The sequence below is a fragment of the Cellulomonas sp. Root485 genome (genome assembly GCF_001426705.1).
Taxonomy (GTDB): Bacteria; Actinomycetota; Actinomycetes; order Actinomycetales; family Cellulomonadaceae; genus Cellulomonas.
In genome coordinates this window covers 1,819,947-1,910,408 of record NZ_LMFC01000001.1, presented here as the reverse complement: position 1 = coordinate 1,910,408, position 90,462 = coordinate 1,819,947, and the positions used below count along the sequence as shown (strand labels likewise).

Genomic DNA, 90,462 nt, shown 5'->3' with positions numbered 1-90,462 from the left:
GATGCGCGTCTGTTCCTTGAGAACTCAACAGTGTGCCAAATAGTCGATGCCATATGGCTCGCTATCTGATGATGCTTCGGCCCGTTCGGGTGGGGGTGTCGGTGGGTGGTGGGTCTTGGTTGAGATAGGTGTCGTGTCTTYCACCTCCGTGGGGGTGCGGCATCAAAATTCAGCCGAATCTGAACGGTCCTTATCGGGACCATTTCGTGTGTCGGTTGCTTCACTGCTTCGGTGGTGGGGTGCCATGTAGACATTTACGGAGAGTTTGATTCTGGCTCAGGACGAACGCTGGCGGCGTGCTTAACACATGCAAGTCGAACGGTGATGGCCAGCTTGCTGGTCTGATCAGTGGCGAACGGGTGAGTAACACGTGAGCAACCTACCCCAGACTCTGGAATAACCATGGGAAACGATGGCTAATACCGGATACGAGACGCACACGCATGTGTGGTGTCTGGAAAGATTTATCGGTCTGGGATGGGCTCGCGGCCTATCAGCTTGTTGGTGGGGTAGTGGCCTACCAAGGCGACGACGGGTAGCCGGCCTGAGAGGGCGACCGGCCACACTGGGACTGAGATACGGCCCAGACTCCTACGGGAGGCAGCAGTGGGGAATATTGCACAATGGGCGCAAGCCTGATGCAGCGACGCCGCGTGAGGGATGACGGCCTTCGGGTTGTAAACCTCTTTCAGCAGGGAAGAAGCGCAAGTGACGGTACCTGCAGAAGAAGCGCCGGCTAACTACGTGCCAGCAGCCGCGGTAATACGTAGGGCGCAAGCGTTGTCCGGAATTATTGGGCGTAAAGAGCTCGTAGGCGGTTTGTCGCGTCTGCTGTGAAAACCTAAGGCTCAACCTTGGGCTTGCAGTGGGTACGGGCAGACTAGAGTGCGGTAGGGGTGACTGGAATTCCTGGTGTAGCGGTGGAATGCGCAGATATCAGGAGGAACACCGATGGCGAAGGCAGGTCACTGGGCCGCAACTGACGCTGAGGAGCGAAAGCATGGGGAGCGAACAGGATTAGATACCCTGGTAGTCCATGCCGTAAACGTTGGGCACTAGGTGTGGGGCTCATTCCACGAGTTCCGTGCCGCAGCAAACGCATTAAGTGCCCCGCCTGGGGAGTACGGCCGCAAGGCTAAAACTCAAAGAAATTGACGGGGGCCCGCACAAGCGGCGGAGCATGCGGATTAATTCGATGCAACGCGAAGAACCTTACCAAGGCTTGACATACACCGGAAACTTCCAGAGATGGTTGCCCCGCAAGGTCGGTGTACAGGTGGTGCATGGTTGTCGTCAGCTCGTGTCGTGAGATGTTGGGTTAAGTCCCGCAACGAGCGCAACCCTCGTCCCATGTTGCCAGCGGGTTATGCCGGGGACTCATGGGAGACTGCCGGGGTCAACTCGGAGGAAGGTGGGGATGACGTCAAATCATCATGCCCCTTATGTCTTGGGCTTCACGCATGCTACAATGGCCGGTACAAAGGGCTGCGATACCGCGAGGTGGAGCGAATCCCAAAAAGCCGGTCTCAGTTCGGATTGGGGTCTGCAACTCGACCCCATGAAGTCGGAGTCGCTAGTAATCGCAGATCAGCAACGCTGCGGTGAATACGTTCCCGGGCCTTGTACACACCGCCCGTCAAGTCACGAAAGTCGGTAACACCCGAAGCCGGTGGCCCAACCCTTGTGGAGGGAGCTGTCGAAGGTGGGACTGGCGATTGGGACTAAGTCGTAACAAGGTAGCCGTACCGGAAGGTGCGGCTGGATCACCTCCTTTCTAAGGAGCATCTGGCAGCCGCATCACCTGTCATGGGTGGTGCAGGGTGTCCAGGCCCGTTGTCCCTGCCGTGGAACATCGACTGTTGGCCGGCTTACGAGCTGGTGGCGACCTAGTACGCCAGGCCCTTCGGGGTTCTGGGTGGGAACGGTTGGCTGCTGGGGAGGGGYCGGCTGGGCACGCTGTTGGGTCCTGAGGGAACAGCCGGAAGGTTGTTTCATCAGGGTCGCTGCGCACGCGGTCCGCACCTGAGGGTGYGGGGTGGGTGCGGGTGGCTGCGGGCTGGTACCGCTCAGACGAACCACCCACCGCACGGAACCCGGGAACGGGTCTGGTGTGGTGGGTAGGCGCTGGGGTGAGGGTGCTTGTTCCGGTCGTAGCTTGAGAACTGCACAGTGGACGCGAGCATCTTTTTTGAATGAGGGTGTCCAGGCCCGTTGTCCCTGCCGAACGAGTGGGGGACGGTGCTCGAGGGTGGAACATCGACTGTTGGCCGGCTTACGAGCTGGTGGCGACCTAGTACGCCAGGCCCTTCGGGGTTCTGGGTGGGAACGGTTGGCTGCTGGGGAGGGGYCGGCTGGGCACGCTGTTGGGTCCTGAGGGAACAGCCGGAAGGTTGTTTCATCAGGGTCGCTGCGCACGCGGTCCGCACCTGAGGGTGYGGGGTGGGTGCGGGTGGCTGCGGGCTGGTACCGCTCAGACGAACCACCCACGCACTGGTGCGCAAGCGCTGGGGTGTGGGTAGGCGCTGGGGTGAGGGTGCTTGTTCCGGTCGTAGCTTGAGAACTGCACAGTGGACGCGAGCATCTTTTTTGAATGAATCTTTGTGGTCAAGTTTATAAGGGCACAGGGTGGATGCCTTGGCAGAACGGGTCTGGTGTGGTGGGTAGGCGCTGGGGTGAGGGTGCTTGTTCCGGTCGTAGCTTGAGAACTGCACAGTGGACGCGAGCATCTTTTTTGAATGATTTTTGTGGTCAAGTTTATAAGGGCACAGGGTGGATGCCTTGGCACTAGGAGCCGAAGAAGGACGTTGTAGCCTGCGATAAGCCTCGGGGAGTTGGCAAACGAACCGTGATCCGAGGATGTCCGAATGGGGAAACCCCGCACGAGTCATGTCGTGTGACCCGNTTTGTGGTCAAGTTTATAAGGGCACAGGGTGGATGCCTTGGCACTAGGAGCCGAAGAAGGACGTTGTAGCCTGCGATAAGCCTCGGGGAGTTGGCAAACGAACCGTGATCCGAGGATGTCCGAATGGGGAAACCCCGCACGAGTCATGTCGTGTGACCCGCACCTGAATATATAGGGTGTGTGGAGGGAACGGCGGGAAGTGAAACATCTCAGTACCGCCAGGAAGAGATATTCCGTGAGTAGTGGCGAGCGAAAGCGGATCAGGCCAAACCGTGTACGTGTTCAAGCCGGCAGGCGTTGCGTGCACGGGGTTGTGGGACCTTTCCGTTGGATCTGCCGATCCGACAGGGAGTCAGAAAGTCGCGTCATAGTCGAAGGGCATTGAAAGGCCCGGCACAGAGGGTGTGACCCCCGTAGACGAAATGGCGTGGCCTCCCGAAGGGGATCCCAAGTAGCTCCGGGCCCGAGAAACCTGGAGTGAATCTGCACAGACCACTGTGTAAGCCTAAATACTACCTAGTGACCGATAGCGGACAAGTACCGTGAGGGAAAGGTGAAAAGTACCCCGGGAGGGGAGTGAAATAGTACCTGAAACCGTGTGCCTACAATCCGTTGGAGCCTCCCTAGCAGGGGTGACAGCGTGCCTTTTGAAGAATGAGCCTGCGAGTTAGTGGTACGTGGCGAGGTTAACCCGTGTGGGGAAGCCGTAGCGAAAGCGAGTCCGAATAGGGCGATTCAGTCGCGTGCTCTAGACCCGAAGCGGAGTGATCTAGCCATGGGCAGGTTGAAGCGCGGGTAAGACCGCGTGGAGGACCGAACCCACCAGGGTTGAAAACCTGGGGGATGACCTGTGGTTAGGGGTGAAAGGCCAATCAAACTCCGTGATAGCTGGTTCTCCCCGAAATGCATTTAGGTGCAGCGTCACGTGTTTCTTGCCGGAGGTAGAGCTACTGGATAGCCGATGGGCCCCACCAGGTTACTGACGTTAGCCAAACTCCGAATGCCGGTAAGCCAGAGCGTGGCAGTGAGACTGCGGGGGATAAGCTCCGTAGTCGAGAGGGAAACAGCCCAGACCACCAGCTAAGGCCCCTAAGCGTATGCTAAGTGGGAAAGGATGTGGAGTTGCACAGACAACCAGGAGGTTGGCTTAGAAGCAGCCACCCTTGAAAGAGTGCGTAATAGCTCACTGGTCAAGTGATTCCGCGCCGACAATGTAGCGGGGCTCAAGTATACCGCCGAAGCTGTGGCATTCACATATCAGCTCAGCGCACCTTCGGGTGTGTTCAGGCGTGTGGATGGGTAGGGGAGCGTCGTGTGGCGAGTGAAGTCGCGGGGGAACCCAGCGGTGGACGCCACACGAGTGAGAATGCAGGCATGAGTAGCGAATGACGGGTGAGAAACCCGTCCGCCGAATGATCAAGGGTTCCAGGGCCAGGCTAATCCGCCCTGGGTAAGTCGGGACCTAAGGCGAGGCCGACAGGCGTAGTCGATGGACAACGGGTTGATATTCCCGTACCGGCGAAGAACCGCCCATACCGAGCCCGGTGATGCTAAACGCCCGAGCTGGTGCATCGTCCCTTCGGGGACACCGCACCAGGGAGCGCGTGACCCGAACCGGTAGTAGGTAAGCGTATTAACAGGGGTGACGCAGGAAGGTAGCCAAGCGTGGCGATGGTAGTCCACGTCCAAGGTCGTAGGGCGAGGTGTAGGCAAATCCGCACCTCATACAGCCTGAGAGCTGACGGTGACCGCGAATGCGGGAATCTGGTGATCCTATGCTGCCAAGAAAAGCCTCGACGCGAGGTTCTAGCCGCCCGTACCCCAAACCGACTCAGGTGATCAGGTAGAGAATACCAAGGCGATCGAGAGAATCGTGGTTAAGGAACTCGGCAAAATGCCCCCGTAACTTCGGGAGAAGGGGGGCCTGAAGCGTGAACCGACTTGCTCGGGGAGCGTGAAGGGCCGCAGAGACCAGGGAGAAGCGACTGTTTACTAAAAACACAGGTCCGTGCGAAGTCGCAAGACGATGTATACGGACTGACGCCTGCCCGGTGCTGGAAGGTTAAGAGGACGGGTCAGCCGCAAGGCGAAGCTCAGAATTTAAGCCCCAGTAAACGGCGGTGGTAACTATAACCATCCTAAGGTAGCGAAATTCCTTGTCGGGTAAGTTCCGACCTGCACGAATGGCGTAACGACTTCTCCGCTGTCTCAACCGCGAACTCGGCGAAATTGCACTACGAGTAAAGATGCTCGTTACGCGCAGCAGGACGGAAAGACCCCGGGACCTTTACTATAGTTTGGTATTGGTGTTCGGTGCGGCTTGTGTAGGATAGGTGGGAGACTGTGAAGCCGGCACGCCAGTGTCGGTGGAGTCAACGTTGAAATACCACTCTGGTCGCTCTGGATATCTAACCTCGGTCCGTGATCCGGATCAGGGACAGTGCCTGATGGGTAGTTTAACTGGGGCGGTTGCCTCCTAAAATGTAACGGAGGCGCTCAAAGGTTCCCTCAGCCTGGTTGGCAATCAGGTGGCGAGTGCAAGTGCACAAGGGAGCTTGACTGTGAGACTGACAGGTCGAGCAGGGACGAAAGTCGGAACTAGTGATCCGGCGGTGGCTTGTGGAAGCGCCGTCGCTCAACGGATAAAAGGTACCCCGGGGATAACAGGCTGATCTTGCCCAAGAGTCCATATCGACGGCATGGTTTGGCACCTCGATGTCGGCTCGTCGCATCCTGGGGCTGGAGTAGGTCCCAAGGGTTGGGCTGTTCGCCCATTAAAGCGGTACGCGAGCTGGGTTTAGAACGTCGTGAGACAGTTCGGTCCCTATCCGCTGCGCGCGCAGGAAACTTGAGAAGGGCTGTCCCTAGTACGAGAGGACCGGGACGGACGAACCTCTGGTGTGCCAGTTGTTCCGCCAGGAGCACGGCTGGTTAGCTACGTTCGGAAGGGATAACCGCTGAAAGCATCTAAGCGGGAAGCCTGCTTCAAGATGAGGTTTCCATGCCCCCTTGAGGGGTGAGAGGCTCCCAGCTAGACCACTGGGTAGATAGGCCGGATGTGGAAGAGGGGACTAACGACCCTCGCAGCTGACCGGTACTAATAAGCCGACAACTTCACCACACCATTCAATGCGTGTACGCGTCCACTGTGCGGTTCCCGAGTAACGAACGGGAACCCGTTTGACAACTCGATAGCGTTACGGCGGTCATAGCGAAGGGGAAACGCCCGGTCCCATTCCGAACCCGGAAGCTAAGCCCTTCAGCGCCGATGGTACTGCACTCGCCAGGGTGTGGGAGAGTAGGACGCCGCCGGACATCATTCAGGAAGAGCCACCCCTACGGGGGTGGCTCTTTCTGTTTCCCAGAATAGTCGAGCCACCTTCGCGGGTGGCTCTTTCTGTTTTCCTCGGGGCGGTAGAGCTGCCTTGGCGGGGGGCGAAACGCACGGTCCCATTCCGACCCCGGAAGCTAAGCCCTTCAGCGCCGATGGTACTGCACTCGCCAGGGTGTGGGAGAGTAGGACGCCGCCGGACATCATTCAGGAAGAGCCACCCCTACGGGGGTGGCTCTTTCTGTTTCCCCAACGATTTTCTGCGCGCAACGTCGGGCGTATTGATCACCAAGAATCACCGCAGTGTCGTCCCCGTTCCGCGTCGTCGGTGCGGCCCGCTGGTTGCCGTCCGGCACCCGGAGCCGGGGATGAGACGATGGGGCGGTCGATCGCGACGAGGAGAGCACACAGATGAACAGCGAGAATCGTGCCGGGAGCACACCCGACGGCAGTGGCCGGTCGGGCGGGGCGGACCGTGGTCGACCCGACCGCAACAACAGCTCGGCGCGTGGCTCGCACGGTGGTGGCGGAGCGCCCCGCGGCGGCTCGTCCGGGGGCAGCGGGCGACCGCGTTCCGACGGTTCGTCGCAGGGCGGTAGCCGTGCGTCGGGCTCGTCGTACAGCTCCGGTGGCGATCGGGGATACCGGCCCTCGTCCGGTGGTCGCCCGTCCGGTGACGACCGCGGCTTCCGCCCGTCGTCTGCAGGTCGCGCTGGGGACTCGCGCGGCGGAGACCGGTCCGGGTCCGGCAGCGAACGCCCGCCCTCCGGCAGTCGCTCCGGTGGCGACCGGCCCGGCTACGGACGCAGCGAGCGTCCGTCGTACGGCGATCGCGGCGGTGCGGGTGACCGCGGCCGCGCTGGAGAGCGTCCGTCGTACGGTGATCGGCAGGGCGGGGACCGGGGCAACAGCTACGGCGCCGGCCGGTCGAGCGAGCGTCCGTCGTACGGCGACCGCAGCGGTGGCCGGGACCAGGGCCGCGGCGGCGAGCGCTCTTCGTACGGCGACCGGGGCGGCAACGACCGCTCCTCCTCCGGGAGCCGTCCYTCGGGTGACCGTCCCTCGTACGGCTCGCGTCCTTCGGGTGACCGTCCCTCGTACGGCTCGCGTCCTKCSGGTGACCGTCCTTCTTACGGCAGCCGGCCCGCTGGTGACCGCCCCGCGTACGGCGACCGCTCGGCCTCCGGTGACCGCGGACGGGGAGACCGTCCCTCGTACGGGAGTCGCCCGGGTGGCGACCGCTCCGGCGGTGGCGAGCGCTCGCCCTACGGCAACCGCGGCGCCGGGGATCGTCCGTCGTACGGTGACCGATCTGGTGGCGGTGACCGGGGCCGAGGTGGAGACCGCCCGTCGACCGGTGGCCGCCCGAGCGGTGCCCGGCCCTCGTACGGGGACCGTCCTTCTGGTGGTGACCGCCCGTCGTACGGCAACCGGCCCTCGGGTGGCGACCGCCCCTCCTACGGTGACCGCGCGAGCGGCGCGGACCGAGGACGTGGTGGAGACCGTCCGTCGTACGGTGACCGGTCCGGTGGTGACCGGTCCGGCTACGGCAACCGTCCGTCAGGCAGCGACGGTCCGGCACGAGGTCGTTCCGGTGGAGCAGCTGACAGCCGTGGCGATCGACCGTCGTACGGTGACCGGTCCGGTGGTCGTCCGTCGGGTGACCGTCCGGCCTACGGCGACCGCTCGCGGGAGGCGCGGTCCGGGTACGGAGACCGGCCGTCCGGCGGCGACAGGTCGTCGTCCGGGAACCGGCCGCCCAGTGGCGGTCGGCCTTCCGGAGATCGGCCCTCTTACGGTGACCGGCCAGGTCCGGAGCGCTCCGGCTACGGAGATCGCCCGTCGTACGGCGGCGACCGTGACCGTGGTTCCGCTCGTCCGTCGTACGGCGACCGTCCCTCCGGCGGCGGCGACCGCAGCCGTGGAACCGAGCGACCGTCGTACGGCGACCGTGCCGGGAGCGGGCGCCCGAGTGACGGCGACCGTCGCTCGGTCGGTGACCGACCGAGCCAGGGGAGCCGTCCGTCCGCTGAGCGCGGCTCGACGGAGCGGCGCTCGTCGAGCGACCGGCCGTCGTCGAGCGGGCAGCGTCCCTCGTCGGCAGATCGTGGACCGCGGAGCTCGGGCGAGCGGACGAGCTCATCGCGGCCGGCAGCCGGTGGCAACCGCGCCGACCGCCCGGCGACCGGCGACCGTCGGCCCCCGTCCGGAGGGTCGGGTCGGGACGACCGTGCCGGCTCGAGCCGGAGCCACGGCGCCGGCACGGACGGTCGCGAGACCGACGACCGTCGGCTGACGCGACCCACGGACGAGCGCTTCGTCGCCCCCGAGATCCCGGACGAGGTCGTGTTCAGCGATCTCGACCGCTCGGTCCGTGGGCGTCTGCGCACCCTGAGCAAGGACAACGCGGAGGGCGTCGGCCGCCACCTGGTGATGGTGGGCCGGCTGCTCGACGTGGCACCCGAGCTCGCGTACGAGCACGCCCAGGCTGCTGTCCGGCGCGCCGGCCGCGTCGACGTCGTGCGCGAGGCGGCAGGTCTGGCCGCGTACCGCACGGGTCGGTACGCCGAGGCGTTGCGCGAGCTGCGCACCGTGCGGCGGCTCAACGGCTCGTCGGAGCACCTGGCGATCATGGCCGACTGCGAACGTGGCCTCGGCCGACCCGAGCGTGCGCTCGCGCTGGCTCAGGAGCCGGAGGCCGAGACGCTCGACGCCGAGGCGAAGATCGAGCTCGCGATGGTGGTCAGTGGTGCACGGCTGGACCTCGGCCAGGCCGAGGCCGCTGTCGCGGCCCTGTCGACCCCCGCAGTGCGTGCGGGAACCGGGCTCGTCTCGATCCGGGTGGCTCAGGCGCGCGCCGCTGCCCTGGAGGCGGCCGGACGGTCCGCCGAGGCCCTCGCCGAGCTGGCGCCGTACACGCAGGACCAGCTCGACGAGGCAGCGGGTGACGTCGAGGTGGAGGACGAGGTGGTCTCGTTCGACCTGAGCGAGTTCGACGCCGACGGCGAGTACGACGAGGAGGAGCCTGAGGCGGTCGACGCTGTCGATGCGGCGGACGACTCTGACGGCGACGGCTCGGACGAGGACGATGAGTCCGACGACGACGTCGACACTGCTGACGCCTCCGAGGCCGCGGATGTTGTGGCCGAGGCGGTAGTCGACAGCGACGACACCGACGACCCGGATGACGCGGGCGACATCGATGACGCGGGCGACAGCGACGACGCGGATGATGCGAGCGGTGCGGTTGACGTGGACGGCGCAGACGAGGCGCCCGAGGCGGACGGTGCTGCGCCGGTTGTCGACGTCGTGGACGACGTCACTCCGGACGGGGTACCCAACCCGGGTGAGTCGGACGTGCAGGGGTCGGACGAGGCGGAGGGCGGTCGGTGACGGGCGGTCTGGTCGGCTCGCTGACGCCGCTCGCAGACCGGTTCGACCTCGCGCTCGTCGACCTCGACGGGGTGGCCTACCGCGGCCACGAGCCGATCGACGGCGCGGCCGAGGGGCTGACGTCGGCGCGTGCGCGCGGCATGCGGCTGGTGTTCGTCACCAACAACGCGTCGCGTGAGCCGGAGTCGGTGGCGGACCAGCTCACGGAGCTGGGCATCGCGGCGGAGCCGTCGGAGGTCATGACGGCCGCGCAGGCGGCGGCGCAGCTGTTGCTGACGCGGCTGCCGCGCGGGTCGAAGGTGCTGGTCGTCGGCGGTGCGGGGCTGGTCACGGCGGTGCGGAAGGCCGGGTACGTGGTCGTCGAGTCCGCGGACGACGACCCGGCGGCGGTCGCGCAGGGGTTCGCCCCGGAGGTGGGCTGGCCGCAGCTGGCGGAGGCGGCGTACGCCGTCGGACGCGGGGCGTGGCACGTGGCCTCGAACCTCGACCTCAGCCTGCCGACGGCGCGGGGGTTCGCCCCCGGGAACGGTTCGCTCGTCGGCGCCGTGCGAGCGGCGACGGGCGTGGTGCCGGACAGTGCGGGCAAGCCGGCGCCGACCATGTACGACATGGCTGTCGAGCGGGTCGGGGCACGCGAGACGCTCGTCGTCGGTGACCGGCTGGACACCGACCTGGCCGGTGCGCGGGCGGGCGGCTACATCGGGTTGCACGTGCTGACGGGTGTGAGCTCCGCGCGCGACGACGTGCTCGCCGTGCCGGGGGAGCGTCCGCACCTGATCGGCGCGGACCTGCGCTCGCTGCTGGTCGCGCACCCGGAGCCGCAGCAGGGGGCCGAGGGGTGGTGGACGGTCCGCGGCGCGTCGGCCCGGGTGGTCGACGGCAGGCTCGAGCTCGGTCGCGGGACTACGTCGTCGGTCGAGGACGAGGTCGACGTCGTGCGTGCTGCGTGCGCGGCGGCGTGGGCGGCGGTCGACGACGGGGTCGAGCTCGACCCGACGTCGGTCCCCGAGCTCGCGACGGCGCTCGACCACGACTGACGTGGGCGCCCGGCCTGTGTGTGGCGACAGGTCGTTGTGGGCTGCGCCAGGTAGCGTGGGCGCGTCCCGTGGCGCCTCGGTGCCCATCGAGTCCGGCGGTCAGCGTTCCGCGGACCGTGCGGGCACACGACCACGTCGGGAGGCGGCGCAGTGAGCGAGACGGACATCACCTCGACGTCGGACGACGCCGTCGACCAGGCGCTGTCGGCACTGGCCGGCCTCGAGGACCAGCCTCTGCGCGACCACGTCGCGGTGTTCGACGCGGTGCACGGTGCGCTCCAGGACCGGCTCGCGGACACGGAGGGCTGACCGGCGGTGACCACACGCCTCGACACGGAGCTGGTGCGTCGCGGTCTGGCACGGTCGCGCCGGCACGCCGGTGAGCTGATCGCGGCCGGACGGGTGACCGTCGACGGCTCGGCGGCGGCGCGCAGTGCCCTGCAGGTCACGGACGAGCGGCAGGTGTCCGTCGAGGCCGACGACGCCGACCCGGAGTACGCCTCGCGCGCCGGGCACAAGCTGGCGGGTGCGCTCGACGCGCTCGGGGCGGACGGGCCGGCCGTCGCCGGGAGGCAGTGCCTCGACGCGGGCGCGAGCACCGGAGGCTTCACCGACGTGCTGCTGCGCCGGGGTGCCACCCGGGTGGTCGCCGTCGACGTCGGGCACGACCAGCTGGTCGACCCGCTGCGCCGGGACCCGCGGGTCGAGGTGCGCGACGGCGTCAACGTCCGGACGCTGGGCGAGGGCGACGTCACGCCCGCGCCGGAGCTCGTCGTGGCTGACCTCTCCTTCATCTCGCTGACCCTCGTGCTCCCCGCGCTCGTCGCGGTGGCACGCCCGGACGCCGACCTCCTGGTGATGGTGAAGCCCCAGTTCGAGGTCGGGCGCGAGCGGCTCGGGTCGGGCGGTGTCGTCCGGCTCCCCGGACTGTGGGTCGACGCCGTCATCGGTGTGGCCCGCGTGGCGGCAGAGCTCGGTCTCGCGGTGCGCGGTGTGGTCCGCAGCCCGCTGCCCGGACCGAGCGGGAACGTCGAGTTCTTCCTGTGGCTCGCACGGTCGGACGACGACGAGCCGGTGCAGGTACCCGTCGACACGATCACGGACGCCGTGCTGGCGGACGGAGAGGTGGCCCCGTGACCAGGCGCGCACTGGTGGTCACCCACGGCGGTCGCGAGGAGGCCGTGTCGGCCACGCACGACGCCGTCCGTGAGCTGGAGCGAGCCGGTGTCGAGGCCGTCCTGGCGGCGGAGGACGCCGTCGCGGCGGACCTGCCGACGTTCGAGCTCGCCATCGTGCTCGGCGGTGACGGGACGATCCTGCGGGCCGCCGAGCTCACGCGGGGGACCTCCGTGCCGCTGCTGGGCGTCAACCTCGGGCACGTCGGGTTCCTGGCCGAGAGCGAGCGCGATGACATCGGCGAGGCCGTTCGTCGGCTGACCGCGGGCGAGTTCGACGTCGAGGAGCGCGGCACCCTCGACGTGCGGGTCCTCCGACCGGACGGGAGCACCGGCACCGGGTGGGCGCTCAACGAGGCGGCGCTGGAGAAGGTCGACCGCTCGCGCATGCTCGAGGTGCTCCTGGAGGTCGACGGCCACCCGCTGTCGTCGTTCGGCTGCGACGGTGTCGTCGCGGCCACCGCCACGGGCTCGACCGCGCACGCGTTCTCCGCCGGCGGCCCCGTGGTCTGGCCGGACGTGGACGGCATGATCCTCGTCCCCATCTCCGCGCACGCCCTGTTCGCGCGGCCGCTCGTCGTCGGCCCCCGCAGCAGGCTGGCCATCGAGGTGCTCGAACGGTCGCCGGCAGCGGGCCTGGTGACGCTCGACGGACGCCGACGGCTCGAGGTGCCCCTGGGTTCCCGGGTGGAGGTCACCCGCAGCGACATCCCGGTGCGCCTCGCACGGCTGACGCCGGCCCCGTTCACGACCCGCCTGGTGAACAAGTTCGGGCTGCCGGTCGACGGGTGGCGCGGCCGGCCGAGCGCGCCCCGACCGTCCGCACGACCCACGCCTCCGGAGGTGACGGCGTGATCGAGGAGATCCGCATCGACAACCTCGGCGTCATCGGCCGTGCGCACGTCGAGCTGGGGCCGGGCCTGACCGTCCTGACCGGCGAGACGGGCGCCGGCAAGACGATGGTGCTGACGGCGCTCAACCTGCTGCTCGGCGGCAAGGCGGACCCGGCGACGGTGCGCGTCGGGTCGACGTCGGCGGCGGTCGAGGGACGCGTCGTGCTGGGTGCGGGTGGCGCGGCGCTCGAGCGTGCCACGGAGGCGGGTGCCGAGCTGGACGACGACGGCAGCCTCGTGCTCCTGCGGACGGTCGGCGCCGGCTCCGACGGCACCGCCGGCCGGTCGCGTGCCTACGTCGGTGGGCGGTCGGTCCCGCAGGGGTTGCTCGCGGAGCTCGCCGACGAGCTGGTCACCGTGCACGGCCAGGCCGACCAGGCACGCCTGCGGTCGCCCGCCGTCCAGCGGGAAGCGCTCGACGAGTTCGTCGGATCGGCGCACCGGGAGGTGCTCGCGCAGTACCGCGCCGCCTGGGCCGAGCGCGCACGCGTGGACGCGGAGCTCACGGAGCTCGTCGACCAGGCACGCGACCGGACGCGTGAGGCCGAGCTCCTGCGGCTGGGGCTGGCCGAGGTGGAGCGGGTCGACCCGCAGCCCGCCGAGGACGTCACGCTCGCCGAGGAGGTCGACCGGCTCTCCCACGCGGAGGACCTGCGTACGGCGGCGGCGGGGGCGCACGCGGCGCTCGTCGGCGAGGACGGGGCCGACGAGGGCTCCGCGGCGGTCGGCACGATCGAGCTGGCGCGCCGGCTGCTCGAGCACGAGGGCACCCACGACCCCGCGCTCGCCGCACTGGCCACCCGCATCGCCGAGGCCGGGTACCTGCTCGCGGACGTCTCGACCGACCTGGCCGCCTATCTGGAGGACCTGCAGGCGGACCCGCTGCGCCTCGACGCCGCGCAGCGTCGTCGCGCCGAGCTGGGCACCCTGACGCGCAGCTACGGCAGCACGGTGGCCGAGGTGCTGGCCTGGGCGGACACCGCGGGCCGTCGCCTGCTCGACCTCGACGGCGGCGACGAGCGGATCGCCGAGCTGCGCGATGCCCGCGCTCGGCTCGACGGCGAGCTGGGCACGCTGGCAGACGCGGTGACAGCAGGTCGGCGTGGCGGCGCCGAGCGGTTGTCCGCCGTGGTCTCCGAGGAGCTGTCGGGCCTGGCGATGGGCGGTGCCGAGCTGCAGGTGCGCGTCGACCTCGCGGACGACCCCGGGCCGCACGGCGCCGACCGGGTCGAGATGCTCCTGGTCCCGCACGCCGGGGCGCCCGCACGACCGCTGGGCAAGGGTGCGTCCGGTGGTGAGCTGTCCCGCGTGATGCTCGCCATCGAGGTCGCGCTCGCCACCGCGCCCGGCGCCACGCGGCCGGGCACCTTCGTGTTCGACGAGGTCGACGCGGGTGTCGGTGGCCGGGCCGCGATCGAGGTCGGTCGGCGCCTGTCGGCGCTCGCGCAGGGCAGCCAGGTGCTCGTCGTGACCCATCTGGCGCAGGTCGCCGCGTTTGCCGACCATCACCTGGTGGTCACCAAGTCGACCGCCGACGGCGTCGACGTGGTCACCGAGTCGGACGTGCGTTTGGTCACGCGGGACGAGCGTGTGCGCGAGCTCGCCCGCATGCTGTCCGGTCAGGAGGACTCCGACGCCGCGCGGACGCATGCCGCAGAACTGCTCGAGCTCTCGTCCGTGGGACGATGAGCGGCGATGAGAGCCTCCCTGCGCAAGCGCACCGCCATGCCCGAAGCCGGCGTCGTCGCCGGTCCGGCACGTGTCGACCCTCGGACCAAGGCGCTGACCAAGCGACTGCGACCCGGTGATATCGCGGTCATCGACCACCTCGACCTCGACCGGGTCTCCGCCGAGGCGCTCGTGGCGTGCCAGCCGTCCGTCGTGCTCAACGCGGCGCGCTCGACGTCGGGCCGCTATCCCAACCTCGGTCCGGAGATCCTCATCGAGGCGGGCATCCCGCTGATCGACGACCTCGGTGCGGACGTCATGGCGATCACCGAGGGGCATCGGCTCCGGATCGTCGACGCTGCGGTGTACGAGGGCGACACGCTGGTCGCCGAGGGTGTGCTGCAGACCGAGGCGAGCGTGGCCGCGGCGATGGAGGAGGCTCGCGCCGGTCTGTCCGTGCAGCTCGAGTCGTTCGCGGCGAACACCATGGACTATCTGCGCCGCGAGCGGGACCTGCTCCTCGACGGGATCGGGGTGCCGGACATCTCGACCGAGATCGACGGTCGGCACGTCCTGATCGTCGTGCGCGGCTACCACTACAAGGAAGACCTCGTCACGCTGCGCCCGTACATCCGCGAGTACCGGCCCGTGCTCATCGGTGTCGACGGGGGAGCGGACGCGATCCTGGACGCCGGGTGGAAGCCCGACCTCATCGTCGGCGACATGGACTCCGTGTCCGACCGCGCCCTGATGTGCGGCGCCGAGGTGGTCGTGCACGCCTACCGCGACGGCCGCGCACCCGGTCTCGCCCGTGTCGAGCAGCTCGACGTCAAGCACGTCGTGTTCCCCGCCACGGGCACGAGCGAGGACGTCGCCATGCTCCTCGCCGACGACAAGGGTGCCGAGCTCATCGTCGCCGTCGGCACGCACGCCACGCTGGTCGAGTTCCTCGACAAGGGACGCTCCGGCATGGCGAGCACGTTCCTCACCCGTCTGCGGGTCGGCAGCAAGCTGGTCGACGCGAAGGGTGTGTCACGGCTCTACCGGAACCGGATCTCGAACCTCCAGCTCACGCTCCTGGTCCTCGCCGGACTGCTCGCCCTCGGCGTGGCGCTGGCCTCGACGGCCGCGGGGCAGACCCTGATCGGCCTCTCCGGCGCCCGCATCGACGACATCACGTCGTGGGTGAGCGGTCTGTTCGGATGACCGCCGCCCGCACCCTGCACCTGGTCCCGGCCCTCGCCGGTGACGTAATCGACGGAGACCTCGCACTGTGATCGACTTCCGGTACCACATCGTCTCGCTCATCTCGGTCTTCCTCGCGCTCGCCGTCGGCATCGCGCTGGGCGCCGGCCCGCTCAAGGAGACCATCGGGGACACGCTCACCGGTCAGGTCGAGCAGCTGCGCGGGGAGAAGGACGCCCTGCGCGCCGAGCTCGACACGACGACGGGCGCCCTGCAGGACGCCGAGACCTACATCGACGCTGCGGGACCGCAGCTGCTCGACGGTGCGCTCACCGACCGCCGCGTGGCCGTCATCGCGCTCGGCGAGGTCGACGAGGCGATCCGGACCGCCGTCGACGAGCGGCTCGCGGAGTCCGGCGCGAGCGTCACCGCGCACGTGACCCTGACGGAGACCTGGGCCGACCCCGATGCGCGGACCTTCCGCCAGGCGCTGGTCGGTCAGCTGCTCACGTACCTCGACCCGGTCCCGGCCGACGACGCCGGCGTGGAGGGCGAGCTCGCCTCCGCCCTGGTGCAGGCTCTCGTCACGTCGGACCCGAGCAACCCGGACGTGCTCTCCGACGACGCCTCCGTGCTGCTGGAGCTCCTGTCGTCGAGCGAGAGCGACAGTCCGCTGGTGACGGTGGCGGACCAGGTCACCGTGCCTGCCGACGCGATCGTCGTGCTGGGTGTGCCGCTCGAGGAGCCGGCCGAGGGTGCGACGCCCACCGCGGTGCCCGAGGAGTCCGTCGCGGCGCAGCTCGCCGTGCTGAGCGCCGCGCAGGAGCTGTCGGAGGGTGCCGTGCTCGCCGACGGACCCCGCGGCGAGGGCAGCCTCACCGACGCCGTGCTCGCCGACCAGGACCTGGCCGCGACCCTGACGACCGTCTCGGGCACCGAGGTCGTCACCGGCCAGGTCAACCTGCCGCTCGCGCTGGCGGGCCGGATCGCGGGGACCAACGGGCACTACGGCTTCGGCGAGGACGAGACTCCGCTGCCTGCCGCCGTGGAGCTTCCTCCGGTCGACCGCACGCCGCGGGTGCCCGAGGGCACGGGCGACGCCGCCGGGACCGAGGGATGACGGTCGGCGTGCCGCGCCGCATCCTCACCGGCGTCGTCGCGAGCGCGGTGACCGCGGTCGTGCGCGGCACGTTCGACGCGCAGGCGCCGGGCGGCCAGGCGCGCTGGACCCGCACGAACCACCGGGGTGAACCGATCAGCCTGCTCGAGGGTCCGGCCGTCGCCGCCGGCCTGCTCGCGGGCGGCCTGGTCGGCGCGCCCTCGATGCGCGGAGCCGTCGCGCTGACCGTCGCGACCGCGTCGGGCGCGGCGTTCGGCCTCGTCGACGACCTCGGGGAGGACACCACCGCGCGACGCAAGGGCCTGCGCGGACACCTCGGTGCCCTCGCACGCGGTGAGCTCACGACGGGCGGTCTGAAGGTGCTCGGCATCGGCGCGGGAGCGCTCGTCGCGGCCGCCGTGGCGACGCCCCTGCAGCGACCCGACGGCACGCGTCGGTCGACGGTCGGCTGGCTGGCCGACGTCGCCGCGTCCGGCGCCCTCGTTGCATCGAGCGCCAACCTGCTGAACCTGCTCGACCTGCGGCCGGGACGAGCCCTCAAGGTGGCGACGCTCGTCGCGGCCCCGCTGGGTCTCGGTCCGGGTGACGGTGCCGGGGCGGGTGCGGCGGTGCTCGGCGTGGTGGGTGCCGCGGTGGACCAGGACCTCGCCGAGGCCGACATGCTCGGTGACGGTGGCGCCAACGCGCTGGGCGCGACCCTGGGCACCGCACTCGTGCTGAGCGCACCCCGACCCGTCCGGCTCGTCGCGCTCGCCGTCGTCGTGGCGCTGACCGCCGCCAGCGAGAAGGTCAGCTTCACGCGTGTGATCGAGAGCACCCCGGTGCTGCGGGAGATCGACGGCTGGGGTCGACGGCCCGTCGACCCGCCCGCGGGCCGGTCCGCGTGAGCCCCTCGGCGCGGCGGCTGGTCGCCGGGCTCGGCGGTGCCGCGGTCATGATCGCGGCCGTGACGGTCCTGAGCCGCGTCCTCGGGTTCGCGCGGTACCTCGTGCAGGCGCTCGCGTTCAGCGACGGGAGCATCGGTGGGGTCTACAACGCCGCGAACACGCTGCCCAACGTCCTCTTCGAGGTCGCCGCGGGAGGAGCGCTCGCCGGTGCGCTGATCCCGGTGCTGGCGCTCCCCGTGTCCCGCGCGCTGCGCAAGGACGTCGACGCCATCACGTCGGCGACGTTCGGGTGGACGCTGCTCGTGCTGGTGCCGCTCGGTGCCGCCCTCGCGGCTGCCAGCGGGCTGATCGCGTCGGTGTGGCCGAAGCTCGACGCCGCCGAGCAGGATCTCCTGCAGTTCTTCATCGCGGTCTTCGCGATCCAGGTCCCGATGTACGGCATCGCCGTGCTGCTGTACGCCGTGCTCCAGGCGCACAAGAAGTTCTTCTGGCCGGCGTTCGCGCCGGTGCTCTCGTCAGTGGTCGTGATCGCGACCTACCTGGTCTACGCGGCGCTCGCCGACGGTGAGGTCGACGACCCCACTGCCGTCGCCGACGGGGCCCTCGCCGTGCTGGGCTGGGGGACCACCCTCGGCGTCGCTGCGATGTGCTTCCCGATGTTCGTGCCGGTCCACCGCCTCGGCGTGCGGATCCGGCCGACCCTGCGGTTCCCGCCCGGCGTGGGGCGACGGCTCGCGGTGCTGGCGTTCGCCGGCGTCGGCTCGCTCGTGGCGCAGCAGCTCTCCGTGCTCGTGGCGCTGCTGGTGGCCAACGAACGCGGCAGCGTCGGCACGTGGTCCGTCTACCTGTGGTCGCAGCAGGTGTACCTCCTGCCGTACGCGGTGCTCGTCGTGCCGCTGGCCACGTCGACGTTCCCCCGGCTCGCGCAGCGGGCGGCGTCCGGGGAGCACGACGCGTTCGCACGCATGGCGTCCGGAACCCTGCGCGCCGTGCTCACCGCTGCGGCGCTGGGGGCCGCGGTGCTGGTGGCCGTCGCGCCCGCCGTGACCGACGTCTTCGTCTCGATCGCGGACGGTGGGTCGGCCATGCAGGCGATGACCACCGCGATCACGTGGATGTCCCCCGGCCTGCTCGGGTTCGCGCTCATGTTCCACGCGTCGCGGGCGCTCTACGCCCTCGAGCGCGGCCGGTCGGCGATCACCGCGAACGTCGTCGGCTGGGGCACGGTCGTGGTCGCGACGCCGCTGCTCGCCGCCGCCCTCGCGCCGGCCGGCGACGATCCGGCGGCGACCCTCCTCGCGCTCGCCCAGGCCAGCTCCCTGGGCATGCTCGTCGGCGGCACCGTCGCGGTCGTGCTGCTGCGGCGCGCTGCCGGGCGACCTGCGACCGCCGGGGTCGTCCGTGCGGCGCTCGTGCTCGTCGCGGGTGCCGCGGTCGGCGCGCTCGCGGGCAGGTGGGTGGTGGACGCGGTCGCCGAGGTCGGCGGTCACGGCCCGGTCACCGCGATCGGCGCCGCCGCGGGCGGTGCGGTGATCGCGGCGCTCGTCGTCGTGGGCGCCGTCCTCGCGGGAGACCGCGGCACGCTCCGGGACTTCCGCACGATCGAGTCGCAACCCCGACCACCCGTGTCGGTGCCGCTCACCGACCCCGCGAACCCGGGTGCGCCGCTGTCCTGACGGCCGACGTGTCCGGACTCACCCCGTCCGGCTCTCCGGCAACGGGCGTTCGTCAGGTAGGTTGGAATCCCGTGACAGAGCGCGCGCATCGACTCTCCGGGCGGTCGGAATCCACGACCCGGCACATCTTCGTCACCGGGGGTGTCGCCTCCTCCCTCGGCAAGGGTCTGACGGCGAGCAGCCTCGGCCGACTCCTTCGCTCCCGTGGCCTCCGCGTCACGATGCAGAAGCTCGACCCGTACCTGAACGTGGACCCGGGCACCATGAACCCGTTCCAGCACGGCGAGGTCTTCGTCACCGAGGACGGCGCCGAGACCGACCTGGACGTCGGTCACTACGAGCGCTTCCTCGACGTGAACCTCGTGGGCTCGGCGAACGTGACCACGGGCCAGGTCTACTCGCAGGTCATCGCGAAGGAGCGTCGCGGCGAGTACCTCGGGGACACCGTGCAGGTCATCCCGCACATCACCGACGAGATCAAGACCCGCATGCGTCAGCAGGCGGAGGAGGACATCGACGTCATCATCACGGAGATCGGCGGCACGGTCGGCGACATCGAGTCGCTGCCGTTCCTCGAGGCCGCCCGTCAGGTGCGTCACGACCTCGGCCGCGACAACGTCTTCTTCCTGCACGTCTCGCTCGTGCCGTACATCGGCCCGTCGGGCGAGCTGAAGACGAAGCCGACGCAGCACTCCGTCGCTGCCCTGCGCAGCATCGGCATCCAGCCGGACGCGATCGTCCTGCGGGCCGACCGTGAGGTGCCCGAGGCCACGAAGCGCAAGATCGCGCTGATGTGCGACGTCGACGTCGAGGGCGTGGTCACCGCCAAGGACGCGCCGAGCATCTACGACATCCCGCGCGTGCTGCACTCCGAGGGCCTCGACGCCTACGTCGTCCAGCGGCTCAGCCTCCCGTTCCGGGACGTCGTCTGGAAGGGCTGGGACGACCTGCTGCACCGCGTGCACCAGCCGGCCCACCGCGTCGAGGTGGCGCTCGTCGGCAAGTACATCGACCTGCCCGACGCCTATCTGTCGGTGACCGAGGCCCTGCGCGCCGGCGGCTTCCACCACGACACCAAGGTCGTCATCCGCTGGGTGACGTCCGACGACTGCCAGACGCCCGAGGGTGCCCGGCTCGCGCTCGAGGGTGTCGACGCCGTGCTGGTGCCCGGCGGCTTCGGGGTGCGGGGCATCGAGGGCAAGCTCGGTGCTCTGCGCTGGTCCCGCGAGAACCTGATCCCGACGCTGGGGATCTGCCTGGGTCTGCAGTGCATGGTCATCGAGTACTCGCGCACGATGCTGGGCCTCGACGGTGCGTCGTCGTCCGAGTTCGACGCCGACCCCGCCCACCCGGTCATCGCGACGATGGCCGAGCAGCTGGCGATCGTCGGCGGCGACGGTGACCTCGGCGGCACCATGCGCCTGGGCGCCTACGAGGCGGTGCTGACGCCCGGCTCCGTGGTCGCGGAGGCGTACGGCGCCACGCGCGTCTCCGAGCGCCACCGGCACCGCTACGAGGTGAACAACGCGTACCGGGACAAGCTCGAGGAGGCCGGCCTGGTCATCTCCGGCGTCTCGCCCGACACCTCGCTCGTCGAGTTCGTCGAGCTGCCGCGCGACGTGCACCCGTACTACGTGTCCACGCAGGCGCACCCGGAGTTCAAGTCGCGGCCCACCCGTGCGCACCCGCTGTTCGCCGGGCTGATCGAGGCCGCTCTGGCCCAGCGCGGCGACGAGTCCTGATGGTCGCTGACCTCGAGGCACCGCGTCCGGTCGTGTCGCACGAGGTGATCCACGCGGGGAAGATCTTCGACCTCGTCGGGGACGTGGTGGACCTGGGGGACACGCAGGTGCTGCGCGAGTACGTCGCCCACCCGGGTGCGGTGGCCGTGATCGCGCTGGACGACGAGGATCGCGTGCTGCTGCTCTCGCAGTACCGGCACCCGGTGCGCTCCGAGCTCTGGGAGCCGCCCGCCGGTCTGCGGGACGTCCCGGACGAGGAGCTCGTCGTGGCCGCGGCCCGGGAGCTCGCTGAGGAGGCCGACCTGGTCGCCGGGTCGTGGTGGAGGCTGGTCGACTTCTTCACCACTCCAGGCGGCTCGGACGAGCGGATCCGGGTGTTCCTGGCGCGCGACCTGCGCCCTGTGGCGGACGCCGACCTGTTCACGCGCACGGACGAGGAGGCGACCATGGTGCCGGTGTGGGTGCCCCTCGACGACGCCGTGGACGCGGCGCTGTCCGGCCGCCTGCACAGCCCCACGGCCGTCACCGGTGTCCTGGCCGCAGCGGCGGCCCGGTCGCGCGGCTGGTCGACTCTGGAGCCCGTCACCGTCTGACCGTGCCGCCCTCTCCCGGAGAGGGCGGCACCGTCGTCAGCGGCTGGTCGAGCGCCGGTACTGGTAGTTCGCCAGCGGGACGAACACGATGATGAAGATCGCGGACCAGATCAGCGTGTAGAGCACCGGGTTCTGCAGGGGCCACGCGTCCGGGGTGGGAACCCCGTCGGGGATGTTGCCGAACAGCTCGCGGGAGGCCTGGGTCACGGCCGAGACCGGGTTCCACTCGGCGAACGTCTGCAGGGGAGCCGGCAGCGTCTCCAGCGGTACGAAGGTGTTGGCCACGAACGTGAGCGGGAAGATGACGATGAACGTGGCGTTGTTGAACACCTCGACGCTGGGCACGAGCATGCCGAGCCACGCCATGATCCACGAGACCGCGTACGCGAAGATCAGGAGCAGCAGGTAGCCGAGGGCTGCCTCGGCGGGCGAGCTGTGGATGGCCCACCCGACCAGCAAGCCGGTCAACGACATGACGATGAGCACCAGGACGTTGTTGGCGACGTCGGAGATCGTACGGCCGGTGAGCACCGCCGACGGTGCCATCGGCAACGAGCGGAACCGGTCGATGATGCCCTTCTTGACGTCCTCCGCCAGCCCGGCGCCGGTGATCGTGGCCCCGAAGATGACGGTCTGCGCGAAGATCCCGGCCATGAGGAACTCCCGGTAGGCGTCGGGGTCCGCCCCGCCGGGCACCGCGATCGCGCCGCCGAACACGTACGCGAAGAGCAGGACGAACATGATCGGCGAGAGCGTGGTGAAGACCAGGAGGTCCGGGACACGCTTGATCTTGATGATGTTGCGCTTGGCGACGACGTAGGAGTCCGAGAAGACGGTGGGCGCGGCCATCAGGCACCTCCGGTGGGGGACTCGTCGGTGGCCGCGTGCCGGCCGGGATGGGGCGGTGTCGTCACCGGAGCGTCCGGTGGTGGGGTGTCCTCCTCGCTCGCGTGCCCCGTCAGGGACAGGAACACGTCGTCGAGCGTGGGCCGGCGCAGCCCGACGTCGTCGATCCCGATCCCCGCGTCGTCCAGGACGCGCAGCGCCTCGGTGAGCACCTGCGCGCCTCCGGTGATGGGCATGAGCAGGGTGCGGCGGCCCTCGTCGAGCCCGGCCTTGCCGACCCCGAGCGGTTCGAGGAGGTCGCGGGCGGCGTGCAGTGTCGCGGGGTCCCGGACGGTGAGCTCGAGGCGCTCCCCGCCCACCTGCATCTTGAGCTGGTCGGCCGTGCCCTGCGCGATGATCTTGCCGTGGTCGATGACCACGATGTCGTCGGCGAGCAGGTCCGCCTCCTCCAGGTACTGCGTGGTCAGCAGCAGGGTGGTCCCCCCGGCGACGAGGTTCTGGATCACCTCCCACATCTCCGTGCGCCCGCGCGGGTCCAGGCCCGTGGTCGGCTCGTCGAGGAAGATGATCGGCGGGTCCGCCACGAGCGCCCCCGCGAGGTCGAGCCGGCGCCGCATCCCGCCCGAGTACGTCTTGGACGGCCGGTCGGCGGCGTCCTCGAGCCGGAACGACGCGAGCAGCTCGCGCGCCCGCTCCCGGGACCGCTTGACCCCGAGGTGGTACAGGCGGCCGATCATGTCGAGGTTCTCGAAGCCGGTGAGGTACTCGTCGACGGCGGCGTACTGCCCGGACAGGCCGATGCGCCGGCGCACGTCCCGCGGCTTGGCCAGGACGTCCACGCCGGCGACGGTCGCGGAGCCCTCGTCGGGCTGCAGCAGGGTGGTCAGGATGCGGACGATGGTGGTCTTGCCGGCGCCGTTGGGTCCGAGCAGGCCCAGCACGGAGCCGGTCGGAACGGCGAGATCGACCCCGTCGAGGGCCGTGACGGTCTTGTACCTCTTGACGAGTCCCGTTGCGGTGATCGCGTCTGCCATGGGTCGAGGCTAGGAGAGACCCCTGACACCCGAACAGGGAAAACCCGACAGAACGGCTACACGCTCTCGCGCGTGCGCAGGCTCCCGACGAAGAACGTGACCGCCGTCGCGAGCAGCGCCGCGCCGAGCATGTGCAGGTTGACCAGGCCGATCGGCAGGCCGGTGAAGAGCTGGACGTAGCCGATGGCGCCCTGCGCGAGCGTCACCCCCAGGAGCACGAGCCCGGTGGTCCATGGCCGGCCCGAGACGCCGCGACGGTGCAGGAGGACCAGCACGACGACCAGCACGGCGACGAACGCCCAGACCGAGGCGGCGTGCAGCTTCGACATCGCCCAGGGGTCGACGTCGAACCGGTAGCCCACCTCGTCGTCGCCCGAGTGCGGTCCGGCACCCGTGACGACGACGCCGAGGACCAGGACCACCGCGGTGAGCGCGGTCAGGACCCGGACGAGGACCTGGGTGGTCCGGTCGACCAGCGGCACGGCGGGGCCGTCCCCCTCGCGCGTGCGGACGACCAACCAGGCGGAGAACGCGACGAGCGCCATCGAGATGAGCAGGTGGCCGCCCACGATCGCGGGGTGCAGGTCCACCAGCACCGTGATGCCGCCGATGACCGCCTGGAGCAGCACGCCCACCACGGGGACCAGGCCGAGCCGGCGGTACGACCAGGGACGGCGACGGTCGAGGACCACCAGCACCGCCACGACCGTCGCGACGGCCACGAGCAGCCCGCTGACGGTGCGGTTGCCGAACTCGATGAAGGGGTGGATCGACGTCGCGTCGTGGAACCGGGGTGTGAACTCGCCCGGCTCGCACTGCGGCCACGTGGAGCACCCCAGGCCGGAGCCGGTGAGCCGCACGGCGCCACCCGTGACGATGATGAGGATCTGCCCGACGAGGTTGGCGACGACGGCCGTCCAGGTCCACCGGTCGCGGAACCGGTCCAGGGGCGACACGTCGGTCTCGAGGGCGGGGGACGAGCTCACGACGACCAGCCTACGGTCCGGCCCGTGCCGTCCGGACCTGCCGGCGGGCGAGGCTCGTCACAGCGGGATGTCGAGGCTCCCGGTCGCCGCGACGACGGTGAGCGCCAGCCCGAGGACCACCGCGAACGCGCTCGGCACGAACACGTGGGGGAGCCACGCGACGTGCCGGCGCAGGCGGCGGATCTCGTCGCTCGTCATCTCCCGCGGCGGCTCGTCGAGCGCTGTCGCCGGATCGTCCCGCCCGGCCGCGGTCCAGGCGGAGTCGATGCGGGGCGCGGAGACCGGTACGGCGCCGAGCCGGAGGTCGCTCGAGGTGGCGGACCACGCCTCGATCTGCCGCATCCGCGGGTAGTACCGCACCTGGTGACGCTTCGTCATCGCCTCGATCAGCCAGAACGCCGCACCCGTCGCGGCGGCGAGCGCGAACAGCGCGTAGTGCTGCTGCTGGAAGCCCAGGCCGATGCCCGCCAGGCTCAGCGTCACCGACCAGCTCTTGACGGTGAGCAGCCGTCCGTCGAACTCGGCGACGGTGCGCACGAGCGCGGCGTACTCGGCGGCCAGCGCCGCCTGGAACGAGGCGTCCTGCGCAGCGTCCATCGGCCCACGGTAGCGGTCAGTGCCAGCGGAACAGGCGGCTCGCACCCCACCCGAGCGCGGCGGTCCAGCCGACCAGGACCACGACCGACCACCCGGGCAGGACGCCGTGCATCAGGGTCTCGCGCATCGCCTCGCCGAGCGCCCCGGACGGCAGCAGCAGGGCGACGTGCGCCATCGGCCCGGGCAGCTGGCTCGCCGGGATGACGACGCCGCCCGCGACCGCCAGGACGAGCAGCAGCAGGTTCGCGACGGCGAGCACCGCCTCCGCGCGCAGGGTCCCGGCGACGAGCAGCGCGAGCGAGGTGAACGCGGCGGTGCCGAGGACGACCGCCACGACGGCCAGCGGGATCCCCACCGGGTCCGGCCGCCACCCGAGCAGCAGGGCGGTCAGGCCGATGACGGCGACCTGCACGACCTCCACGACGAGGACGCCGAGCACCTTGCCCGCGAGCAGGCCGCCGCGGCCCAGCGGTGTGGTCGAGAGCAGTCGCAGGACGCCGTTGCGGCGGTCGAAGGACGACGCGATGGCCTGCGACGTGAACGACGTGGTCATCACCGCCAGCGCGAGGATGCCCGGCGTGAGGAAGTCGATCCGGCTGGCGCCGCCGGTGTCGAGCTCGATCCCGGTGACCTTGGTCAGCCCGGCGAGGACCAGCACCGGCACGATGATCGTGACGAGGAGCTGCTCGCCGTTGCGCAGGATGGCACGCGCCTCGAAGGAGGTCTGGGCCAGGACGCGCTGCCGGGTGGGGGCCGCGGTGCTCATCGCAGGTTCCGTCCGGTCAGGTCGAGGAAGACGTCCTCGAGGGTGCGTCGCCCGACGGTCAGCCGGGTGGCCAGCGCGCCCTGCGCGGCGAGCCAGGCGGTGAGCGCGGCGACCGCGTCGGGGTCGACCGCGCCGGTGACGGTGTAGGAGCCGTCGCGCGGCTCGGTGACGACGAAGCCCGCGCCGAGCGCGTCGTGCAGGTCGAGACCGGGGGCAGTCTCGAGACGCAGGGTCCGGTCCTCGGCCGAGGAGACGAGCGACGGCACGGAGCCCTGGGCGATGACGCGGCCGTGGTCCACGACGACGACCTGGTCGGCGAGGTCCTCGGCCTCGTCCATCAGGTGCGTGGTGAGCACGACGGCGACGCCCTCGTCGCGCAGCTCGCGCACCAGGTCCCAGACCGCGTGCCGGGACTGCGGGTCCATCCCGGCGCTGGGCTCGTCGAGGAACACGACCTCGGGCCGGCCGACGATCGCGGCGGCGAGGGCGAGCCGCTGCCGTTGCCCGCCGGAGAGCCGCCGGACGGTGGTGCGCGCGAACGACCCGAGCCCGAGGCGCTCGGTGAGCTCGCCGAGGTCGCGCGGGTCGGCGTACATCCGGGCGACGTGCGCGAGCATCTCGTGTGCCTTGACGCCCGTCGGCAGGCCGCCGTCCTGGAGCATCACGCCGACGCGCGGACGCAGGTCGCGAGCCTGCGTCACGGGGTCGAGGCCCAGCACGCGCACGGTGCCGCCGTCCGGTTCCCGCAGGCCCTCGCAGCACTCGACCGTCGTCGTCTTGCCCGCACCGTTGGGTCCGAGGACCGCGGTCACCTGGCCGGGGTGGGCGACGAGGTCGAGCCCGTCGACGACGGCGCGGCCGCCGTAGCGCTTGACGAGCCCGGAGATCTCGAGCGCGGGGGAGTCGGGCACGAGAGGGAAGTCTAGGGCGCCCGGCATGCCGCTCCGGTGTGAGGGACGCGACCCTCGGCGAAGGGTCGCCTTGCTTGCGGGGATGGATATTGGCAACAAGGATGTTGCCAATATCGCGGCCCTCGCTGTGTGCACTCGTGCGCGGCCGCAGACCGGACGAGACCCGACGGAGGTGTGCATGAACGCGACGCTGCCTGCGATCGACCGCACCCTGTCGGACACCACCACGGCGGACTCCGACGCGGGGACCCGCCAGCGCGTGCTGCAGATCGTCGCCGCCGACGGCCCGGTGTCCGCCGCCGAGCTCGCCGCGCAGCTCGACCTCGCACCCGCCGGGATCCGTCGGCACCTCGGGGTCCTCGAGGCCACCGACCAGATCACCGTGCACGACATCCCCGTGGGTCCCAGCGGGCCGAAGGGTCGTGGACGTCCCGCGCGCCGGTACGTCGTGAGCAGCCGTGGCCAGGCCGCGCTGTCGCACCGCTACTCCGAGCTGGCCAGCCAGGCGCTGCGCTTCCTCGCCGAGACCGCCGGGCCGCAGGCCGTCCAGGGTTTCGCGGAGCAGCGCGTCCGTGACCTGGAGCAGCGGCACGCCGGCGCGGTCGCCGCGGCCGGCGACGACGTCGCCGAGCGCGTGCGCGTCCTGGCCGACGGGCTCACCGCCGATGGGTACGCCGCCTCCGCGCGGCCGGTCCCGGGCGGCATGGCCATGCAGCTGTGCCAGGGCCACTGCCCGGTGCAGGACGTCGCGCACGAGTTCCCCGCGCTGTGCGAGGCCGAGGCGCGGGCGTTCTCGCGACTCCTCGGCGTGCACGTGCAGCGCCTCGCGACGCTGGCCGGTGGCGGCCACGTCTGCACCACGAGCATCCCGCTGACCACCCCGACGACCAGCTCGACCCCCCACGCCCCTGCCCACCACCCCGTGCTCTCCGTGGAAGGACATTCAGCATGAGTGCACAGACCGACAGCACTGCGGCCACGACACCCCCGCAGATGACCCAGGACGAGGCCATCGCCTCCATCGGGAACTACAACTACGGCTGGCACGACGCCGACACCGCGGGCGCGGTTGCCACGCGTGGCTTGTCCGAGGCCAAGGTCCGCGAGATCTCCGCGCTCAAGAACGAGCCCGAGTGGATGCTCAAGACGCGCCTGAAGTCGCTGCGCCTGTTCGACAAGAAGCCCATGCCCTGGTGGGGCTCGGACCTGTCGGGCATCGACTTCGACAACATCAAGTACTTCGTGCGCTCGACGGAGAAGCAGGCCACCAGCTGGGAGGACCTGCCGGACGACATCAAGAACACGTACGACCGCCTGGGCATCCCGGAGGCCGAGAAGCAGCGTCTCGTCGCCGGTGTCGCCGCGCAGTACGAGTCCGAGGTTGTCTACCACCAGATCCAGGAGTCGCTCGAGGAGCAGGGCGTCATCTTCCTCGACACCGACACCGCGCTGCGTGAGCACCCGGAGATCTTCGAGCAGTACTTCGGCTCGGTCATCCCGCCCGGGGACAACAAGTTCGCGTCGCTCAACACGGCCGTCTGGTCGGGCGGCTCGTTCGTCTACGTCCCGCCGGGCGTGCACGTCGAGATCCCGCTGCAGGCCTACTTCCGGATCAACACCGAGAACATGGGCCAGTTCGAGCGGACGCTGATCATCGCCGACGAGGGCTCGTACGTGCACTACGTCGAGGGTTGTACAGCTCCGGTGTACTCGAGCGACTCGCTGCACTCCGCGGTGGTCGAGATCATCGTCAAGAAGAATGCCCGCGTCCGGTACACGACCATCCAGAACTGGTCGAACAACGTGTACAACCTCGTCACCAAGCGGGCGACCGCGGCCGAGGGCGCCACCATGGAGTGGGTCGACGGCAACATCGGCTCCAAGGTGACCATGAAGTACCCGGCCATCTACCTGCTCGGCGAGCACGCGCGCGGCGAGACGCTGTCCATCGCCTTCGCCGGTGCGGGCCAGCACCAGGACGCCGGCGCGAAGATGGTGCACGCGGCGCCGCACACCTCCAGCTCGATCGTCTCCAAGTCGGTCGCGCGCGGCGGTGGCCGCACGTCCTACCGCGGTCTGGTGCAGGTGCTCGAGGGCGCCCACCACTCCGCGTCGAACGTGCTGTGCGACGCCCTCCTGGTCGACCAGATCTCCCGCTCCGACACGTACCCGTACGTGGACGTCCGCGAGGACGACGTGTCGATGGGCCACGAGGCGACCGTGTCGCGCGTGAGCGAGGACCAGTTGTTCTACCTGATGTCCCGAGGCATGGCCGAGACCGAGGCCATGGCGATGATCGTGCGCGGGTTCGTCGAGCCCATCGCGCGGGAGCTGCCCATGGAGTACGCCCTCGAGCTGAACCGCCTCATCGAGCTGCAGATGGAAGGGGCCGTCGGCTGATGACGACCACCACTGGGCCCACCACGGGTTCTCTCCTGTCGACCGACCACAGCAAGGCCACGGCCGACGGGAGCCACTCGCACGGGGTCGGACCTCTGCCCGAGGCCTCCCGCGCATCGCGCCCCACGTCCTTCGACGTCGCCGACTTCCCGGTGCCGCACGGCCGCGAGGAGGAGTGGCGCTTCGCGCCGGTCGCCCGGCTCGCGCCGCTCTTCGCCGCAGGCACCGAGGGCGTCCTGGACGGCCACGGCGTGCTGACGACGGTCGTCGAGGCGCCCGAGGTGCAGGTCGAGATCGTCGAGCGCGACGACGTGCGGCTCGGGAAGGCCGGCAAGCCCGGCGACCGGACCGCGGCCGTCGCGTGGGCCTCGTTCCCGCGGGCCACGATCGTCACGATCCCGAAGGAGGCCGTCGCCTCCGAGGTGACGTCCATCCGCATCGAGGGCGTCGAGGGTGCCGGTACGCACGAGGCGGCGCTCGAGCCGAGCGCGACGCACCTGCTGGTGCACGCCGAGGCGCTGTCGCAGGCCGTCGTCGTCATCGACCACATCGGCCACGCCGCGCTCACCGAGACGGTCGAGATCGTCGCCGACGAGGGTGCGCACCTGACGGTCGTCACGGTGCACGACTGGGCCGAGGGCTCGGTGCACGCCTCCTCGCACCGGCTGCGCATCGGCCGCGACGCGACCGTCAAGCACATCGCGGTGACGCTCGGCGGCGACGTCGTGCGGATCACGCCCGACGCCGAGTTCGTCGGCGAGGGTGCGTCCGTGAAGATGCTCGGGCTGTACTTCGCCGACGCGGGCCAGCACCAGGAGCAGCGCCTCTTCGTCGACCACGCGGTGCCCAACTGCATCTCGCGCGTCACGTACAAGGGCGCGCTGCAGGGCGAGGGTGCGCACACGGTGTGGGTCGGTGACGTGCTCATCCGCGCGGCCGCCGAGGGCACCGACACGTACGAGCTCAACCGCAACCTGGTCCTGTCCGACGGCGCGCGCGCCGACTCGGTGCCGAACCTCGAGATCGAGACCGGTCTCATCGAGGGTGCGGGCCACGCGAGCGCGACCGGCCGGTTCGACGACGAGCAGCTCTTCTACCTGCGCGCCCGCGGCATCCCGGAGTCCGACGCACGTCGGCTCGTGGTGCGCGGCTTCTTCGCCGAGCTCATCCACGAGATCGGCGTGCCCGACATCGAGGAGCGGCTCATCGGCGCGATCGAGCGCGAGCTCGAGAAGTCGATGAGCGTGCTCGACTCGCTCTCGGAAGGCGGCCACGTCGAGGGTTCCGAGGTGTCTCTCACGACGGAGCGTGCATGAGCGCCCAGCTGGCCTGCTACGACGAGGACGTGCCCGTCGAGGGCACGTTCCGCGTCGAGCTGGAGGCCGAGCACGGCACGGTCGAGGTCGCGCTGGTGCGCGACTCCGCCGGTGAGCTGCACGCCATCAGCGACATCTGCTCGCACGGCGCCGTCTCGCTGTCGGACGGCGAGGTGGAGGACTGCACGATCGAGTGCTGGCTCCACGGCTCCCGGTTCGACCTGCGCACCGGCAAGCCCACCGGGCCGCCCGCCGTCCAGCCCGTCCCCGTCTACCCCGTGACCGTCGACGGCCAGCGCGTGCTGGTCGACGTCGACGCCCCGCTCTGAACTGACTCTCTGAACTGCCCTGGAAGGAACAGCATGTCCACCCTGGAGATCCGCGACCTGCACGTCAGCGTCGAGACGAAGGAGGGCGCCAAGCCCATCCTGCGCGGCGTCGACCTGACCGTCGCCAGCGGCGAGACCCACGCCATCATGGGCCCGAACGGCTCCGGCAAGTCGACGCTGGCCTACTCGCTGGCCGGCCACCCGAAGTACCAGATCACCTCGGGCTCCGTGACGCTCGACGGCCAGGACGTCCTCGCCCTGACCGTCGACGAGCGCGCCCGTGCGGGTCTCTTCCTCGCCATGCAGTACCCGGTCGAGGTCCCCGGCGTCAGCGTGTCGAACTTCCTGCGCACCGCCAAGACGGCCATCGACGGTTCCGCGCCGCCGCTGCGCTCGTGGGTCAAGGATGTCCGCACCGCCATGGACAACCTGCGCATGGACCCGACGTTCGCCGAGCGCTCGGTCAACGAGGGCTTCTCCGGCGGCGAGAAGAAGCGCCACGAGATCCTCCAGATGGAGCTCCTCAAGCCGCGCTTCGCGATCCTCGACGAGACGGACTCCGGCCTCGACGTCGACGCGCTGCGCGTCGTGTCCGAGGGCGTGAACCGCGTCAAGGCCGGCGGCGACGTGGGCGTCCTGCTCATCACGCACTACACGCGCATCCTGCGGTACATCACGCCGGACTTCGTGCACGTCTTCGTCGACGGCAAGATCGCCGAGGAGGGCGGGCCGGAGCTGGCCGACCGCCTCGAGAACGAGGGCTACGACCGCTTCCTGACGAGCACGACGGTTCTCTGAGAGGCCTCTCGTGACCAGCACCCTCGACACCCCGGCACGGACGCTCGACGCGACCGAGCTCGCGGCCGTGCGCGCGGACTTCCCGCTGCTCGCACGGACCCTGCGCGGCGGGCGGCCGCTGGTGTACCTCGACTCGGGGGCCACCTCGCAGAAGCCCGAGGTCGTCCTCGACGCCGAGCAGGACTTCTACGCGCAGCGCAACGCCGCCGTGCACCGAGGCGCGCACCAGCTCGCCGAGGAGGCCACCGAGGCGTTCGAGGACGCCCGGGACCGGGTCGCGTCGTTCGTCGGGGTGTCACCGGGGTCGCTGGTGTGGACGTCGAACGCGACGGCCGGGATCAACCTGGTCGCGTACGCGATGTCGAACGCGTCGCTCGGGCGCGGGGGAGCGGCCGCTCGGCAGTTCGCCCTCGGCCCCGGTGACGAGATCGTCGTGACCGAGGCGGAGCACCACGCGAACCTCGTGCCGTGGCAGGAGCTCGCGATCCGCACGGGGGCGTCCTTGCGGTGGCTCGGCGTGGACGACGACGGGCGCATCCGCGTCGACGAGCTGGACACGGTCGTCACGGACCGCACCAAGGTGCTCGCGTTCACGCACGCGTCCAACGTGACCGGCGCCATCACGCCGGTGTCCGCATTCGTCGAGCGGGCCCGCGCAGTGGGTGCTCTGACGGTGCTGGACGCCTGCCAGTCGGTCCCGCACCTCCCGGTGGACCTGACTGCCCTGGGCGTCGACTTCGCAGCGTTCTCGGGGCACAAGATGCTCGGCCCCACGGGCGTCGGGGCGCTGTACGGGCGGCGCGAGCTGCTCGAGGCCATGCCTCCGGTGACCACCGGCGGGTCGATGGTCGAGGTCGTCACCATGGAGTCGACGACCTACGCGCCGCCGCCGCAGCGGTTCGAGGCCGGCACGCAGATGGTGTCGCAGGCCGTCGGGATGGGCGCCGCGGCGTCGTACCTCCACGAGCTCGGCATGGACGCGGTCGCCGCGCACGAGGCGCACCTCGCCGGGCTGCTGCTCGACGCGGTCGCGTCGGTGCCCGGGGTCCGGGTGATCGGCCCGACCGACACCCGTGACCGCCTCGCGACCGTCTCGTTCGTCGTCGACGGCGTGCACGCGCACGACGTGGGCCAGGTGCTCGACGACGCCGGCGTGGCCGTGCGGGTGGGCCACCACTGCGCGCAGCCGCTGCACCGCCGGTTCGGCGTAGCGTCGACCACGCGCGCCAGCGCCGCGGTCTACACGACCGACGAGGAGATCGAGGTCTTCCGGGAAGCACTGACGGGGGTCCGGGCGTTCTTCGGTCTGGAGGTGTCATGAGCACGGGATCGATGGAGCAGCTGTACCAGCAGGTCATCCTCGACCACGCGAAGTTCCCGCACGGCAAGGGACTGGGCGTGGCCGGTGACCTGCACCTGCACACCGGGGAGTCGCACCAGGTGAACCCCACGTGCGGCGACGAGGTGACCCTCCAGGTCGATCTCGACGAGACAGGTGTCGTCCGTGACGTGCGCTGGGACGGGCAGGGCTGCAGCATCTCGCAGGCCTCCGTCTCGGTCCTGCACGACCTGGTGGTCGGCAACGACCTCGCCACCGTCGACGAGATCGGCGGCACGTTCCGCGCGCTCATGCAGACGCGCGGCGCGGGCCTCGACGACGACGCCGAGGAGACCCTCGGCGACGCGACCGCCTTCACGGGCGTCGCCAAGTACCCCGCGCGGATCAAGTGCGCCCTGCTCGGCTGGGCGGCGCTGACCGACGCACTCATCAAGACCGGCGCACGGGAGAGCTCATGAGCACGGACACACCCGCACCGACCACGGTGGCCGACGTCGAGGAAGCCCTCCGCGACGTCATCGACCCCGAGCTCGGCATCAACGTCGTCGACCTCGGCCTGATCTACGGCGTCGTCATCGACCAGACGAACACCGCGATCATCGACATGACTCTGACGTCCGCGGCCTGCCCGCTGACCGACGTCATCGAGGACCAGTCGGCGTCCGCCCTTGACGGCATCGTCGACGGCTTCCGCATCAACTGGGTGTGGATGCCGCCGTGGGGCCCGGAGAAGATCACGCCCGACGGCCGCGAGCAGATGCGCGCCCTCGGCTTCAACATCTGAGGCAACCCGTCCCGAAGGCCCTGGTCAGCACGCTGACCAGGGCCTTCGCCTGCGCCGGACGGCGGTGCTCCAACGGACAGGGGCGGCGCGCGACTGTCCGGGCCGACTCTCACTACAGTGCTGCCCAGTCTCGAGGCACCACGAAGGACGGCCATGCCCTCAGCCAGCTCGCTGTTCGCGCATGCGGACGACGGGGTCTTCTACGTCGGCCGCGAACGCTTCGGACCGACGTCCGTCACGGTCACGCCGACGCACATCACGGCGGTGACAGAGGACGGGACTCGTCACGACTACGCGCTGTCGGGCGTCTTCCAGGCGAGCGTCACCTCGACGTTCGACCACAGGCGACTCGTCGTGCGTCGGTGGAGCAGCGTCCTGCTGGTCACCACAGACCTCTTCGGTGGTCCGACCACCCTGTACACCTATCGCGGACGCTTCCTCACCTACCTGCTCGGCCTCGGCCCCTCGGACGTCGGCGGGACGCTCGGGGAGCTGGCACCGGAGAAGCCGCCGCGCTGGTGGGTCCGGGCCGTGTCACAGACCTTCGAGCAGTACGGCTATGCCCAACGGCTCAGGATCCTGGCCCTGGAGTCGACTGGCGTCATCGCGGACATCGAGTCCTGCCGCAGCTGGTCGGGCGCAGTGGCGTCGCGCAGAGCGGCGAAGGCAGCGCGAGCCCGGATCCGGGCGGCCCGGTAGTCGAGGTCGGGCGGCGGCCCTACGGCGTCGGGTCGTCGGTCGGGGAGGGGGCCGGTCGATCGACCTGGATCGTCCCGGGACCGCCGCGCTGTGGTGCCTCTCGGAGGAACCCGATCGCCAGGACGACCATCACGTAGACCACGGCGGGGATCCAGATGCCCATCGGCCGGGGACCGTCGGTCAGGGCCGTCCAGCCCTGCCAGTGCGCCACGCCCATGAAGCCGGCGATGAACAGCCCGTACCCGACGGCGAGCCAGACCTTCGCGCGTCGGCTGAAGTGCACGGGTCCGCCCCATCGTCGTGTGGTCGAGATCGGGGCGTGACTCTACCGGCGGTCGCCTGCTGCGTGACGACGCGCGATCAGAGCTGGTCGGTGGCGAACGTGTCGCAGGCCTCGAGGGTGCCCTGTTCGTAGCCGGTGGTGAACCAGCGCTCACGCTGCTCGCTGGAGCCGTGCGTCCACGAGTCCTGGTTCACGCTGCCGCCGGACTGCTCCTGGATGTTGTCGTCCCCGACAGCGGCCGCTGCGGCGAGCGCGTTCTGGAGCTGCTCCTGGGTGATCGGCTCGAGGTAGGTCACCCCGGTGTCCGGGTCCACGGTGCTCGCGGCCGCCCCGGCCCACATGCCGGCGTAGCAGTCGGCCTGCAGCTCCACCCGCACCGAGTCGGAGTCCGCGCCTGTGCCCTGGCGGTTCGCCTGGTCCATGACGCCGGTGATGTTCTGGATGTGGTGGCCGTACTCGTGGGCGATGACGTACTGCTCGGCCAGCGGGCCGTCCTCGGCGCCGAGCTGGGCGAGCTGGTCGAAGAACGAGACGTCGACGTAGATCGTGGCGTCGGGCGGGCAGTAGAACGGACCTGTGGAGCTCGACGCGTTGCCGCAGCCGGTGGCCACGGCGTCCGTGAACGTCACGGCGTCCGGCTGGCTGAACTGACCGCCGGCAGCCGACAGGGTCGCGCTCCAGTACGTGTCGAGCGAGTCGAGGGTCGCGCTGTAGAGGCAGTTGCGGTCCGTGTTCGCCTGCTCCGCGGTGCACGCGCCGACGGTCTCGCTGGTCTGGCCTCCGGGGTCCTGGACCGCCCCGGTGCTGCCGGAGAGGTCGACACCGGTGAACAGGTAGATCGCGAGGACGAGCAGTCCGACGGCACCGCCGCCGGCCGCGACCTTGCCGCCGCCGCCCTTGCGGACGCGGCCACCGCCGAAGCTGCCACCCTCCTGGAATGTCACCGGGGAACCGTAGCGGCGCGGCGGCGTGCGCGCGCGTCGAACGTCAGTTTTCGCCCAGTCCCCGGGCCGCGAGGGCGTCGCCGGTGGCCCGGGCGTGCGCGACCATCCGCACGGCGGCAGGCACGAGGATCGCGCGCGGCTCGCGGTCGAGCCCCCGGGCGCGGGCGGCGTCACGGGTCTCCAGCGACATCCGCGCCAGGACCGGGATGGTGCGCAGGAACAGGCCGACCGACAGCGCGACGACATCGGGGGACAGGCCGACGTGCCGCAGCGGTCGGGCCAGCCGGGCGAGGGCGTCGAGCAGGGTGTCCGCGCGCGTGGTAGCCGTGACGACGGCGCCGAGCAGGACGAGCGCGACGAGGTCGACGGAGACCTCCAGGGCGGTCGCCCACCCGCGCGCCCACCACTGGTAGGCGCCGATCAGAGCGGCGGTGACGAGTGCGGGGACCAGACCGCGGGTGGTGCGGTGCCACGGGATGCGGGCCACGAGCTGGGCCAGCAGGGCGATGCCGAGGAACGCCAGCGCGGACGCCGGGCCGCGGACGGCGACCACGGCGATCGCGAACATGGCCAGGAACGCGAGCTTGAGGCCGGCGGGCGCGCGGTGTATGACGGTCGTGCCGGGGTGGTACAGGCCGAGCGGACCTGCCCATGGCGGCCGGATCGGGCCGCTCACGCGCGCACCTGCATCAGCGCGCGGTAGTGGGCGACAGCCTGCGCGGAGTCGCCGTCGAACACGAGGGAGCCGTCGTCGACGACGAGCACGCGGTCGGCCTGCAGGGCGGCGTCGAGGTCGTGCGTCACGACGACGACCTGCTGGTCCAGGTCCGCGAGGAGCGCGTCGACCACGCCTCGCCACCGCAGATCGAGGAGAGTCGTCGGCTCGTCGCACACGAGGATCGCCGGCTCGGTCGCGAGCACCGACGCCAACGCGAGCAGCTGCCGCTGGCCCCCGGACAGGGCGTGCACGGGAACCTCCGCCCGGTCGGCCAGACCGAACCGGTCCAGCGCTGCCCGGGCGGCGACGTCCCGCTCCGCCGGGGTCATCGGCAGGCGGCGCAGGGACAGCGCGACGTCCTCGACCGGCGTCGGCATGACGAGCTGGGCGTCGGGGTCGGTGAACATGAACCCGACCGTGCGGCGGACCGCGGCCCCGTCCCGCGCGGTGTCCAGACCGTTCACACGGACGGTCCCGGACGACGGCAGGACGAGGCCGTTGAGCAGCCGGGCGAGGGTCGACTTGCCCGACCCGTTGGCGCCGACGATCGCGACCCGGTGCTCGACGAGCTCGAGGGTCACCGGCCCGAGCAGCCGGACGACGCGGTCCGCGCCACCGGCCGGGTCGGGGCTGTAGGCCGTGACGAGGACGTCGTCGAGCGCGATCATCGAGGTCAGCGGCGCGAGCGCAGCATGTCGGGGAACGCCTTGAAGACGGCGACGGCGACGGCGGCGGCGGCGAGGTTCTTCAGGACGTCCCCGGTCCAGTACACGACGTCGATGGCGAAGGCCTCAGGCAGGGTGATGCCGAGACGCACCATGAGCCCGACGATGCCGGCCGGGTGGATCGTCAGGAAGCTGGCGCCCAGGCCGGCCACGACCAGGAGCGGGTACCGCCAGGCCGACGGGGCGCGCCCGACGCCGTCGCCGTACCGGGCGGTGAGCCGGTCGGCGAGGGACGACGACCGCAGCCGCTCGGCGGTGCGCAGCGCCCACCCGGCCAGGACCCCCGCGAGCGCGGCGGCGAAGGGGAACGCGAGGAGGTACCCGACGGACGGTCCGGCGAGGACCGCGACCCCGCCGACGCCGCCAGAGAAGATGGGCAGCCCGGCCAGCCCGAGCACCACGTAGAGCAGCGCGGCTAGCCCGCCGCGGCGCCAGCCGAGGACCAGGCCGGCCAGGATCACCGCGAACGTCTGGAGAGTGATCGGCACGCCCGACGGGGTCGGGATGCCGGGCAGGATCGCGCACACCGCGATGAAGGCGGCGAACGTCGAGATGAGCGCGACGTCCGTGGTGACGGACGAGCGGGCGATCGGTGCGGGAAGTGCGACGGCGGGTGCGGCGGCGGTCTCGTTGTCAGGTGCGCTGGTCATGGCTACCCCTTGATCGTCGTGGCGAGTGCGCGGGAGTTACCGCTGGGCGGAGGGTGCATCGTCGGACCCGCTCGACCGAACGCCACGCTAGCCGGAAGTAGACTTGCTGGCGTTTGTGCCCGCGGCCAATGCCAGCGCGGCGAACTCGGAGGAAACCGTCAAGTGATCACTGCCCAGGCTGTCGAGCTGCGCATCGGCGCACGCGTGCTGCTCGAGGAGTCGTCGTTCCGCATCGCGGGCGGCGACCGGATCGGTCTGGTCGGTCGCAACGGCGCCGGCAAGACCACTCTCACCAAGACCCTGGCGGGGGAGACGCAGCCCACGGGCGGTCAGATCGTCCGCTCGGGCGATGTCGGCTACCTGCCGCAGGACCCTCGCACGGGTGACCTGGAGCAGCTCGCCATGGACCGGGTGCTGTCGGCCCGCGGCCTCGACGAGGTCGTGCGTGCCATGCGCGCCACCGAGACGGCGATGGCCAGCGAGGACGACGCCGTCCGCGAGAAGGCGATGGACCGCTACTCCCGGCTCGACTCCCGGTTCAACGCGGCCGGCGGGTACGCCGCCGAGAGCGAGGCGCACCGCATCGCGTCGAACCTCGGCCTCGACGAGCGCGTGCTCGGGCAGACCATCGGGACCCTCTCGGGTGGTCAGCGCCGCCGGGTCGAGCTCGCCCGCATCCTGTTCTCCGGTGTGGAGACGCTCCTCCTCGACGAGCCGACGAACCACCTCGACGCCGACTCGATCCTGTGGCTGCGCGACTACCTGAAGACGTACTCGGGCGGGCTCATCGTGATCTCCCACGACGCCGACCTGCTGCGTGCGGTCGTGAACAAGGTGTTCCACCTGGACGCCAACCGCTCGCAGCTCGACCAGTACGCCCTCGGCTGGGACGCGTACCTGCAGCAGCGCGAGACCGACGAGAAGCGCCGCCGCCGCGAGCGGGCCAACGCCGAGAAGAAGGCCTCCGCCCTGATGGCGCAGGCCGACAAGATGCGTGCCAAGGCCACCAAGACGGTCGCCGCGCAGAACATGGCGCGTCGCGCCGAGCGTCTGCTGTCCGGGCTCGAGGACGTCCGCGCGTCCGACAAGGTCGCGCGACTGCGGTTCCCCGAGCCCGCCGCCTGCGGCAAGACCCCGCTGACCGCCGCCGGGCTGTCCAAGACCTACGGGTCGCAGGAGGTCTTCACGGACGTCGACCTGGCGATCGACCGGGGGAGCAAGGTCGTGGTGCTCGGCCTCAACGGCGCCGGCAAGACCACCCTGCTGCGCATCCTGGGCGGCGTCGAGAAGTCCGACACGGGCGAGGTCCGCCCGGGGCACGGTCTCAAGCTCGGGTACTACGCGCAGGAGCACGAGACCCTCGACCTGGAGCGGACGGTCGTCGAGAACCTCAAGTCCTCCGCGCCCGACCTCACCGAGACCCAGGTGCGCTCCGTCCTGGGGTCGTTCCTCTTCTCGGGGGACGACGCCGACAAGCCCGCGCGCGTGCTGTCCGGGGGCGAGAAGACGCGCCTCGCGCTCGCGTCGCTCGTCGTGTCCAGCGCCAACGTGCTGCTGCTCGACGAGCCGACGAACAACCTCGACCCGGCGTCGCGCGAGGAGATCCTCGCGGCCCTGCGCGGCTACGCGGGCGCGGTGGTCCTCGTGTCGCACGACGAGGGTGCCGTGGCGGCGCTCGACCCGGAGCGGGTGCTGCTGCTGCCCGACGGCGACGAGGACCTGTGGAGCCCGGCGTACCTGGACCTCATCGCCCTGGCCTAACGGCTGTCCTGCTCGCCCAGCTGGGCGTCGATGAGCGCGTCCTCCGCGTCCTCGTCGCGACCCCCGCGGCGTCGCGGGACGTCGGGGGCCGACGGGCGGGGTCGTGGCGTGTCCCGGGTCGGCCACAGCTCGACGCCGTCCACCGTCACGGGTGGTGCCGCAGGCGCGGGCACGTCGGCCTCTCCAGCGGTGCGCCCGTCCTGCAGCTCCCGGCGGGCGGCCAGGCTGAACGCGACGAGGCCGCCGAGGGCGAAGGTCCACCACTGGAACGCGTACGACAGGTGCGACCCGGGGTCCGTGCTCGGCAGGGCGAGGGTGCCGGGGACCGGTTCGACCGACGGGTCCTCCGCGGTCATCGCGACGTACGCCTCGTAGGTGTCGCCCTCGACACCGCCGGCGGCCAGGACCTGCTCGGCGGAGATCGCCTGGACCTGCCCCGCGGGGGCGTCGCGGTTCGACGCCGGCTCGTCGTGGCGCAGGCGCGCGGTGAGCGTGATCGTGCCCTCCGGCGCGGCCGGCGGGGTGACATCGACGCTTCCGTCGGACCCCGGCGGGACCCAGCCCCGGTCGACGACGAGCACGCTGCCTGCCTGCGTCGGGTCGGCGGCTTCCCCGGCGGACGCGTCCTCGACCACGAACGGCACCAGCACGTGGTACGCGGGGGTGCCGTTGACGGGCCGGTTGCGCAGGAGGACCGTGCCGTCGCTCGCGTAGTGCCCGACGACGGTCACACGCTGCCACAGGTCGTCGTCCGTCAGCGGCGCGTCCGAGGTCGGCAGGACCGTGTCCAACGGCACCGGTTCGGCGGACCAGTTGGTCTCCACCACGGCGATCGCGCCGTCGCGCCACACGTGCCGACCCCACTGCCAGAACCCCAGGAACGTGCAGACGACCGCGAGGGCGACGCCGACGAGGACCAGACCCGTGGCGCGGCGAGCCGCGGGGCTCATGACCGGGGCGCGGACTCGAGATCCGCCGCGGGGACCACGCTCTGCAGGAACCCGCGCACGTCGAGGAACTGGCTCAGGTGCTCCCGGTGCTCGTCGCACGCCAGCCAGACCTTGCGCCGGTCCGGGGTGTGCAGCTTCGGGTTGTTCCAGAGCAGACCGTACGTGGCTTCGGCCCGGCAGCCGCGGCTGCTGCAGATGAGCTCGTCGACGGCATCGGGGACAGGGCCGAACAGGCTCACGTGCGACCGTCCGGCTCGTCGGTCGGGCGATCTGACGACGACAGCCCGCGGGGCGCGCCCGTGCCGGGACCGATCTCGCGCGCCGTCATGAACGACCCGTCCGAGTCGCGGCGCTCGCGGCCCGCGTTGGCGAACAGCACCGCGGAGTACGGGAGCACGACCGCTGCGATGATGAGCACCAGGGACGCCCACATCGGGATCCGGCCCCAGGACAGCACCGCACCGGCGAAGCAGATGATGCGGATGCCCATCTGGATCAGGTAGCGCTTCTGGCGACGGGCCAGGTCGTCGGTGAGCGGCTCGGGTGCGCTGGTGATGCTGTGGACCTCCTCCGAGGGGAGGTCCGGACGCCGACGGATGGTGCTCACCACGTGATTCTAGTCCGGCTCGGCTGTGGTGGCGCTGAGGGCCGGTGTTGTCCGGGTCCCACAACGCGGCGCGACGAACATGGGCGCGGACCCTGCCGCTACGCACCGGAAACGTCGGATAGCGTCGTGTCCCGTGCCTGAGACTTCCGACAACACAGTGAGCCCACGCAGCGTCCTGGTGACGGGTGCCAACCGCGGCATCGGGCGTGCCATCGCCGAGCGGTTCGTGGCCAACGGCGACAAGGTCGCGACGATCTACCGCTCCGGCGACCTGCCGGACGGGGTCCTCGGCGTGGTCGGCGACGTGCGCGACACGGCCAGCGTCGACGCGGCGTTCGCGCAGATCGAGGCCGAGCACGGCCCGGTCGAGGTGCTCGTCGCCAACGCGGGCGTCACGCGCGACCAGCTGCTCATGCGGATGACCGACGAGGAGTTCTCCGAGGTCCTCGACGTCAACCTCACCGGCGCCTTCCGCTGCGCCCGCCGCGCCAGCAAGGGCATGATCCGGCTGCGCCGCGGACGCATCATCTTCATCTCCTCGGTCGTTGGCCTGTACGGGTCGGCCGGCCAGGTCAACTACGCGGCCTCCAAGTCGGCGCTCGTCGGCATGGCCCGCTCGATCACCCGCGAGCTCGGCGGACGCGCGATCACCGCGAACGTCGTCGCACCCGGGTTCATCGACACCGACATGACGCGCGCGCTGCCCGAGGACAAGCAGAAGGCGTACCGCGAGTCCATCCCGCTCGGCCGGTTCGCTCTGCCCGACGAGGTGGCCGGCGTCGTGGAGTTCGTCGCGTCGGACGCGGCGGGCTACATCTCGGGGGCGGTCATCCCCGTCGACGGCGGCCTCGGCATGGGCCACTGACACTGACTTCGTACGGCGACACACAGAACGGAACACTCATGGGTCTGCTCGACGGCAAGAAGCTCCTCGTCACCGGCGTCCTCACGGACGGCTCCATCGCCTTCCACGTGGCACGGCTCGCGCAGCAGGAGGGCGCCGAGGTGCTCCTCACCTCGTTCGGCCGCCAGTTCCGGCTGACGCAGGCGATCTCGCGTCGTCTCCCGAAGGAGGCGACCGTCCTCCAGCTCGACGTCACCGACGGCGACGACCTGGCGGCGCTCGCGGACCGGGTGCGCGAGGCGGGCTTCGACTCGCTCGACGGTGTCGTGCACTCCATCGGCTTCGCGCCGCAGTCCGTCATGGGCGGCAACTTCCTGGCCGGCGAGTGGGACGACGTCGCGACCGCGCTGCAGGTCAGCGCGTACTCGCTGAAGTCGCTCGCGGTCGCCACGCAGCCGCTGCTGAGCTCCGGCGGCGCGATCGTCGGCCTCACGTTCGACGCCCGCTACGCGTGGCCGGTCTACGACTGGATGGGTGTCGCGAAGGCGGCCTTCGAGTCGACCTCGCGCTACCTGGCCCGCGACCTCGGCCCGCACGGCATCCGCGTGAACCTGGTCTCCGCCGGGCCGATCCGCACCACGGCCGCCAAGTCGATCCCCGGCTTCGAGGCCATGGAGGGCGGCTGGCCGGAGCGTGCCCCGCTGGGCTGGGACGCGTTCGACCCGGAGCCGACGGCCCGTGCGGTCGCGGCGCTGCTGTCCGACTGGTTCCCGGCGACCACCGGCGAGATCGTGCACGTCGACGGCGGCTACCACGCGATGGGGCTGTGACGCCCGCGCCTGGGCGGAGCCCGCAGGGTAGTGGGACGCTGAGCCGGTGACGTCCGAGACCGGCCCCCGGCGACTCCTGCTGCTGCGCCATGCGAAGGCGGAGCACCCGGAGTCGCTCCCGGACATCCAGCGCCCGCTGTCGCTCGTCGGTCGCAAGCAGTCCGCGAAGGTCGGCGCCGCCGTGGCCGCGGACGACCTCCTACCCGACCTCGTGCTCTGCTCGAGCAGCGTGCGCACCCGGCAGACGTGGGACCTCGTCCGCTCGGGTCTCGGGACCGAACCCGACGTCCGGTATCTCGACGACCTGTACTACGCGGGGTCGAGCGCCCTGGTCGAGCTGGTGCGGGCGGTGCCCGCCGACGTGCGGACGGTGCTCGTCGTGGGCCACGAGCCGACGATGTCGCAGGCGGCGGTCCTGCTGGCCGGACCGGACTCCGACCCGGCAACGCTCGACCGGGTCCGGGTCGGCGTGCCGACCGCCAGCTGGACGCTGCTGGAGGTGGGTGCCTGGGACACGCTCGCCGCCGGGACGGCCGGCCTGCGCAGGCTCGCCGTCCCTCAGTAGAGGCGGCGCAGGACCTCGGTCCGGCCGACGTCGCCGGCGAGGTCCGTGCTGGCCGTGACCAGGTCGATCCCGCCGACGAGCGGTCGCTCGACCAGACGACGGACCTCGGGGTCGGTCACGGTCTGCGTGAGCCGGAGGGCGATCGCCGCCCCGTCGACCACGTCGAACGGGCGGCCGTGGAACCTCGACGTGCGCTCGGGCGCCGGTGCGGTCAGACCGAGGGCGTTGTGCCGTCGGACGAGCTCGACGAGCACGTCCCCGAGCCTGCGCTGCCGCTCCGCCGACTCCGACGCCGCGAGGACGGCGGCCAGCGCCGACCGCAACGGCCCGGTCGACGCGAGCCGCGCGAGCGCGGTGCCGAGCCACTTGTCGTAGGGCGCGTACCGGCGCTCCTGGAGGAACGCGAGCTGGACGCCGGTGCGGCACACGCGGGCGGTGACGAGGCGCGACCCCAGGTCGTCGCCGGCCATCCCGGCGCGTGGGGCCAGGTGCTCGTCCTGACCGATCGCCGTCCACGCCGCAGCCTGCTGGTAGAGCCAGACATCGTGCGGGTAGTAGCGCAACCGCTCCCGGACCGCCTCGAGCCCGAGGTCGTCGTGGAGGACGGCTCCCGCCGTGAGCGACAGCAGGCGCTGCTGCGGGACGACCAGCCAGTCGGCGGCGGTCATCGGACCGCGCGGGTCGACCGGGCCGAGGAGCCGGCGCAGGAGGTCGTCGATCGTGAGGATCTCGACGCGGTGCTCCACCGGGCCGGTCGCGGTGCCGTCGCCGAGACCACGGGTGCCGTCCGACGCCGCCGGGGCCGCCCGGCTGGTCCAGCCTCCGATCTGCGTGGGGAGGCGGTGGCGCAGCTCCTCGTGCAGGTCGGTGGCCTGCTCGGCATGGTCTGCGGGGGACAGCAGCACCTGCAGCCGCGGACCCCAGTCGTGGTCGGTCGACGTCGCGTCGTCGAGTCCCAGCACGTCCGAGCCGGGGCCGACGAGCGCCGCGGTGTGCGCGAGCCCGCGCTCGGCCAGGACCGGGCGGACGACGTCGTAGAGCATCCGCGCCAGCTCGAGGCCGGGCACGAACGCGGTCACGGCAAGAAGACCGGCAGGTCGAGGACCGCGTCGAGACGGTCGCGCACCACCGCGTCGGCGGCCTCGCACAGCAGCGGCTTGGCGTTGAACGCGATCCCGAACCCGGCGGCGACGACCATGTCGATGTCGTTGGCACCGTCGCCGATGGCGATCGTGCGCTCCATCGGGATGCCGACGGACTCGGCGTACTCGCGCAGCACCGCCGCCTTGGCTGCGCGGTCGATCACCGGGCCGCGGACCTTGCCCGTGAGGTGACCGTCGACGACCTCGAGCGCGTTCGCGCGGGTCAGCGTGATGCCGAAGGACGCGGCCAGCGGACGGACGATCTCGATGAACCCACCCGAGACGAGCCCGACGGGCCATCCGCGGGCGCCCATCTCCGCGACCAGCTCACGGGCCCCCGGCGACGGCTCCACCGCGGCGAGCACGTCGGCCAGCACGGACTCCGGCAGGCCGGCGAGCGTCGCGACGCGCTCGTGCAACGAGGCAGCGAAGTCGATCTCGCCGCGCATCGCCCGCTCGGTGATCTCGGTGACCAGGACCTCGGCGCCGGCGTGCGCGGCGAGCAGCTCGACGACCTCACCGGTGATGAACGTCGAGTCGACGTCCATGACGACGAGGTGGGGCTCGTAGGTGCTCACGGGACGTGAGGGTAGTGCCGCAGGACCGGCGCGCGTCGCGGCCGTTCACTCCGGGATGACGGTCCCCTTCGGGACGACCGTGATGCCGGACTCCGTGACGGTGAAGCCACGGGCGCGGTCGTGGTCGTGGTCGAGGCCGATCCGGACGCGTTCCGGGACGACGACGTTCTTGTCGATGATCGCCCGGTGGACCTGGGCGTACCGGCCGATGTGGACGTCGTCGAACAGCACCGAGTCCGTGACCTGCGCCCACGAGTGCAGCCGGACGCCCGGGGAGAGCACCGACCCGGACACGGTCGCTCCGGAGACCAGCACACCCGGGGAGACGACGGAGTCGACCGCGTGGCCGAGCCTGCCCGCGCCCGCGTGGATGAACTTGGCGGGGGCGAGGCTCGTGTACCCGCTGTAGAGCGGCCACTCGTCGTTGTAGAGGTTGAACACCGGCTCGATCGAGATCAGGTCGATGTTCGCCTCGTAGAACGCGTCGATCGTCCCGACGTCGCGCCAGTAGTCGCGGTCGCGCGGGGTGGAGCCGGGCACGTCGTTGCGCAGGAAGTCGTAGACGCCGGCGGTGCCGCGCTCGACGAAGTACGGAGCGATGTCCCCACCCATGTCATGGCGCGAACCGACGTTCTCCGCATCCGCGGTCACGGCGGCGACGAGGGCGTCCGCATTGGCGACGTAGTTGCCCATCGACGCGAGGATCTCGCCGGGGGAGTCGGCCAGGCCCACCGGGTCGGTCGGCTTCTCGAGGAACGCCTTGATGCGCGTGGGGTCCGTCGGGTCGACCTCGATGACGCCGAACTGGTCGGCCTCCTCGATCGGCTGGCGGATCGCGGCGACGGTGAACTCGGCGCCCGAGGCGATGTGGGCGTCGACCATCTGGGAGAAGTCCATGCGGTACACGTGGTCGGCGCCGACCACGACCACGATGTCGGGGCGCTCGTCCTCGATGATGTTCAGGCACTGGTAGATCGCGTCGGCGCTGCCCAGGTACCAGTGCTTGCCCACGCGCTGCTGCGCCGGCACGGCCGCCACGTAGTTGCCCAGCAGCGGCGACATGCGCCACGTCTTGGACACGTGCCGGTCGAGGCTGTGCGACTTGTACTGGGTCAGCACGATGACGTGCAGGTACCGCGAGTTGATGACGTTCGACAGGGCGAAGTCGATCAGCCGGTACAGGCCCCCGAAGGGCACCGCCGGCTTGGCACGGTCGGCGGTGAGGGGCATCAGACGTTTGCCCTCCCCACCTGCGAGGACGATAGCGAGGACGCGCGGCGCTGCCATGGGCACGACCCTAGGCCCCCGACGCGGTCCCAGCGAGGCGTGCGGCCGCTCAGGCGCTAGCGTGTCGGCGGGAGAACCGGTCGTCCGTGCCGGTCGGCGAGGGGATGGTTGAAGTGCGTGTCGACCTGCTGACCAGGGAGTACCCGCCGCACGTCTACGGCGGGGCGGGCGTCCACGTCGCGGGGCTGACCCGCGTGCTGGAGCGCAGCATCGACGTGCGCGTGCACTGCTTCGACGGGCCGCGGGACGCGCCGGGGGTGCTCGGGTACTCGGTGCCCACCGAGCTCGCGGGAGCGAACGCCGCGCTGCAGACGTTCGGGGTCGACCTGGAGATGGCCGACGCGGTGGGCGCGGTCGGGGCCGACGGGATCGCGTCGGACCTGGTGCACTCGCACACGTGGTACGCCAACCTCGGCGGCCACCTGGCGGGCCTGCTGCACGGGCTGCCGCACGTGGTCAGCGCCCACAGCCTCGAGCCCCTGCGCCCGTGGAAGGCCGAGCAGCTGGGCGGCGGCTACGCGCTGTCCAGCTGGGCCGAGAAGACCGCGTACGAGGGTGCCGCCGCGGTCATCGCGGTCAGCGGCGGGATGCGCGAGGACATCCTGCGGGCCTACCCGAAGGTCGACCCGGCGCTGGTCAAGGTGGTGCACAACGGCATCGACCTCGACCAGTGGCAGCGCCCGACCAGCGACGAGGCCGTGGCCGCCGCGGGGGCCACCGTGCGCCGGCTCGGCATCGACCCGTCCCGCCCGAGCGTCGTGTTCGTCGGCCGCATCACCCGGCAGAAGGGTCTGCCCTACTTCCTGCGGGCGGTCGAGCTGCTGCCGCCCGACGTCCAGGTGGTGCTCTGCGCCGGGGCGCCGGACACGCCGCAGATCATGGCCGAGGTCACGGGGCTGGTCGAGCAGCTGCGCGCCAAGCGGTCCGGCGTGGTCTGGATCGAGCAGATGCTCCCGCGCGACGAGCTCATCGCGGTCCTCATGCACGGCACGGTCTTCGCGTGCCCCTCGGTCTACGAGCCCCTCGGCATCGTCAACCTCGAGGCCATGGCGGTCGGGCTCCCGGTCGTGGGGACCGCCACCGGCGGCATCCCGGAGGTGATCGACGACGGCGTGACCGGTCGGCTCGTGCCGATCGACCAGCTGCAGGACGGCACCGGCACCCCGGTCGACCCCGAGGCGTTCGTCCACGACCTGGCCGATGCGCTCACCGACGTGGTCGGGAACACCGCCCGGACCGCGCAGTGGGGCCTGGCCTCGCGCCGGCGGGTCGAGGACCACTTCACGTGGGAGGCGATCGCCGAGCGGACGATCGAGGTCTACCGGGCGGCACTCGCCGGACGCTAGGCGGTCAGCCGTGACGCCGCCGCGGCCATCGCGCGGCGGGCCATCCGGTCGACCTCGCGCAGCGCGGTGGACCGTTGGTCGGCCTGCCACAGGTTGACCGCGGCGCCATCGTCCTGCGTGGCCAGTGCGACGATCGCCCGCAGCCGCGCCGCGCTGGCCAGCACGCGTACGCGGCGCCCGTCGAGCCAGTCCGGCAGGCGCCACGCGGGCAGCTCGAGCTCACGCAGGGCGGCGACCGCCTCGGCCGCGTCGGGGCGCCAGCGCGCGATGTCCAGCTTCACGAGCGCCTCCGTCGCCTGCAGCAGCCCGTGGCGCAGCTCCCGCTCGGCGTCCTGCAGGGACCCCGTCTGGGCGTGCACGGCGTGCCGCCAGTCGGGTACGTCCGACAGCTCCCAGGTCACCAGGTGACCCGGCTCCAGCGCGGACCCGAACCGCTGCACCACCGGCACCGCCACGAGACACGCCTGCGGCGTCCGCACCAGGACCGCCTCGCCGGCGTCGGTCGCGGCCGAGCTGACCGACGCGGGCGTCGCCCCCGGGTCGCCCGGCACGGGCAGGACCGTCGCGACGTCGCGGGGCGACCCGTCGCAGGCGTCGAGCAGGGTGCTGAGCGGCTCGTCGGACACGTCGTCGCGCGGCGGCTCGTCCGCCGCCGGCCGGCGCTGCACCGAGTGCGGCTCGTCGTCGGACTGCACGGCGCCGACCAGGACCGAGCGGTCGGTCGTGTCGTCGGCCAGCCACAGGGCGAGCAGCACCGAGCGCGGCAGCTCGAGGGTCAGGTCCACCGGACCACGGTAGGACGTGACCCAGCCCACCGGCGACCGGCCCGCCCGCCTCGGGATCGCCGGTTAGGGTCATGCCCATGACCGACGTGCTCGACCTGCAGGCCGTGACGATCCGCCGGGGAACGACGACGATCCTGGACGAGGTGACGTGGACGGTCCGGGACGGCGAGCGGTGGGTGGTGCTCGGCCGCAACGGTGCCGGCAAGACCACCCTGCTGCAGGTCGCGTCCGGCCGGATGCACCCCACGACCGGCACGGCCGACCTGCTGGGCTCGCGCCTGGGGCGCGTCGACGTCTTCGAGCTGCGCCCGCGCATCGGCCTGTCGAGCGCGTCGCTGGCGGACCGGATCCCGGCGGGGGAGACGGTGCGGGACGTCGTGCTCACGGCTGCCTACGGCGTCACCGGTCGCTGGCGGGAGGCGTACGAGTCGCTCGACGAGTCACGTGCGACCGACCTGCTGGCTGCGTTCGGCGTGGCCCACCTGTCCGACCGGTACTTCGGCACCCTCAGCGAGGGTGAGCGCAAGCGCGTCCAGATCGCCCGGTCGCTCATGACGGACCCGGAGCTGTTGCTGCTCGACGAGCCCGCCGCCGGACTGGACCTCGGCGGTCGCGAGGAGCTCGTCGCGGCGCTCGCGGAGCTCGCCGGTGACCACAAGTCACCGGTGCTGGTGCTGGTCACGCACCACGTCGAGGAGATCCCGCCCGGCTTCACGCACATCCTGCTGCTGCGCCAAGGGAAGGCGTTCGCGGCGGGTCCGATCGACGAGGTGCTCACGGCCGAGACCCTGTCGGGGGCGTTCGACCTGCCGCTGACGGTGGACCACACCGACGGCCGCTGGTCTGCTCGGGCGGCGTCCGCCCAGGGCTGAGCGTTTGCCCACAGATTCGCAAAGAAAGCGTCTAGGATCGGTTGACCGCAGGGTCCGCCGTCGGAGCCTGCTCGATCGAGGGAGTGGCCCGATGGGCTGGCTGTGGTGGATCGGTGCGGCGCTCGTCCTGGGCATCCTCGAGATGCTCTCCCTCGACCTCGTGCTCGCGATGTTCGCCGGTGGAGCCATCGCCGGCGCAATCGCCTACCTGTTCGGCGCGTCGGTGCCGGTGCAGTTCATCGTCGCCGCGCTGACCTCGGTGCTGCTGCTCTTCACGCTGCGCCCGTGGCTCCTGCGGCACCTGCGCGCGCGGATGCCGCTGGTGGAGACCAACGCCGCGGCGCTGGTCGGCCGCGAGGCCGTGGTGGTCTCGACGGTCACCGGCGAGGGTGGTCGCGTCAAGCTCGCCGGTGAGGTGTGGAGCGCCCGGGTGGACGCCGTCCAGACGATCCCGCCCGGCACGGAGGTCCGCGTGACGCGGATCGAGGGCGCCACGGCGGTCGTCGCACCGGTGCCCGGGCTCTGACCCCACCGTCTCGTACGTCGCGCGGGCACCTCGCCCGCGCTCGACTCCTGGAGGATCCATGGACGACCCGAACGGTGGGCAGATCGCCCTCTTCATCGTGCTGGGACTGGTGCTGCTGTTCGTCGTCATCGCGCTCGTCCGGGCGGTCAAGATCGTCCCGCAGGCCGTCGCGATCATCGTCGAACGCCTCGGGCGCTACTCCCGCACGCTGGACGCCGGCCTGCACCTGCTGATCCCGTTCGTCGACCGCGTGCGCGCCGGCGTCGACCTGCGCGAGCAGGTGGTGTCGTTCCCGCCGCAGCCGGTGATCACGTCCGACAACCTCGTGGTGAGCATCGACACGGTGATCTACTTCCAGGTGACGGAGCCGAAGTCGGCGGTCTACGAGATCGCCAACTACATCCAGGGCATCGAGCAGCTCACGGTGACCACCCTGCGCAACGTCGTCGGGTCGATGGACCTCGAGCAGACGCTGACCAGCCGTGACCAGATCAACGGTCAGCTCCGTGGCGTGCTCGACGAGGCGACCGGGCGCTGGGGCGTGCGCGTGAACCGCGTCGAGCTCAAGTCGATCGATCCGCCGGACAGCATCAAGGGCTCGATGGAGCAGCAGATGCGCGCCGAGCGTGACCGTCGTGCGGCCATCCTCACGGCCGAGGGCTTCAAGCAGTCGCAGATCCTCACGGCGGAGGGCGAGAAGCAGGCGGCGATCCTGCGGGCCGAGGGTGGCGCCCAGGCGGCGATCCTGACGGCCGAGGGTGAGGCGCGCGCGATCCTGCAGGTCTTCGACGCGGTGCACCGCGGTGACGCCGACCCGAAGCTGCTGGCGTACCAGTACCTGCAGACGCTGCCGAAGATCGCGGCGAGCCCGTCGAACAAGATGTGGTTCCTGCCGTCCGAGCTGACCAGCGCGCTGGGCGTGTTCGCCAAGGGGTTCGGCGGACCGGTCACCGACGACGGCAGCGTGCCGGACTCCGGCCGAGCCGCCGGCACGTCACCGCTGGGTGACGACCTGCCGCCCACGACGCTGACGGACCCGGCGGAGGCGCTGGCCGAGGCGCGGCGCGAGTCGGCGGCGGCGACCGCGGACGCGACGAGCTCCGGCACGCTCAGCGGGCTGCCGTTCGACCCGTCCGTGGAGCTGGGCCAGCGGCCCGGTGGGGGAGCGGTGCCGGCGCGGTCGCCGGAGCCGCCGCCGGAGGACGCCCCGCCCGCCTGACCGAAGGGCCGGACCCCGACGAGGGATCCGGCCCTTCACCATGTTCGCTCACAGCGAACATGGTGGACGGAGTGAGTGCTCACTCAGTTACATTCGGCGGATGGAGACCATCGCCGGTCCGGCTCGCGGCCGGGCCACCCCGCTGCCGCCCGACGAACGTCGCGCGGCGATCCTGCTCGCGGTCCGCCCGGTCCTGCTCGAGCGCGGCGCCGCCGTCACCTCCCGCGAGCTGGCCGAGGCCGCCGGTGTCGCGGAGGGCACGCTCTTCCGGGTGTTCACCGACAAGGTGACGCTCGTCCGGGAGGCGGTGCTCGCAGCCGTCGACCCCGCGGACTCGGTGCCCGAGCTCGCGGCCATCGACCGGGAGCTCCCGCTGCGCGAGCGCGTGGCCGCCGTCCTGGCGCAGGGCCTCGCGCGCGTCGGCGAGTCGATGCGCTGGATGGGGCTGCTGCACGAGATCAGCCGGCTCGAGCCCGGGCCGACCGCCGAGCACCGCGAGGCAGCCATGCGGATGTGGGGGACACGTCAGCAGGCCGGCACCGCGGCCGTGAACGCCACCATCACCTGGCTGCTGGAGCCCGACGCCGACCGGCTGCGGCTGCCCCTCGACGAGGTGATCGACCTCCTCACCACGGTGCTCATGGGCGCCACCATGCGGTCCGTCGACGCTCGGCGCCGCGGCCTCGAGACCTCGCCGCCCGATCCCGAGCGGCTGGCCGACCTCGTCCTGCACGGCGTCCTGAACGAAAGGAGCGGGCCGTGCTGATCACCCTGCTCAAGGAGCACCTCAAGCCCTATCAGGGCGCCGTCGTCGCCGTGATCGTGCTGCAGCTGGTGCAGACGATCGCGACGCTGTTCCTGCCCAGCCTGAACGCGCGGATCATCGACGACGGCGTGGCGAAGGGCGACACCGCGGAGATCATGCGGCTCGGCGGCATCATGCTCGGCGTCAGCCTCGTGCAGGTGCTCGCCGCCGTGGTGGCCGTCTACTTCGGCGCGAAGACGGCGATGGCGTTCGGGCGCGACGTGCGCAAGCGGCTGTTCGGGCACGTGCAGACGTTCTCCGCGCAGGAGGTCGCCACCTTCGGTGCGCCGACGCTGATCACGCGCACGACGAACGACGTGCAGCAGGTGCAGATGGTGGTGCTGCTGACGTTCACCATGATGATCATGGCGCCGATCCTGCTGGTCGGCGGCGTCATCATGGCGATGCGCGAGGACGTCGGGCTCTCCGCCGTGCTGCTGGTCTCCGTGCCGGTGCTCGCCATCGTCGTCGGCCTGATCGTGACGCGGATGATCCCGTACTTCCGGTCCATGCAGAAGCGGATCGACGCCATCAACCGGGTGCTGCGCGAGCAGATCGCCGGCGTGCGCGTGGTCCGCGCGTTCGTGCGCGAGCGCCGCGAGTCCGAGCGGTTCGCCGCCACCAACACCGACCTGTACGACACCTCGCTGCGGGTGGGCAAGCTCATGGCGCTGATGTTCCCCATGGTCATGCTCGTGCTGAACGCGACGACGGTGGCCGTGCTGTGGTTCGGTGCCCAGCGCATCGACGCGGGCGCCCTGATGATCGGTCAGCTCACCGCGTTCCTCTCCTACATCGCCTACATCCTCATGGCGGTCATGATGTCGACGATGATGTTCGTCATGGTCCCGAGGGCCGTCGTGTCCTCCGAGCGCATCGGTGAGGTGCTGGACACCCGGACCTCCGTCGTCCCGCCCGACCAGCCCGCCCAGCTGCGGACCGGAGCGGACTCGCGACCAGGCCTGCTGGAGCTGCGCGGGGTGGAGTTCCGCTACCCGGGCGCGGAGCGGGCGGTCCTGCACGGCGTCGACCTGGTGGCCGAGCCGGGGAGGACGACCGCGATCATCGGCTCGACGGGTGCGGGCAAGACGACCCTGCTCAACCTCGTCCCGCGGCTGTTCGACGTGACGGGCGGCGAGGTCCTCATCGACGGCGTCGACGTGCGACACCTCAGCCCGGACCAGCTGTGGGGCCAGATCGGGCTCGTCCCGCAGAAGCCCTACCTGTTCGCCGGCACCGTGCGGTCCAACCTCGAGTACGGGCGGACGGGTGCGACCGACGAGGAGCTCTGGCACGCGCTCGAGGTGGCCCAGGCACGGGACTTCGTCGAGGCGCTCGACGAGGGTCTGGACGCGCCGATCGCGCAGGGTGGCACCAACGTGTCCGGCGGCCAGCGCCAACGTCTGGCCATCGCGAGGGCGCTGGTCAGGCGGCCGAACATCTACCTCTTCGACGACTCGTTCTCGGCTCTCGACTACGCGACCGACTCGCGGCTGCGCGCGGCGCTGGCCCCGGAGACACGGGAGGCGACCGTGCTGGTCATCGCGCAACGCGTGGCCACCATCCGGCACGCCGACAGCATCGTCGTGATGGAGGACGGCCTGGTGGTCGGCGTCGGGACGCACGCCGAGCTGCTGGCGTCCTCGGAGACCTACCAGGAGATCGTGTACTCGCAGGTCAGCGTGGAGGAGGCAGCATGAGCACCGAGACCCGGCGGCTTCCTCCGGCGGCGGCCCGTCGTGGCCCCGGCCCGATGATGAACATGGGCATGCCCGGCGAGAAGTCGATGAACTTCCGCGGGTCCGCCAAGCGGTTCCTGCGCGAGATGCGTTCGGAGAGGGCGCCGATGGCCCTCATCGTCGTGCTCGCGATCGCGTCGGTCGTGCTCGCCGTGATCGGGCCGAAGCTCCTGGGCGACGCGACGAACATCATCTTCGACGGCGTCATCGGCACCCAGCTGGGCGAGGCGTTCCCGGCCGGCACCACCACGGACCAGGCCGTCACGGCGCTGCGGGCCGCCGGGCAGGACACGTTCGCGGACGTCGTCGCCGGCAGCGGTGCGGTCCCCGGGGTGGGGATCGACTTCGACCAGCTCTGGCAGCTGCTGATGATCGTGCTGGCGATCTACGTGGGGTCGTTCCTGTTCGGCTGGCTGCAGGGGCGGCTCACCGCCGTCGTCGTGCAGCGGACCGTCTACGCGATGCGGCAGGACGTCGAGGCGAAGCTGTCGCGGCTGCCGCTGAAGTACATCGACTCCCAGCCGCGCGGCGAGCTGCTCAGCCGCGTCACCAACGACATCGACAACGTCGCGCAGACCCTCCAGCAGACGCTCTCGCAGCTCATCACCTCCGTGCTCACGGTGGTCGGCGTGCTGGTGATGATGTTCGTCATCTCGCCGCTGCTCGCGGTGATCGCGCTGGTCACCGTCCCGCTGTCCATCGCCATCGCCGGGGCCATCGCCAAGCGCTCGCGGCCGCAGTTCATGGAGCAGTGGGCGTGGACCGGCAAGCTCAACGCCCACATCGAGGAGATGTACACCGGCCACTCGCTGGTGACCGTCTTCGGTCGTCAGGCCGAGGCGGCCGAGGTGTTCGCGGAGCGCAACGAGAAGCTCTACGACTCCAGCTTCCGGGCGCAGTTCATCTCCGGGATCATCCAGCCGGCGCTCGGCTTCGTCGCCAACCTCAACTACGTCATCGTCGCGGTCGTCGGTGGGCTGCGCGTGGCGTCCGGGACGATGACGCTGGGCGACGTGCAGGCGTTCATCCAGTACAGCCGGCAGTTCACGCAGCCGATCACGCAGATCGCGTCGATGGCCAACCTGCTGCAGTCCGGCGTCGCGTCGGTGGAGCGCGTGTTCGAGCTCCTCGACGCCGACGAGCAGTCGCCCGACCCGGTCGACGCGACCCCGCCGGTCCAGCCCACGCGCGGACGCGTGGCGTTCGAGCACGTGGCCTTCAGCTACTCGCCCGACAAGCCGCTGATCCAGGACCTGTCGCTCGTGGCGGAGCCGGGCCAGACGATCGCGATCGTCGGGCCCACGGGTGCCGGCAAGACGACGCTGGTGAACCTGCTCATGCGGTTCTACGAGGTCGACGGCGGCCGGATCACCCTCGACGGCATCGACACCCGCGACCTCACGCGGGACGCGCTGCGCTCCCAGATGGGGATGGTGCTGCAGGACACCTGGCTGTTCGGCGGCACGCTGGCGGAGAACATCGCCTACGGCGCGACCGGCGCGACGCAGGAGGAGATCGTCGCCGCCGCGGAGGCCACGCACGTCGACCGGTTCGTGCGCACCCTGCCCGACGGCTACGACACCGTGGTCGACGACGAGGGCGCCAACGTCTCGGCGGGGGAGAAGCAGCTGCTCACCATCGCCCGCGCGTTCCTGGCCGACCCGGCCATCCTCATCCTCGACGAGGCGACGTCGTCGGTGGACACCCGCACCGAGGTCCTGGTCCAGCACGCCATGAACGCGCTGCGCCACGGCCGGACGTCGTTCGTCATCGCCCACCGGCTGTCCACCATCCGTGACGCCGACACGATCCTGGTCATGGAGGACGGCGCGATCGTGGAGCAGGGGTCGCACGACGAGCTGCTCGCCGCGGGCGGCGCGTACGCGCGGCTGTACGCCAGCCAGTTCGCCGCGGCGGTCGCGCCGGTGGACTGACCCGGCAGATCGGCGCCGTACTGTCGGCCCATGTCCAGCCCCACGACCACCGGGTTCCCCCGCGACCGGATGACGGTCGCGTTCTACGGGAGCTTCGTGGTGTGGGGCTGGCTGCTGTACAGCTTCAACCCGAGCGTGCCGCTGCTCGCGGACGAGCTCGGCATCAGCGACGCGCAGGCCGGGCTGCACGGCACCGCCATGGCCGCCGGAGGCATCCTCGCGGCGTTCCTGACGCCGCGGATCGTGCGCAGTCACGGCCGGCGGAGCGCGATCCTGGTCGCCTGCGGGCTCATCGCCGTCGGGGCGTCCGGCCTGGTCATGGCCCCGTCGCTGGCGTGGAGCCTGCCCGCGATGGTGGTACTGGCGCTCGGGGGCAACATCGCGATCAGCGCCGCACAGGCCGGGGTCGCCCTGCGGCACGGGAGCAAGGCGTCGGCGGCGCTCACCGAGGGCAACGGGATCGGTTCGTCGGTCGGGCTCGTCGGGCCGCTGACCGTCGGCGTCTGCGTGGCCATCGGCTGGGGCTGGCGGCCGGCCGTGGCGGTGACCGTCGTGCTCGCCCTCGTCTCCGCGATCATCGTGTCGCGCATCCCGGTCGGCGGTGCGATGACGCCTCCGCACGTCCCCGACGCGACCGCCGCCCGCGTGGTCCCCGCGCGCACCACGGTGCCGGGCTGGTGCTTCCTCGCGACGATGGTCGCCGCCATCGCGATGGAGTTCGCCACGACCTACTGGGCGACCGGCCTCGTGCTCGAGCGCACCGGTGCAGGCCCCGGCATCGCGGCGGCGACGACCGCGGGCCTGGTGGCCGGGATGTCGGTGATCCGGTTCGTCGTCGGACCCCTGTCGCTGCGGGTCGCGCCGGTGATGCTGCTGGCCGTCGCGTTCGTCGTCGCCATCGGCGGCTGGGCGATCCTGTGGACCGCGACCACCCCGCCGGTCGCCATCGCCGGCCTCTTCGTCGCCGGGCTCGGGTACGGCGCGCAGTACCCGCTGTCGGTCGCGCTCCTGCTGGCCACGGCACCGGGCCGCGCGGACGCGACCCAGGCGCGCGCGACGCTCGCGGGCGGGCTGGCCATCGGCGTCGCACCGTTCGCGCTCGGCGCGCTGTCCGACGCCGTCGGGACGCACCGGGCGTTCCTCGTCGTCCCCGTCGTGGCTCTGCTCGGCGCGACGGCCGCGGTGCTCGGGGGACGGGCGGCGCGCCGGAGCGCGATCCCCGCCGTCGAGCTGGAGACCGGCGTGGCGGCCGACCGATAACGATATCGACCGTGGCAGGCTGGTCCGATGCCCACTCCGCAGCACCGACGCGCCGACGCCGTCGTCACGGTCCTCGATGCCCACGGACGTCCCCTCGCGGACACCGAGGTCGTCGTCGAACAGGAACGGCACGCGTTCCTGTTCGGCAACATCGGCTTCGACTTCGTCGCGCTCGCCAACGGCGAGGGCGCGGCCGCCGAGCCGCCCGCGTTCGGCGGGGCGCCGGTCGGGTCCGCCGCCGCGCTCGCCGACCTCTGGCTCGACGTGTTCAACGCCGCCACCCTCCCGTTCTACTGGGGCCGCTTCGAACCTGTGCGCGGCCGACCCGACACGGCCCGGCTGCTCACGGCAGCGCGTTGGTTCGCGGACCGCGGCGTCGCGGTCAAGGGTCACCCGCTCGCCTGGCACACCGTGGCCGCGCCCTGGTTGCTCGACCTGACCACCGACGAGATCGCGGACGTCCAGGACGCACGCATCCGTCGCGAGGTCGCCGACTTCGCCGGCGTGATCGACACCTGGGACGTGATCAACGAGGTCGTGATCATGCCGGTGTTCGACAAGGAGCCCAACGGACTGACCCGCCTGGCGTGGGACCGCGGGCGCATCCCGACCGTCCGGCTGGCGTTCGACGCCGCCCGCCAGACCAACCCGACGGCCACCCTGCTGCTCAACGACTTCGACATGTCGACCGCGTTCGAGTGCCTGATCGAGGGTGTCCTGGCGGCGGGCATCCAGGTCGACGCGATCGGGCTGCAGAGCCACATGCACCAGGGCTACTGGGGCGAGGAGAAGACGCTGGCCACCCTCGACCGGTTCGCGCGCTTCGGGCTGCCGCTGCACCTGACCGAGACGACCCTGCTGTCCGGCGAGCTCATGCCCGCGCACATCGAGGACCTCAACGACCACCAGGTCACGTCGTGGCCGTCCACCCCCGAGGGTGAGGCGCGGCAGGCCGACGAGATCGAGCGGCACTACCGGACCCTCGTCGGGCACCCGGCCGTGCAGGCGGCGACGTACTGGGGGATCTCCGACGACGGTGCATGGCTCGGCGCTCCCGCCGGGCTCGTCCGCGCCGACGGGACACCCAAGCCCGCATACGACGTGCTGCGCCGGCTGGTCAAGGACGAGTGGTGGCTGGCGCCGACGACCTCCCGCACCTCGTCGACGGGCCAGGTGCCCGTGAGCGGGTTCCTCGGGACCTACACCGTCGACGGGACACCGTTCGAGCTCGCGCACGACGGGGAGGTCGTCGTCCGGCTGGAAGGATGAGGCGGTGCCCGTCGCCTCCCCCCAGCCCGTCACCGACCCCGCCGACGAGCGGCTCGCCGACTACGTCTCGCTGACCGACGTCGCGTTGCGCTCCCGGCAGGAGCCCGCCAAGGGTCTCTACATCGCCGAGAGCTCGACCGTCCTGGGCCGTGCGCTCGCGGCCGGCCACCGACCGCGGTCCGTGCTGCTGTCGCCGCGCTGGCTCCCGGACCTCGAACGCCTGCTGGCCGGGCTGCCCGCCGACGACACGGTGGTCCCCGTGTACGTCGCCGAGGAGCCCGTGCTCGAGGCGATCACCGGTTTCCACGTGCACCGCGGGGCGCTCGCCGCGATGCACCGACCGGTGCTCGCGCCTGTGGCCGCCCTGCTCGCCGGCGCTCGCCGCGTCGCCGTGCTGGAGGACATCGTCGACCACACCAACGTCGGGGCCGCCTTCCGGTCCGCGGCCGCGCTCGGGGTCGACGCCGTGCTGGTGACCCCGCGGTGCGCCGACCCGCTCTACCGGCGGTCGGTCCGGGTGTCGATGGGGACCGTGTTCCAGGTGCCGTGGACCCGCATCGACCCGTGGCCCGACGGCATCTCCGTGCTGCGCGAGGCGGGCTTCGTCACCGCCGCGCTGGCCCTGTCCGACGACTCCATCACGCTCGACGAGCTCGTCGCCGACCCGCCCGAACGGCTCGCGCTGGTGCTCGGCGCCGAAGGGCACGGGCTCAAGCCGATGACCGTCGCGGAGTCCGACCTGGTGGTGCGCATCCCGATGGCCGGCGGGGTGGACTCGCTCAACGTGGCCGCGGCCGCGGCCGTCGCGTTCTGGGCCACGCGGCTCCCCGCGGTGTGAGGACGGCCGCCGCACGACCTCCGGTGGTTCGCGGCCATCGGCACCCCGCTCCGTGGCACCATCGGCTGCCATGCGACTGAGGCGACGCCGGGACGGCGACGACATGGAGCGGCTCCGGGCGGCGTACACGGTCGCGGACGATGCTGGAGACCGCGTCGAGGCAGAACGCCTCGCCTGGCTGATCGTCGCCGCGGACCCCGGAGCGCGGGGGTTCTGGTTCGACCTCGGCCTGTTCGCGAAGCGGCGCCGCGACTGGGTGGAGTCGGCGCGGCTGAACGCCCGAGCCCTGGACGGCGCCCCGCCCGACCGGGACGGCAACCCGGCCGCGTGGAACCTGGGGATCGCCGCGACGGCGCTCGGCGACTGGGCGTCCGCCCGCCGCGCGTGGGACCGGTACGGCGTGGACGTCCCCGAGGGCGACGGTCCCCTGACGATGCGGCTCGGCATGGTGCCGGTCCGACTGAACCCCACCGACACCGACCTGGGCGCGGAGCCGTTCGAGATCGACGGTGTCGTGCACGAGACCGAGGTCGTCTGGACCGAGCGGCTGTCACCGGGGCATGCGCGGATCGTCAACGTGCCGCTGCCGGAGTCCGGACACCGTTACGGCGACGTCGTGCTCATCGACGGGTCCCCGCTCGGCGAGAGGTTCAACGGCACGTCGTGGGTTCCTGTGTTCAACGAGCTCGCGCTGCTCGAACGTTCGCCCCTGCTCACCTGGACGGTGCAGGTGGAGGCGCACGAGCAGGCGGACGCGCAGGCGCTCTCCGCGCTCGCGGACGGCCGAGGTCTGGCGGCGGAGGACTGGACGTCGAGCTTCCAGATCCTGTGCAAGGCGTGCAGCGAGGGGCGTCCCGGCGCGCACGACCACGGACAGCCGGAGGGCTCGTGGCGGAGCGCCCGCAGGTTCGGTGTCGCCGGGCGCGAGGAGCACGTGCGTGCCCTTCTCGACGACTGGGCGTCGTCGGGGCCGGGTCGGCAGGTCGGTGAGCTCGGCGCGTTCGGCGACGGCCCAGGGAGCGAGTAGGGACCCCCGCCGGCGTCGCTCGACCCGGGACGACCCGTCCGCGGGCGTGACTCAGTCCTCCGTCGGTTCCTCGCGGGGCAGCGTGTAGCGCAGGAAGCCGAGGGTGCGCGACCAGGTCTCCTTGCGGGCGTGCGCGGTGAGCACCGGGTCGCCGCCGTTGCGGAACGTGACCCCGGGACCCGGGCTCAGGCTGGTCGAGACGCCGCCCGGCGGTCCCGCTATCAGGTGGCCGACGGAGTCGAGCACGACGTTCGCCCACGGGTACGCGTGATCGGCCAGGCGGTCGGCGGCGACCTGGTTGTAGCCGGGGGAGTCCCACATCTGGTCGTCACTGCCGGCCACCAGCAGGACGCCGCCGCGGATCCGCTCCACGGGGATGCTCACGAGGTCCAGGGCGGCCGGATCCGTCGGCAGGGCGGCGAACGCGTCGCGCAGGGCCACCGGTTCGTGGTTCTCGATGGCCCGCACCAGCTCGGGGGTGACCTCGTAGGGCAGGAACGGCAGCGGCTCGCCGTCGATGGTCCAGGCCGGTCCGGACGACTGCAGGATGGCGTCCAGCCGGCCCGCCTCGTAGTCGATCCCCGGGGTGACCACGCCGCTGCCGACGATGCTGACCACCGACCCGACCCGCTCGTCGCGGCTGCCCACCAGGAGTGCCGCCTCACCGCCACGGGACCCGCCGAGCAGCCCGATCGAGCCCGGCGCGAACCCCTGCGCCTCGAGCAGGTCGAGTGCTCGCGTGAAGTACTCGAGCGGGACGTCCACGAGGACGGACGGCACGCCGGGTGCGCCGAAGTACGCGAGGGCGAGCGCCGCGAAGCCCTCCTCGGCGAGCGCGACGGCGTCACGCTCGTGCATCCCGCCCTCGGAGCCGCCGATCACCACGACCGCGGAGTCGGCGCCCGATGCGGGCCGCACGAGAACCCCCGCGATCCCGTGCCTGTGGCAGACGGACCGGTCGCGGATGACGCGGTTCGTCGTCCGGCTCATGACGGGCACCTTAGCGACGGTCGCCCACGGCGGTGCCGGGTCGACCGGTCAGGAGAGCGCGAGCCCGTCGACCAGGGCGACGCCCGGGGCCCGGGCCAGGAGTGCTCCGGGCAGCGCGAGCTTCGAGCGGCGTACCCCGCTGCCGATGATGACGGTCGGCCCGGCGTCGGGGTCGTCGACCGCGACGCGGCCGTCCACCAGCACGCGGTAGCGGGTGGGCAGGCCGAGCGGGGTGATGCCGCCGTACTCCATCCCTGACTCCTCGACCGCGCGGTCCATGGGCAGGAACGACGCCTTGCGGACGTCGAGCAGCCGCTTGACCGTGGCGTTCACGTCGGCTCGGGTGGTGGCCCGCACCACGGCCGCGGCCACGCGCTCCTCACCCTCGCGGCGACCCGCGACGAGCACGCAGTTGGCGGACGCAGCGGGCGGCAGCCCGAACGCCTCGGTGAGTGCGGCCGTGTCCGCCAGGTCGGGGTCGATCTCCGTCACCAGGACGGCCTCCGCCACCGTGGGGTCCTGCGCGGCCCAGGCCTCGATCGCGGCGAGCGTGGGGACGGCGAGCAGGTCGGGACGGTCGAGGGCGCGCACCCAGGTCAGCGTGCCGAGCGTCACTGCTGGTAGGTCCCGACGAGGACCGCCCGGGCGAGCGTGTGGAACAGCACCGCGGTGTTCGCGGCGCCCGGCGTCGTGTCCGGCCCGAGGCCGAGGGAGGGCACGTCGAGGGCGTGCACGACGAAGAAGTACCGGTGCACCTGGTCGCCGGGCGGGGGAGCGGCGCCCACGTACCGGGCCTCGCCGTCGTCCCCGCGCAGTGCGAACGCCCCGGCGGGCAGCTCGGCGCCTGCGGGGAGCGAGGTGGTGGTCACCGGGACGTCGACCACCGTCCAGTGCCACCAGCCGGCGGGACCGGGGGCGTCCGGGTCGAAGCAGCTCACCAGGAACGACTTCGTGGCGTCGGGGAAGCCCTCCCACGACAGCTGGGGCGAGACGTTGCTGCCCGCGTCGGTGTTGGTGTGGACGTCCGGGAGGCGCTCGCCGGGCGTGAAGTCCTCGCTGGTCAGGGCGAAGCCGGGCACCGACGGGAGCAGGGAGTAGGGGTCGGGTGCGACGGGACGGGTGAGGTTCACGGCCATGGCGACATCATGGCGCGGGGATCAGGGGCGCGCGCGGGGTCGGCTCGGGAACGCGACGTCCCACGATCGCCTGCGCGGGCAGGACCCGGTCGAGACCCACGAGCGCGAGACCCAGGACGAAGAAGCCGACGCCGTAGATCAGCACGTTGAGCAGCAGGCCGCCGTAGCCCAGCTCGGAGACGTCGATGAACCCGTACGGGTAGTCGCTCCCCGGGCTCAGCAGCCCGCGGACCGTGGTGAACGCGCAGTACGCCACCGGGTAGAGCAGCCAGTACGCGGCGTTGCGGATGCGCAGGCTGCGGTGCGGGACCATCAGCGCGAAGTGCACGAACGCCATGATCGGGGTCAGGCGGTGCACGATCTGGTCCCGGGTCAGGCCGAGCGCGACGATCTCCTCGCCGGGAGGTGCCGGGTCCAGGATGAGGTACGAGACCAGCCCGGTGATGAGGATGAAGAGCGTCACCGCGCCGAAGAGCCACGGTGCGGGTTCCGTGCGTCGGGCGAGGACAGCGATGCCGCCCCAGAGCATCACGACAGCCAGCAGCAGGTTCGACTGGTTGGTGAAGTAGACGTAGTCCTCGAGGTCGAACGTCAGACCGGTGCTCGGTGCCCAGAACAGCGCGAGCAGGCCGATCCCGGCCAGTGCGAGGCGGTAGATCCCGACGACGACTCCCATGGCGTGCCTCTCTGCTGACGCCGGCCACGCTGCCGGGCGACGAGAACATAGCCGAGACCTGCGACGTCGCGGGCGCTGGCACGCCGACCGTCCCCCGACCGGGCGACGCCGGAGTGACAGTGAATTGACAGTGCGACGAGTGTCAGCGTGTACTGAGATACTTCGAACAGATGTTCGATGAGGTCTCCGGGAGCACCCTCTCATCGGCTGATCGGGAGGAGGATCGCATGGCCGTCGGCACCCTGTCGCGCGAGGACCGTGCCGTGCTCGCCCGGGCAGCTCTCGCCCGCGCGGAGCAGCGCACAGGGGCGCGCAGCGTGCTTCCGCCGGAGGGCCGTGAGGTCCCGCCGGAGGCGAGCGATGCGCCAGCGCTGGTGGTGCTGCCGCACCTGCCCGAGGTCCCCGCCGAGCAGCCGACCACCGGGATCATCACCAGCGAGCGCCCCCCGATGGCGGTCCCGCCGCCGCTGGCCCCGATCCTGCCCGAGGGGCTGCGTCGTGGTGGCACCACGGTGGTCACGGGGTCGACGTCGCTGGTGCTGGCCGTGCTCGCGCACGCGTGCGCCGGCGGGGCGTGGGCCGCCGTGGTCGGCCAGCCCACCATCGGCCTGCTCGCAGCGGCCCAGGCCGGCGTCTCTCTCGACAGGCTGGCCGTGGTCCCGCGCCCCGGTCTCGAGGCGCCGACCGTGGTGGCGGCGCTGCTCGACGGCGTCGACGTGGTGGTCGTCGGACCGGAGGCCGCGCTGACGGACACCGACCGCCGCAAGCTGTCCGCGCGCGCCCGGGACCGCGGGTCGGTGCTCCTGTCGACGGTCGACTGGCCCGGCGCCGGGGTGGTGCTCACGGTCGAGTCAGGCCGGTGGACGGGGATCGACGCGGGCGAGGGACGGCTGCGCACGCACGAGATCCGGCTGCTCCGCACCGGCCGCGGGAGCGCCGCCGTGCCTCGCACGCTGGACCTGACCCTGCCGATCGGCTCTGTGCCTGTGCCCGTACCTGCGCAGCCCGCCCAGGCCCCGGCGGCCGGTCTGAGGCTCGTCGGATGAGCACCCGCACGACCGTCCTGTGGGTCCCGGACTGGCCGGTGGTGGCCGCCGCGACGTCCGAGGAGGTGCCGCCGCACGTGCCCACCGCGGTGCACGACGGCCGGCAGCTCACCGCGGTGTCCGCCCTCGCGCGGGCGGAAGGTGTGCGCCGGGGGATGCGACGTCGTCAGGCTCAGGGGGTCTGCCCGGAGCTGGTGCTGCTGCCCGCCGACGACGCCCGGGACGTGCGGCTGTTCGAGCCGGTCGCCGCGGCGGCCGAGACGGTGGTGGCGGGCATCGAGGTGGTCCGCGCCGGGATGCTGCTGCTGCCCGCGGGCGGCGCCAGCCGGTACCACGGCTCCGAGGACGCCCTGGCGGAGAAGCTCATCGACGCGGTCGCGGCCGGCTCGGGCCACGAGTGCGCGGTCGGCACCGCGGACGGGCTGCTGGCCGCGGTGCTGGCCGCCCGGACCGGTGCGGTGGTACCCGCGGGGGCGTCGGCCGCGTACCTGGCGCCGCGCGCGATGAGCGAGCTGGTGCACGCGGCGGTCACCGACGAGGCCGCGTCCGCGGTGGCCCAGCTGGTCGACCTGCTGCACCGCCTGGGACTGCGGCAGCTCGGCCACCTCGCCGCACTGCCTCCCACGGACGTGCACGCCCGCTTCGGACGGCTCGGCGCCTGGGCGCAGCTGCTCGCGCGCGGGGACGACGAGCGCCCGCCGGCCCGACGTCGACCGGAGGCGGACCTCGAGGTGGCCACCGACCTCGACCCCCCGCTCGACCGGGTCGACTCGGCGACGTTCGCCGGCCGCCGGCTGGCCGAGGAGCTGCACGCGCTGCTCGTCGCGCACTCGGTGACCTGCGGCCGGCTGCAGATCTCCGCACGCACCGACGAGGGCACCGACCTGGTGCGGACCTGGCGCACCGACCTCGGCGGCTGGGGCGGGCTGACCCCGGCGCGGATCACCGACCGGATCCGCTGGCAGCTGGAGGGGTGGCTGGCCGCCGGCGCGGTCGAGACCGCCCGGGCACGCGCGGCCGACGACCCCGCCGCCCGCGCGCGCTCGCGGGCGGCTCGCGACGCGGTCGCGTCGGGCCGGGACCCCTGGGCGCACGACGACCTGCCGACCGACCCCTGGCCCGACGCGGACTCCCGGGCGGTCACCCTGGTCCACCTCGCGGTCACCGCCCTCGACGTCGCCTCCGCCGGGGCGGAGCAGGGGCGCCTGTGGGGCGGGCCGTCGGGCGGTGACCTGCGGGCACACCGGGCGCTGGACCGGGTGCAGGGGATCGTCGGTGGGTCGGGGCTCCTCGTCGCCACCCTGCAGGGCGGTCGCGACGTGCGTGACCAGGTGCACCTGCAACCGTGGGGTGAGCAGACCGAGCCGGCACGGCCCGTGGACCGGCCCTGGCCGGGTCGGCTGCCCGACCCCGCACCCGCGACGGTGCTGGACCCGCCCGAGCGGGTCGACGTGCGGGACGCGTCGGGGACGCCCGTGGTCCTCGACGTGCGCAGCGGGATGCGCGGGGAGCCCGCGTGGGTGCGATGGCTGCCGCGCGGGTCGGACGACGCACCCCGCGCCGTCGCCGGGTGGGCCGGGCCGTGGCTGCTCAGCGAGCGCTGGTGGGTGGCGGCCGACGACCGCCCCGGCCTGCGTGCGCACCTGCAGGTGACGTTCGACGACGGCCGTGCGGTGCTCCTGGCGTGCGCGGCGGGCGGCTGGACGTGCGAGGCGACGTATGACTGAGCGATCCGCGCACTTCCCCCCGCGGTACGCCGAGCTGCACGCGCACTCCGCCTTCAGCTTCCTCGACGGCGCCAGCCAGCCCGAGGAGCTCGCCGCGGAGGCGTCCCGGCTGGGGCTGCGTGCGCTCGCGCTCACCGACCACGACGGGCTCTACGGCGTGGTGCGGTTCGCGCAGGCGGCCAAGGCGGTCGGGCTGCCGACCGTGTTCGGGGCGGAGCTGCACCTGCCCGCACCGGACGGCCGCCGACACCACCGGGAGAAGGCGCGCGTCAGCCCGGGGCCGCCCGTGCTGGACCTGCCGACGGGTGTCCCGGACCCGCGGGCGTCGCACCTGCTCGTGCTCGCCCGCGGGCCGGACGGCTACCGGGCACTGTCACGCGCGATCGCGGAGGCACACCTGCGCACGGGCCAGAAGGGCGCCGCGGACTACCGGCTGGAGGAGCTGGCGGCGACCGCGGCGGGGCAGTGGCTGGTGCTCACCGGCTGCCGCAAGGGATCCGTGCGACGGGCGCTCGCGGGCGGGGACCCGTCCGGGGTCGCGGGCGTGAGCGCGAACGGGATCGAGGCGGCACGGACCGAGCTCGACCGGCTCGTCGCACTGTTCGGCCGCGACAACGTGGCCGTCGAGGTCACCGCGGCGGGCGACCCCTACGACACCGACCGCGCCGACGCCCTCGCGCACCTCGCGGCCGACGCCGGGCTCCCGCTCGTCGCCACCGGCAACGTGCACTACGCCACCCCGCGCGACGCCGACCTGGCCGCCGCGCTCGCGGCCGTCCGGGCCCGGTCGTCGCTGGAGGACCTGGACGGCTGGCTGCCCGGCGGGCCGATGGCACACCTGCGGTCGGCCACCGAGATGCTCGCGCTGCACCGCCGGCACCCCTCGGCCGTGGTGACCGCGGCGGACCTGGCCGACGAGTGCGCGTTCGACCTGTCCCTCGTCGCACCCCGGCTCCCGCCCTACCCGGTGCCGTCCGGGCACACGGAGGCCACGTGGCTGCGCGAGCTGGTCCGGCAGGGGGCGCTCGCGCTGTACGGGCCGCCGGAGTCGGAGAAGGTGCCCGGCGCGTACGCGCAGCTGGCGCACGAGCTCGACGTCATCGAGGACCTCGGGTTCCCGGGGTACTTCCTGGTGGTCTACGACCTGGTCGACTTCTGCCGGCGCAACGGGATCATGGCGCAGGGCCGCGGCTCGGCCGCCAACTCCGCCGTCTGCTACGCCTTGCGGGTCACCGCCGTGGACGCGGTGCGGCACGGTCTGCTGTTCGAGCGGTTCCTGGCGCCCGAGCGCGACGGGCCGCCGGACATCGACGTGGACATCGAGTCGGCACGCCGCGAGGAGGTCATCCAGTACGTCTACGAGAAGCACGGCCGGACGCACGCCGCGCAGGTGGCCAACGTCATCTCCTACCGGCCGCGGTCGGCGGTCCGGGACGCCGCCCGGGCGCTCGGGTACGACGCGGGGCAGCAGGACGCGTGGGCGCAGTCGATCGAGCGGTGGGGGAGCCTGCGGCCGAACACCCCGCCACCACCGCCCGAGAAGCCGTCCTCCGGTCGTCGCCCGCGGCCGCACGTCGGGCACACCGACCCGGCACCCGCCACCGCGAGGGACGAGCGTCGCCACCACCAGGCGTCCATGTGGGGCAACACCTGGGAGCCGCCGTCGGTGCTGCGTGCCCCGAAGGGCGTCGACACACCCGGCCTGGTGACCGCGGACGGTCACGACGTCGTCCCGACGGTCCTGCCGCCGTCGGCCAGCGACCTCGACGAGATCCCCGAGCACGTCATCGACCTGGCGGACCGGTTCCTGCGCCTGCCGCGGCACCTCGGCATCCACTCGGGCGGGATGGTCATGTGCGACCGGCCGGTCATCGAGGTGTGCCCGGTGGAGTGGGCGCGGATGCCGGGTCGCACCGTGCTCCAGTGGGACAAGGAGGACTGCGCGGACGCGGGGCTGGTCAAGTTCGACCTGCTGGGCCTGGGCATGCTCACCGCGCTGCGGATCGGTTTCGGGTTCGTGCACGAGCACGAGGGCGAGGAGCTGGACCTGCACGGGCTGCCCGCCGAGGACGTGCAGGTGTACGACCTGCTCAGCGCCGCGGACACCGTCGGGGTTTTCCAGGTGGAGTCGCGTGCGCAGATGGGCACCCTGCCGCGCCTGCAGCCGCGGACGTTCTACGACATCGTCATCGAGGTCGCGCTCATCCGTCCCGGTCCCATCCAGGGCGGTTCGGTGCACCCGTACATCGAGCGCGCGCACGGCCGCCAGCCCGTCACGTACCTGCACCCGCTGCTGGAGAAGTCGCTGGCCAAGACCAAGGGCGTGCCCCTGTTCCAGGAGCAGCTCATGCAGATGGCCATCGACGTCGCCGACTTCACGCCGGCGGAGGCCGACCAGCTGCGCCGGGCGATGGGTTCGAAGCGGTCGACCGAGCGGATGGAGGCGATGCGCGGGCGGCTGATGTCCGGCATGGCGGGGCACGGGATCGACGAGAGCACCGGGCAGGAGATCTTCGACAAGCTCAGGGCGTTCGCCGACTTCGGCTTCCCCGAGTCGCACGCGTACTCGTTCGCGTTCCTGGTCTACGCCAGCGCGTGGCTGAAGGTGTACCACCCGGCCGCGTTCTACGCGGGGCTGCTCGCGGCGCAGCCGATGGGCTTCTACTCTCCGCAGAGCCTGGCCGCGGACGCCCGCCGGCACGGCCTGGAGGTGCTGCGCCCGGACGTGCAGGCGTCCGACGTGCAGGCGTGCGTGGAGCGCCTGGGACCGGCACCGGCGGGCGGTGAGCCGCAGCTGGTGCCGACGCCGAGCGGCACCGGTCCGGCCGTCCCCGCCGGGGTGCGCACGGGGGACGGGAAGCGTTCCCTCGCCGTCCGGCTGGGGCTCTCGTCGGTCCGGTCCGTGGGGGAGGACGTCGCGCAGCGGGTGGTCGACGAGCGGCGCGCGCACGGCCCGTTCACCGACCTGCGGCAGCTGGTGCGGCGGGTGCAGCTGTCGACGACGCAGCTCGAGGCGCTCGCGACCGCCGGGGCTCTCGACAGCCTGGGCGTGACGCGGCGGGAGGCGCTGTGGGCTGCCGGCGCGCTCGCGCAGGAAGGGCCGGACACGCTGCCCGGGGTGTCCGTCGGGGTCACCGCACCCATGCTCCCCGGCCTGGACGACGTCGAGGTCGCGACCGCGGACGTGTGGGCCACCGGTGTCTCGGTCGACTCCTACCCGACACAGTTCGTCCGCGACGGGCTCGACGCCGCCGGTGTCCTGCGGGTCGAGCAGGCGTTCCGGCACGAGATCGGTCGGCGCGTTGCCGTCGCCGGGGTCGTCACGCACCGGCAGCGGCCCGGCACCGCGGGGGGGACCACGTTCCTGTCCCTGGAGGACGAGACCGGGCTCCTCAACGTCATCTGCTCGGCAGGGCTGTGGCAGAAGTTCCGCAAGGTCGCCCGCACGTCCCGCGCCCTGGTGGTGCGCGGTCGGCTGGAGCGGGCGGACGGTGCGACCAACCTGGTCGCGGAGCACCTGACGCCGATGTCGCTGAAGGTCAGGTCGGCGTCGCGGGACTTCCGGTGAGGCTCAGGGCTGCTTGACGACCTGGTCGTCGTCGATCTCCTCGACGTCCTCGACCGGTTCGACGTCGTCGTCGGCCTCGTCCTCCTCCATCGGCGGGTCCATCGTGCGCAGCCGGGAGAAGACCGCCCAGCACACCGCCACCAGCGGCACGGAGATCACGGCGCCGAGGATGCCCGCGGTCAGCGTTCCGGCGGTGACGGCCAACGCGATGACGACCGGGTGGATGGACACCTGCTTGCCCATCACGATCGGCTGCAGGATGTGTCCCTCGAACTGCCCGATCAGCGCGATGCCGATACCCACGATCGCCGCCGACAGCAGGCCGTTCGCGGCGAGCGCCACGATCATGGCGATGACCATCGCGAGCGGCGCACCGATCAGCGGGATGAACGCACCGATGAACACCAGCACGGCGAGCGGGGCGGACAGCGGGACGCGCAGGACGCTCAGCAGGATGAACGCCAGCATCCCGTCCGTGACGGCGATGATCACCGTGCCGCGCGTGTACCCGGAGAACGTGTACCACCCGGCGCCGCCCGCCGTCTTCCAGCTGTCGCGCACGCGCGACGGGAGCTGGTTGAGGAACCAGGTCCACATCTCTCGTCCGCGGGCGAGGAAGAACACCGTGCAGAAGATCGCCAGCGCCAGGGCGGTGAACACCTCGACCACCGAACCTGCTCCCGCAGCGGCCTGACCGGCAAGGTCGCCCGCGTGGTCCTGCACCCACTTCTGACCGTTGCTGATCCACTCGGCGATCTGCTCGTTGGTGATGCTGAACGGCAGCGAGCCGTCCGTCAGGAAGTCGGTGATCTGGCCGATGCCGTCGCTGAACTGCTCGGTGAGGTCCGCCCACTGGTTGGCGATCGAGTAGCCGACGTAGGTCAGCAGGCCGAGGAAGAAGACGATGCCCCCGAGGAGGGCGAACGCGGTGGCCAGCCCGCGCGGGACCCAACGCGCCAGGAACTCGACCGCGGGACGCAGGACGGCGGTGAACACGAACGCGAGAAACACGGCCACGAACAGCAGCTGCACGCGCGACGTGGCGTAGAAGATCAGGCCGACCATCGCGATGACGACGAGCAACCGCCACGACACACCGGCCGCGCCGCGCAACCAGCGGGGTGCGGTGTGCTCCGTGCCGTAGACGCTCGGGTTGCGCCGGGCACCTGCGACCTTCCGCGCCGTCGGGCTGGCCGGGGACCGGCCCGTCGAGCTGCTCGCGTCGGTCATCGGGCTCCCTGCATCACGGCTGACGGCATCCTGGACACGGTGCCTGCGGCCAGTCTGCCCCGAGCGGCCGATGCATGCTCGCCCGCCGCGCCGTGCTATCTTTTCTGCCGCACCTGAGGGCGCCTCCGGGTGCCCTGCGGTCCACCTGTCCGGGTGGCGGAATGGCAGACGCGCTAGCTTGAGGTGCTAGTGCCCGAAAGGGCGTGGGGGTTCAAGTCCCCCTCCGGACACTCGTTGAGACAGCGACGACTGGCCCCTGATCTGCGGATACGCGATCGGGGGTTTTGTCGTTCCCGGTGGTTAGCGGTCCGGGCGCCCCGGGTCGAGCGGCGGTGTGTCGCGTTCGCCGGCACGCCGTGGCTGACGCGGCCACGGTGGGGTGATGGGTGACCTCGGCGACATCGACCAGCACCTGGGTCGAGACGAGCCCGCACCATCGGTCGTGGTGCTCACGGTGCCTCACCCACGCGATCAAGCAGGGCTGCATCGGTCGAGAGCACCGGGTGATAACCCCCGACGTGTGGATGCCCCCAGAAGCCTCGCCGAGACGGGAGGGGCGGCTCCCGACCAGCAGGAACGCAGGCGGAGCCCATCGTGGCGGGCTCGTGCGGCCACGCCACCGGACGGCTCCGCGGCGATCGGCGACCAGGTGAACATCGGCAGCGTCCGTTGTGCCCGGAATGTCCCCGGCCCGACCATCGAGTGACGTCGGCGACGTCCGACGGCGCACCCGGTGCCGTCCGTCCCGCCGACGACAGGGGGCACCACATGAGGACCGGCCTGAAGGCTGCCATGACGGCTGGACTGAGCGGGGGGCTGCTCGGTGTCACGCTCGTCGCTGCACCGGCGCACGCCGCGGCGGGTGACCCTGGGCTGGTGAGCCTCGGTGTCGACGAGTGCGCGCAGGACATCAACGGCCTCGAGGTGGTGGTCACCGACACGCACGTCTACCGGCAGGGGCGGCTTCTTCCGCTCCCCGGCGGCCTCGACTCGGCGGTGCGGATCAACGATCGCGGCGACATCGCCGGGACGGACGACGGCGTCGCGGCGCTGTGGCGGGAACGCCAGCTCGTGCGGATCGGTGTGGCCGACCCGTCGGACACCTACTCGTACGTGACCGGCCTGAACGAGCGCGGCGACGTCGTCGGGACGTCCGGCACGTTCGGCGGGCAGTCACACGCCTTCGTCTGGACCGGGGGCGCGATGCGGGTCCTGCCGGGGCTCGGTGGGGACACGGGTGCCTCGGACATCAACGACCGCGGCCAGGTCTCGGGGTACGCGTGGGACGGCAGCGGGGCGCAGCGCGCGGTCGTGTGGGCACCAGACGGCACGCTCACCGAGCTCGGCACCCTGGGCGGCCACAGCCTGGCGACAGCGCTCAACAACCGTGGGGACGTCGTCGGGTACAGCTACACGGCCACCGCGGGAGGTTCGATGCGCGCCGTGCGCTGGCCGCAGGGTGCGGCACCCGTGCCGGTCGAGGCGCCGGGCTCGGTCCTGGGGATCGCGTCCGACATCAACGAGCGAGGCCGGGTGGTCGGGAACCTGGCCATCGCGACCGGGCCACAGCAGGGGTTCGTCCACGATGCCACCGGTCCTGTGCGACCGGTGGCGCCACTCGTCCCGGGCGAGACGACCGTGCTCACTGCGGTCAACGACTACGGGACGGCCGTCGGCTGTGAGTTCTCGGGCGAGGCGTCGACCGCGGTCCTGCGGTACGGGCCCCGCTAGGTCGACGATGTTCGCCGCTGGCCGGACCTGCGTTGCTCCAGCCCCGCCAGCAGGGCAGCATGCGCTGCGTGAAGCGGACCTGGCGGCTGGCGGCGAGCGTGCTCCTCGTCACTCTCACCGGCTGCGCCCCGGTGGCGACGGCACTCCCGCCCCCTGCTCCGACGGTCACGGCGACCCCGACGATCCCCGCGGCGAGCACACCGACCCCGACACCGCTGCCCGACGGGTACGACGTCGTCGCCGTGCTCGGTCAGTCGAACGCGCTCGGCTGGGGCACCGGCCCCGACGAGCCGTCGGCCGAGGTGCCCGACCCGCGGATCTGGCAGTGGCCAGGTTCGGGTCCGGACGTGGACACCGTCGTGCCGGCGGTGGACCCGCTGGTCGGGCCGTTCACGGCGTCCGGGGTCGGACCGGCGCTGTCGTTCGCGCGCGCGTACGGGGCCGAGCACGACAGGGAGGTGGTCATCGTGCAGGCGGCCGTGGGCGGGACGGGCTTCGCGCCGGCGCAGGGGATGACGTGGGACCCCGAGCTGCACGGGTCGGTGCGCAACCTGTACGACGAGGCCGTCGGCCAGGTGCGTGACGCGCTGGCCGAGGGTGACGGCAACCGGCTGGTCGCGGTGCTCTGGGTGCAGGGCGAGAGCGACGTCGGCCGGATCTCGCCGGAGGGGTACGCCGCCGAGCTCGACGGGCTGGTCGCGCGGCTGCGCGCCGACGTGGGCCCGGCGCCGTTCGTGATCGGGCAGATGGTGCCGGAGTGGATCGCGGCCGATCCCACGCGTGGAGGGATCGACTCCGTGCACCGGCAGACGGCCGGGCGCCTGCCGGACACGGTGTTCGTGCCCGGGCCGAGCGGCATGACGAACGGGCCCGGAGACGAGATCCACTACGACGCCCTGGGGCAGCGGGAGCAGGGCCGTCGGATGTACGCCGCCTGGCGCACCCTGGTGGGCCGCGACGACGGGAGCAGCTCGTGGCCGAGCGCTCGTATGTGGTGACCGGGGGCAGCCGAGGCGTCGGTCGGGCGATCGTCGATCGGCTCGCGCGGCGCGGTCACGTGGTCGTCCTGGACGTCGTCGACGCCCTCGACCGGACAGACCCGCACATCACCCTGGTCTCCGGGGACGCGCGCGATCCGCGCGTGGCGCGACAGGCGGCCGAGCGCGCGGAGGCCGAGGCTCCGCTCGTCGGGTGGGTCAACAACGCGGCGGTCTTCGAGGACGCCACGCTCGATGCTGCGACGAGCGACGACGTCCTGGCGATGATCACGGCCAACCTCTCGCTCGCGGTCACGGGCTGTCACACGGCCGTGAACCACTTCCTGGCCCGCTCCCGCCCTGGCGCGATCGTGAACGTGTCCTCCCACCAGGCCGTCCGGCCGGTCCGTGGGGCGCTGCCGTACGCGACCGCCAAAGCGGCCGTCGAGGGCCTGACGCGGGCGGTCGCCGTCGACCACGGACCGGCCGGGATCCGCACCAACGCCGTGGCCCTCGGGTCGGTGAGCACCGCGCGGTACGAGGCGTACCGCGAGCAGCACCCCCAGGTCGACGCGCAGATGGCGGCCCTGCACCCGCTCGGCCGGGTCGGCACCGCGCAGGAGGTGGCCGCCGCGGTCGCCTACCTCCTCTCCGACGACGCGAGCTTCGTCAACGGAGTCGTCCTGCCCGTCGACGGCGGGCGGGCAGCCCAGGGATCGGACCCGGAGGCCGTCTAGCTGTCGGCGCCCGGAACGTTGTCGGTGACGTCGTCGTAGGTCTGGCTGCCGGGCAGCTCGCTGGGCGCGTAGACGAGGTGCACGACGCCGGTCGGGAAGATCTCGGAGCGCAGGAGCCGCAGGGGGTAGATGGGCTCGCCGTCGTCGAACAGCCGCTCTCCGTGACGGGCGGCCACGGGGTGCACGAGCAGGCTGAGCTGGTCGACGAGCTGGGCGGCGAGCAGCTGCCGGACGACCGAGAGGGACCCGGCGATGAGGATCTTGCCGACCGTCGGGTCGGCCTTGAGCGCGGCGACGGCCTCGACGAGGTCGCCCTGGACGGCCTCGGCGTTCCGCCAGCCGAGGTCCTGGCTGCCGCGCGTGGCGACGACCTTGCGCATGTCACCGAGCTGCACGGCGAAGGTGGCGTCCGCCCCGCCGGCGCTCTCGCGCTCGGGCCACGCGCCCGCGAAGCTGTCGTACGTCACGCGTCCGAGCAGGAGGACGTCGACGTCCTCGTAGTCCGCGCCGACCGCGGCGCCCATGTTCTCGTCGAAGTACGGGAAGTGCCACGCCGGGTCGATCTCGGCCACGCCGTCGAGCGAGATGAACAGGGTGGAGACGATCGTCGCCATCGGGGTCCTCCATGGTCGTGGCCGCGCACGGTGCTGCGCGGCTGCTCGACACGATCAGACCGCACACCACCCACATCCGGCCACCCCACCTCACCCGGCTCAGCCGACGGGCACCGCCGCGAGGAACCGGCGGATGTCCCCGGCGAGCTCGTCGGGGCGTTCCATCGCCGGGAAGTGCCCACCGCGGGGGTGCTGCGCCCAGAACGCCAGGTGGCCGTCGCGGTCGAGGATGCGCCGCATCAGGGGCTCCTCGCCGAACGCGACCATGCCCTGGGGGCGGTCGTGCGTGCGGCCCCAGGCCATCGACGCGTGCGCGGCCTCGTAGAGCAGGTTGGCGCCGCCGTCGCCGCCCCGCCCGAACCAGGCGACGCTCACGAGCGTGAGGAGGTCATCGAGGTCGACGGCGTCCTCGGGGAGCTCACGCTCCGGGTCCGTCCACTCGCGCAGCTTCTCGACGATCCACGTCAGCTGCATCACGGGGGAGTCGGTCAGGCCGTACGCGACGCTCAGGGGCCTGGTCGTCTGCAGCTGCAGGTACCCGAAGTCCTCCGCGCGGGCGGCCTTGAGGCTCTCGTGCCGTGACTTCTCCTCGTCGGTCAGGTGGTCGGTGGGCGGGGTGTACGCGGTCGCAATGGCACCTGGATCCGTGGTGACCAGGGAGGCGATGACCCGGTCGCCGGCGTCGAGGCACAGCTGCTCGCTGATCCCGGCACCGACGTCGCCGCCGACCACCGCGTACCGCTCGTAGCCGAGGGTCTGCATGATCCGGTCGAACGCGCCGGCGGTCCGGACGAGATCCCAGCCGTGGCCCGTCAGCGGGGTCGAGAACCCGAAGCCGGGGATCGACGGCACCACGACGTGGAACGCGGGGCCGTCCGTGGGGTCGGCCAGGGCGGGGGCGAGCGCGGCGAACTCGACGAACGACGCGGGGTACCCGTGGCACAGCAGCAGGGGTGTGGCGTGCTCGTGGCTGGACCGCACGTGCAGCCCGTGGACCGGCTGGCCGTCGACGTCGGCGAGGAACTGCGGCATGCGGTTGAGCCGCTGCTCCTGGGCGCGCCAGTCGAAGCCGGTGCGCCAGTGCTCGGCGAGCCGCCGCGCGTAGGACACCGGCGTGCCGCGTTCCCAGCCGGGCGTCAGGTCGGCGGGCCAGCGGGTCCGGGCGAGCCGGTCGGTCAGGTCGTCGAGCTCCGCGGGCGGGACCGCGATCTCGTACGGTCGGATGTCCATGGCGCAGGTCCTCTCCGTCGGTGTGTGGTCCGAGCCAACCGGAGTTCCGCCGGGGTGTCTTGAACCGGGACGACACCGCCTCAGACGGGCTCGTCGCGCCCCTGCGACTGCCCCGGCGTGTACCCCGTCAGCCGCTTGAGCTCGCGCGTCAGGTGGGACTGGTCCGCGTAGCCGAGGTGGTGAGCGACGTCGGCGATCGCCTCGCCGCGCTGCAGGCGTGCCACTGCCTCGCGCGCCCGGGCGATCCGGCGGACCTGCCGCGGGCTCATCCCGGTGGCGTGCGTGAAGTGCCGCTCGACCGAGCGGGGTGACAGCGGCACGGGGCCACCGTCGAGCGCGGCCTCCACGACGTCGTCGCGCGCGAGCAGCCCGACGTGGGCGAAGGACTCGACGAGGGCGTCGACCAGCCCGTCGTCCGTCCCGGGGAACGGCCACGTCGATCCCCCCAGCAGGAACAGCTCGGGGGAGGGCATCGTGAGCTGTTCGGTGCGGTCGCGCATCGCGTCGACGGGGACGTGCGTGAAGTAGGCGCCGGGGGCGAACCGGATGCCCACGTTGCGGTTGCCCGTCCTGTACGGCACCGGCGTGGGCTGCGTCGACGGGCCGCTGAGCAGCACGCGGTGGCGGTGAGCGGCGACCGTGAAGATCAGGTCCCAGCGCGCGTCGGCCGAGGCGAGGTAGGTCCCGTCGCTGGTGTCCTGCGTGTGCCACACGACGTCGACGAAGACCGACGACGACGCTCGCTCCTCGTAGAGGAAGCTCATGCCCGACGAGCGTAGACCGGCGGCACGGGCTCGGAACCGGGACGACACCTGCGCCGGAGCGTCCGGCGGGTCTACGGTCGGTATCGCACCAGATCGGACATGTCTCTGCAGACGAAGGAGCTCTCCATGTCGGACGACCAACCCACCGACGTCGTCGCCGCCCTCTCGGACGGCGCGTACACCCTCTTCGTGGCCGACTTCGCGGACACGGACACAGCCCTGGCCGCCTACGAGGCGCTCAAGTCGATCGAGGACGGCAGGACCCTCGAGATCGACGGCGTGATCGTCGTCTCGCGGGCCCTGGACGGCACCCTGGAGATCCAGAAGGCGACCGACCACAGCACCCGGCACGGTCTGAAGTGGGGAGTCGTCGGAGGCGTCGCGCTGGGCCTGATCTTCCCGCCGTCGATCATCGGGAGCGCCGCGGTCCTGGGTGCGGTCGGTGCCGCGACGGGCAAGGCCCGCGAGCTCAGCCACCGCAAGGGGCTGGCCGAGGAGCTCCAGGACGCGATCGTCCCCGGGCACTCCGGGCTCCTCGCCCTGGTCTCCGACCCGGGGGCGGTCGAGATCCGCAAGGCGCTGGCGAAGGCCGACGCGATCGTCGAGAAGGCGATCGACAAGGTCGAGGCCGACGAGATCAAGGCCGCAGCGGAGGCAGCAAGGTCCGAGGCCGGCTGAGCCTAGGCAGCGGTCCCGAAGTCCGACCTCGGCGCCCGGCGCCGGTCGCCGAGCACGACGTGGCGGTCGGCGACCCGGGCGTCGAGTGCGACCCGGGCGCCGGCGGCGACCACCACCCCCGCGCCGAGGCGGGCGTTCGCGCCGATCCGGGCACCGGCGCCGATCCGTGAGCCGGAGCCGAGGTGCACGTTCTGGCCCACCAGCACGTCGGCGCCGATCGTCACACCGGACTCGATCCAGCAGCCGGGGCCGACGTGGGTGCCAGCGCCGAGCACAGACCCGGACTCGACGTACGCGGACTCGTGCACCGCAGCACCGTCGGCCACCGTCGCGGTGACCTCGACGAGCCCGCCGCCGTTGGGGTGGCGCCGGTACACACGGACCTCGCCGTCGACGCCCTCGATCGGGACGGCGCGGCCTCGTACGTCGTTGTCTGTCACGTCACGCTCCTGATCTGCTCATCTCCGGTCCTGCCATCATCCGAGGCGGTCGGACGCCCAACCAGTGACCTAAGGCCCAGGTGGCGTCCGTGCGCGGACCGGGTGACGATCGAGCCGTGCCCAAGACGACACGATCCGGCGCCGCGAAGCAGAGCGAGCTGCCCAGCACGCTGCAGCGTTCCGACGAGCTGGCGCAGCGGACGTTCGCGCACGCGTACGACGCGGCGATCGACCAGTACGACGGCGACGAGGAACGCGCGCACCGCGTCGCCTTCGCCGCCCTGAAGCACAGCCACGAGAAGGTCGGCGACAGCTGGCGCCCGAAGGCGGAGTACGGGCCGTCGGACCAGCATGCGCAGGAGGGGTACGGCTCGGACGCGCCGACGGCCGGCGGGGTCGACGCGAACGCGAGCAAGGCGCACCTGTACGACGTCGCGACGGAGCTCGGCATCGCGGGGCGCTCGCGGATGCGCAAGGACGAGCTGGTGGAGGCGATCGAGAAGGAGAACGACCGCCGCAGCCGGCAGGCGCTGCGGTGACGGAGCGGCTGGTCGAGGTCGCCGTCGGCGTTCGGCTGTGCGTCGACGTCTCCGGTGCCGGCGAGCTTCTCGTGCTGGTGCACGGCGCGGGCTGCTCGCTGGTCGCCTGGCCGGACGGCCTGGTCGACCTGCTCGGGCGACACCACCGGGTGCTGCGCTACGACGCACGCGACCAGGGCCGCTCGACGACGTGGCCGGTGGGGGAGCCCGGCTACGGGATGGGCGACGCGGTGGGCGACGTGCTCGCGCTGCTGGATGACGAGGGGGTCGACCGTGCGCACGTCCTGGGGGTGTCGGGCGGCGGGGTCGTCGGGCAGCGCCTGGCGCTCGACCACCCGGCGCGGGTGGCGTCCTTGACGCTGGTGAGCAGCACGCCGGGCGGGCCGGGCCTGCCGGGGATGTCCGACTCCCTGCGAGCGTTCTTCGACGGCGACGCGGACGAGCCCGACTGGGACGACCACGACGCCGTCGTCGCCTACCTGACCGACCTCGAGCGACCGTTCCAGCGCGGCGGGTTCGACGAGACGCTCCAGCGGACGATCGCGCAGCGCACGGTGGACCGGTCGGTCGACCTGCGGGCCGCCCTGACGAACCCTTTCCTCGTCGACCCCGGTCCGTCGTGCCGCGACCGGCTCGGCGAGATCGCCGTTCCCACGCTCGTGGTGCACGGCGACGACGACCCGCTGTTCCCGCTGGCCCACGGCGAGGCGCTGGCACGGGAGATCCCCGGCGCGGACCTTCTCGTCCTCCCCGATGCCGGTCACGGGGTGCCGCCGCAGCGTGCCTGGCCCGTACTGGTCGACCGGCTGGAGGCACTGACGTCCGCGACCGGCGGGATCACCTCGAGGTGAATCGGCCGCCCTGCGGTGTCCCACGGGGTGCCCGGGCCGGCGTCGGCCGTGCTCGACCGGTCCGCGGGGTGGGCGGGGTCGAGCTGGCGAGGAGGCGTTCGACGCGCTCGCCGACCGACCTCCACGCCTCGTCACCGACGCCGGGGTGTGCGCCGCGGTCGGTCGAGCCCAGCGCGGCAGCGAGGCGCTCGAGGGTGGCGTGCACGGTCCGGGCGGACTGGTCGGCCGTCAGGGACCACGACCGGCCCTCGGCGACAAGGTCGGCGGCGCTGATCCGTCCCATGTCCCGGAGGCCGGCGACGTCCATCGCGAACGGAACTCGCGTGCCCGTGTGATGAGTGTGGAAGGCGACGTCGTACGCGGGTGCCAGCGCGTGCGTCCCGTCGGGGTGGTGCAGGACGGAGATGTTCTTGGCATGCGCGTCGACGTTCCCGACGGCCAGGTTGAACGTGGTGAGGGCGAGCAGCGCTCGCGGGTCGATCCCCAGGACGAGCAGCCGCGACGCGATCTCGCGCAGCGAGGGCAGGGCGCGCCCACGCTGGAACTTGCGATCGGGGTCCCGGGTGTCGAGGCCGAGCAGCTGCGCGGTGTCCTCCTGGTGGACCCGGACGCTGGAGCCGTCGGTGCCAGGGATCCGGTCGTAGCGGCGGACCACGATCGCGCGCCTGCCCGCGAACGTGCGCAGCTCGGACTCGACGGTGCCGAGCCCGCAGCGTCGCGCCAGCTCGAGGGCGGCATGCTCGGTGTCCACCAGGTCGTGGGCCTCGCTGCCTTCCGGTCGTGCGAGCTTGACGATGTGCGTCGACGGGCGGTCGTCGGAGGGCCGCACCCATCCGGTCGCCGTCCGGGCCAGCGCGATCTTCGCCTCGAGTCCGGTGATCGACGTGATCTGCTCGGCAGCACCGTCGCGGCTGGCTTCGTCGAGGAGGCCACCGATCTCGTCGTCTGTGAGGTCGGGCGCTGCGGTCGCCATCGCGACGGGCGGTGCGCCGGCCTCCACCAGCACGAGCGCGCCCGTCGTGTCGCGGCCGTACGCGCGCAGGAACGCGACGGGGTCGTCGGGGTCGACGTGGGCGAGGTCGGCGAGCCTCGACCTCGCGCGGCCCTCGGGGAGCAGCCCGTCCAGCCAGACCCGGACGCGAGGCGGTGCGGGCTCCTTCGTCGACAGGGGGAGCAGGCCGGAGACCACGCCGGAACGCAGACCCCAGCGGGCCAGGGCATCGGTGGTGTAGCGGAGCGTGGGTCGCGCGGGCACGTCGCCGTGCAGCCGGGCGACGTGCGTGCCGTACAGCCACACGTCCAGGTCTCGGGTCACGGTGCACTGACCTCCAGATGGGCGTCCAGCAGGCGCAGCAGGGCGAACAGTCGTGTGGTGTAGAGGGTCGGGACCCCGGTCTCGAGCTGGTAGACGTAGCGCCGATCGATGCCGAGCTCGTCCGCGACGGCCTCCTGCGAGAGGTCGGCGCGTTCCCTCAGCTCGCGCAGCACCGCGCCGAGGTCGGCCGGGCTGTGCACCCGGGCCCAGATGTTCTCGCTCATGATCGCTCCTGTGAGGATATCTACGCATACCGTCGATGAGAGAATAACAGCCCATCAACGGTATGCGAATATATTCTCACATCTCGGGGTGGAGCGGCGGCACGAGGCGCAGCGGGTCGGCGTCGAGGTCGAGCACCTGCGACCGGGCCGGGGGCGTGTCCACGCTCTCGAACCGGACCGTGGCCTCCCGACCTCGGACGTGCACCACCCAGCCGCGGCCGAGGGTGTCGTGCTCGATGTCGAGGCCCGGCCGCGCGTTCTCCTCGGTCAGCAGCCCGAACGCCACGGGACCGTCGGCGGCGGGGTCGTCCAGGACGATGGGGTCGGCCTCGTCGTCCCACGGCAGCGTGAGCTGCGCGTGGGCTGACAGGTTGTGGAACGAGACGCCCAGCAGCCGGACGGAGTCGCTGATGCCCGCGGCGCGCGCGGCCTGGTGCGCGGCGGCTCGCAGCTCGGCCGGCTCCGCGGTCGGCTGCGCGAGGGTCACCGACCGGGTCAGCGTCGTGAAGTCGGCGAACCGCACCTTGGCGACGACCGTCCGCGCGCCACCCCCGTGGGCCGTCAGGCGGCGCAGGGCCTCGTCCGTCACGCGGTCGACGGCGGCGGCGATGAGGTCGGTCCCGAAGATGTCCTGCGCGAACGTCCGCTCCGCGCCCACCGACTTGCGCTCACCGCTGGGTGCCACGGGACGCGGGTCGATGCCGCGGGCCAGCCGGAACAGGTTGACGCCCGACGACTCGCCCACGGTCATGGTGAGGATGTCGAGGGGCTGGCGCCGCAGGTCCGCGACCGTCCGCACGTCGAGCCGCTCCAGGGCAGCCGCCGTCGCCGGACCGATCCCGGGCACCGCACGCACCGGCAGGGGCAGGAGGAAGTCGTCCTCGTCGGCGGGCGCGACCACGAGCAGCCCGTCCGGCTTGCCCGCGTCGGACGCCAGCTTCGCGACGAGCTTGGTGCGGCCGATGCCGATGGACACCGCGAGCCCGGTGAGCTCGCGGATCCGTGCCCGGACGTCGGTCGCTGCACCGGCCGGGTCGTCGGCGAACGGACCGGCCTCCAGATCGACGAAGGCCTCGTCGATGCTCAGCGGCTCGACCAGCTCGGACAGGGTCCCGAGCGTCGCCATGATGAGCCGTGAGTACGCGGAGTACGCCTCGAAACGAGGGAACAGGACGGCTGCTGCGGGACTGAGCCGGCGGGCGCGGCTCATCGACATCGCGGAACGCGCCCCCGCCCGGCGGGCCTCGTAGGACGCCGTGGACACCACACCGCGCGGGCCGGTCCCGCCGACGAGCACCGGTCGACCGCGCAGGGAGGGCTTGTCGCGCTGCTCGACGGCGGCGAAGAAGGAGTCCGCGTCGGCGTGCAGGACGGTCGCACGGGTGCGCAGCCGGGAGGCGTCGGCGAGCTGCGCGGGGTCCACGCCCCCTACTGTGCCTCGGCGAGCGCCTCTCTCAGGCGAGGGCGAGGCCGCCACGGTGGCGCAGCTCGTGCAGGGCGTCGAGCAGGATGCGGTTGAACGCGACGGGCGCGTGAGCGTTCACATCGTGGCCGGCGTTGGGGACGACCGTGAGCCGTGTCCCCGGACGAGCCTCGAGATACCGCCGCTCGTCCAGGCGCAGCGGGTCGCGGCGACCGTTGACCAGCCACACCGGTACGGCGGTGCGACGCAGGTCCGCGAGCGGCGAGTACCCCGCGAGCGCCGTGAGCATGTCGGTGACCACGTGCCAGTCCGGGCCGCCCAGGCGCAGGGCGCGCGCGAGCACCCCGGAGGCGCGTCGGTAGGCGGTCAGCGGCTTGCCCTTGATCTCCGTCGAGCAGCCCGCCAGCACCACGCCGGCGATCTTGTGCTCGTGCTGCCGTGCGTACGCGAGGCTCGTGTAGCCGCCGAGGGAGAGCCCGACCAGGAGCGGAGGCTCGGGGCAGGACCCGACGGCGTCGTCGATGGCCGCCAGGGCGCCGTCGAGGCTGAAGCGTTCGTGCGAGCGGCGACCGTGGCCCGGAAGGTCGATGGCCACCGTGTGGTGCCCCGAGCGCTCGAGCGCGTCCACCTGTCGACGCCAGATCACGGACGAGGTCCGGGTGCCGTGCACGAGCACTATCGGGCGACGGTGGATGACGGGCTCCTCAGCGGGCGGGTGGCGGTGACGCGGTCCGTGGCGAGGGTACGCACCCGACCTGGGAGTTCCGTGTGAGGTCGTGCGGACCGGGTGTGAAGGGTTCGGTCAGACGTCCGGCGCGCACTCGCCGGTGCCGAGCGCGGCGAGCCCCGCGAGGTCACCGGTGCCGAAGTCGGTGCGCGAGACGCCCGTGCGGGGGTACATGAGCTGTGTCGGCTCGTCGACGTGGTCGAGCCCGACCAGGTGGGCGACCTCGTGGGTGACGACGCCGAGGGCGGTCGCACGGGTCGCCGGCACGGCGCCGAGCGCACCGACGTCCTCGCTGTCGAGCGTGACGGACCCGGTGACGTAGACCGTGCGGCCGGCGCGGGTGATCGACGCGGATCCGGCGATCCCCGCGACGTCGCCCGCCAGCTCGGGAGACTCCGCCGCCGTCGACCAGGCGACGAGCACGGGTGCCCACCGGCGTCCGTACAGGTCAGGCTGGTAGGCCTCGCGGTCCGTGCTGGGTACCTCCTGCGTGGGGCCGTCCTCGACGAACTGGAGTCCTGTCGCGGCGGACACGCGGGCGATCGCGACCTGGATGAGCTCCGCACCGCCGGCGGGCGCGCCGTCCGGACGGACGACGTAGTGGATCGGGCGGCACGGGCTGTACGCGACGGGTCCGTTCCCGTCGGGCTGCACGGCGCTGAAGGCGTACCCCCCGGAGTCGGGCTGACCGAGCGGCGGTGCGCCGAGCGGGGCGGCCGCCTCCTCGAGGCCTGCCGGCGGGCCGAACGCCGACGACGACGTCCACCAGTAGCCTCCGAGGGCGACGAGCCCGGCCAGCGCGAGCGTCACCAGGACCACGGCGGGCCGGGGCCCGCGACGGACGCGCACCGGCGGGCCGTGGAAGCGCACCACGTCCTCCTCCGCCGCGGCGCGGGGGCGCGGAAGGAGCAGAGGGTGCGGGTGGTGACCGCGCGCGTCGACCCAGGGGTTGAGGCCCTGCGGGTCCCCAGCGCTCACTCCGTCACCTCCCGTCCGACGTCGGTCGCCGCAGGATCGCATATCGGGGCCGCGATACTGGCACGAATGAGCCAGAGCCAGGGCGGTGCCGTGCCGGACGTGGAGGTCCCCGCGATCCTGCGCGACGGCGTGGGCCGCACGCCCGGCGGTGCCGAGTGGATCGACCGACTGCCCTCCGTGGTCGCCCGGGCGGTCGCACGGTGGGGACTGCGTCTCGCTCCACCGTTCACCGACGGGGCGGCGTCGTGGTGCGCGCCGGCCACCCGGGCGGACGGCCGGTCGGTGGTCCTCAAGCTGTCCTTCCCGCACGACGAGGCGCGCCACGAGGCGGCGGCTCTGCGCGCGTGGCACGGGCACGGGGTCCCGCAGCTGCTCGGTGCGCACGAGGACGACTGGGCGCTGCTGCTCGAGCGGGTCGAGCCCGGCACTCCGCTGTCCCGCGCGACGGGGAGCGCGCGCGAGCGACTGACCGCGGCCGCCGACGTCGCCTTGTCGCTGTGGTCCGTCGGGGGTGCGGTCGAGGTGCCGGCGATGGCCGACGTCTGCGCCGGCTGGGCGGACCTGCTGGAGGAGCGCGGGTCGCGGCACGGGGTCGGCGTCGCCGCTGCGGCTGAGCTGCTGCGGACGCTCCCTGGATCGGCGGACGTGCTGGTGCACGGCGACCTCAACCCGGGCAACATCCTGGCGGCAGGTGAGCACCGCTGGCTCGCGATCGACCCCAAGCCGATGCGCGGCGACCCGGCCTACGACCTGTGGCCACTGTTCGAGCAGGTCGACGACCCGTTCGAGCACCCCGACCCGGCCGTCGTCCTCCGCGACCGGGTCACCCTGCTCGCGGGGCTGCTCGATCTCGACCCCGACCGCGTCGCCGCCTGGGCGTTCGCGCGCTGCACCGAGTCCGCCCTGTGGGTCTGGGACCAGCTCGGCGACGAGCCCGGCGCGCGCGCGATCCTCGGTCAGGCCGAGGTCTGGGCGCGGGTGTCCGGCTGACCAGACCGACTCAGAGCGACGCTGTCCCGGGGGCGTGCACGTGCTCGAACACGAGGCTGGTCTGGGTGTGGGCGACCTCCGGGCGGGTGCTCAGGTGCTCCAGCACGAACGCCCGCAGCTCGGGGGAGTCACGCACCGCCACGTGCACCAGCACGTCGTCCACCCCCGCCAGCAGGTACACGTCCCGCACCTCGGGCCGCTGCGCGAGCCGGTGCGCCACCTCGGTGAGCCGGGCGCGGGCGGACGGCTGGAGCCGGACCGCGATCATCGCCTGCAGCCCGCGGCCGACCGCCTCCGGGTCCACCTGGGCGTGGAACCCGCGCAGCACGCCGGACTCGCGCAGGGCCCGCACGCGTGCGTGGCACGTCGACGGGGCGATCCCCGCGAGCGCGGCGAGCTCCTTGTTGGAGATCCGACCGTCCCGCTCGAGCTCGCTGAGCAGGCGCCGGTCGACGTCGTCGAGCTCCACGGCTCCGAACGCGGTTCGGCGCGGACCGGCAGAGGGGCCAGTTGACGAATCCATGACGGGCATGATGCGAATCTAGCGAATCATCGCTCGTCGTCATCCGTTCGCAACACAGGAAGTTCAGAATGAGGGGAACTGCCGAAGCCCAGCCCGGACGGAGACCACCATGAAGGTCGGCATCCCCAGCGAGGTCAAGAACCACGAGTACCGCGTCGCGCTGACGCCCGCGGGGGTGCACCAGCTGGTCGGGTCCGGGCACACCGTGCTCATCCAGGCCGGAGCCGGGGAGGGCTCGGCCATCACCGACGAGCAGTTCGCCACCGCCGGGGCGACGATCCTCGCCGACGCCGCCGAGGTCTGGGGGAGCGCCGACCTCGTCTGCAAGGTCAAGGAACCCGTGCCCTCCGAGTACGGCCTGCTGCGCGACGACCTCGTCCTGTTCACCTACCTGCACCTCGCCGCGGACCGCCCGGCCACGGACGCGCTGCTCGCGGCCGGGACCACGTCCATCGCGTACGAGACGGTGCAGCTCCCCGACGGGTCGCTGCCCCTGCTCGCACCGATGAGCGAGGTCGCCGGGCGGCTCTCCACCCAGGTCGGCGCGTACCACCTGATGAAGAACGAGGGCGGCGGCGGGGTCCTGCTCGGTGGCGTGCCCGGCGTCGACGCCGCGAAGGTCGTCGTGCTCGGCGGCGGGGTCGTCGGCCGGCACGCCGCCGAGATCGCCGTCGGCATGCGCGCCGACGTCGCGGTGCTCGACCTGTCGATGCCGCGTCTGCGGGACACGGACTCCGCGTTCGGCGGACGCGTCCGCACCATCGCGTCCAGCGCCTACGCGATCGAGCGCGAGCTCCTCGACGCCGACCTCGTCATCGGCGCCGTGCTGGTCCCCGGGGCCCGCGCGCCGCACCTGGTCACCAACGAGCTCGTCTCGCGCATGCGACCCGGCTCCGTCCTCGTCGACGTCGCGGTCGACCAGGGCGGCTGCTTCGAGGACACCCACGCCACCACCCACGACGACCCGACCTTCCTCGTGCACGGGTCCGTCTTCTACTGCGTCGCCAACATGCCCGGAGCCGTCCCCGTCACGTCCACCCGAGCGCTGACCAACGTCACGCTGCCGTACCTGAGCGCGCTCGCCGACCTCGGCTGGACGGCCGCGGTGGCCGCGGACCCCGCCCTCGGCGCCGGGCTGACGACCAACGACGGCGAGCTGTACAACGCCGCCGTCGCCCGTGCGCACGGCTACCCGACCCACACCGCCGCGGCGCGCGCCCTCGCCTAGCCTCGTCCCATGGCGACGGCGCTGGTGATCGGTGGCAGCGGGCAGATCGGCCGGGCCGTGGTGCCCGCTCTGCTCGAGGACGGCTGGGACGTGCGCGTCCTGGCCCGGCACGCGGCGGACGTCGGCGGCGCGCAGCTCGTGCTGGGGGACCGCCATGACGCCGACGCGCTGGAGCGGGCGCTGTCCGGTGGTGTGGACGTCCTGGTCGACGTCGTCGCGTACGACGACCGGCAGGCCGCCCCGCTGGTCGAGCGGGCCGACCGGATCGGGTCGGCGGTCGTCGTCTCCAGCGCGGCCGTCTACGTCGACGACGCGGGCGACGGGTTCGAGTCCGAGGAGTTCGGGAGCTTCCCCGTCCCCGTCACGGAGGCCCAGCCGACCGTCGGACCCGGTCGGGACTCCTACGCGACCGGCAAGGTGGCGCTCGAGCAGGCGTGGTCGGGGTCGCCCGTGCCCACCACGGTCCTGCGTCCGGGCGCCATCCACGGCCCGGGGTGCATCCAGCCGCGCGAGTGGACGTTCGTGAAGCGCGTGCTCGACGGTCGCGACGTGCGCGTGCTCGCCTACGACGGGCGCAGCAGGTTCCACACGACCGCGACCTCCGTCCTGGGCGAGCTGGTCCGGCTCTCGGCGCGGCAGCCGGGCGACCGGGTGCTGAACGCCGCCGACCCGGAGGCGCTCACCGTCGCCGAGATCGCCGTCGCCGTCGACGCGGCGATGGGGGTCACGTCGCGCCTGGTCACCGTCGCGGGCGACCCGGTGGACGGCGTCGGGCTGACTCCCTGGGCGGTACCGCGACCCATCGTGCTCGACATGCGGCGTGCGGCGGACGAGCTCGGGTACGTCGCTCCTGGCGGCTACGCGGACACCGTCGGCGCATGCGTCGCGTGGCTGGTGGAGGCGGCGTCGACCCGCGACTGGCGCGAGGCCTTCCCCGGGTTCGTCCGCATGGAGGCGATGGGCGACTTCTTCGCGTACGCCGCCGAGGACGCGTTCCTCGCCCGCACGTCGTGAGGGGCGGACGTCGGACCTGTCGGCGATGATGTCCGCCATGCAGACGACCGATCTCCCCGCCGACAACCCCTTCGGCGTCCCGTCCACCCTGCCCTACGGCCTCCCGGACTTCACCCGGATCCGTGAGGAGCACTACCGCCCGGCCCTGCTCGCGGGGATGGCGCAGCAGCGCGCGGAGGTCGAGGCGATCGCCTCCGACCCCGCCCCGCCGACCGTCGAGAACACGCTCGAGGCGCTCGAACGCTCGGGGCGCCTGCTGGGTCGTGCGGTGGAGAGCTTCTACAACCAGTCCAGCGCCGACTCGACGCCCGGGCTGGAGGCGATCGAGCAGGAGCTGGCACCGCAGTTCTCCGCGCACCTGGACGCGATCTACCTCGACGCCCGGCTGTTCGCCCGGGTCGCCGCGCTGCAGGCCGACGTCGACTCCGGCGCGCTGGAGCTCGAGCCGGACACCGCGTGGCTGCTGCACCGCACCCACACCAAGTTCGTGCGGTCCGGCGTCGGGCTCGACGAGGCGTCGCAGGACCGCCTGCGCGCCCTGAACGCCGAGATCATGAGCCTCGAGGCCGAGTTCGGGCGCCTGCTGCTGGCGGCCACCAACGCGGCCGGGGTCCTGGTCACCGACGAGGACGAGCTGGACGGCCTGCCCGAGGGCGCTCGCGACGCCGCGGCGCTGGCGGCGCGATCCCGTGGCCACGAGCAGGGCTGGTTCCTCGAGCTCGCGCTGCCCACGCAGCAGGCGCCGCTGGCCACGCTGCGCAACCGGAACCTGCGGGAGCGGGTGTTCCGCGCGTCCGCGGGGCGCGGCGCCTCGGGCTCGCACGACACGCGGCCGACGCTCCTGAGCCTGGCCCGCACGCGGGCCGAACGTGCGCAGCTGCTCGGGTACGCGCACCACGCGGAGTACGTCGCGGCCGACGCGACGGCGAAGACCGCGCAGGCCGTCTCGGACATCCTGGAGCGGCTCGCCCCGGTGGCCGTCGCCAACGCCCGCGCCGAGGGTGCCGACCTGGCCGAGGCCCTCGGGCACGACCACTCCGGCGTCCGGCTGGAGCCGTGGGACTGGCAGTTCTACGCCGAGCAGGTCAAGAAGGAGCGGCGCTCGCTGGACGACGCGATCCTGCGCCCCTACCTGGAGCTGGAGCGGGTGCTGGCCGACGGGGTGTTCCGCGCGGCGACCGAGCTCTACGGGCTCACGTTCGCGGAGCGCCACGACCTCGTGGGCTACCACCCGGACGTGCGGGTGTTCGAGGTGTTCGACGCGGACGGCAGCCAGCTCGGCCTGTTCCTCGGCGACTACTGGACGCGCGAGTCCAAGCGCGGCGGTGCGTGGATGAACAACCTCGTGGACCAGTCGACGCTGCTCGACGAGCGTCCCGTCGTGGTCAACAACCTCAACATCCCGAAGCCGCCCGACGGAGAGCCCACGCTGCTGACGTGGGACGAGGTCATCACGCTGTTTCATGAGTTTGGTCATGCAGTCCACGGGCTGCTCTCCGCGGTGAGGTGGCCGTCACAGTCCGGCACCGCCGTCCCGCGGGACTTCGTCGAGTACCCGTCGCAGGTGAACGAGATGTGGGCCTGGGACCCGTCGATCCTGCGCTCGTTCGCGCTGCACCACGAGACGGGCGAGCCCATGCCGTCGGAGTGGGTGGACACGCTGCTGGCGGCCCGTCAGGACGGTGAGGGGTTCGCGACCACCGAGTACCTCGCGGCCGCGCTGCTCGACCAGGCCTGGTACCGGCTGTCGCCCGACGAGGTTCCGACGGACGTCGACGAGGTCGAGGCGTTCGAGGCGGCCGCCCTCCGGCGCGCCGGCGTCGACTACGCCCCGGTCCCGCCGCGCTACCGCACCACCTACTTCAACCACATCTTCGCCAGCGGCTACTCGGCCGGCTACTACTCGTACATCTGGTCGGAGGTCCTCGATGCCGACACGGTCGAGTGGTTCCGGGAGAACGGCGGCCTGGACCGCACCAACGGCGACACCTTCCGGGCGCGGCTGCTGTCGCGCGGCGGGTCGCTCGACCCGATGCAGGCGTTCCGCGACCTGCGCGGACGCGACCCGCTGATCGACCCGCTGCTGGCCCGCCGGGGCCTTGCGGGGGCGGCCACCCGCTGACGGCAGGGGCCGCCCGGAGGCCGGTACGGTGGACGGCATGCCCGTCACCCACCCGGCCTCCGGCGCGCCCGCTTCGCTCTCCGCCCAGGACGAGGTCGTGCAGATCTGTCGCGACCTCATCCGCATCGACACGTCGAACTACGGCGACGACTCCGGGCCGGGGGAGCGGGCGGCGGCCGAGCACGTCATGGGCCTGCTCGCCGACGTGGGGCTCGATCCCGAGCTGTTCGAGAGCGCCCCCGGCCGGGCCAGCGTCGTGGTGCGGCTCGAGGGTGAGGACTCGACGCGTCCCGCGCTGGTGCTGCACGGCCACCTGGACGTCGTGCCGGCGCGGGCGGAGGACTGGTCCGTCGACCCGTTCGGCGCGGAGGAGGTCGACGGCCTGGTCTGGGGCCGCGGTGCCGTGGACATGAAGGACATGGACGCGATGATCCTGTCCGTCGTGCGCCAGATGGCCCGCGAGGGTCGCAAGCCTGCGCGGGACGTCGTCGTCGCGATGTTCGCGGACGAGGAGGCCGGCGGCAGCATGGGTGCGCGGTGGGCGGTCGACCACCGCCCGGAGCTGTTCGAGGGCGCCACCGAGGCGATCAGCGAGGTCGGCGGGTTCTCGGTCGACGTCGACGGCCACCGCGCCTACCTGCTGCAGACCGCGGAGAAGGGCCTGTCGTGGATGCGGCTCGTCGCCGACGGCCGCGCGGGGCACGGCAGCCAGGTCAACGCCGACAACGCCGTGACGCACCTCGCGGAGGCGGTGGCGCGGCTCGGCCGGCACGCCTGGCCCCTGCAGCTCACGCCCACCGTCCGAGCCCTGCTCGACGGGGTTGCCCAGCTCACCGGGCTGCCGTTCGACCCCGAGGACCCTGACGGTGTCGACCGGCTCGTGGCTGCGCTCGGTCCCGCGTCGAAGTTCGTCGGCGCCACGCTGCGCCACACCACCAACCCCACCCAGCTGACCGCGGGCTACAAGGCGAACGTGATCCCCGGCTCGGCGGAGGCGACGGTCGACGGTCGCTACCTGCCCGGCCTCGAGGACGAGTTCGTGCGGTCCGTCGCCGAGCTGGCCGGCGAGCACG

83 protein-coding genes, 1 tRNA gene and 4 rRNA genes (1 of these 88 cut by a window edge) are annotated in these 90,462 nt (G+C 71.9%); 55 read left to right on the top strand and 33 right to left on the bottom strand.

From position 1 onward, the window contains the following. Nucleotides 1-253: 253 nt before the first annotated feature. From ASD16_RS08755 to ASD16_RS08685, 16 genes are all read left to right on the top strand, one after another. Nucleotides 254-1,774, top strand: a 16S ribosomal RNA gene (locus ASD16_RS08755). A gap of 1,133 nt (nucleotides 1,775-2,907) precedes the next feature. Then, nucleotides 2,908-6,023, top strand: a 23S ribosomal RNA gene (locus ASD16_RS08750). A gap of 77 nt (nucleotides 6,024-6,100) precedes the next feature. Next, a 5S ribosomal RNA gene (gene rrf, locus ASD16_RS08745) occupies nucleotides 6,101-6,217 on the top strand. Between the two features lie 100 nt (nucleotides 6,218-6,317). After that, a 5S ribosomal RNA gene (gene rrf / locus ASD16_RS08740) occupies nucleotides 6,318-6,435 on the top strand. The 16S, 23S and 5S rRNA genes sit together here, the layout of an rRNA operon. Nucleotides 6,436-8,579: 2,144 nt before the next feature. Continuing rightward, on the top strand, nucleotides 8,580-9,626 hold the full coding sequence (locus ASD16_RS08735) for a hypothetical protein (protein WP_082570659.1): 1,047 nt from the start codon (nucleotides 8,580-8,582) through the stop codon (nucleotides 9,624-9,626). Further along, a complete protein-coding gene (locus ASD16_RS08730; RefSeq protein ID WP_055915473.1) occupies nucleotides 9,623-10,663 on the top strand; it encodes an HAD-IIA family hydrolase in 1,041 nt (346 codons plus the stop codon). Before ASD16_RS08735 ends, ASD16_RS08730 begins: the two co-directional genes overlap by 4 nt. Nucleotides 10,664-10,813: 150 nt before the next feature. Further along, a complete protein-coding gene (locus ASD16_RS22020; RefSeq protein ID WP_200942882.1) occupies nucleotides 10,814-10,972 on the top strand; it encodes a hypothetical protein in 159 nt (52 codons plus the stop codon). A gap of 6 nt (nucleotides 10,973-10,978) precedes the next feature. Further along, nucleotides 10,979-11,800 carry a TlyA family RNA methyltransferase gene (locus ASD16_RS08725; RefSeq protein ID WP_055915471.1) on the top strand — a complete coding sequence of 274 codons (822 nt, stop codon included), beginning with the start codon at nucleotides 10,979-10,981 and terminating at the stop codon, nucleotides 11,798-11,800. After that, nucleotides 11,797-12,693 (top strand): NAD kinase, encoded by an 897-nt coding sequence (locus tag ASD16_RS08720; protein WP_055915469.1) that lies wholly within the window; start codon nucleotides 11,797-11,799, stop codon nucleotides 12,691-12,693. Before ASD16_RS08725 ends, ASD16_RS08720 begins: the two co-directional genes overlap by 4 nt. Further along, nucleotides 12,690-14,420: a DNA repair protein RecN gene (gene recN / locus ASD16_RS08715; RefSeq protein WP_055915937.1), complete on the top strand. Its 1,731-nt coding sequence runs from the start codon at nucleotides 12,690-12,692 to the stop codon at nucleotides 14,418-14,420. Before ASD16_RS08720 ends, recN begins: the two co-directional genes overlap by 4 nt. Nucleotides 14,421-14,426: 6 nt before the next feature. Continuing rightward, nucleotides 14,427-15,605 carry a putative cytokinetic ring protein SteA gene (gene steA, locus ASD16_RS08710; RefSeq protein ID WP_055915467.1) on the top strand — a complete coding sequence of 393 codons (1,179 nt, stop codon included), beginning with the start codon at nucleotides 14,427-14,429 and terminating at the stop codon, nucleotides 15,603-15,605. Nucleotides 15,606-15,672: 67 nt separating this feature from the next. After that, a complete protein-coding gene (locus tag ASD16_RS08705; RefSeq protein ID WP_055915465.1) occupies nucleotides 15,673-16,704 on the top strand; it encodes a copper transporter in 1,032 nt (343 codons plus the stop codon). Next, nucleotides 16,701-17,591 carry a hypothetical protein gene (locus ASD16_RS08700; protein WP_055915463.1) on the top strand — a complete coding sequence of 297 codons (891 nt, stop codon included), beginning with the start codon at nucleotides 16,701-16,703 and terminating at the stop codon, nucleotides 17,589-17,591. The genes ASD16_RS08705 and ASD16_RS08700 overlap by 4 nt, the downstream gene beginning before the upstream one ends. Then, nucleotides 17,588-19,267, top strand: a complete 1,680-nt coding sequence (murJ, locus tag ASD16_RS08695; protein WP_055915461.1) for a murein biosynthesis integral membrane protein MurJ — start codon at nucleotides 17,588-17,590, stop codon at nucleotides 19,265-19,267. Before ASD16_RS08700 ends, murJ begins: the two co-directional genes overlap by 4 nt. Before the next feature lie 71 nt (nucleotides 19,268-19,338). Then, nucleotides 19,339-21,009 (top strand): CTP synthase, encoded by a 1,671-nt coding sequence (locus ASD16_RS08690; RefSeq protein ID WP_055915459.1) that lies wholly within the window; start codon nucleotides 19,339-19,341, stop codon nucleotides 21,007-21,009. Next, nucleotides 21,009-21,602 (top strand): NUDIX domain-containing protein, encoded by a 594-nt coding sequence (locus ASD16_RS08685; protein WP_055915457.1) that lies wholly within the window; start codon nucleotides 21,009-21,011, stop codon nucleotides 21,600-21,602. The genes ASD16_RS08690 and ASD16_RS08685 overlap by 1 nt, the downstream gene beginning before the upstream one ends. A gap of 36 nt (nucleotides 21,603-21,638) precedes the next feature. Here the strand turns inward: ASD16_RS08685 and ASD16_RS08680 are convergent, their stop codons facing one another. The 6 genes from ASD16_RS08680 to ASD16_RS08655 are packed head-to-tail and all read right to left on the bottom strand — an operon-like array spanning nucleotide 21,639 to nucleotide 26,769. Then, nucleotides 21,639-22,451 (bottom strand): ABC transporter permease, encoded by an 813-nt coding sequence (locus ASD16_RS08680; protein WP_055915456.1) that lies wholly within the window; start codon nucleotides 22,449-22,451, stop codon nucleotides 21,639-21,641. Continuing rightward, nucleotides 22,451-23,482 (bottom strand): ATP-binding cassette domain-containing protein, encoded by a 1,032-nt coding sequence (locus ASD16_RS08675; RefSeq protein WP_055915454.1) that lies wholly within the window; start codon nucleotides 23,480-23,482, stop codon nucleotides 22,451-22,453. The genes ASD16_RS08680 and ASD16_RS08675 overlap by 1 nt, the downstream gene beginning before the upstream one ends. Nucleotides 23,483-23,538: 56 nt before the next feature. Continuing rightward, nucleotides 23,539-24,468, bottom strand: a complete 930-nt coding sequence (locus ASD16_RS08670) for a heme A synthase (RefSeq protein ID WP_055915452.1) — start codon at nucleotides 24,466-24,468, stop codon at nucleotides 23,539-23,541. Between the two features lie 57 nt (nucleotides 24,469-24,525). Beyond that, entirely contained in the window at nucleotides 24,526-25,065 is a 540-nt protein-coding gene (locus tag ASD16_RS08665; protein ID WP_055915451.1) for a hypothetical protein, read from the bottom strand. A gap of 16 nt (nucleotides 25,066-25,081) precedes the next feature. Next, nucleotides 25,082-25,831 (bottom strand): ABC transporter permease, encoded by a 750-nt coding sequence (locus tag ASD16_RS08660; protein ID WP_055915449.1) that lies wholly within the window; start codon nucleotides 25,829-25,831, stop codon nucleotides 25,082-25,084. Further along, nucleotides 25,828-26,769, bottom strand: coding sequence for an ABC transporter ATP-binding protein (locus ASD16_RS08655; RefSeq protein ID WP_055915447.1), 942 nt, complete (start codon nucleotides 26,767-26,769; stop codon nucleotides 25,828-25,830). The genes ASD16_RS08660 and ASD16_RS08655 overlap by 4 nt, the downstream gene beginning before the upstream one ends. Before the next feature lie 151 nt (nucleotides 26,770-26,920). On the opposite strand from ASD16_RS08655, the gene ASD16_RS08650 reads away from it, so the two are divergent. The 9 genes from ASD16_RS08650 to ASD16_RS08610 all read left to right on the top strand — a co-directional run bounded on the left by ASD16_RS08650 (nucleotide 26,921) and on the right by ASD16_RS08610 (nucleotide 34,407). After that, nucleotides 26,921-27,694, top strand: a complete 774-nt coding sequence (locus ASD16_RS08650) for a metalloregulator ArsR/SmtB family transcription factor (protein ID WP_055915445.1) — start codon at nucleotides 26,921-26,923, stop codon at nucleotides 27,692-27,694. Then, entirely contained in the window at nucleotides 27,691-29,142 is a 1,452-nt protein-coding gene (sufB, locus tag ASD16_RS08645; protein WP_055915443.1) for a Fe-S cluster assembly protein SufB, read from the top strand. Before ASD16_RS08650 ends, sufB begins: the two co-directional genes overlap by 4 nt. Further along, nucleotides 29,142-30,458, top strand: a complete 1,317-nt coding sequence (sufD, locus tag ASD16_RS08640; protein WP_055915441.1) for a Fe-S cluster assembly protein SufD — start codon at nucleotides 29,142-29,144, stop codon at nucleotides 30,456-30,458. Before sufB ends, sufD begins: the two co-directional genes overlap by 1 nt. Then, complete coding sequence (locus tag ASD16_RS08635) at nucleotides 30,455-30,787, top strand: non-heme iron oxygenase ferredoxin subunit (RefSeq protein ID WP_055915438.1); 333 nt, start codon at nucleotides 30,455-30,457, stop codon at nucleotides 30,785-30,787. The genes sufD and ASD16_RS08635 overlap by 4 nt, the downstream gene beginning before the upstream one ends. Nucleotides 30,788-30,820: 33 nt before the next feature. Further along, a complete protein-coding gene (gene sufC / locus ASD16_RS08630; RefSeq protein ID WP_055915436.1) occupies nucleotides 30,821-31,585 on the top strand; it encodes a Fe-S cluster assembly ATPase SufC in 765 nt (254 codons plus the stop codon). Nucleotides 31,586-31,595: 10 nt separating this feature from the next. Continuing rightward, nucleotides 31,596-32,906 (top strand): SufS family cysteine desulfurase, encoded by a 1,311-nt coding sequence (locus tag ASD16_RS08625; RefSeq protein ID WP_055915434.1) that lies wholly within the window; start codon nucleotides 31,596-31,598, stop codon nucleotides 32,904-32,906. Beyond that, on the top strand, nucleotides 32,903-33,382 hold the full coding sequence (gene sufU / locus ASD16_RS08620) for a Fe-S cluster assembly sulfur transfer protein SufU (protein ID WP_055915432.1): 480 nt from the start codon (nucleotides 32,903-32,905) through the stop codon (nucleotides 33,380-33,382). The genes ASD16_RS08625 and sufU overlap by 4 nt, the downstream gene beginning before the upstream one ends. Continuing rightward, a complete protein-coding gene (locus ASD16_RS08615; protein ID WP_055915430.1) occupies nucleotides 33,379-33,708 on the top strand; it encodes a metal-sulfur cluster assembly factor in 330 nt (109 codons plus the stop codon). The genes sufU and ASD16_RS08615 overlap by 4 nt, the downstream gene beginning before the upstream one ends. 153 nt (nucleotides 33,709-33,861) lie before the next feature. Further along, nucleotides 33,862-34,407 carry a hypothetical protein gene (locus ASD16_RS08610; RefSeq protein ID WP_055915426.1) on the top strand — a complete coding sequence of 182 codons (546 nt, stop codon included), beginning with the start codon at nucleotides 33,862-33,864 and terminating at the stop codon, nucleotides 34,405-34,407. Between the two features lie 19 nt (nucleotides 34,408-34,426). Here ASD16_RS08610 and ASD16_RS08605 read toward each other — a convergent pair whose 3' ends face one another. The 5 genes from ASD16_RS08605 to ASD16_RS08585 all read right to left on the bottom strand — a co-directional run bounded on the left by ASD16_RS08605 (nucleotide 34,427) and on the right by ASD16_RS08585 (nucleotide 37,727). Then, on the bottom strand, nucleotides 34,427-34,690 hold the full coding sequence (locus tag ASD16_RS08605) for a hypothetical protein (RefSeq protein ID WP_055915423.1): 264 nt from the start codon (nucleotides 34,688-34,690) through the stop codon (nucleotides 34,427-34,429). A gap of 77 nt (nucleotides 34,691-34,767) precedes the next feature. Then, nucleotides 34,768-35,634: a neutral zinc metallopeptidase gene (locus ASD16_RS08600; RefSeq protein WP_055915420.1), complete on the bottom strand. Its 867-nt coding sequence runs from the start codon at nucleotides 35,632-35,634 to the stop codon at nucleotides 34,768-34,770. A gap of 43 nt (nucleotides 35,635-35,677) precedes the next feature. Then, entirely contained in the window at nucleotides 35,678-36,310 is a 633-nt protein-coding gene (locus tag ASD16_RS08595; protein WP_055915419.1) for an energy-coupling factor transporter transmembrane protein EcfT, read from the bottom strand. After that, nucleotides 36,307-37,020, bottom strand: coding sequence for an energy-coupling factor ABC transporter ATP-binding protein (locus tag ASD16_RS08590; protein ID WP_055915415.1), 714 nt, complete (start codon nucleotides 37,018-37,020; stop codon nucleotides 36,307-36,309). The genes ASD16_RS08595 and ASD16_RS08590 overlap by 4 nt, the downstream gene beginning before the upstream one ends. A 5-nt stretch (nucleotides 37,021-37,025) precedes the next feature. After that, nucleotides 37,026-37,727 (bottom strand): biotin transporter BioY, encoded by a 702-nt coding sequence (locus ASD16_RS08585; protein WP_055915412.1) that lies wholly within the window; start codon nucleotides 37,725-37,727, stop codon nucleotides 37,026-37,028. Nucleotides 37,728-37,889: 162 nt separating this feature from the next. Here ASD16_RS08585 and abc-f point away from each other — a divergent pair, with 162 nt between their 5' ends. Further along, nucleotides 37,890-39,488: a ribosomal protection-like ABC-F family protein gene (abc-f, locus tag ASD16_RS08580; RefSeq protein ID WP_055915410.1), complete on the top strand. Its 1,599-nt coding sequence runs from the start codon at nucleotides 37,890-37,892 to the stop codon at nucleotides 39,486-39,488. Here abc-f and ASD16_RS08575 read toward each other — a convergent pair. The 3 genes from ASD16_RS08575 to ASD16_RS08565 are packed head-to-tail and all read right to left on the bottom strand — an operon-like array spanning nucleotide 39,485 to nucleotide 41,045. Further along, the gene (locus ASD16_RS08575; RefSeq protein WP_055915406.1) at nucleotides 39,485-40,438 is read right to left on the bottom strand and encodes an SURF1 family protein; all 954 of its coding nucleotides are present in this window, start codon (nucleotides 40,436-40,438) and stop codon (nucleotides 39,485-39,487) included. The genes abc-f and ASD16_RS08575 overlap by 4 nt on opposite strands. Beyond that, nucleotides 40,435-40,677 carry a hypothetical protein gene (locus ASD16_RS08570; protein ID WP_055915403.1) on the bottom strand — a complete coding sequence of 81 codons (243 nt, stop codon included), beginning with the start codon at nucleotides 40,675-40,677 and terminating at the stop codon, nucleotides 40,435-40,437. The genes ASD16_RS08575 and ASD16_RS08570 overlap by 4 nt, the downstream gene beginning before the upstream one ends. Beyond that, nucleotides 40,674-41,045 (bottom strand): DUF3099 domain-containing protein, encoded by a 372-nt coding sequence (locus ASD16_RS08565; RefSeq protein WP_055915935.1) that lies wholly within the window; start codon nucleotides 41,043-41,045, stop codon nucleotides 40,674-40,676. Before ASD16_RS08565 ends, ASD16_RS08570 begins: the two co-directional genes overlap by 4 nt. A 133-nt stretch (nucleotides 41,046-41,178) precedes the next feature. Here ASD16_RS08565 and ASD16_RS08560 point away from each other — a divergent pair, with 133 nt between their 5' ends. The 3 genes from ASD16_RS08560 to ASD16_RS08550 are packed head-to-tail and all read left to right on the top strand — an operon-like array spanning nucleotide 41,179 to nucleotide 43,284. Beyond that, nucleotides 41,179-41,910, top strand: a complete 732-nt coding sequence (locus tag ASD16_RS08560) for a beta-ketoacyl-ACP reductase (protein WP_055915400.1) — start codon at nucleotides 41,179-41,181, stop codon at nucleotides 41,908-41,910. A gap of 38 nt (nucleotides 41,911-41,948) precedes the next feature. Continuing rightward, nucleotides 41,949-42,719: an enoyl-ACP reductase FabI gene (gene fabI, locus ASD16_RS08555; protein ID WP_055915397.1), complete on the top strand. Its 771-nt coding sequence runs from the start codon at nucleotides 41,949-41,951 to the stop codon at nucleotides 42,717-42,719. 46 nt (nucleotides 42,720-42,765) lie between these two features. Continuing rightward, nucleotides 42,766-43,284 carry a histidine phosphatase family protein gene (locus tag ASD16_RS08550; protein ID WP_055915394.1) on the top strand — a complete coding sequence of 173 codons (519 nt, stop codon included), beginning with the start codon at nucleotides 42,766-42,768 and terminating at the stop codon, nucleotides 43,282-43,284. Here ASD16_RS08550 and ASD16_RS08545 read toward each other — a convergent pair. From ASD16_RS08545 to glgC, 3 genes are read right to left on the bottom strand one after another with little or no spacing between them, the layout of a single operon-like run. Beyond that, entirely contained in the window at nucleotides 43,278-44,363 is a 1,086-nt protein-coding gene (locus tag ASD16_RS08545; protein ID WP_055915391.1) for a DUF4037 domain-containing protein, read from the bottom strand. The two genes, ASD16_RS08550 and ASD16_RS08545, sit on opposite strands and share 7 nt — an antisense overlap. Then, nucleotides 44,360-45,004 carry a phosphoserine phosphatase SerB gene (gene serB, locus ASD16_RS08540; protein ID WP_255356336.1) on the bottom strand — a complete coding sequence of 215 codons (645 nt, stop codon included), beginning with the start codon at nucleotides 45,002-45,004 and terminating at the stop codon, nucleotides 44,360-44,362. The genes ASD16_RS08545 and serB overlap by 4 nt, the downstream gene beginning before the upstream one ends. Before the next feature lie 45 nt (nucleotides 45,005-45,049). Continuing rightward, nucleotides 45,050-46,291: a glucose-1-phosphate adenylyltransferase gene (glgC, locus tag ASD16_RS08535; RefSeq protein ID WP_055915388.1), complete on the bottom strand. Its 1,242-nt coding sequence runs from the start codon at nucleotides 46,289-46,291 to the stop codon at nucleotides 45,050-45,052. Between the two features lie 113 nt (nucleotides 46,292-46,404). On the opposite strand from glgC, the gene glgA reads away from it, so the two are divergent. After that, nucleotides 46,405-47,637 (top strand): glycogen synthase, encoded by a 1,233-nt coding sequence (gene glgA, locus ASD16_RS08530; protein WP_055915385.1) that lies wholly within the window; start codon nucleotides 46,405-46,407, stop codon nucleotides 47,635-47,637. On the opposite strand, the gene ASD16_RS08525 is transcribed toward glgA, so the two are convergent. Beyond that, a complete protein-coding gene (locus ASD16_RS08525; RefSeq protein WP_055915930.1) occupies nucleotides 47,634-48,422 on the bottom strand; it encodes a hypothetical protein in 789 nt (262 codons plus the stop codon). The genes glgA and ASD16_RS08525 overlap by 4 nt on opposite strands. Nucleotides 48,423-48,499: 77 nt before the next feature. On the opposite strand from ASD16_RS08525, the gene ASD16_RS08520 reads away from it, so the two are divergent. The 10 genes from ASD16_RS08520 to ASD16_RS08475 all read left to right on the top strand — a co-directional run bounded on the left by ASD16_RS08520 (nucleotide 48,500) and on the right by ASD16_RS08475 (nucleotide 59,911). Next, nucleotides 48,500-49,294 carry an ABC transporter ATP-binding protein gene (locus ASD16_RS08520; RefSeq protein ID WP_055915381.1) on the top strand — a complete coding sequence of 265 codons (795 nt, stop codon included), beginning with the start codon at nucleotides 48,500-48,502 and terminating at the stop codon, nucleotides 49,292-49,294. A 91-nt stretch (nucleotides 49,295-49,385) separates the two neighbouring features. Continuing rightward, nucleotides 49,386-49,820 (top strand): NfeD family protein, encoded by a 435-nt coding sequence (locus ASD16_RS08515; RefSeq protein WP_055915379.1) that lies wholly within the window; start codon nucleotides 49,386-49,388, stop codon nucleotides 49,818-49,820. A gap of 58 nt (nucleotides 49,821-49,878) precedes the next feature. Next, nucleotides 49,879-51,039: an SPFH domain-containing protein gene (locus tag ASD16_RS08510; protein WP_055915374.1), complete on the top strand. Its 1,161-nt coding sequence runs from the start codon at nucleotides 49,879-49,881 to the stop codon at nucleotides 51,037-51,039. Between the two features lie 100 nt (nucleotides 51,040-51,139). Next, nucleotides 51,140-51,805: a TetR/AcrR family transcriptional regulator gene (locus ASD16_RS08505; RefSeq protein ID WP_055915371.1), complete on the top strand. Its 666-nt coding sequence runs from the start codon at nucleotides 51,140-51,142 to the stop codon at nucleotides 51,803-51,805. Then, nucleotides 51,799-53,544, top strand: coding sequence for an ABC transporter ATP-binding protein (locus ASD16_RS08500; protein WP_055915368.1), 1,746 nt, complete (start codon nucleotides 51,799-51,801; stop codon nucleotides 53,542-53,544). The genes ASD16_RS08505 and ASD16_RS08500 overlap by 7 nt, the downstream gene beginning before the upstream one ends. Continuing rightward, nucleotides 53,541-55,517, top strand: coding sequence for an ABC transporter ATP-binding protein (locus ASD16_RS08495; protein ID WP_055915364.1), 1,977 nt, complete (start codon nucleotides 53,541-53,543; stop codon nucleotides 55,515-55,517). The genes ASD16_RS08500 and ASD16_RS08495 overlap by 4 nt, the downstream gene beginning before the upstream one ends. 30 nt (nucleotides 55,518-55,547) lie before the next feature. Beyond that, nucleotides 55,548-56,777: a sugar MFS transporter gene (locus ASD16_RS08490; protein ID WP_055915361.1), complete on the top strand. Its 1,230-nt coding sequence runs from the start codon at nucleotides 55,548-55,550 to the stop codon at nucleotides 56,775-56,777. Nucleotides 56,778-56,804: 27 nt separating this feature from the next. Continuing rightward, on the top strand, nucleotides 56,805-58,046 hold the full coding sequence (locus ASD16_RS08485) for an endo-1,4-beta-xylanase (RefSeq protein WP_055915357.1): 1,242 nt from the start codon (nucleotides 56,805-56,807) through the stop codon (nucleotides 58,044-58,046). A 4-nt stretch (nucleotides 58,047-58,050) separates the two neighbouring features. Next, on the top strand, nucleotides 58,051-58,884 hold the full coding sequence (locus ASD16_RS08480) for an RNA methyltransferase (RefSeq protein WP_055915352.1): 834 nt from the start codon (nucleotides 58,051-58,053) through the stop codon (nucleotides 58,882-58,884). 70 nt (nucleotides 58,885-58,954) lie between these two features. Next, nucleotides 58,955-59,911 carry a type IV pilus biogenesis/stability protein PilW gene (locus tag ASD16_RS08475; RefSeq protein ID WP_055915928.1) on the top strand — a complete coding sequence of 319 codons (957 nt, stop codon included), beginning with the start codon at nucleotides 58,955-58,957 and terminating at the stop codon, nucleotides 59,909-59,911. A gap of 51 nt (nucleotides 59,912-59,962) precedes the next feature. Here the strand turns inward: ASD16_RS08475 and ASD16_RS08470 are convergent, their stop codons facing one another. Genes ASD16_RS08470 through ASD16_RS08455 form a run of 4 tightly spaced genes read right to left on the bottom strand, consistent with a single transcriptional unit; the run spans nucleotide 59,963 to nucleotide 62,713 of the window. Next, nucleotides 59,963-60,901 (bottom strand): acyl-CoA thioester hydrolase/BAAT C-terminal domain-containing protein, encoded by a 939-nt coding sequence (locus tag ASD16_RS08470; protein ID WP_055915347.1) that lies wholly within the window; start codon nucleotides 60,899-60,901, stop codon nucleotides 59,963-59,965. A gap of 48 nt (nucleotides 60,902-60,949) precedes the next feature. Next, the gene (locus tag ASD16_RS08465) at nucleotides 60,950-61,516 is read right to left on the bottom strand and encodes a YbaK/EbsC family protein (RefSeq protein ID WP_055915344.1); all 567 of its coding nucleotides are present in this window, start codon (nucleotides 61,514-61,516) and stop codon (nucleotides 60,950-60,952) included. Continuing rightward, complete coding sequence (locus ASD16_RS08460; RefSeq protein ID WP_055915341.1) at nucleotides 61,513-62,037, bottom strand: YbhB/YbcL family Raf kinase inhibitor-like protein; 525 nt, start codon at nucleotides 62,035-62,037, stop codon at nucleotides 61,513-61,515. The genes ASD16_RS08465 and ASD16_RS08460 overlap by 4 nt, the downstream gene beginning before the upstream one ends. Before the next feature lie 7 nt (nucleotides 62,038-62,044). After that, nucleotides 62,045-62,713, bottom strand: a complete 669-nt coding sequence (locus tag ASD16_RS08455; RefSeq protein WP_055915338.1) for a Pr6Pr family membrane protein — start codon at nucleotides 62,711-62,713, stop codon at nucleotides 62,045-62,047. Nucleotides 62,714-62,940: 227 nt separating this feature from the next. On the opposite strand from ASD16_RS08455, the gene ASD16_RS08450 reads away from it, so the two are divergent. Genes ASD16_RS08450 through ASD16_RS08440 form a run of 3 tightly spaced genes read left to right on the top strand, consistent with a single transcriptional unit; the run spans nucleotide 62,941 to nucleotide 69,054 of the window. Further along, the gene (locus tag ASD16_RS08450; RefSeq protein WP_055915335.1) at nucleotides 62,941-63,759 is read left to right on the top strand and encodes a hypothetical protein; all 819 of its coding nucleotides are present in this window, start codon (nucleotides 62,941-62,943) and stop codon (nucleotides 63,757-63,759) included. Beyond that, nucleotides 63,756-65,486, top strand: coding sequence for a DNA polymerase Y family protein (locus ASD16_RS08445; protein WP_055915333.1), 1,731 nt, complete (start codon nucleotides 63,756-63,758; stop codon nucleotides 65,484-65,486). The genes ASD16_RS08450 and ASD16_RS08445 overlap by 4 nt, the downstream gene beginning before the upstream one ends. Beyond that, complete coding sequence (locus ASD16_RS08440; RefSeq protein ID WP_055915331.1) at nucleotides 65,479-69,054, top strand: error-prone DNA polymerase; 3,576 nt, start codon at nucleotides 65,479-65,481, stop codon at nucleotides 69,052-69,054. Before ASD16_RS08445 ends, ASD16_RS08440 begins: the two co-directional genes overlap by 8 nt. A 3-nt stretch (nucleotides 69,055-69,057) precedes the next feature. Here ASD16_RS08440 and ASD16_RS08435 read toward each other — a convergent pair whose 3' ends face one another. Next, nucleotides 69,058-70,284 (bottom strand): AI-2E family transporter, encoded by a 1,227-nt coding sequence (locus ASD16_RS08435; RefSeq protein WP_055915329.1) that lies wholly within the window; start codon nucleotides 70,282-70,284, stop codon nucleotides 69,058-69,060. A gap of 147 nt (nucleotides 70,285-70,431) precedes the next feature. Here ASD16_RS08435 and ASD16_RS08430 point away from each other — a divergent pair. From ASD16_RS08430 to ASD16_RS08415, 4 genes are all read left to right on the top strand, one after another. Beyond that, a tRNA-Leu gene (locus tag ASD16_RS08430) sits at nucleotides 70,432-70,514 on the top strand. A 538-nt stretch (nucleotides 70,515-71,052) separates the two neighbouring features. Beyond that, the gene (locus ASD16_RS08425; protein ID WP_157453824.1) at nucleotides 71,053-72,015 is read left to right on the top strand and encodes a hypothetical protein; all 963 of its coding nucleotides are present in this window, start codon (nucleotides 71,053-71,055) and stop codon (nucleotides 72,013-72,015) included. 68 nt (nucleotides 72,016-72,083) lie between these two features. Next, nucleotides 72,084-73,013 (top strand): sialate O-acetylesterase, encoded by a 930-nt coding sequence (locus tag ASD16_RS08420; protein ID WP_162250286.1) that lies wholly within the window; start codon nucleotides 72,084-72,086, stop codon nucleotides 73,011-73,013. Next, a complete protein-coding gene (locus tag ASD16_RS08415) occupies nucleotides 72,989-73,729 on the top strand; it encodes an SDR family NAD(P)-dependent oxidoreductase (protein WP_055915322.1) in 741 nt (246 codons plus the stop codon). The genes ASD16_RS08420 and ASD16_RS08415 overlap by 25 nt, the downstream gene beginning before the upstream one ends. Here the strand turns inward: ASD16_RS08415 and ASD16_RS08410 are convergent. From ASD16_RS08410 to ASD16_RS08400, 3 genes are all read right to left on the bottom strand, one after another. After that, a complete protein-coding gene (locus ASD16_RS08410; protein WP_055915319.1) occupies nucleotides 73,726-74,343 on the bottom strand; it encodes a dihydrofolate reductase family protein in 618 nt (205 codons plus the stop codon). The two genes, ASD16_RS08415 and ASD16_RS08410, sit on opposite strands and share 4 nt — an antisense overlap. A 99-nt stretch (nucleotides 74,344-74,442) precedes the next feature. Next, nucleotides 74,443-75,573, bottom strand: a complete 1,131-nt coding sequence (locus ASD16_RS08405) for an epoxide hydrolase family protein (protein WP_055915316.1) — start codon at nucleotides 75,571-75,573, stop codon at nucleotides 74,443-74,445. A gap of 80 nt (nucleotides 75,574-75,653) precedes the next feature. Continuing rightward, nucleotides 75,654-76,337: an AraC family transcriptional regulator gene (locus ASD16_RS08400; RefSeq protein ID WP_055915313.1), complete on the bottom strand. Its 684-nt coding sequence runs from the start codon at nucleotides 76,335-76,337 to the stop codon at nucleotides 75,654-75,656. 126 nt (nucleotides 76,338-76,463) lie between these two features. On the opposite strand from ASD16_RS08400, the gene ASD16_RS08395 reads away from it, so the two are divergent. Beyond that, on the top strand, nucleotides 76,464-77,015 hold the full coding sequence (locus ASD16_RS08395; protein ID WP_055915310.1) for a DUF1269 domain-containing protein: 552 nt from the start codon (nucleotides 76,464-76,466) through the stop codon (nucleotides 77,013-77,015). Nucleotides 77,016-77,017: 2 nt separating this feature from the next. Here ASD16_RS08395 and ASD16_RS08390 read toward each other — a convergent pair whose 3' ends face one another. Further along, the gene (locus ASD16_RS08390; protein WP_235523177.1) at nucleotides 77,018-77,455 is read right to left on the bottom strand and encodes a DapH/DapD/GlmU-related protein; all 438 of its coding nucleotides are present in this window, start codon (nucleotides 77,453-77,455) and stop codon (nucleotides 77,018-77,020) included. Nucleotides 77,456-77,571: 116 nt separating this feature from the next. Here ASD16_RS08390 and ASD16_RS08385 point away from each other — a divergent pair, with 116 nt between their 5' ends. Continuing rightward, the gene (locus tag ASD16_RS08385) at nucleotides 77,572-77,994 is read left to right on the top strand and encodes a ChaB family protein (protein WP_055915308.1); all 423 of its coding nucleotides are present in this window, start codon (nucleotides 77,572-77,574) and stop codon (nucleotides 77,992-77,994) included. Continuing rightward, on the top strand, nucleotides 77,991-78,845 hold the full coding sequence (locus ASD16_RS08380) for an alpha/beta fold hydrolase (RefSeq protein ID WP_055915305.1): 855 nt from the start codon (nucleotides 77,991-77,993) through the stop codon (nucleotides 78,843-78,845). Before ASD16_RS08385 ends, ASD16_RS08380 begins: the two co-directional genes overlap by 4 nt. Here ASD16_RS08380 and ASD16_RS08375 read toward each other — a convergent pair. From ASD16_RS08375 to ASD16_RS08355, 5 genes are all read right to left on the bottom strand, one after another. Continuing rightward, nucleotides 78,832-80,160, bottom strand: a complete 1,329-nt coding sequence (locus tag ASD16_RS08375) for a HipA domain-containing protein (RefSeq protein ID WP_055915302.1) — start codon at nucleotides 80,158-80,160, stop codon at nucleotides 78,832-78,834. The two genes, ASD16_RS08380 and ASD16_RS08375, sit on opposite strands and share 14 nt — an antisense overlap. Continuing rightward, a complete protein-coding gene (locus ASD16_RS08370) occupies nucleotides 80,157-80,384 on the bottom strand; it encodes a helix-turn-helix transcriptional regulator (protein ID WP_055915300.1) in 228 nt (75 codons plus the stop codon). The genes ASD16_RS08375 and ASD16_RS08370 overlap by 4 nt, the downstream gene beginning before the upstream one ends. A gap of 76 nt (nucleotides 80,385-80,460) precedes the next feature. Continuing rightward, nucleotides 80,461-81,807 (bottom strand): DNA polymerase IV, encoded by a 1,347-nt coding sequence (locus ASD16_RS08365; protein ID WP_055915297.1) that lies wholly within the window; start codon nucleotides 81,805-81,807, stop codon nucleotides 80,461-80,463. 31 nt (nucleotides 81,808-81,838) lie between these two features. Further along, the gene (locus tag ASD16_RS08360; protein ID WP_055915294.1) at nucleotides 81,839-82,483 is read right to left on the bottom strand and encodes an alpha/beta fold hydrolase; all 645 of its coding nucleotides are present in this window, start codon (nucleotides 82,481-82,483) and stop codon (nucleotides 81,839-81,841) included. A gap of 126 nt (nucleotides 82,484-82,609) precedes the next feature. Further along, nucleotides 82,610-83,512: a matrixin family metalloprotease gene (locus ASD16_RS08355; protein ID WP_055915291.1), complete on the bottom strand. Its 903-nt coding sequence runs from the start codon at nucleotides 83,510-83,512 to the stop codon at nucleotides 82,610-82,612. A gap of 66 nt (nucleotides 83,513-83,578) precedes the next feature. On the opposite strand from ASD16_RS08355, the gene ASD16_RS08350 reads away from it, so the two are divergent. Further along, nucleotides 83,579-84,502 (top strand): aminoglycoside phosphotransferase family protein, encoded by a 924-nt coding sequence (locus ASD16_RS08350; RefSeq protein ID WP_055915288.1) that lies wholly within the window; start codon nucleotides 83,579-83,581, stop codon nucleotides 84,500-84,502. A gap of 10 nt (nucleotides 84,503-84,512) precedes the next feature. Here the strand turns inward: ASD16_RS08350 and ASD16_RS08345 are convergent, their stop codons facing one another. Continuing rightward, nucleotides 84,513-85,025, bottom strand: a complete 513-nt coding sequence (locus tag ASD16_RS08345; protein ID WP_055915924.1) for an Lrp/AsnC family transcriptional regulator — start codon at nucleotides 85,023-85,025, stop codon at nucleotides 84,513-84,515. 109 nt (nucleotides 85,026-85,134) lie between these two features. On the opposite strand from ASD16_RS08345, the gene ald reads away from it, so the two are divergent. The 4 genes in view from ald to ASD16_RS08325 are tightly spaced (at most 37 nt apart) and all read left to right on the top strand, a layout consistent with a single transcriptional unit that may run on beyond the window. Beyond that, on the top strand, nucleotides 85,135-86,253 hold the full coding sequence (gene ald, locus ASD16_RS08340) for an alanine dehydrogenase (RefSeq protein WP_055915284.1): 1,119 nt from the start codon (nucleotides 85,135-85,137) through the stop codon (nucleotides 86,251-86,253). A 9-nt stretch (nucleotides 86,254-86,262) separates the two neighbouring features. Continuing rightward, entirely contained in the window at nucleotides 86,263-87,267 is a 1,005-nt protein-coding gene (locus ASD16_RS08335) for an NAD(P)-dependent oxidoreductase (protein WP_157453822.1), read from the top strand. A 37-nt stretch (nucleotides 87,268-87,304) separates the two neighbouring features. Beyond that, nucleotides 87,305-89,389 carry a M3 family metallopeptidase gene (locus ASD16_RS08330; RefSeq protein WP_055915920.1) on the top strand — a complete coding sequence of 695 codons (2,085 nt, stop codon included), beginning with the start codon at nucleotides 87,305-87,307 and terminating at the stop codon, nucleotides 89,387-89,389. A 37-nt stretch (nucleotides 89,390-89,426) separates the two neighbouring features. Beyond that, on the top strand, nucleotides 89,427-90,462 hold the 5' portion of the coding sequence (locus ASD16_RS08325) for a M20/M25/M40 family metallo-hydrolase (protein ID WP_055915281.1). Its footprint extends 308 nt past the window's final position; only the first 1,036 of its 1,344 coding nucleotides appear in the window; its start codon is at nucleotides 89,427-89,429; its stop codon lies beyond the right edge, outside the window.

Bases quoted from the DNA above. Each gene is read 5' to 3' on its own strand.
- ASD16_RS08520 (WP_055915381.1), top strand. From the start codon at position 48,500: ATGACCGACGTGCTCGACCTGCAGGCCGTGACGATCCGCCGGGGAACG.
- ASD16_RS08490 (WP_055915361.1), top strand. From the start codon at position 55,548: ATGTCCAGCCCCACGACCACCGGGTTCCCCCGCGACCGGATGACGGTC.
- fabI (WP_055915397.1), top strand. From the start codon at position 41,949: ATGGGTCTGCTCGACGGCAAGAAGCTCCTCGTCACCGGCGTCCTCACG.
- ald (WP_055915284.1), top strand. From the start codon at position 85,135: ATGAAGGTCGGCATCCCCAGCGAGGTCAAGAACCACGAGTACCGCGTC.
- ASD16_RS08615 (WP_055915430.1), top strand. From the start codon at position 33,379: ATGAGCACGGACACACCCGCACCGACCACGGTGGCCGACGTCGAGGAA.
- ASD16_RS08395 (WP_055915310.1), top strand. From the start codon at position 76,464: ATGTCGGACGACCAACCCACCGACGTCGTCGCCGCCCTCTCGGACGGC.
- ASD16_RS08575 (WP_055915406.1), bottom strand. From the start codon at position 40,438: ATGAGCCCCGCGGCTCGCCGCGCCACGGGTCTGGTCCTCGTCGGCGTC.
- ASD16_RS08335 (WP_157453822.1), top strand. From the start codon at position 86,263: ATGGCGACGGCGCTGGTGATCGGTGGCAGCGGGCAGATCGGCCGGGCC.
- steA (WP_055915467.1), top strand. From the start codon at position 14,427: ATGAGAGCCTCCCTGCGCAAGCGCACCGCCATGCCCGAAGCCGGCGTC.
- ASD16_RS08350 (WP_055915288.1), top strand. From the start codon at position 83,579: ATGAGCCAGAGCCAGGGCGGTGCCGTGCCGGACGTGGAGGTCCCCGCG.
- sufD (WP_055915441.1), top strand. From the start codon at position 29,142: ATGACGACCACCACTGGGCCCACCACGGGTTCTCTCCTGTCGACCGAC.
- ASD16_RS08485 (WP_055915357.1), top strand. From the start codon at position 56,805: ATGCCCACTCCGCAGCACCGACGCGCCGACGCCGTCGTCACGGTCCTC.
- ASD16_RS08405 (WP_055915316.1), bottom strand. From the start codon at position 75,573: ATGGACATCCGACCGTACGAGATCGCGGTCCCGCCCGCGGAGCTCGAC.
- glgC (WP_055915388.1), bottom strand. From the start codon at position 46,291: ATGGCAGCGCCGCGCGTCCTCGCTATCGTCCTCGCAGGTGGGGAGGGC.
- ASD16_RS08370 (WP_055915300.1), bottom strand. From the start codon at position 80,384: ATGAGCGAGAACATCTGGGCCCGGGTGCACAGCCCGGCCGACCTCGGC.
- sufB (WP_055915443.1), top strand. From the start codon at position 27,691: ATGAGTGCACAGACCGACAGCACTGCGGCCACGACACCCCCGCAGATG.
- ASD16_RS08655 (WP_055915447.1), bottom strand. From the start codon at position 26,769: ATGCCGGGCGCCCTAGACTTCCCTCTCGTGCCCGACTCCCCCGCGCTC.
- ASD16_RS08505 (WP_055915371.1), top strand. From the start codon at position 51,140: ATGGAGACCATCGCCGGTCCGGCTCGCGGCCGGGCCACCCCGCTGCCG.
- ASD16_RS08450 (WP_055915335.1), top strand. From the start codon at position 62,941: ATGGCCGTCGGCACCCTGTCGCGCGAGGACCGTGCCGTGCTCGCCCGG.
- ASD16_RS08585 (WP_055915412.1), bottom strand. From the start codon at position 37,727: ATGACCAGCGCACCTGACAACGAGACCGCCGCCGCACCCGCCGTCGCA.
- ASD16_RS08635 (WP_055915438.1), top strand. From the start codon at position 30,455: ATGAGCGCCCAGCTGGCCTGCTACGACGAGGACGTGCCCGTCGAGGGC.
- ASD16_RS08700 (WP_055915463.1), top strand. From the start codon at position 16,701: ATGACGGTCGGCGTGCCGCGCCGCATCCTCACCGGCGTCGTCGCGAGC.
- ASD16_RS08515 (WP_055915379.1), top strand. From the start codon at position 49,386: ATGGGCTGGCTGTGGTGGATCGGTGCGGCGCTCGTCCTGGGCATCCTC.
- ASD16_RS08345 (WP_055915924.1), bottom strand. From the start codon at position 85,025: ATGGATTCGTCAACTGGCCCCTCTGCCGGTCCGCGCCGAACCGCGTTC.
- sufC (WP_055915436.1), top strand. From the start codon at position 30,821: ATGTCCACCCTGGAGATCCGCGACCTGCACGTCAGCGTCGAGACGAAG.
- ASD16_RS08460 (WP_055915341.1), bottom strand. From the start codon at position 62,037: ATGGCCGTGAACCTCACCCGTCCCGTCGCACCCGACCCCTACTCCCTG.
- ASD16_RS08510 (WP_055915374.1), top strand. From the start codon at position 49,879: ATGGACGACCCGAACGGTGGGCAGATCGCCCTCTTCATCGTGCTGGGA.
- ASD16_RS08610 (WP_055915426.1), top strand. From the start codon at position 33,862: ATGCCCTCAGCCAGCTCGCTGTTCGCGCATGCGGACGACGGGGTCTTC.
- ASD16_RS08590 (WP_055915415.1), bottom strand. From the start codon at position 37,020: ATGATCGCGCTCGACGACGTCCTCGTCACGGCCTACAGCCCCGACCCG.
- ASD16_RS08330 (WP_055915920.1), top strand. From the start codon at position 87,305: ATGCAGACGACCGATCTCCCCGCCGACAACCCCTTCGGCGTCCCGTCC.
- ASD16_RS08455 (WP_055915338.1), bottom strand. From the start codon at position 62,713: ATGGGAGTCGTCGTCGGGATCTACCGCCTCGCACTGGCCGGGATCGGC.
- ASD16_RS08475 (WP_055915928.1), top strand. From the start codon at position 58,955: ATGCGACTGAGGCGACGCCGGGACGGCGACGACATGGAGCGGCTCCGG.
- ASD16_RS08445 (WP_055915333.1), top strand. From the start codon at position 63,756: ATGAGCACCCGCACGACCGTCCTGTGGGTCCCGGACTGGCCGGTGGTG.
- sufU (WP_055915432.1), top strand. From the start codon at position 32,903: ATGAGCACGGGATCGATGGAGCAGCTGTACCAGCAGGTCATCCTCGAC.
- ASD16_RS08665 (WP_055915451.1), bottom strand. From the start codon at position 25,065: ATGGACGCTGCGCAGGACGCCTCGTTCCAGGCGGCGCTGGCCGCCGAG.
- ASD16_RS08680 (WP_055915456.1), bottom strand. From the start codon at position 22,451: ATGGCCGCGCCCACCGTCTTCTCGGACTCCTACGTCGTCGCCAAGCGC.
- ASD16_RS08470 (WP_055915347.1), bottom strand. From the start codon at position 60,901: ATGAGCCGGACGACGAACCGCGTCATCCGCGACCGGTCCGTCTGCCAC.
- ASD16_RS08685 (WP_055915457.1), top strand. From the start codon at position 21,009: ATGGTCGCTGACCTCGAGGCACCGCGTCCGGTCGTGTCGCACGAGGTG.
- ASD16_RS08435 (WP_055915329.1), bottom strand. From the start codon at position 70,284: ATGACCGACGCGAGCAGCTCGACGGGCCGGTCCCCGGCCAGCCCGACG.
- ASD16_RS08410 (WP_055915319.1), bottom strand. From the start codon at position 74,343: ATGGCGACGATCGTCTCCACCCTGTTCATCTCGCTCGACGGCGTGGCC.
- ASD16_RS08440 (WP_055915331.1), top strand. From the start codon at position 65,479: ATGACTGAGCGATCCGCGCACTTCCCCCCGCGGTACGCCGAGCTGCAC.
- ASD16_RS08425 (WP_157453824.1), top strand. From the start codon at position 71,053: ATGAGGACCGGCCTGAAGGCTGCCATGACGGCTGGACTGAGCGGGGGG.
- ASD16_RS08660 (WP_055915449.1), bottom strand. From the start codon at position 25,831: ATGAGCACCGCGGCCCCCACCCGGCAGCGCGTCCTGGCCCAGACCTCC.
- ASD16_RS08675 (WP_055915454.1), bottom strand. From the start codon at position 23,482: ATGGCAGACGCGATCACCGCAACGGGACTCGTCAAGAGGTACAAGACC.
- ASD16_RS08400 (WP_055915313.1), bottom strand. From the start codon at position 76,337: ATGAGCTTCCTCTACGAGGAGCGAGCGTCGTCGTCGGTCTTCGTCGAC.
- ASD16_RS08650 (WP_055915445.1), top strand. From the start codon at position 26,921: ATGAACGCGACGCTGCCTGCGATCGACCGCACCCTGTCGGACACCACC.
- ASD16_RS08495 (WP_055915364.1), top strand. From the start codon at position 53,541: ATGAGCACCGAGACCCGGCGGCTTCCTCCGGCGGCGGCCCGTCGTGGC.